102 protein-coding genes, 1 pseudogene and 2 riboswitches (2 of these 105 only partly in view) are annotated in these 114,446 nt (G+C 62.8%); of the genes and pseudogenes, 46 read left to right on the top strand and 57 right to left on the bottom strand.

Annotated features, from left to right (window positions below; translation table 11 throughout):
- On the bottom strand, window positions 1-947 hold the beginning of the coding sequence (ppsA, locus tag GCN78_RS16605; RefSeq protein WP_152252675.1) for a phosphoenolpyruvate synthase. The gene continues 1,486 nt to the left of window position 1, outside the view; only the first 947 of its 2,433 coding nucleotides appear in the window; its start codon is at window positions 945-947; its stop codon lies beyond the left edge, outside the window.
- 152 nt (window positions 948-1,099) lie between these two features.
- On the opposite strand from ppsA, the gene ppsR reads away from it, so the two are divergent.
- Window positions 1,100-1,948, top strand: a complete 849-nt coding sequence (ppsR, locus tag GCN78_RS16600) for a posphoenolpyruvate synthetase regulatory kinase/phosphorylase PpsR (RefSeq protein ID WP_131686007.1) — start codon at window positions 1,100-1,102, stop codon at window positions 1,946-1,948.
- Window positions 1,949-1,992: 44 nt separating this feature from the next.
- Here ppsR and GCN78_RS16595 read toward each other — a convergent pair whose 3' ends face one another.
- The 19 genes and pseudogenes from GCN78_RS16595 to rpsB all read right to left on the bottom strand — a co-directional run bounded on the left by GCN78_RS16595 (window position 1,993) and on the right by rpsB (window position 19,604).
- Entirely contained in the window at window positions 1,993-3,195 is a 1,203-nt protein-coding gene (locus tag GCN78_RS16595) for an aminotransferase class V-fold PLP-dependent enzyme (protein ID WP_152252674.1), read from the bottom strand.
- A gap of 11 nt (window positions 3,196-3,206) precedes the next feature.
- Entirely contained in the window at window positions 3,207-3,992 is a 786-nt protein-coding gene (locus GCN78_RS16590) for a TrmH family RNA methyltransferase (protein WP_152252673.1), read from the bottom strand.
- Window positions 3,989-4,627: a ribonuclease HII gene (rnhB, locus tag GCN78_RS16585; RefSeq protein WP_152252672.1), complete on the bottom strand. Its 639-nt coding sequence runs from the start codon at window positions 4,625-4,627 to the stop codon at window positions 3,989-3,991. Before rnhB ends, GCN78_RS16590 begins: the two co-directional genes overlap by 4 nt.
- Window positions 4,628-4,671: 44 nt before the next feature.
- On the bottom strand, window positions 4,672-5,856 hold the full coding sequence (lpxB, locus tag GCN78_RS16580) for a lipid-A-disaccharide synthase (RefSeq protein ID WP_152252671.1): 1,185 nt from the start codon (window positions 5,854-5,856) through the stop codon (window positions 4,672-4,674).
- Window positions 5,840-6,631 (bottom strand): acyl-ACP--UDP-N-acetylglucosamine O-acyltransferase, encoded by a 792-nt coding sequence (gene lpxA, locus GCN78_RS16575; RefSeq protein ID WP_141168858.1) that lies wholly within the window; start codon window positions 6,629-6,631, stop codon window positions 5,840-5,842. The genes lpxB and lpxA overlap by 17 nt, the downstream gene beginning before the upstream one ends.
- A gap of 1 nt (window position 6,632) precedes the next feature.
- Entirely contained in the window at window positions 6,633-7,127 is a 495-nt protein-coding gene (gene fabZ, locus GCN78_RS16570) for a 3-hydroxyacyl-ACP dehydratase FabZ (RefSeq protein WP_152252670.1), read from the bottom strand.
- A pseudogene (locus GCN78_RS29720) lies at window positions 7,124-7,276 on the bottom strand (UDP-3-O-(3-hydroxymyristoyl)glucosamine N-acyltransferase); the annotation flags it as partial. The gene fabZ (GCN78_RS16570) and the pseudogene GCN78_RS29720, both read right to left, overlap by 4 nt.
- 111 nt (window positions 7,277-7,387) lie before the next feature.
- Entirely contained in the window at window positions 7,388-7,867 is a 480-nt protein-coding gene (gene fabZ, locus GCN78_RS16560) for a 3-hydroxyacyl-ACP dehydratase FabZ (protein ID WP_152252669.1), read from the bottom strand.
- Window positions 7,864-8,919 carry a UDP-3-O-(3-hydroxymyristoyl)glucosamine N-acyltransferase gene (gene lpxD, locus GCN78_RS16555; protein WP_152252668.1) on the bottom strand — a complete coding sequence of 352 codons (1,056 nt, stop codon included), beginning with the start codon at window positions 8,917-8,919 and terminating at the stop codon, window positions 7,864-7,866. Before lpxD ends, fabZ (GCN78_RS16560) begins: the two co-directional genes overlap by 4 nt.
- Window positions 8,920-8,989: 70 nt before the next feature.
- Window positions 8,990-9,508: an OmpH/Skp family outer membrane protein gene (locus tag GCN78_RS16550; protein WP_046684967.1), complete on the bottom strand. Its 519-nt coding sequence runs from the start codon at window positions 9,506-9,508 to the stop codon at window positions 8,990-8,992.
- Between the two features lie 51 nt (window positions 9,509-9,559).
- Window positions 9,560-11,896, bottom strand: coding sequence for an outer membrane protein assembly factor BamA (bamA, locus tag GCN78_RS16545; protein ID WP_152252667.1), 2,337 nt, complete (start codon window positions 11,894-11,896; stop codon window positions 9,560-9,562).
- 83 nt (window positions 11,897-11,979) lie between these two features.
- Window positions 11,980-13,335: an RIP metalloprotease RseP gene (gene rseP, locus GCN78_RS16540; RefSeq protein ID WP_152252666.1), complete on the bottom strand. Its 1,356-nt coding sequence runs from the start codon at window positions 13,333-13,335 to the stop codon at window positions 11,980-11,982.
- Window positions 13,332-14,516, bottom strand: a complete 1,185-nt coding sequence (gene ispC, locus GCN78_RS16535; RefSeq protein ID WP_152252665.1) for a 1-deoxy-D-xylulose-5-phosphate reductoisomerase — start codon at window positions 14,514-14,516, stop codon at window positions 13,332-13,334. Before ispC ends, rseP begins: the two co-directional genes overlap by 4 nt.
- Window positions 14,517-14,524: 8 nt before the next feature.
- On the bottom strand, window positions 14,525-15,358 hold the full coding sequence (locus GCN78_RS16530) for a phosphatidate cytidylyltransferase (protein WP_152252664.1): 834 nt from the start codon (window positions 15,356-15,358) through the stop codon (window positions 14,525-14,527).
- Window positions 15,358-16,125 (bottom strand): polyprenyl diphosphate synthase, encoded by a 768-nt coding sequence (gene uppS, locus GCN78_RS16525; RefSeq protein WP_152252663.1) that lies wholly within the window; start codon window positions 16,123-16,125, stop codon window positions 15,358-15,360. Before uppS ends, GCN78_RS16530 begins: the two co-directional genes overlap by 1 nt.
- Window positions 16,126-16,224: 99 nt before the next feature.
- A complete protein-coding gene (gene frr / locus GCN78_RS16520; protein ID WP_034784152.1) occupies window positions 16,225-16,785 on the bottom strand; it encodes a ribosome recycling factor in 561 nt (186 codons plus the stop codon).
- A 131-nt stretch (window positions 16,786-16,916) separates the two neighbouring features.
- Entirely contained in the window at window positions 16,917-17,633 is a 717-nt protein-coding gene (gene pyrH / locus GCN78_RS16515) for a UMP kinase (protein ID WP_034752258.1), read from the bottom strand.
- Window positions 17,634-17,781: 148 nt separating this feature from the next.
- Window positions 17,782-18,693 (bottom strand): translation elongation factor Ts, encoded by a 912-nt coding sequence (gene tsf, locus GCN78_RS16510; RefSeq protein ID WP_152252662.1) that lies wholly within the window; start codon window positions 18,691-18,693, stop codon window positions 17,782-17,784.
- Window positions 18,694-18,851: 158 nt separating this feature from the next.
- Window positions 18,852-19,604, bottom strand: coding sequence for a 30S ribosomal protein S2 (rpsB, locus tag GCN78_RS16505; protein WP_010397614.1), 753 nt, complete (start codon window positions 19,602-19,604; stop codon window positions 18,852-18,854).
- A 390-nt stretch (window positions 19,605-19,994) separates the two neighbouring features.
- Here rpsB and map point away from each other — a divergent pair, with 390 nt between their 5' ends.
- From map to GCN78_RS16485, 4 genes are all read left to right on the top strand, one after another.
- Window positions 19,995-20,807, top strand: coding sequence for a type I methionyl aminopeptidase (map, locus tag GCN78_RS16500; protein WP_152252661.1), 813 nt, complete (start codon window positions 19,995-19,997; stop codon window positions 20,805-20,807).
- Window positions 20,808-20,853: 46 nt separating this feature from the next.
- A complete protein-coding gene (locus tag GCN78_RS16495) occupies window positions 20,854-23,421 on the top strand; it encodes a [protein-PII] uridylyltransferase (RefSeq protein WP_152252660.1) in 2,568 nt (855 codons plus the stop codon).
- Between the two features lie 40 nt (window positions 23,422-23,461).
- Entirely contained in the window at window positions 23,462-24,211 is a 750-nt protein-coding gene (locus GCN78_RS16490; RefSeq protein WP_152252659.1) for a pseudouridine synthase, read from the top strand.
- 152 nt (window positions 24,212-24,363) lie between these two features.
- The gene (locus GCN78_RS16485; protein WP_152252658.1) at window positions 24,364-25,128 is read left to right on the top strand and encodes a flagellar brake protein; all 765 of its coding nucleotides are present in this window, start codon (window positions 24,364-24,366) and stop codon (window positions 25,126-25,128) included.
- 185 nt (window positions 25,129-25,313) lie between these two features.
- Here the strand turns inward: GCN78_RS16485 and def are convergent, their stop codons facing one another.
- The 7 genes from def to GCN78_RS16450 form a co-directional block, all read right to left on the bottom strand.
- A complete protein-coding gene (def, locus tag GCN78_RS16480; RefSeq protein ID WP_034752265.1) occupies window positions 25,314-25,850 on the bottom strand; it encodes a peptide deformylase in 537 nt (178 codons plus the stop codon).
- The gene (gene galU, locus GCN78_RS16475; RefSeq protein ID WP_152252657.1) at window positions 25,847-26,740 is read right to left on the bottom strand and encodes a UTP--glucose-1-phosphate uridylyltransferase GalU; all 894 of its coding nucleotides are present in this window, start codon (window positions 26,738-26,740) and stop codon (window positions 25,847-25,849) included. Before galU ends, def begins: the two co-directional genes overlap by 4 nt.
- Before the next feature lie 25 nt (window positions 26,741-26,765).
- On the bottom strand, window positions 26,766-29,132 hold the full coding sequence (ligA, locus tag GCN78_RS16470; RefSeq protein WP_152252656.1) for an NAD-dependent DNA ligase LigA: 2,367 nt from the start codon (window positions 29,130-29,132) through the stop codon (window positions 26,766-26,768).
- 14 nt (window positions 29,133-29,146) lie between these two features.
- Window positions 29,147-30,310, bottom strand: a complete 1,164-nt coding sequence (locus GCN78_RS16465) for a cell division protein ZipA C-terminal FtsZ-binding domain-containing protein (RefSeq protein WP_152252655.1) — start codon at window positions 30,308-30,310, stop codon at window positions 29,147-29,149.
- Complete coding sequence (smc, locus tag GCN78_RS16460; RefSeq protein ID WP_152252654.1) at window positions 30,307-33,834, bottom strand: chromosome segregation protein SMC; 3,528 nt, start codon at window positions 33,832-33,834, stop codon at window positions 30,307-30,309. Before smc ends, GCN78_RS16465 begins: the two co-directional genes overlap by 4 nt.
- A gap of 183 nt (window positions 33,835-34,017) precedes the next feature.
- Window positions 34,018-34,653, bottom strand: coding sequence for a phosphatase PAP2 family protein (locus tag GCN78_RS16455; RefSeq protein WP_226939672.1), 636 nt, complete (start codon window positions 34,651-34,653; stop codon window positions 34,018-34,020).
- Window positions 34,654-34,797: 144 nt separating this feature from the next.
- The gene (locus GCN78_RS16450) at window positions 34,798-35,406 is read right to left on the bottom strand and encodes an ATP-dependent Clp protease proteolytic subunit (RefSeq protein WP_226939671.1); all 609 of its coding nucleotides are present in this window, start codon (window positions 35,404-35,406) and stop codon (window positions 34,798-34,800) included.
- A 169-nt stretch (window positions 35,407-35,575) separates the two neighbouring features.
- Window positions 35,576-35,662: riboswitch (glycine riboswitch) on the top strand.
- 26 nt (window positions 35,663-35,688) lie between these two features.
- A riboswitch (glycine riboswitch) is annotated at window positions 35,689-35,794 on the top strand.
- Between the two features lie 74 nt (window positions 35,795-35,868).
- Between GCN78_RS16450 and gcvT the strand changes: the two genes are divergently transcribed.
- The 5 genes from gcvT (at window position 35,869) to GCN78_RS16425 (ending at window position 43,259) form a co-directional block, all read left to right on the top strand.
- On the top strand, window positions 35,869-36,990 hold the full coding sequence (gene gcvT / locus GCN78_RS16445) for a glycine cleavage system aminomethyltransferase GcvT (RefSeq protein ID WP_152252652.1): 1,122 nt from the start codon (window positions 35,869-35,871) through the stop codon (window positions 36,988-36,990).
- A gap of 69 nt (window positions 36,991-37,059) precedes the next feature.
- Window positions 37,060-37,440, top strand: a complete 381-nt coding sequence (gene gcvH / locus GCN78_RS16440) for a glycine cleavage system protein GcvH (protein ID WP_152252651.1) — start codon at window positions 37,060-37,062, stop codon at window positions 37,438-37,440.
- Window positions 37,441-37,540: 100 nt separating this feature from the next.
- Window positions 37,541-40,438, top strand: a complete 2,898-nt coding sequence (gene gcvP / locus GCN78_RS16435) for an aminomethyl-transferring glycine dehydrogenase (RefSeq protein ID WP_152252650.1) — start codon at window positions 37,541-37,543, stop codon at window positions 40,436-40,438.
- Between the two features lie 250 nt (window positions 40,439-40,688).
- Entirely contained in the window at window positions 40,689-42,542 is a 1,854-nt protein-coding gene (locus tag GCN78_RS16430; RefSeq protein ID WP_152252649.1) for a dockerin type I domain-containing protein, read from the top strand.
- Window positions 42,543-42,578: 36 nt separating this feature from the next.
- Window positions 42,579-43,259 (top strand): PEP-CTERM sorting domain-containing protein, encoded by a 681-nt coding sequence (locus GCN78_RS16425; protein WP_152252648.1) that lies wholly within the window; start codon window positions 42,579-42,581, stop codon window positions 43,257-43,259.
- A 45-nt stretch (window positions 43,260-43,304) separates the two neighbouring features.
- Here the strand turns inward: GCN78_RS16425 and GCN78_RS29360 are convergent, their stop codons facing one another.
- Window positions 43,305-43,463, bottom strand: coding sequence for a hypothetical protein (locus GCN78_RS29360; RefSeq protein ID WP_193316761.1), 159 nt, complete (start codon window positions 43,461-43,463; stop codon window positions 43,305-43,307).
- A gap of 162 nt (window positions 43,464-43,625) precedes the next feature.
- On the opposite strand from GCN78_RS29360, the gene GCN78_RS16420 reads away from it, so the two are divergent.
- Together GCN78_RS16420 and GCN78_RS16415 are read left to right on the top strand one after the other, a co-directional pair.
- Window positions 43,626-44,843 (top strand): Bcr/CflA family efflux MFS transporter, encoded by a 1,218-nt coding sequence (locus tag GCN78_RS16420; protein WP_152252647.1) that lies wholly within the window; start codon window positions 43,626-43,628, stop codon window positions 44,841-44,843.
- Window positions 44,844-44,865: 22 nt separating this feature from the next.
- Complete coding sequence (locus GCN78_RS16415; protein ID WP_152252646.1) at window positions 44,866-45,480, top strand: TetR/AcrR family transcriptional regulator; 615 nt, start codon at window positions 44,866-44,868, stop codon at window positions 45,478-45,480.
- Between the two features lie 81 nt (window positions 45,481-45,561).
- Here the strand turns inward: GCN78_RS16415 and GCN78_RS16410 are convergent, their stop codons facing one another.
- Together GCN78_RS16410 and GCN78_RS16405 are read right to left on the bottom strand one after the other, a co-directional pair.
- Entirely contained in the window at window positions 45,562-46,047 is a 486-nt protein-coding gene (locus GCN78_RS16410; protein WP_152252645.1) for a hypothetical protein, read from the bottom strand.
- Complete coding sequence (locus tag GCN78_RS16405) at window positions 46,047-46,736, bottom strand: hypothetical protein (protein WP_152252644.1); 690 nt, start codon at window positions 46,734-46,736, stop codon at window positions 46,047-46,049. Before GCN78_RS16405 ends, GCN78_RS16410 begins: the two co-directional genes overlap by 1 nt.
- A 470-nt stretch (window positions 46,737-47,206) precedes the next feature.
- Here GCN78_RS16405 and mgtA point away from each other — a divergent pair, with 470 nt between their 5' ends.
- The 3 genes from mgtA to GCN78_RS16390 are packed head-to-tail and all read left to right on the top strand — an operon-like array spanning window position 47,207 to window position 50,814.
- Window positions 47,207-49,891, top strand: a complete 2,685-nt coding sequence (gene mgtA, locus GCN78_RS16400; RefSeq protein ID WP_152252643.1) for a magnesium-translocating P-type ATPase — start codon at window positions 47,207-47,209, stop codon at window positions 49,889-49,891.
- Between the two features lie 36 nt (window positions 49,892-49,927).
- Complete coding sequence (locus GCN78_RS16395; protein ID WP_152252642.1) at window positions 49,928-50,281, top strand: hypothetical protein; 354 nt, start codon at window positions 49,928-49,930, stop codon at window positions 50,279-50,281.
- Entirely contained in the window at window positions 50,278-50,814 is a 537-nt protein-coding gene (locus tag GCN78_RS16390; protein ID WP_152252641.1) for a ribonuclease HI family protein, read from the top strand. The genes GCN78_RS16395 and GCN78_RS16390 overlap by 4 nt, the downstream gene beginning before the upstream one ends.
- A gap of 5 nt (window positions 50,815-50,819) precedes the next feature.
- On the opposite strand, the gene GCN78_RS16385 is transcribed toward GCN78_RS16390, so the two are convergent.
- The 3 genes from GCN78_RS16385 to GCN78_RS16375 form a co-directional block, all read right to left on the bottom strand.
- Window positions 50,820-52,466 carry a methyl-accepting chemotaxis protein gene (locus tag GCN78_RS16385; RefSeq protein ID WP_152252640.1) on the bottom strand — a complete coding sequence of 549 codons (1,647 nt, stop codon included), beginning with the start codon at window positions 52,464-52,466 and terminating at the stop codon, window positions 50,820-50,822.
- 79 nt (window positions 52,467-52,545) lie between these two features.
- Window positions 52,546-54,174: a methyl-accepting chemotaxis protein gene (locus tag GCN78_RS16380; protein WP_152252639.1), complete on the bottom strand. Its 1,629-nt coding sequence runs from the start codon at window positions 54,172-54,174 to the stop codon at window positions 52,546-52,548.
- 226 nt (window positions 54,175-54,400) lie between these two features.
- Window positions 54,401-54,892: a chemotaxis protein CheW gene (locus GCN78_RS16375; RefSeq protein WP_034752308.1), complete on the bottom strand. Its 492-nt coding sequence runs from the start codon at window positions 54,890-54,892 to the stop codon at window positions 54,401-54,403.
- A 296-nt stretch (window positions 54,893-55,188) separates the two neighbouring features.
- Between GCN78_RS16375 and GCN78_RS16370 the strand changes: the two genes are divergently transcribed.
- The 4 genes from GCN78_RS16370 to GCN78_RS16355 all read left to right on the top strand — a co-directional run bounded on the left by GCN78_RS16370 (window position 55,189) and on the right by GCN78_RS16355 (window position 59,029).
- Window positions 55,189-55,839: an HD domain-containing protein gene (locus GCN78_RS16370; protein WP_152252638.1), complete on the top strand. Its 651-nt coding sequence runs from the start codon at window positions 55,189-55,191 to the stop codon at window positions 55,837-55,839.
- 119 nt (window positions 55,840-55,958) lie between these two features.
- Window positions 55,959-57,239: a TCR/Tet family MFS transporter gene (locus tag GCN78_RS16365; protein ID WP_152252637.1), complete on the top strand. Its 1,281-nt coding sequence runs from the start codon at window positions 55,959-55,961 to the stop codon at window positions 57,237-57,239.
- A 100-nt stretch (window positions 57,240-57,339) separates the two neighbouring features.
- On the top strand, window positions 57,340-58,161 hold the full coding sequence (locus tag GCN78_RS16360) for a substrate-binding periplasmic protein (RefSeq protein WP_152252636.1): 822 nt from the start codon (window positions 57,340-57,342) through the stop codon (window positions 58,159-58,161).
- Between the two features lie 10 nt (window positions 58,162-58,171).
- Window positions 58,172-59,029: a DMT family transporter gene (locus GCN78_RS16355; protein ID WP_152252635.1), complete on the top strand. Its 858-nt coding sequence runs from the start codon at window positions 58,172-58,174 to the stop codon at window positions 59,027-59,029.
- Here GCN78_RS16355 and GCN78_RS16350 read toward each other — a convergent pair.
- The gene (locus tag GCN78_RS16350; protein ID WP_152252634.1) at window positions 59,026-60,969 is read right to left on the bottom strand and encodes a CocE/NonD family hydrolase; all 1,944 of its coding nucleotides are present in this window, start codon (window positions 60,967-60,969) and stop codon (window positions 59,026-59,028) included. The two genes, GCN78_RS16355 and GCN78_RS16350, sit on opposite strands and share 4 nt — an antisense overlap.
- A 316-nt stretch (window positions 60,970-61,285) precedes the next feature.
- Here GCN78_RS16350 and trpS point away from each other — a divergent pair, with 316 nt between their 5' ends.
- The 4 genes from trpS to GCN78_RS16330 all read left to right on the top strand — a co-directional run bounded on the left by trpS (window position 61,286) and on the right by GCN78_RS16330 (window position 66,090).
- Complete coding sequence (trpS, locus tag GCN78_RS16345; protein ID WP_226939670.1) at window positions 61,286-62,362, top strand: tryptophan--tRNA ligase; 1,077 nt, start codon at window positions 61,286-61,288, stop codon at window positions 62,360-62,362.
- A gap of 131 nt (window positions 62,363-62,493) precedes the next feature.
- Window positions 62,494-64,083 (top strand): pyridoxal-dependent decarboxylase, encoded by a 1,590-nt coding sequence (locus GCN78_RS16340; RefSeq protein WP_152252633.1) that lies wholly within the window; start codon window positions 62,494-62,496, stop codon window positions 64,081-64,083.
- Between the two features lie 34 nt (window positions 64,084-64,117).
- Window positions 64,118-65,362, top strand: coding sequence for a voltage-gated chloride channel family protein (locus tag GCN78_RS16335; RefSeq protein WP_152252632.1), 1,245 nt, complete (start codon window positions 64,118-64,120; stop codon window positions 65,360-65,362).
- The gene (locus tag GCN78_RS16330; protein ID WP_152252631.1) at window positions 65,359-66,090 is read left to right on the top strand and encodes a class I SAM-dependent methyltransferase; all 732 of its coding nucleotides are present in this window, start codon (window positions 65,359-65,361) and stop codon (window positions 66,088-66,090) included. The genes GCN78_RS16335 and GCN78_RS16330 overlap by 4 nt, the downstream gene beginning before the upstream one ends.
- On the opposite strand, the gene GCN78_RS16325 is transcribed toward GCN78_RS16330, so the two are convergent.
- The 6 genes from GCN78_RS16325 to GCN78_RS16300 form a co-directional block, all read right to left on the bottom strand.
- Window positions 66,087-66,998: an ADP-ribosylglycohydrolase family protein gene (locus GCN78_RS16325; RefSeq protein WP_226939669.1), complete on the bottom strand. Its 912-nt coding sequence runs from the start codon at window positions 66,996-66,998 to the stop codon at window positions 66,087-66,089. The genes GCN78_RS16330 and GCN78_RS16325 overlap by 4 nt on opposite strands.
- Before the next feature lie 108 nt (window positions 66,999-67,106).
- A complete protein-coding gene (locus GCN78_RS16320; RefSeq protein ID WP_152252630.1) occupies window positions 67,107-68,054 on the bottom strand; it encodes a cupin-like domain-containing protein in 948 nt (315 codons plus the stop codon).
- A gap of 216 nt (window positions 68,055-68,270) precedes the next feature.
- Window positions 68,271-69,014, bottom strand: a complete 744-nt coding sequence (locus GCN78_RS16315) for a DNA-binding protein (RefSeq protein WP_152252629.1) — start codon at window positions 69,012-69,014, stop codon at window positions 68,271-68,273.
- A 143-nt stretch (window positions 69,015-69,157) separates the two neighbouring features.
- A complete protein-coding gene (locus tag GCN78_RS16310; protein WP_152252628.1) occupies window positions 69,158-69,775 on the bottom strand; it encodes an LON peptidase substrate-binding domain-containing protein in 618 nt (205 codons plus the stop codon).
- A 67-nt stretch (window positions 69,776-69,842) separates the two neighbouring features.
- Window positions 69,843-71,081, bottom strand: a complete 1,239-nt coding sequence (locus tag GCN78_RS16305; RefSeq protein WP_152252627.1) for a DEAD/DEAH box helicase — start codon at window positions 71,079-71,081, stop codon at window positions 69,843-69,845.
- Between the two features lie 120 nt (window positions 71,082-71,201).
- Complete coding sequence (locus GCN78_RS16300; RefSeq protein ID WP_226939668.1) at window positions 71,202-73,283, bottom strand: TonB-dependent receptor plug domain-containing protein; 2,082 nt, start codon at window positions 73,281-73,283, stop codon at window positions 71,202-71,204.
- Window positions 73,284-73,676: 393 nt separating this feature from the next.
- On the opposite strand from GCN78_RS16300, the gene asd reads away from it, so the two are divergent.
- Complete coding sequence (asd, locus tag GCN78_RS16295; protein ID WP_152252626.1) at window positions 73,677-74,525, top strand: archaetidylserine decarboxylase; 849 nt, start codon at window positions 73,677-73,679, stop codon at window positions 74,523-74,525.
- Window positions 74,526-74,542: 17 nt separating this feature from the next.
- Here the strand turns inward: asd and GCN78_RS16290 are convergent, their stop codons facing one another.
- Window positions 74,543-75,448 carry a LysR family transcriptional regulator gene (locus GCN78_RS16290; RefSeq protein WP_152252625.1) on the bottom strand — a complete coding sequence of 302 codons (906 nt, stop codon included), beginning with the start codon at window positions 75,446-75,448 and terminating at the stop codon, window positions 74,543-74,545.
- 126 nt (window positions 75,449-75,574) lie between these two features.
- Here GCN78_RS16290 and GCN78_RS16285 point away from each other — a divergent pair, with 126 nt between their 5' ends.
- The 3 genes from GCN78_RS16285 to GCN78_RS16275 all read left to right on the top strand — a co-directional run bounded on the left by GCN78_RS16285 (window position 75,575) and on the right by GCN78_RS16275 (window position 78,180).
- The gene (locus GCN78_RS16285; protein WP_131685955.1) at window positions 75,575-76,174 is read left to right on the top strand and encodes an FMN-dependent NADH-azoreductase; all 600 of its coding nucleotides are present in this window, start codon (window positions 75,575-75,577) and stop codon (window positions 76,172-76,174) included.
- A gap of 56 nt (window positions 76,175-76,230) precedes the next feature.
- Complete coding sequence (locus tag GCN78_RS16280) at window positions 76,231-77,106, top strand: pirin family protein (RefSeq protein WP_152252624.1); 876 nt, start codon at window positions 76,231-76,233, stop codon at window positions 77,104-77,106.
- Window positions 77,107-77,223: 117 nt separating this feature from the next.
- Window positions 77,224-78,180, top strand: coding sequence for a cation diffusion facilitator family transporter (locus GCN78_RS16275; protein WP_226939667.1), 957 nt, complete (start codon window positions 77,224-77,226; stop codon window positions 78,178-78,180).
- Between the two features lie 41 nt (window positions 78,181-78,221).
- Here GCN78_RS16275 and GCN78_RS16270 read toward each other — a convergent pair whose 3' ends face one another.
- The 3 genes from GCN78_RS16270 to GCN78_RS16260 form a co-directional block, all read right to left on the bottom strand.
- Window positions 78,222-80,474: a RelA/SpoT family protein gene (locus GCN78_RS16270; protein WP_152252623.1), complete on the bottom strand. Its 2,253-nt coding sequence runs from the start codon at window positions 80,472-80,474 to the stop codon at window positions 78,222-78,224.
- A gap of 30 nt (window positions 80,475-80,504) precedes the next feature.
- Window positions 80,505-80,855, bottom strand: a complete 351-nt coding sequence (locus GCN78_RS16265; RefSeq protein ID WP_152252622.1) for a RidA family protein — start codon at window positions 80,853-80,855, stop codon at window positions 80,505-80,507.
- Window positions 80,856-80,917: 62 nt separating this feature from the next.
- Window positions 80,918-81,799 (bottom strand): alpha/beta fold hydrolase, encoded by an 882-nt coding sequence (locus GCN78_RS16260; protein WP_152252621.1) that lies wholly within the window; start codon window positions 81,797-81,799, stop codon window positions 80,918-80,920.
- Between the two features lie 215 nt (window positions 81,800-82,014).
- Here GCN78_RS16260 and GCN78_RS16255 point away from each other — a divergent pair, with 215 nt between their 5' ends.
- Window positions 82,015-83,352: a dicarboxylate/amino acid:cation symporter gene (locus GCN78_RS16255; RefSeq protein WP_226939666.1), complete on the top strand. Its 1,338-nt coding sequence runs from the start codon at window positions 82,015-82,017 to the stop codon at window positions 83,350-83,352.
- A 235-nt stretch (window positions 83,353-83,587) separates the two neighbouring features.
- Window positions 83,588-83,998 carry a DoxX family protein gene (locus tag GCN78_RS16250; protein ID WP_152252619.1) on the top strand — a complete coding sequence of 137 codons (411 nt, stop codon included), beginning with the start codon at window positions 83,588-83,590 and terminating at the stop codon, window positions 83,996-83,998.
- Window positions 83,999-84,051: 53 nt separating this feature from the next.
- Here GCN78_RS16250 and GCN78_RS16245 read toward each other — a convergent pair whose 3' ends face one another.
- Entirely contained in the window at window positions 84,052-84,702 is a 651-nt protein-coding gene (locus GCN78_RS16245; protein ID WP_077403229.1) for a CoA transferase subunit B, read from the bottom strand.
- Window positions 84,703-84,722: 20 nt separating this feature from the next.
- Complete coding sequence (locus tag GCN78_RS16240; RefSeq protein ID WP_071077803.1) at window positions 84,723-85,424, bottom strand: CoA transferase subunit A; 702 nt, start codon at window positions 85,422-85,424, stop codon at window positions 84,723-84,725.
- 147 nt (window positions 85,425-85,571) lie between these two features.
- Between GCN78_RS16240 and GCN78_RS16235 the strand changes: the two genes are divergently transcribed.
- Window positions 85,572-86,138, top strand: coding sequence for a LuxR C-terminal-related transcriptional regulator (locus tag GCN78_RS16235; protein WP_152252618.1), 567 nt, complete (start codon window positions 85,572-85,574; stop codon window positions 86,136-86,138).
- A 19-nt stretch (window positions 86,139-86,157) separates the two neighbouring features.
- Here GCN78_RS16235 and GCN78_RS16230 read toward each other — a convergent pair whose 3' ends face one another.
- From GCN78_RS16230 to GCN78_RS16215, 4 genes are all read right to left on the bottom strand, one after another.
- The gene (locus tag GCN78_RS16230; RefSeq protein ID WP_193316760.1) at window positions 86,158-86,883 is read right to left on the bottom strand and encodes a class I SAM-dependent methyltransferase; all 726 of its coding nucleotides are present in this window, start codon (window positions 86,881-86,883) and stop codon (window positions 86,158-86,160) included.
- Window positions 86,884-86,943: 60 nt separating this feature from the next.
- Complete coding sequence (locus GCN78_RS16225) at window positions 86,944-87,759, bottom strand: phytanoyl-CoA dioxygenase family protein (RefSeq protein ID WP_152252616.1); 816 nt, start codon at window positions 87,757-87,759, stop codon at window positions 86,944-86,946.
- A 7-nt stretch (window positions 87,760-87,766) separates the two neighbouring features.
- Entirely contained in the window at window positions 87,767-88,345 is a 579-nt protein-coding gene (locus tag GCN78_RS16220; protein ID WP_152252615.1) for a class I SAM-dependent methyltransferase, read from the bottom strand.
- 201 nt (window positions 88,346-88,546) lie between these two features.
- A complete protein-coding gene (locus GCN78_RS16215; RefSeq protein WP_034752351.1) occupies window positions 88,547-89,323 on the bottom strand; it encodes an SDR family oxidoreductase in 777 nt (258 codons plus the stop codon).
- A 267-nt stretch (window positions 89,324-89,590) separates the two neighbouring features.
- Here GCN78_RS16215 and GCN78_RS16210 point away from each other — a divergent pair, with 267 nt between their 5' ends.
- The 12 genes from GCN78_RS16210 (at window position 89,591) to GCN78_RS16155 (ending at window position 103,827) form a co-directional block, all read left to right on the top strand.
- Complete coding sequence (locus GCN78_RS16210) at window positions 89,591-91,267, top strand: electron transfer flavoprotein-ubiquinone oxidoreductase (RefSeq protein ID WP_193316759.1); 1,677 nt, start codon at window positions 89,591-89,593, stop codon at window positions 91,265-91,267.
- A gap of 232 nt (window positions 91,268-91,499) precedes the next feature.
- Window positions 91,500-94,712, top strand: coding sequence for a tetratricopeptide repeat protein (locus GCN78_RS16205; protein WP_152252614.1), 3,213 nt, complete (start codon window positions 91,500-91,502; stop codon window positions 94,710-94,712).
- Window positions 94,709-95,824 carry a DegT/DnrJ/EryC1/StrS aminotransferase family protein gene (locus tag GCN78_RS16200; RefSeq protein WP_152252613.1) on the top strand — a complete coding sequence of 372 codons (1,116 nt, stop codon included), beginning with the start codon at window positions 94,709-94,711 and terminating at the stop codon, window positions 95,822-95,824. The genes GCN78_RS16205 and GCN78_RS16200 overlap by 4 nt, the downstream gene beginning before the upstream one ends.
- A gap of 43 nt (window positions 95,825-95,867) precedes the next feature.
- A complete protein-coding gene (locus GCN78_RS16195) occupies window positions 95,868-96,884 on the top strand; it encodes a ketoacyl-ACP synthase III (protein WP_152252612.1) in 1,017 nt (338 codons plus the stop codon).
- 44 nt (window positions 96,885-96,928) lie between these two features.
- Window positions 96,929-97,147: an acyl carrier protein gene (locus GCN78_RS16190; RefSeq protein WP_121669196.1), complete on the top strand. Its 219-nt coding sequence runs from the start codon at window positions 96,929-96,931 to the stop codon at window positions 97,145-97,147.
- Between the two features lie 2 nt (window positions 97,148-97,149).
- Entirely contained in the window at window positions 97,150-98,205 is a 1,056-nt protein-coding gene (locus GCN78_RS16185) for a ketoacyl-ACP synthase III (protein ID WP_152252611.1), read from the top strand.
- A gap of 6 nt (window positions 98,206-98,211) precedes the next feature.
- Window positions 98,212-98,967 carry an SDR family NAD(P)-dependent oxidoreductase gene (locus tag GCN78_RS16180; protein ID WP_413465215.1) on the top strand — a complete coding sequence of 252 codons (756 nt, stop codon included), beginning with the start codon at window positions 98,212-98,214 and terminating at the stop codon, window positions 98,965-98,967.
- Between the two features lie 8 nt (window positions 98,968-98,975).
- On the top strand, window positions 98,976-99,608 hold the full coding sequence (locus GCN78_RS16175) for a NeuD/PglB/VioB family sugar acetyltransferase (protein WP_152252609.1): 633 nt from the start codon (window positions 98,976-98,978) through the stop codon (window positions 99,606-99,608).
- Window positions 99,605-100,624 carry an aromatic ring-hydroxylating oxygenase subunit alpha gene (locus tag GCN78_RS16170; protein WP_152252608.1) on the top strand — a complete coding sequence of 340 codons (1,020 nt, stop codon included), beginning with the start codon at window positions 99,605-99,607 and terminating at the stop codon, window positions 100,622-100,624. Before GCN78_RS16175 ends, GCN78_RS16170 begins: the two co-directional genes overlap by 4 nt.
- Before the next feature lie 164 nt (window positions 100,625-100,788).
- Window positions 100,789-101,640: a flagellin N-terminal helical domain-containing protein gene (locus GCN78_RS16165; RefSeq protein WP_152252607.1), complete on the top strand. Its 852-nt coding sequence runs from the start codon at window positions 100,789-100,791 to the stop codon at window positions 101,638-101,640.
- Between the two features lie 191 nt (window positions 101,641-101,831).
- A complete protein-coding gene (locus tag GCN78_RS16160) occupies window positions 101,832-102,686 on the top strand; it encodes a flagellin N-terminal helical domain-containing protein (protein WP_152252606.1) in 855 nt (284 codons plus the stop codon).
- A 40-nt stretch (window positions 102,687-102,726) separates the two neighbouring features.
- Complete coding sequence (locus GCN78_RS16155; protein WP_193316758.1) at window positions 102,727-103,827, top strand: hypothetical protein; 1,101 nt, start codon at window positions 102,727-102,729, stop codon at window positions 103,825-103,827.
- Window positions 103,828-103,908: 81 nt separating this feature from the next.
- Here the strand turns inward: GCN78_RS16155 and GCN78_RS16150 are convergent, their stop codons facing one another.
- From GCN78_RS16150 to GCN78_RS16120, 7 genes are read right to left on the bottom strand one after another with little or no spacing between them, the layout of a single operon-like run.
- The gene (locus GCN78_RS16150; protein ID WP_152252605.1) at window positions 103,909-105,996 is read right to left on the bottom strand and encodes a flagellar biosynthesis protein FlhA; all 2,088 of its coding nucleotides are present in this window, start codon (window positions 105,994-105,996) and stop codon (window positions 103,909-103,911) included.
- Window positions 105,993-107,132 carry a flagellar type III secretion system protein FlhB gene (gene flhB, locus GCN78_RS16145; protein WP_152252604.1) on the bottom strand — a complete coding sequence of 380 codons (1,140 nt, stop codon included), beginning with the start codon at window positions 107,130-107,132 and terminating at the stop codon, window positions 105,993-105,995. The genes GCN78_RS16150 and flhB overlap by 4 nt, the downstream gene beginning before the upstream one ends.
- Complete coding sequence (locus GCN78_RS16140) at window positions 107,122-107,922, bottom strand: flagellar biosynthetic protein FliR (protein WP_152252603.1); 801 nt, start codon at window positions 107,920-107,922, stop codon at window positions 107,122-107,124. The genes flhB and GCN78_RS16140 overlap by 11 nt, the downstream gene beginning before the upstream one ends.
- A gap of 11 nt (window positions 107,923-107,933) precedes the next feature.
- Window positions 107,934-108,206, bottom strand: a complete 273-nt coding sequence (locus GCN78_RS16135; protein WP_034757874.1) for a flagellar biosynthetic protein FliQ — start codon at window positions 108,204-108,206, stop codon at window positions 107,934-107,936.
- Between the two features lie 3 nt (window positions 108,207-108,209).
- The gene (gene fliP / locus GCN78_RS16130; protein ID WP_152252602.1) at window positions 108,210-108,980 is read right to left on the bottom strand and encodes a flagellar type III secretion system pore protein FliP; all 771 of its coding nucleotides are present in this window, start codon (window positions 108,978-108,980) and stop codon (window positions 108,210-108,212) included.
- Window positions 108,977-109,342, bottom strand: coding sequence for a FliM/FliN family flagellar motor switch protein (locus GCN78_RS16125; protein ID WP_152252601.1), 366 nt, complete (start codon window positions 109,340-109,342; stop codon window positions 108,977-108,979). The genes fliP and GCN78_RS16125 overlap by 4 nt, the downstream gene beginning before the upstream one ends.
- A 1-nt stretch (window position 109,343) precedes the next feature.
- Window positions 109,344-110,144: a FliM/FliN family flagellar motor switch protein gene (locus GCN78_RS16120; protein ID WP_152252756.1), complete on the bottom strand. Its 801-nt coding sequence runs from the start codon at window positions 110,142-110,144 to the stop codon at window positions 109,344-109,346.
- Between the two features lie 629 nt (window positions 110,145-110,773).
- Between GCN78_RS16120 and GCN78_RS16115 the strand changes: the two genes are divergently transcribed.
- The 4 genes in view from GCN78_RS16115 to fliH are tightly spaced (at most 60 nt apart) and all read left to right on the top strand, a layout consistent with a single transcriptional unit that may run on beyond the window.
- Entirely contained in the window at window positions 110,774-111,112 is a 339-nt protein-coding gene (locus GCN78_RS16115) for a flagellar hook-basal body complex protein FliE (RefSeq protein WP_152252600.1), read from the top strand.
- A 60-nt stretch (window positions 111,113-111,172) separates the two neighbouring features.
- Window positions 111,173-112,909 (top strand): flagellar basal-body MS-ring/collar protein FliF, encoded by a 1,737-nt coding sequence (gene fliF / locus GCN78_RS16110; protein WP_152252599.1) that lies wholly within the window; start codon window positions 111,173-111,175, stop codon window positions 112,907-112,909.
- Window positions 112,887-113,927 carry a flagellar motor switch protein FliG gene (locus GCN78_RS16105; protein WP_152252598.1) on the top strand — a complete coding sequence of 347 codons (1,041 nt, stop codon included), beginning with the start codon at window positions 112,887-112,889 and terminating at the stop codon, window positions 113,925-113,927. The genes fliF and GCN78_RS16105 overlap by 23 nt, the downstream gene beginning before the upstream one ends.
- Window positions 113,924-114,446, top strand: partial view of a flagellar assembly protein FliH gene (gene fliH, locus GCN78_RS16100; RefSeq protein ID WP_152252597.1) — the 5' portion only. It continues 167 nt past the right edge of the window; only the first 523 of its 690 coding nucleotides appear in the window; the start codon lies at window positions 113,924-113,926; its stop codon lies beyond the right edge, outside the window. Before GCN78_RS16105 ends, fliH begins: the two co-directional genes overlap by 4 nt.

The following is a 114,446-nucleotide window of genomic DNA, read 5'->3' as shown; positions in this document are numbered from 1 at the left end:
GCCAGTTCCACCACTTCGCTGTCGTTCAGCGAGTAGCGGTTGCGCATTTCGACGGGCACGTCGACGGTTTTCACGGAACGGCCGGCTTTCGCTTCGTTCGTAAATTCCATCTTCAGCAGTTTCGAGCCGATATTGCGGCGGATCACAGGCGACTTGCCTTTTTCCAGCATCGGCTTGTGCACATAGAATTCGTCGGGATTGACGGCGCCCTGCACCACGGTTTCGCCCAGGCCATAGCTGGAGGTGACGAAGACCACGTCCTTGAAGCCCGATTCCGTATCGATGGTGAACATCACGCCGGCCGCGCCCAGGTCGGAACGCACCATGCGCTGCACGCCGGCCGACAAGGCCACTTCAGCGTGCGTGAAACCCTTGTGCACGCGATACGAGATGGCGCGGTCGTTGTAGAGCGACGCGAACACCTGTTTCATGGCCTCGAGCACGTTGTCGATGCCGACCACGTTCAGGAAGGTTTCTTGCTGACCAGCAAAAGACGCGTCCGGCAAGTCTTCCGCCGTGGCGGAGGAACGCACGGCAAACGACATTTCGGTGTCGGAGTCGGCCACCAGCTTGGCGTAGAACTGGTCGATTTCGGCGGCCAGGCGCGGCTGGAATGGTGTTTCCACGATCCATTGACGGATCTCGGCGCCGGCTTGCGCCAGCGCGCGCACGTCATCGATGTTCAGCCCTTCGAGGCGCTGGGCGATGCGTTCGGCCAGCGGCAAGCCGCCGTTGGCGCTGTACGACAGGAAGTCGCGGAAAGCCTGCGCCGTGGTGGCAAAGCCACCGGGCACGCGCACGCCGGCTTCCGCCAGCTGGCTGATCATTTCGCCCAGGGAGGCGTTCTTGCCGCCGACGGATTCGACATCCGTCATGCGCAAATGCTCGAACGAGGCGACGTACACCGCGTCCTTTTCTTCCTGCTGTTGCGATACTGCGTTGGTCATAATGACACCCTTACTGATGATAGAAATCTTTACGCGAGGCGCACAGACAGTCTTCTTGTTATTCTTGGCGTCGTGCAGCACAATCATACCGTTGCAGCCATTTTACCTTGTGCGGCGCAAATTGACGACGCACAATCTTGATCCGAAAACCCATGACACAAGAACCACGCCCTCCTCTGCCCTCCGCGGCCCGCACCGTCTTCTTCGTTTCCGACGGCACCGGCATCACCGCCGAGACCTTCGGCCACTCGGTGCTGACGCAGTTCGATCTGCGCTTCCGGCAGATCCGCCTGCCCTTCATCGACACCATGGACAAGGCCTACGAGGCGGCGCGCAAGATCAACGAAGCCTTCGCCAGCGACGGCCAGCGCCCGATCATTTTCTCCACCCTGGTGAAGAACGACCTGTCGGCCGTGATCCGCAAGTCCAGCGGCATGCACATGGACCTGATCCAGACCTTCGTCGCCCCGCTGGAGCAGGAACTGGGCGTGATGTCGACCCATACCATCGGGCGCTCGCACAACATCGTCGACAGCGAGGAATACAAGAACCGCATCGAGGCGATCAACTATTCGCTGGCGCACGACGATGGCCAGTCGCACAAGAACCTGTCCTCGGCCGATGTCATTCTGGTGGGTGTTTCGCGCTCTGGCAAGACCCCGACCAGCCTGTATCTGGCCATGCAATACGGGATCAAGGCGGCCAATTATCCGCTGATTCCCGACGATTTCGAGCGCGACAAGCTGCCATCGGCCCTGCTGGAATTTAAGAATAAAATTTTTGGATTAAGCATTACGCCCGAACGTTTGTCGGAAATACGCAACGAAAGACGCGCCGGAAGCAAGTATGCGGCCATCGAAAACTGCCGTTACGAGGTCAACGAGGCGGAAAAGATGATGAAACGCGAAGGTATCCGCTGGCTGTCGTCGACCACCAAGTCGATCGAAGAGATCTCCACGACGATCCTCCAGGAAATCAAGCCGAACCGCCGCGAGTACTAGAACACCGGACCAGACCTGCTGCGCGTGCGCGCGCGACGGTTTTGTCAGGCGTTCGTTTCGCTCGAAAGCACCGTCAGCGCGGCGACCAGCTGATCGAGTTCGCTGGTCTGCGTCGTGATGGCCAGCGTGGCGCGCACGACGTCGGTATCGCCGATATTGCGCTCCACCGTGAAGATGCCAAAGCGCTGCAGCAAGGCTTGCTGCAGCGCGCGTGCGTCCATGCCGTCGACGGCAAAGGCCACCAGCGCCGTGCCGCGCCTGGCGTCGAGCGGGGACAAGATGCGCACGCCGGGCAGGTGCGCGGCGCGGCTGACCCAGTAGTCGCGCAGCCAGGCCAGGCGCTCCCTCTTGGCCCGCGTGCCGCCCAGGCGCGCATGGAAGTCCAACGCGGCAGGCGCGGCCAGGATGGCGCCGATCGGCGGCATGCCCATGTGCAGGCGGCCGCGGATATCATCCAATGGATAATCCTCGTCGCCCAAATGCGGCTCGATCTTGTGCAGCTGCGAGGCGCGGATATACACGACACCGAGTCCCGCCGGCGCCCCCAGCCATTTATGCAGATTGAAACCGGCGAAATCGACGCCCATGGCCTGCACGTCCACGTCGACCTGTCCCAGCGCATGGGCGCTGTCGAGCAGCACGTCGATGCCGTGTACGCGCGCCAGCGCCATGATCTCCCGCACCGGCAGTTGCTGGCCGTTGGCCGGCGTCACCTGCGACAGCAGCAGCAACTTGGGCTGGACGGCCTGGCGCATGGCTTGCGCGTAACGGGCGACGATCTCGTCATCGCTGATGGGCAGGCGCAATGTAACTTGCGTGCTGGTGACGCCACGGCGCTGCGCCAGCCAGCGCATGGCCGTGCGCATGGCCGGATAGTCGAGATTACTCCACAGCACGGTATCACCGGGCGCCAGGCCGTGGTATTGCGCGATCAGCAGCTGCATGGATTCGGTGCCGCTGCGGGTCAGCAATATCTCGTGCGGCTGCGCCTGGATCAGCGCGGCGACGCGCTGGCGCAGGATATCCACATGCGTGCGCGTGAATTCGCCGCGCACGAAAGGACTCAGCTGTTCATTCGTGTAGCGCACGGCCTGCTCGAAGGCGGCTTGCACGGGCGCGGCCATGGCGCCGAAATAGCCATGTTCGAGATTGACGATGGCGTCCGGCGGCGCGGGATACAAGGTGGCCACCTGGCGCCACCAGGCTTCGTCACGTGCGGCGCCGTCGGCCAGCGGAGGGATGGACATGGCTACCCTGTTCAGGCCTGGCCCTGGCGCAGCTGCTCGAAGAAGCAGACGGCGGCGCAGGCGGCCACGTTCAGCGATTCGATCTGGCCCAGGTGGGGAATGACCACCTGGTGCGTCGCCATCGACAGCAAGTCGTCGGCCACGCCCTGCCCTTCATGGCCGAACAGCCAGGCGACCGGTTGGCGCAGGTCGACATCGTACAGCTGCTGCGTGGCGTAGCCGCTGGTGGCGAGCGTCGCCACCTTCGCGTCGGCAACCAGCGCCGCCAGGTCGACGTTTTCAAAGATGTCGAGCACGAAGTGCGCGCCCATCGCCGCGCGCAGCACTTTCGGCGACCAGCAGAATGCCGTGCCGGCGCTGCAGTACACCTGCGTGATGCCGGCGGCCGCGGCGCTGCGCAGGATGGAGCCCACGTTGCCCGGGTCTTGCAGGTTATCGAGCAGCACGGCCGACACGCTCAGCGGCTGCGTGACGGCCCGTTCCGGCGTCTCGATGAGGAACATCACGCCCACGCCGTGCTCGACCTGGCTGACCGCGTTGTACAGCGCGTCGGGCAAGCCCAGTACGTGCGCGCGCTGGCTTTCCAGCTGGCCGACGATGTCCGCCACTTCCGGATTGCGCAAGGCGCTTTCGCTGACGATGCACTGCTCCGGCATGCCGCGCAGCTGCAGGTAGGACACGCACAGGTGCACGCCGTCGAGCAGGGTGCGGCCCGACTTGCGGCGCGCCTGCGAACTGCCCGCCAGTTTCAGCAGATCCTTGTATTGCGCGTTATCGCGCGAGGTGATCGTCTTCATGCCACCACCTCTTGTCCGCCAAACAGGGCGATCACGTTGCGCACTGGCGCGAACGAGCGGCGGTGCACGGGCGAGGCGCCGTGCAGGTGCAGGCGCTCCAGGTGCAATTTGGTGCCATAGCCCTTGTGCTGGTCGAAGCAGTATTCGGGATAGGCCGCATGCAGGTGCACCAGGGCCGCGTCGCGCGCCGTCTTGGCCAGGATCGAGGCGGCGGATATCGAATCGACCTTGTCGTCGCCGCCGATGATGGCCATGCCGCGTATCGGCATCACGGGACAGCGGTTGCCGTCGATCAGGGCCAGGGTCGGCACGGTGGCCAACGCCTCGACGGCGCGGCGCATGGCCAGCATCGACGCCTGCAGAATGTTCAGGCGGTCGATTTCCTCTTCCGACGCTTCGGCGATGGCCCAGGCCAGGGCCTTGGCCTTGATCTGCGGCGCCAGCAGGTCGCGCTTGGCTTCGGTGAGTTTTTTCGAATCGCGCAAGCCGTCGATGGGCTGGTTCGGGTCGAGGATCACGGCGGCGGCGAACACGGGGCCGGCCAGCGGACCGCGGCCTGCCTCGTCGACGCCGCAGACGATTTCATCGAGCGAGAATGGCAAGTCGTCAAACAGGCCGGGATAGATATTTTTCACGTTGAATCTTTGGTTGGTACTGCGGTTGAAGCGGTGATCGGGAGTTACTTGCGGTTCGCGGCGATGACTTGCATGACGGCGTTGGCGCTTTCGCGCGCGCTGTCGCGCAGCAGGCTGTGGTGCATGTCCGTGAAGCGCTGCACCAGGCGCAGACGACCGGGAATATCGCTCAACTGCTGCCACATGGCCTCGGCCAGCGCTTGCGGGCTGGCCGCGTTTTGCAGCAGCTCGGGCACCAGGTAGTCGCGCGCCAGGATGTTTGGCAGCCCAATCCAAGGCTGATAGCCCATGTGGCGCATGATTTCCCACGAGGCGCGCATCATCTTGTAAGCGATGACCATGGGCTTCTTGTACAGCGCCACTTCCAGCGATGCCGTGCCGGATGCCACCAATACCGCATCGGCGGCGCAGATGGCAGTGTGCGAGCCGCCATCGGTGAGCAGTATCTCGACGTCCTGCAGGCCAGCTTCTGCTACCAGTTGCAGGAAGTACTGGCGCTGCTTCTCGCCGGCCATGGGGGCGACGAAACGCAAGGAGCGGTCGCGCGCCAGCAGCAGCTTGCAGGCAGCGACAAAGGCTACCGCATTGTATTTGAGTTCGCCCATGCGGCTGCCCGGCATCAGGGTCACGACATTCGCGTCTTGCGGCAAGCCCAGGGTGCGGCGCGCGGCCGCCTCGTCGGGCTGCAGGGGGATCATTTCGGCCAGTGGATGGCCGACATAGGTGACGGGCACGCCCGCCTTGCGGTAGATTTCTTCCTCGAACGGGAAGATCACCAGCATGTGCGAGACAGCCTTGATGATTTTCTTGATGCGTCCACCGCGCCAGGCCCAGATCTGCGGCCCGATGTAGTGCACGGTGGGGATGCCGCCTTCCTTGAGCTGCTGTTCCAGCCCCAGGTTGAAGCCGGGATAGTCGGCGCCGATGAAGACGGCGGGACGTTCGGCCAACAGCTGGTCGCGCAGCGCGTTCTGGATGCCCTTGATCTCGCGGTAGCGGGGAATGATCTCGAACAGGCCGCGCACGGTCAGCTTGTCGAGCGGCCAGTCGGACACAAAACCCTGTTTGGCCATGTGCTCGCCGCCGATGCCGTGGAAGCGCGTGCCGGGCAGCTGCGGCACGAGGCCGGACAGCAGCCGGCTGGCCAGCAGGTCGCCCGACACCTCGCCGGCGACGATGGCGACGTTGGCGACCGGCAGGCCGCTGGCGTGGTCAGCGGACGATGCCACGCGACGCCACGCCCAAAAATTCGCGCATGGCGCGAATGTGTTGCGCCACCTCGGGCGACGAGGCCTGCTCTTCTTCGAACAGGGCCGCCTTGGATTCTTCCAGGGTCAGTCCCGAGCGGTAGATGAGCTTATACGCGGCGCGGATGCCGTTGATCTGCTCGCGCGTAAAGCCGCGGCGTTTCAAGCCCTCGATATTGACGCCATGCGCCTGCGCCGGATTGCCGTTCAACAGGACAAACGGCGGCACGTCCTGCGTCAGGCTGGTGCTCATGCCGACAAAGGCGTGCGCGCCGATCTTGCAGAACTGGTGCACGTTGGCGAAACCGCTCATGATGACCCAGTCGCCGATCTCCACGTGGCCGGCCAGCTGCGCGTTGTTCGAGAAAATCGTGTTGTTGCCCACCAGGCAGTCGTGCGCCAGGTGCACATACGCCGAAATCCAGTTGTCATTGCCCAGGCGCGTCACGCCGCCACCTTGCACGGTTCCCGTGTTGAAGGTGCAGAATTCGCGGATGGTGTTGCGGTCGCCGATGTCCAGGCGCGTCGCCTCGCCCGCCCATTTCTTGTCCTGCGGCTGCGCACCGATGGAAGAAAACTGGAACAGGTGATTGTCGCTGCCGATCGTCGTGTGGCCGTCGATGACCACGTGCGGGCCAACCTTGGTGCCGGCGCCGATGCGCACGTGCGGACCGATGATGGTGTACGGACCCACCTCGACCGAACTGTCGAGCTCGGCCTTCGGGTCAATCACTGCCGTTGAGTGGATGGCCGCCATATCACTGCACCGCTGGCTGGCTCGCAGACTGGCTCGCATCCTGCGCGCTGCGGATCGTGCACATCAGTTCCGCTTCCACCGCCAGCTTGCCATCGACCGTACCGACGGCCTTGTATTTCCAGATGCCGCGCGAGACGCGCAGGATTTCCACGTCCATCTTCAGCTGGTCGCCCGGTTCGACGGGACGCTTGAAGCGCGCATTGTCGATGCCGACAAAGTACACCACCGAATTTTCGTCCGGTTTCACGCCCATCGACAGGAACGACAGCAAGGCCGCCGTCTGCGCCAGCGCTTCGATCATCAGCACGCCGGGCATGACCGGCTTGTGCGGGAAATGGCCCTGGAAGAACTCTTCATTGACCGTCACGTTCTTGATGGCGGTGATGGTCTTGTCCGCTTCCCAGTCCAGCACGCGGTCAACCAGCAACAGCGGGTAGCGGTGCGGCAGCAGCGATTTGATGGCGAGGATGTCGAGGGTCTTTTTTTCAATAGTCATTTTTCGTCTTGCGTGGTCAGTGTTTTAATTGTTTTTTCAAGTGCGCGGATCTTCTCGCTCATGCTTGACAGGTTGCGCACGATGGCGGCGCTCTTTTCCCAGTCGGCGTTCTTGGCCAGCGGATAAAAACCCGTGTATTGGGCCGGTTGCGCGCGCTACGCACGTGCGAACCGATATTGGTGTACGGCCCCACCTAGGCCAAGCTGCCGAGCTCAGCTTTCGGATCAATCACTGGCGTAGAGTGGATGACCGCCATATTACTACCCCGCTGGCTGGCTCGCATCCTGCGCGCTGCGGATGGTACACATGATTTCCGTTTCCAGCGCCACCGTGCCGTCGACCGAGCCGACTGCCTTGTATTTCCAGAGGCCGCGCGACACGCGCAGGATTTCCACGTCCATCTTCAATTGGTCACCCGGTTCGACGGGACGCTTGAAGCGCGTATTGTCGATGCCGACAAGGTACACCACCGAATTTTCATCCGGGTTCACACCCATCGTCAGGAACGACAGCAGGGCCGCCGTCTGCGCCAGCGCTTCGATCATCAGCACGCCGGGCATCACCGGCTTGTGCGGGAAATGGCCCTGGAAGAACTCTTCGTTGACCGTCACGTTCTTGATGGCGGTGATGGTCTTGTTCGCTTCCCAGTCCAGCACGCGGTCAACCAGCAGCAGCGGATAGCGGTGCGGCAGCAGCGATTTGATGGCCAGGATGTCGAGGGTCTTATTCGCAGTAGTCATTTTTCGTCTTGCGTGGTCAGTGTCTTAATCGTTTTTTCAAGCGCGCGGATCTTCTCGCGCATGCTTGACAGGTTGCGCACGATGGCGGCGCTCTTTTCCCAGTCGGCGTTCTTGGCCAGCGGATAAAACCCCGTGTACTGGCCCGCTTCGAGAATCGAACGCGAGACCATGCTGCCCGAACCCACGTGGACGCGGTCGGCGATGGTCAGGTGACCGAGCACCATGGCGGCGCCGCCGAAGGTGCAGTACTTGCCAATGACGGCGCTGCCGGCCACGCCGACGCAGCCGGCCATGGCCGTGTGCGCGCCGATGTGGCAGTTATGGCCGATCTGGATCTGGTTATCGAGCTTGACGCCATCTTCGATGATGGTGTCGGCCAGTGCGCCGCGGTCGATGGTGGTGTTGGCGCCAATATCGACATCGTCACCGATCACCACCCTGCCCGTCTGGGGAATCTTGATGTACACGCCGCCTTCGTTGGCGAAGCCGAATCCGTCTGTGCCGATCACGGCGCCCGAATGGATGATGCCGCGCTGGCCGATCACGCAGCGCGCGTGGAACGTCACGTTGGCGAACAGCTGGGTACCTGCGCCAATGACGGCGTCGCGTCCCACCACGCAGCCGGCACCGATCACGCAGCCTGGGCCAATCACGGCGCCCGCTTCGATCACCGCATGCGCGCCGACGGAGGCGCTGGCGTCCACCTGGGCGCTGGCGTCGACAAAGGCGCCCGGGTGGATGCCGACCGGCGCCTTGATTTCGTGCAGGGCGGCGAAATACTGCGCCGCGCGCGCGAAATACACATAGGGATTCGGGGTGACAATGCGCGCGCCGGCGTATTCGTCGCCGATCAACGCATCGTCGGCCGGCGTGAGGATCAGCGCGGCGGCGCCGCTCTGGGCCGCCTGCGCGCGGAACTTGCTATTGCTGAGAAAGCTGATGTGCGAAGCGCCGGCGTCGGCCAACGGTGCGATGCCTGTGACTTCCAGGTTGGGATCGCCCGCCAATTGTCCGCCGAAGCGTTCGACCAATTCTCCTAGTCGAGTGCCCATCTGATTACCTTTATAAGTACGCCTGCCAGTGCACGCAGCGCGTGCACTGGCAGGCTTAAAACCGTTTCAATTACTTGTCCAGCGCCTTCAAGACCTTGTCGGTAATGTCGATGCGCGGGCTGGCCCACAGGGCTTCCTGCAGCACGATGTCATAGCCTTCGATATGCGCCATCTGCTGGATGATGGTGTTGGCTTTTTCCGCGATGGCGCTGCGCTCTTCGTTCGTGCGCTGGCTCAGATCTTCGCGGAACTCGCGCTGGCGGCGCTGCAGTTCCTTGTCCAGCTCGAAAAATTCGCGCTGGCGCTTGGCGCGCTCCGCCTCGCTCAGGGTCGGCATATCCTTTTCCAGGGCTTCGTTGGCGACCTTGAAACGGGCCGCCAGTTCCTGCACGGCTTTTTCGCGCGAGCGGAACTCTTCGGCCAGCTTGGCGCTGGCCAGCTTGGCCAGCCTCGATTCGTTATAAATACGTTCGCTGCTGATCCAGGCGATCTTCGACTCCTGAGCCTGCGCCTGCACCGGCAACAGCGAACTCCAGCACAATGCGATCACGGCAAGGGTCTTGGGCAGGGTAGCGGATGCGGTGTTCATGATACTCCATGGTCAAAAAGTAAAAGCTGTCGCCCCGGTTCAGATGGCCGGTCAGAAACCGGTGCCCATCTGGAACTGGAAGCGCTCCAGGCGGTCCGTCGGCTTGGCGTTCAACGGCTTGGCATAGCTCAGCTTGAGCGGGCCCACCGGTGAAATCCAGCTGATGCCCAAGCCAGCAGAATAGCGCAATTGCGAGATCCGCATTTTTTCGCCTTCCTGGTAGACCTGGCCGCCGTCAAGGAAACCGAACCAGCGCAAGCTGCGGTCATTGCCCGAACCGGGGAATGGCATCTGCAGTTCCGCGTTACCGATCAGGCGCGAGGCACCGCCCAGGGCATCGTTGGTGCTCGGTTCGACGGCGCCCAGCGAGGAACTCAGGTAGCCGCGCACCGAACCGATGCCGCCGCCGTAGAAGTTCTTGAAGACCGGATACACGTGCTTGCCGATGCCATGGCCGTAATCGATCTCGCCCTTCAGCGCCAGGGTGACCTTGCTGAACAGCGGACGGAAATACTGGTGCTCATAGATGGCACGGAAGTATTTCTGGTCGCCGATCAGGTCAGCCTCCAGGTTGACGCGCTGGTAGCGGCCGATCGATGGCGTCAGGGCGCTGTCGCGGCTGTCGCGCTGCCATGCAGCCGTCAGCGGGATGGAATTGGTGGTGGCCGAACCGATGCCGTCCGACGGGCCGCCGTTGTCGATCACGTACTGCTTGAAGCGGATCGGGCTGGTGATGTCGGTCTCGATGCGCGAACGCTCGGCGCCGATACCGAAGAAGACGGTGTCGACTTCCGAGAACGGCACGCCGAAACTGACGCGGCCACCGGTCTGCTTGATCTTGTAGCTGCCGATGTTCAGTGCCGGCGGTTCCGTCGTGCGCAGGTAGACTTCAAAGCTGCGCGAGATACCGTCGTCCGTGTAGTACGGATTGGTTTGCGAAAACGCGATCGTGCGGCTGTAATGGCTGGTATTGAGCTCGATGCCGACCGTGTTGCCGCTACCGGCAAAGTTGGCCTGCGAAATCGACGCCGACAAGGTGAACTTCTCCGATTGCGAGAAGGCGCCGCCGATCAGGAAGTTACCCGTCGGTTTTTCCACCACCGTCACATTGACGTCGACCTGGTCGGTCGTGCCCTGCGCTTCCGGCGTGTCGATGGTCACGTCCTTGAAGTAGCCGAGGCGGTCGACGCGGTCGCGCGACAGCTTGATCTTGTTGCTGTCGTACCAAGACGATTCGAACTGGCGGAATTCGCGGCGGATGACTTCATCGCGCGTGGTGGTGTTGCCGGCGATATTCATGTGGCGCACGTACACGCGCTTGCCCGGATCGATGAAGAAGGTGAAACCGACTTCATGCTTTTCGCGGTTGATCTCGGGATTGGCGTTGACGTTGGCAAAGGCATAGCCGAACGTGGCCAGGCGGTCCTGGATGCGCTTGTTCGTCGCCGTCAGGCGGGCGCCCGAATAGATCTCGCCTTCGCGCATCAGGTTCAGGGCTTTCAGCTCCTCTTCGCGGCCAAACATCTCGCCTTCGAACTTGGTGCCGGCGATCTTGTACTTCTCGCCTTCGGTGATATTGATCGTCAGGTAGATGTCTTTTTTATCGGGCGTGATCGACACTTGCGTCGAGTCGACCTGCATCTCGATATAGCCGCGGTCCAGGTAGTAGGACTTGAGCGCCTCGATGTCGCCCGTCAGCTTGGTCTTCGAATACTGGTCGGCCTTGGTGTACCAGCTGAACCAGCCGCCCGTGTTCAGGGCCAGCTGTTCGCGCAGTTCCTTGTCGGTGAAAGCCTTGTTGCCGACGATGTTGATCTGCTTGATGCGGGCCACGTCGCCCTCGTCGACGGCGAACACCACGTTGACGCGGTTGCGCTCGATCGGCGTGACGGTGGTGGTGATCTTCACGCCGTACAGGCCATGCGACAGGTACTGGCGCTTGAGTTCCTGTTCCGCGCGGTCGACGGACGCCTTGTCGAAAATCTTGGCTTCACCCACGCCGATTTCCTTCAAGGCCTTGACCAGCACGTCCTTTTCAAATTCCTTGGTACCGGTAAATTCCACGGTCGCGATGGCCGGACGTTCCTCGACCAGCACCACCAGCACGTCGCCATCGGCTTCCAGGCGCACATCCTTGAACATGCCCGTCGCATACAGGGCCTTGATGGCGGCAACGCTCTTCTCGTCGGAGAACGTCTCGCCGACGCGCACCGGCAGGTAGGCGAAGACGGTGCCCGCTTCGGTACGCTGGATCCCTTCGACCCGGATGTCCTTGACAGTAAATGGCTGGACGGCCAGCGCGTGGCCGGAACAGATGGCCATGACGGCGGCGCCGATCAGGCTGCGGCGAAAGGAAGGCAAGGCAAAACGAGCAGAATGTAATTTCATTGGGGTTATTCAATGGGTAAATCAATGGACAACATACACAAAAGATTGCTTGTGCGACTCACGCAATGGCATCAACCACCGCCCTAATTCAGCAATCGCAACACGTCATTAAAGACGGCAAGCACCATCAAGGTCAGCAACAAACCGATCCCCAGGCGCTGGGCGATCTCGCCTACGCGCTCCGGCAAGGGGCGTCCGGTCAAAACTTCCAGCGAATAATACAGCAAATGCCCGCCATCCAGAACAGGAATGGGTAGCAAATTCATCACGCCCAGACTGATACTGATGAAGGCAATGAAGCTCAGGTAGCTTACCAGGCCGATGCGCGCCGTCTGGCCCGCGTAATCGGCAATGGTAATGGGTCCCGTCACATTCTTCAGCGAAACCTGTCCGGTGATCATCTTGCCCAGCATTTTCAGGCTCATGACGCTGGTATCCCAGACCTTGGCGGACGCCTTGCCCACGGCAGAGAACGGTCCGGAGGCCACGGTGATCATATCCGGCACCTGCCCCAGCTTTGCCTGTATCTTACCAACTGTTACAGCTCCCTCTACGCCCGGCACGGCGTCCGGCGTGATGGACAGGGTCAGGTCCTGGCCCTGGCGCAACAGCTGCAATTGCAAGGTCCGGCCCGGCGCCTGGCTCAGGGTGGCGATGACGGCCGCCACGTCGTGCACGGGCTGTTCGTCGATGGCGAGGATTTCATCGCCCTTTTGCAGGCCGGCGCGCGCGGCGGCGCCATCGGGCATGATTTCCATCAAGGTGGGCGCGGAACGGGCCAGGGTCAGGCCCAGCTTGCCCAGCACATCGCCTTCCAGGTCCGCTTCCGTCAGGCTGGCCGTCGGCAAGGTCGCTTCCTGCTGACCGCGGTCGGGCCGGCGCACTTCGATGCGGGCCGACTGCTTGTCGAGGGTGGCCTGGATCAGTTCCCAGCGCAGCTCGGACCAGCTGGCCACGGCCTTGCCATTCACCGTCTCAACGGTATCGCCGCTGCGCAAGCCGGCCGCATAGGCGGCCGTCTGCTCGGCCACGGGTCCGAGCTTGCTCGACGGCTCTTCGATGCCGTGCATGAACAGGCCCGCGTACAGCACGATGGCGACGAGGAAATTGGCCAGCGGACCGGCGGCCACGATGGCGATGCGGCGCCACACGCTCTGGCGCGTGAATTCGCGGCGCAATTCGCTTTCCGGCAAATCGCTGAGGTCTTGCGCGCGGCTGTCGAGCATGCTCACATAGCCGCCCAGCGGCAACGCGGAAATCGCCCATTCCGTCTGGTCCTTGCCGAACTTGCGCGAATACACCACTTTTCCCATGCCGATCGAGAAACGCAGCACTTTCACGCCGCACCAGCGCGCCACCAGATAGTGACCCAGCTCGTGCAGGGTGATCAGCGAGCCCAGCGCGACGATAAACGCCAGCAAGGTGGTAATCAGGGTCATGCGGCCAGCCTGTGGGCGATGTAGGCCTGCGCGGCCGCTCTGGCCAGGCGGTCCTGCTCCATCACGGCCTCGATGCTGGAAGCGGCGCCATGCGGCACCGTCTCGATCACGTGGGCGATGACGCGGTCGATCTGGCGGAAGCCGATCTGCTCGTCGAGGAAGGCTTGCACGGCCACTTCATTGGCCGCGTTCAGCAGGGCCGGCGCCGTGCCGCCCGCGCGCAGGGCGTCGAAGGCCAGCGCCAGGCAAGGGAAACGGCGGAAATCGGGACGTTCGAACTGCAAGGTAGCCACCTGCGCCAGGTCCAGTTGCGCCACGCCAGAGTTGATACGCTGCGGGTATGCCAGCGCATGCGCGATCGGCGTGCGCATGTCCGGATTGCCCAGCTGGGCCAGCACGGAACCGTCGATATACGACACCATCGAATGGATCACGCTTTGCGGATGGATCAGCACTTCGATCTGCTCCGCCGGCGCGCCGAACAGCCAGTGCGCCTCGATCACTTCCAGCCCCTTGTTCATCATGGTGGCCGAATCGACGGAAATCTTGCGGCCCATGGCCCAGGTCGGATGCTTGCAAGCCTGGTCCGGCGTGACCGTGTCGAGCGTCTCGACGTCGCGCGTGAGGAAGGGGCCGCCCGACGCCGTCAGCACGATTTTTGCCACGCCGGCGGCGCCTGGCGCGCGGCCATGGGCGTGCGGCAGGCATTGGAAAATGGCGTTGTGTTCGCTGTCGATCGGCAACAGCACGGCGCCGTTGTCATGCACGGCGTCGATGAACAGCTGGCCGGACATGACCAGCGCTTCTTTATTGGCCAGCAATACTTTCTTGCCGGCACGTGCCGCCGCCAGGGTGGGCGCCAGGCCGGCCGCGCCGACGATGGCCGCCATCACGCCCGTCACTTGCGGTGCGCTGGCGATGGCGCACAGGGCTTCGACGCCGTACTCGACCTGCGTCTCGACGCCCTGCCCGCGCAGCAAACGCGTCAGCTCAAGGGCGGCGTCCGCCGTGCCGACGACGGCGCGCTGGGGACGGAATTGCAGGCACTGGGCGGCCAGTTCGGCCACACGGCTGTGGGCGCTCAGCGCATACACGCTGTAGTGCTCGGGATGACGCGCGAGCACGTCCAGGGTGGACACGCCGATCGAGCCGGTCGCGCCAAGGATGGTGATGTATTGCATGAGTTTCCTTAAAGCCAGCTGGCCACGAGGGCGGCAAATGGCAGGACCGGGATCAACGCGTCGATACGGTCGAGTACGCCGCCATGGCCCGGCAGCAGGTTGCTGCTGTCCTTGATGCCGGCGCGGCGCTTCAATTGGGATTCGAACAGGTCGCCGACGATGCTGGCGGCGACGATCAGCAGCAGCACCAGCAAGGCCACCAGCCAGCCACGGCGCAATTGCAGCTGCACGGCAAAGGTGTCTTGCAGCACCGGCAGCGATGGCGCGGCCACGATGGTGATGGCGGCGATGACCAGCACGGCGATGCCGCCACCGATGGCGCCTTCCCAAGATTTCCCTGGAGAAATGCTTGGCGCCAGCTTGCGCTTGCCGAAAGCCTTGCCCGAGAAATAGGCGCCGATATCGGCGATCCACACGAGGGCCATGACGGACAGCAGGTACAAGGGGCTATGCAGGAACAGGGCGATGATGGCGACGAAGCAGCCGACGATGGTCACCGGATACACCAGGCTGAGCAAGGTATTGCCCAGGCCTTCGGTCGGTGGCAAGCCCGTCGCCAGCGAAGGCACGAAGCGGATCAGCCAGATGGCCACGCACAGGGCGAACCAGAAATTGAGCTGCGCCATGCCGTTACCGACAAAAAACGTATACGCGAAGGCGGCAGTCCAGACGGCGGCAATCAGCAGCGCCTGGCGATTTTTGAAAATGCGGAAGCTTTCCCAGACGGCGGCGCCGAAGAACGCCGTGGCGATCACGGCGAAAGCGGGGAAATAATTTAGATACAGAACCGGCAGCAAGACCGCCAACAAGACCAGGGCGGTGATTATCCGTGTTTTCAGCATCAGTTTGTCTTTTCAGTTAATTGCGCGCTGGTACGGCCAAAGCGCCGTTCGCGCTGCTGGTAAGACGCGATTGCCGCGTCGAGGCACTCGGCATTGAAGTCGGGCCAGAAAGTTTCTGTAAAAAACAACTCAGTGTACGCCAGTTGCCACAGGAGGAAATTGGAAATGCGTTGCTCGCCACCCGTGCGGATGAACAGGTCGGGCTCGGGCGCATAGGCCATGGCCAGGTGCGGCGCCAGTTGCTCTTCCGTGTAAGCGTGCGCGGCGCTCTGGCCGTCGACTGCCGCCTCGGCCGTCATTTTATTGACTGCCTGCATGATGTCCCAGCGGCCGCCATAATTGGCGCAGATGGACACCGTCAGGCGCGAATTGTTCGCCGTCTTGCGCTCCGCATTGGCGATCAGGGTTTGCAGCTGCTCATTGAAGCGCGACAGGTCGCCCACGACCTTCAGGCGGATATCATTGGCATGCATCTTGACCACTTCGCGTTCCAGCATGGTGACGAACAGGCGCATCAGCATCGACACCTCTTCTTCCGGGCGGCGCCAGTTTTCCGAACTGAAGGCAAACAGGGTCAGGTACTCGACACCGCGATCGAGGCAAGTCTCGACAATGCCGCGCACGGCCTCGGCACCCTTGACGTGGCCGGCCACGCGAGGCAGGAAGCGCTTGGTTGCCCAGCGGCCATTGCCATCCATAATGATTGCCACGTGGCGCGGCACCGTGCCCACCTCAGGCACTGCCGTTGTCGAACTCGAATAGATCATGAAAACACGAATACCAAAAATAAAAGATAGCTATTATGCGCCAAATAGCACTGCCCGGAAAAGCCATGCTTTTCCGGGCAGCGTCAAAAGTACTGAAAACTAGACCGTCAGCACTTCTTTTTCTTTGTCGACCACCATCTTGTCAATGTCGGCGATGAACTTGTCCGTCAGCTTCTGCACTTCTTCCGACGAGCGGCGCTCATCGTCCTCGGAGCAGGCTTTTTCCTTGACCAGTTTCTTCAGCGATTCGTTCGCATCGCGGCGAATGTTACGCACGGCAATCTTCGCGTCTTCCGCTTCGCTCTTGACCAGCTTGACCATTTCCTTGCGACGCTCTTCCGTCAGCGGCGGCGTCGGAACGCGGATCAGGTCGCCCTGTGCCGATGGGTTCAGGCCCAGGTCGGCGTCGCGGATGGCTTTTTCGATGGTGTTGGCCATCTTCTTTTCGTACGGCTGCACACCGATGGTGCGCGCGTCGATCAGGGTCACGTTGGCGACCTGGGTCAGCGCCGTCGGCGAACCGTAGTAATCGACCATCACATGGTCCAGGATACCCGTATGGGCGCGGCCGGTACGCACTTTGGCCAGATCGGCCCGCAGTGTTTCCAGCGACTTCGTCATGCGTTCCTGGGTGTTCTTTTTAACGTCAGCTAAGGACATTACCTACTCCTTGTCTTGATAATAATGAATATTCTATTGCGCTTGCGGCTTGCATGGTACCGCAGCCGGGAGTGCCGAAAACCGTTCAGTGCAAGGCGCAGCCATGCACGGTTTCTCGGTGCTCCTTGTTTCTATACGTGCACCAGCGTGCCTTCATCTTCGCCCATGATGACGCGCATCAGCGCGCCCGGCTTGGTGATCGAAAACACCTTGATTGGCAGCTTCTGGTCGCGGCACAGGGCGAATGCGGTGGCATCCATCACTTGCAGGTGCTTGGCGATGGCGTCGTCGAACGTAATCGTGTGGAACAGGGTGGCGTTCGGATCCTTCTTCGGATCGGCCGTGTAGACGCCGTCGACCTTGGTGGCCTTCAGGACGATCTCGGCGCTGATCTCGGAACCGCGCAGGGCGGCGGCCGTGTCGGTGGTGAAGAATGGATTGCCGGTGCCGGCGGCGAAGACGACCACTTTACCTTCTTCCAGGTATTGCAGGGCTTTCGGGCGGACGTACGGTTCGACCACTTGCTCGATGCCGATGGCCGACATGACGCGCGCGGTAATGCCGACGTGGCGCATGGCATCGGCCAGGGCCAGTGCGTTCATCACCGTGGCGAGCATGCCCATGTAGTCGGCGGTGGCACGGTCCATGCCTTGCGCGCCGGGCGCGACACCGCGGAAGATATTGCCGCCGCCAATCACGATTGCCAGTTCCACACCCAACTTCGCCACCTCGGCCACATCGGCCACCATGCGCTCGATCGTGGCGCGGTTGATGCCGTAGGGATCATCACCCATCAGGGCTTCGCCGGACAACTTGAGGAGGACGCGCTTGTAGGCTGGTTTTGACATGAGCTGGGGCTCCATAAATGAGGTTATTCGAGTATGACATGGCGCAGCGCCTTGCAGCGCCGGATAGGCGGGAGGAAGCTGCCCATGCCGCCGCCCGGCACGACAGGTGCGGGCGGGCCAAAAAAACGGGCCTCTCGGCCCGCTTTACTTACGCTCCCTGGGAGGCAGCCATCTGTGCTGCGACTTCTGCTGCGAAGTCGTCTTGCTTCTTCTCGATGCCCTCGCCCACTACGTACATGGCGAAACCTTTGACGGTGGTGTTAGCCGCCTTCAGCATTTGCTCAACCGACAGCTTGTCGTTTTTCACGAAAGCCTGGTTCAGCAGGGATACTTCTTTCAGGAACTTCTGTACGGAACCTTCCAGGCGCTTGGCCAGGATTTCCGGCGATTGCGCTGGCTTGCCTTCGGCGGCCGCTTTGGCTGCGTCTTCTTCGGCTTTCAGTTGTGCAACCGAACGCTCTTTTTCGATCAGTTCCGCAGGAACTTCGTTCGACGACAGCGACACTGGCTTCATGGCAGCGATGTGCATGGCCACGTCTTTGCCCACTTGCTCATCAGCGCCGTCGAATTCGACGATCACGCCAATGCGCGAACCGTGCAGGTACGAAGCCAGCTTGGCGCTGGTTTCGAAACGCTGGAAGCGGCGGATGGTCATGTTTTCGCCGATTTTGCCGATCAGGGCAGCGCGCACGTCTTCCAGGGTCTTGCCATCGAGTGGCAGGGCCAGCAAGGCAGCGACGTCAGCCGGGTTGTGTTCCGCTACCAGACGGGCAGCGTTGTTGGCCAGCGCCAGGAAATCGTCGTTTTTCGCAACGAAGTCGGTTTCCGAGTTCACTTCGACCAGGGCGCCTACGCCATTGGCGATGTAGGTTGCCACGACGCCTTCAGCGGTGATGCGTGCCGATGCTTTCGATGCCTTGCCGCCCAGTTTGACGCGCAGGATCTCTTCCGCACGCGCCATGTCGCCTTCGGCTTCCGTCAGTGCTTTTTTGCATTCCATCATTGGTGCGTCGGTTTTGCCGCGCAATTCGCCTACCATCGCTGCTGTAATCGCTGCCATGTGTTTCTCCTGATTCGGTGAGTCGATAGTCGCGGCCGGGCATGCATGCCTCGCCAGCGGTCTCTATCGTTTTTTTGTTAAAAAAAAGGGGGAGCTGCTGCCACCCCTTTTCCCTTACTGCTGTGCTTACAAACGGCTATCCTGCGATAGCCTGGCCATTAAGCCTGTTCGTTTACTTCGACGAATTCGTCGCCAGCGGCTGCTTTAACCATTTCAACAACTTCGTTACCGGCAGCTGCACGGCCTTCGATGATTGCATCAGCAACACCGCGAGCGTACAACATGATGGCTTTCGAGGAGTCATCGTTACCTGGGATCACGAAGTTCACGCCTTCTGGGGAGTGGTTGGTATCGACAACGCCGATGACCGGGATACCCAGTTTAGCTGCTTCGGTGATCGCACCTTTGTGGTAGCCGACGTCGACTACGAAGATTGCGTCAGGAATGCCGCCCATGTCCTTGATGCCGCCGATCGATTTTTGCAGCTTGATCATTTCGCGGGAGAACATCAGCGCTTCTTTTTTCGACAGCTTCTCGATCGAACCGTCTTCGATCATCACTTCCATGTCTTTCAGACGCTTGATCGAGGTTTTGATCGTTTTGAAGTTGGTCAGCATGCCGCCCAACCAACGTTGATCAACGAAAGGCACGCCAGCGCGTTGTGCTTCAGCAGCGATGATTTCGCGAGCTTGACGCTTGGTGCCAACCATCAGGATGGTGCCACGGTTTGCAGCCAGTTGACGCACGTGCTTCATTGCGTCCTGGTACATCGCCATGGTTTTTTCCAGGTTGATGATGTGGATCTTGTTGCGATGACCGAAGATGAACGGTGCCATTTTTGGATTCCAAAAACGGGTTTGGTGACCAAAGTGAACACCGGCTTCCAGCATTTCGCGCATTGTTACGGACATTATTAACTCCAGGGTTGGGTCTGGAATCCGATCAGTCACCATACAGGCACCCTTGTCGACCGGATTCGCGTGTTTATATAAATTAAAGACACTGTTTTACTGCATTGCTTAAAAGAGAATTCAAGCAACCCGGGATTCTACACCGAAATGCCCATTCCATCAAGTCCACGGCGCAAATCGCGCGCGCAGTGACGGCAAGCGCTGCACCACACTGGTGCAACAGGTATCGACCACGGGTTTTCCCGCAAAAAACGCCTGCCCGCCATAGGATGGAGGCGGCGGATACAGGGCGCCTCGTTTATAATTTCGACATATTTGCAGACTTTTCCTCCCACACTGGGATTCGTCTGTGCTTTTCACCCGAATTTCTTGCAGATTGCGAATTACATCATGTCCACCATCCGTATCAATACCGCAGCCGACATCGAAGGCATGCGCATTGCCGGCAAACTCGGCGCCGAAGTGCTCGACTACATCACCCCCTTCGTCAAGGTCGGTGTCACGACCGGCGAACTGGACCGCCTGTGCCACGAATACATGGTCAACGTGCAAGGCACCATCCCTGCCCCGCTGAACTATTGCCCGCCCGGCTACACGCCTTACCCGAAAGCCATCTGCACCTCCGTCAACGACGTCATCTGCCATGGCATCCCCGGCGACAAGGTCCTCAAGAGCGGCGACTCCGTCAACCTCGACATCACCGTCATCAAGGATGGCTACCACGGCGACAACAGCCGCATGTTCCTCATCGGCACGCCGACCATCCTGGCCAAGCGCCTGTCGGAAATCACCTATGAATGCATGTGGCTGGGGATCGACCAGATCAAGCCTGGCGCCCACCTGGGCGACATCGGCCACGCCATCCAGCAACACGCGGAAAAGGCCGGCTACAGCGTGGTGCGCGAATTCTGCGGCCACGGCATCGGCAAGGTTTTCCATGAAGAACCGCAGGTATTGCATTACGGCAAACCTGGCACCCTGGAACGCCTGGAAGCGGGCATGATCTTCACCGTCGAACCGATGATCAATTCGGGCCGCCGCGAAATCCGCGAAATGAACGATGGCTGGACCATCAAAACCAAGGACCGCAGCCTGTCGGCGCAATGGGAACACACGGTGCTGGTGACGGAAACGGGCTATGAAGTGCTGACCATCTCGCCCGGCATGCCGCCGCCGCCCGCCTTCATCGGCAATAAAGCCTGATGCATCAAGCCTGACTCCACCCGACCCACCGCCACCCAGGGCCCAGATGAAAAAGCAAGTTCGGGAACAGCTGAAGCAGCAACTGAAAGCCGACCGCCAGGTCGTCATCGCGGCCTTCCAGGCCGACGGCAAGCCTGAAAAACTGTTGCGCAGCCTGCGCCACAGCGTCGACGGCGTGCTGGCGCGCGCCTGGCAGGAAGCGGGCTTGCCGCCCGGCACGGCCCTGGTGGGCGTGGGCGGCTATGGCCGCGGCGAACTGTTCCCGTATTCCGACGTCGACCTGCTGATCCTGCTGCAACAGGCGCCGGACGCGGCGACGCAGGAAAAACTCGAGGAACTGGTGCAACTGCTGTGGGACCTGGGCCTGGAAATCGGCCACAGCATCCGCACGGTCGATGAATGCATGGTCGAATCGAAGGCCGACATCACCGTGCAAACGAGCTTGCTCGAAGCGCGCCTCGTGTGCGGCAACGCGGACCTGTTCGCGCAATTGCAGCAGCGCTATGACGCGGCCATGGACCCGCAGGCGTTCTTCCAGGCGAAAACGGCGGAAATGCGCCAGAGACACGCCAAATACGAAGACACGGCCTTCAGCCTGGAACCGAATTGCAAGGAAAGCCCGGGCGGCTTGCGCGACTTGCAGGTCATCCTGTGGGTGGCCAAGGCGGCCGGTCTGGCCAACTCGTGGCGCACCCTGGCCACGGGCGGCCTGATCACCTTGACGGAAGCGCGCCAGCTGATGGAAAAGGAGCGCGCTTTCAAGGATATCCGCGTGCGCCTGCACCTGCATGCGGGACGGCGCGAAGACCGCCTCGTGTTCGACGTGCAGACGGCCATCGCCGAATCGCTGGGCTTGCAAGCGACGGGCAGCGGGCCGCACATGCGCCGCGCCAGCGAATTCCTCATGCAGCGCTACTACTGGGCCGCCAAGACGGTGACCCAGCTCAACACGATTTTGCTGCAAAACATCGAGGCACGGCTGTTTCCGCAAGATGACGTGGCCTTGCCCATCAACGAACGCTTCAATGAAGTCAACAGCCTGATCGACATCAGCGCCGACGACACGTTCGAGCAGTACCCGTCGGCCATGCTGGAAATTTTCGTCCTGATGACGGAGCGCCCGTCCCTGAAAGGCATGACCTCGCGCGCCACGCGGGCCCTGTGGCACGCGCGCTTCAAGATCGACGCCGCCTTCCGCCAGGACCCCGTCAACCGCGCCCTGTTCCTGCGCATCATGCAGGCACCCGTGGGCATCATCCATGCGCTGCGGCGCATGAACGAGATGAGCATCCTGGGGCGCTACCTGCCGAATTTCCGCCGCATCGTGGGCCAGATGCAGCACGACCTGTTCCATGTGTACACGGTCGACCAGCACATTCTGATGGTGGTGCGCAACATGCGCCGCTTCACCATGAGCGAGCACGCGCACGAATACCCGTTCTGCAGCCAGCTGATGGCCGATTTCTCGCAATCGTGGCTGCTGTACGTGGCGGCCCTGTTCCACGACATCGCCAAGGGCCGCGGCGGCGACCACTCGAAGCTGGGCGTGGCCGACGCCACCCAGTTCTGCCAGGACCACGGCCTGTCGGAAGAAGACACGGAACTCGTGGCTTTCTTGGTGGAAAATCACCTGACCATGTCGCAAGTGGCGCAAAAGCAGGATTTGTCCGATCCGGACGTCATCGCCGCCTTTGCGAAAGTGGTCAAGGACGAGCGCCACCTGACGGGCTTGTACCTGCTGACGGTGGCCGACATCCGCGGCACCAGCCCGAAGGTATGGAATGCCTGGAAGGGCAAGCTGCTGGAAGACCTGTACAAGATCACCTTGCGCGTGCTGGGCGGCGAGCCGCATACGGCCGACCGCGAGCTGAAGAACCGCCAGCAGGAAGCGCTGGCCACGCTGCGCCTGTATGGCTTGCCGCCGGACGCCCATCTGAAGCTGTGGCAGCAGCTGGACGTGGCGTATTTCCTGCGCCACGACGCCTCCGACATCGCCTGGCAGACGCGCTCGCTGTATGACAAGCTCGACAGCAAGTTGCCGGTGGTAAAATGCCGGCTGGCGCCCATCGGCGAAGGCTTGCAGGTGGCCGTGTACATTCCCGACCAGCCCGACCTGTTCGCGCGCATCTGCAGCTATTTCGACCGCAAGAACTTCAGCATTCTCGACGCGAAGATCCACACGACCAAGAATGGCTATGCGCTCGACACCTTCCTTGTCACGGAGCAGAACTTCGCCAAGAGCTACCGCGACATCATCAGCCTGATCGAGCATGAGCTGGGCGAGCTGCTGCAGTCGCAAACGCCGCTGCCGCCGCCGGGCAAGGGACGGCTGTCGCGCCTGTCGCGCACCTTCCCCTTCCAGCCGACCGTGGATTTGCGGCCCGATGAAAAGGGCCAATACTATTTGCTGTCGGTGGCCGCCAACGACCGCACGGGCCTGCTGTATGCGATCGCCAACGTGCTGACCAAGTACCGCATCAACTTGCACACGGCCAAGATCATGACCCTGGGCGAGCGGGTCGAAGACGTTTTCCTCGTCGACGGTCCCGCGCTCAACAATGCCCGCAACCAGATATTGCTGGAAACCGATTTACTCGATGCGCTGAAAGTGTAGACTTTCCGCGCAGCGCCTACCTTACTAAAACTGAAACAACATGACCGAAGAATTATTACGCTTGTCCAAACGCATGTCCGAACTGGGCCTTTGCTCCCGCCGTGAAGCCGATGAATGGATCGCGCGCGGCTGGGTCCGTGTGGATGGCAAGGTGGTGTCCGAGCTGGGCAGCAAGGTCACCCCCAGCCAGCGCGTCACCGTGGAACGCCAGGCGGCGGCCGAGCAATCGAAGCGCGTCACTGTACTCATCAACAAGCCCGTCGGCTATGTCAGCGGCCAGGCCGAAGACGGCTACACGCCCGCCGTGGCCCTGATCAAGGCGGAAAACCGCTGGGCGGAAGACCGCAGCCCGGAACAGTTTCATCCCACCCAACTGCGCAGCCTGGTGGCGGCCGGCCGCCTGGACATCGATTCCGTCGGCTTGCTGGTGCTGACGCAGGATGGCCGCGTGGCCAAGCAGCTGATCGGCCACGATACCGATATCGACAAGGAATACCTGGTGCGCGTGAGCTACACCAAGGGCGGCACCCTGCCCGACAGCGAGCTGAAAAAGCTCAACCACGGCCTGTGGCTCGACGGCAAACCGCTGCTGCCGGCCAAGGTGCGCTGGCAAAATGAAGACCAGCTGAGCTTTACCTTGCGCGAAGGCAAGAAACGCCAGATCCGCCGCATGTGCGAAGCCGTGGGCCTGAAAGTGCTGGGCCTGAAACGCGTGCGCATCGGCAAGGTCAAGCTGGGCGACTTGCCGACCGGTCAATGGCGTTACCTGAGCGCGGACGAGCAATTTTAAGCGGCGGCATCTGGATGGCATGCCGCGCGGCGTGCCATTCCGCATAAGCAACAGGAATATAGTGACATAAAAACAATTATTGTGATTTACTTAGTAAATATTGCTTTAAACCTATACACTATTCCCCATCAGAACAAAAGAGATACGCTGTCGTGAACGATCCCATCCCCAATCCCCTGCGCAAAGGCGCGCCCAGCCTGGCTGACGTGGCCGAGCCGATGGCCCCCGGCACCAAGCCGCACCATATGAGCGATCCGTGGGATATCGGCGAAACCCTGTGCAGCCTGGCTGACAACGGCGACGCCATTTCCATCTACCCGGCGGGCGGCGAAGACGTCATCATGGCGCGCATTTTGTCCGTCGACGACGACTTGCCTCAATTCGTGCTGGAACTCAATGAAGGCGCCACCCTGCCCGAAGGCGGCGCCACGTTTGTATCGTGGGTGCAAAGCGCCAAGTTGCAATTTACCATCAATGGCGAATGGGAAGCGTATCCCGAGCGGCCGAACGTCTACCTGACCAACTTCCCCAGTCATTGCCTGGTGCTGGAACGGCGCGAATCGGCACGCCTGGAAACGCCGCTGGGCGTGTACTACCTGGCCGCCTTCGTGCTCGAGGGGCGTCCGTATGAATTGCAACTGTATGATTTCTCGGCCGGCGGCATCGGCATGCGTGCCCATCCGCGCGATACGGTCGGCCTGTACGTGGGGCGCAAACTGTCGCGCGTGCGCCTGGAACTCGGACCAAACAAGGTCATGATCGCCGACCTGGAAATCCGCCTGTCACGCACCTTCCGTTCCTTCCTGCTGGGCGAGCAAGTACAGATCGGCTGCCGCTTCCTGAACCTGACGGATGCCATGCAGGATGAGCTGAAGGCCTTGCTGGATAACCTGGGCAGCAGCCGCAAGGTGCGCTAGGTTTGCGGCTTTGTCTCAGGCATAAAAAATGGCCGCCCAGCTGATGCTGCGCGGCCATTTTTTGTTTAACAGCCAAAGTTACGAGGCGCCTGAAAAACGTTCAGGGCAAGGCGCATTGCCGAAGACAGTACGAATAGTACGGCGTGGCAATGCAACGCCGCCATGGACGTTTTTTCAGGCGCCGATCAATCGTCGTCGTTTGGATCCAGGTCGGGAAACATGACTTCCGTGTAGCCGAACTGCGTAAAGTCGACGATACGCATCGGATACAGAATGCCGTGCAAATGGTCGACTTCATGCTGCACCACGCGCGCATGGAAGCCGTCGCAATCGCGGCTGATGGGCTGGCCGAACTGGTCCACGCCTTCGTAGTGCAACTCGCTCCAGCGCGGCACGCTGCCGCGCAGGCCCGGCACGGACAGGCAGCCCTCGAAGCCCTCTTCCTTGCGCTCCGACAAAGGCGTCAGCACCGGATTGATCAGCACGGTTTCCGGTACTTGCGGCGCGTCGGGATAGCGCAGGTTCTGCTTGAAGCCGTAGATCACCAGCTGCAGGTTGACGCCGATCTGCGGCGCCGCCAGGCCAGCGCCATTGGCGGCGTGCATGGTGTCGAACATGTCGGCGATCAAGGCATGCAATTCGGGCGTGTCGAATTCACGCACCGGCTCGGCCATGCGCAGCAGGCGCGGATCGCCCATCTTGAGGATTTCACGTACCGTCATTTTGTTTCCAATACCGCTTGCAATTCTTGCAGGTAATTGCGGAACGCCGCGCCCGTTTCCGGATGTTTCATGCCCATCGCCGTCGTTGCCTTCAGGTAGCCAAGCTTGGAGCCGCAATCATAACGCTGGCCCTGGTAGCGGTAAGCCAGCACGCGCTCTTCGCGCATCAGTGCGGCGATGCCGTCCGTCAGCTGGATTTCACCGCCGGCGCCCGTGCCGATGTTTTCCAGATGCGCAAAGATGCGGCTGGTCAGCACATAGCGGCCCACCACGGCCAGGGTCGATGGCGCCTCTTCCGGCGCGGGCTTTTCCACGATGCCCGACACCAGTTCCAGGTCGGGCTGGTAATGCTTGGCGCTGACGATGCCATACTGCCGGGTTTCCGCACGGGGCACATCCTGCACCGCCAGCAGCGAACAGTTTTCATACTGGAAGACATCGGCCATCTGCGCCAGCACGGGACGGGTACCCTCTTCCACGTCCATGAAGTCGTCCGCCAGCAAGACGGCGAACGGCTCGTCGCCGATCACGGGGCGGGCGCACAGCACGGCGTGGCCCAGGCCCAGCGGCGCCGACTGGCGGATATAGATGCAGTTAATGTGCTTGGGAATGACGTTTTGCACCATGTCGAGCAACTGGCGCTTGCCCGCCGCTTCCAGTTCCGATTCCAGTTCATAGGCCGTGTCGAAATGGTCTTCGATGGCGCGCTTGTTGCGCCCCGTGATGAAGATCATTTCCGTGATGCCAGCGGCCACCGCCTCTTCCACTGCATACTGGATCAGCGGCTTGTCGACGATGGGCAGCATTTCCTTCGGTTGCGCCTTGGTGGCGGGCAAGAATCGGCTGCCCAGGCCGGCGACGGGAAAGACTGCTTTTCTGATTTTTTTCATGGGTCTTCTATAATATTTTGGATAATTAGTCTTGCGCGAGCAAGGCCAACAAACCAGCCTCGTCAAGGATGGCCACGCCCAGTTCCTGGGCTTTGGCCAGCTTGCTGCCGGCGTCCGAACCGGCCACGACATAAGCTGTCTTCTTCGACACGGAACCGCTGACCTTGCCGCCGGCCGCCTCGATCAATTCCGCCGCCTCGTCGCGGCTCATGTTGGGCAAGGTGCCGGTCAAGACAAAGGTCTTGCCGTCCAGCTTGCCGCCAGCGGCTGGCATTTCAGGCAATTGTGACAGTAATTCATTTCGCAGGGCGTCCAGTTGACCAAGCAGCTTGACATTGCCTTCATCGGTCAGCCATTGCGCCAGCGCTTCGGCCACGGCGGCGGGCAAGCCCGCATGGAAGCTGGCGCCTTGCGCCGCCAGGCTGGCCAGGGTCACGCCCCGCTCCACCAGCTGCTTGCTGCGCGGTTCCGTCAGCTTCGGGATGCCGATGGCCGCCAGCAGCGTCGCTTGCTCCAGCTGCGAGCGCAGCTTGGCGCTGGGCGCATGTTCGCCCTGGGGCGCGACACCCGCGTCCAGCAAAGCCTGCAGCGCCTGCTGGTTCTTTTGTTCGGCAAAGAAATCGGCAATCGAGTCCGCCACCGTGCCGCCGATATCGGGCAGCACGCGCAGCAAGGCCGCCGGCGCGCGGCGCACGTAGTCGAGGCTGCCGAGCCACTCGGCCAGGGTCTTGGCCGTCGACTCGCCCACGTGGCGGATGCCCAGCGCAAACAGGAAACGTTCGAGCGGCGGACGCTTGCTCGCCTCGATACCGGCCAGCAGATTTTCCGCCCATTTGGTGGGAATCTTGCCTTGTTGCACTGTCTCCGGCGTCGAACCGTCGCGCTCGTCGGCGCGCAACTTCATTTCCAGCAATTTATCCAAGGTCAGGCTGTACAGGTCAGCCAGGCCATGCACGTATTCCAGTTCGACCAGGGTGTCGATATAACGTTCCCCCAGGCCTTCGATATCCATCATGCGGCGGCCCGCGAAATGGCGGAACGCTTCCTTGCGCTGCGCCGAGCAGAACAGGCCACCCGAGCAGCGGGCGATCGCCTCGCCCTCTTCGCGCACCACGTGGGAATCGCAGACAGGACAGCGCTCCAGCATCTTGAACGGCGGCGGCGCCGGTTCCGGGCGCCGGTCCAGCACCACGGACAACACTTCGGGAATCACGTCGCCGGCACGGCGCACGACGACCGTATCGCCCACGCGCACATCCTTGCGCAGCACTTCGTCCGCATTGTGCAAGGTGGCGTTGGTCACCGTCACGCCGCCCACGGACACGGGCGCCAGGCGCGCCACGGGTGTCATGGCGCCCGTGCGGCCCACCTGGATGTCGATGCCCAGCACCTGGGTCAGCGCCTCTTCGGCCGGAAACTTGTGCGCCAGCGCAAAACGCGGCGCGCGCGAGACAAAGCCCAGCTCCTGCTGGTCTTCCGTCGCGTTCACCTTGTAGACGACGCCGTCGATTTCATATGGCAAGGCGGGCCGGCGCGCGCCGATATCGGCGTAGTAGGCCAGCAAGCCGTGCGCGCCCTGCACCACACGGCGTTCCTTCGACACGGGGATGCCCAGGGTTTCGTACCAGTCCAGCAAGGCCGCATGCGACACAGGCATGGCCGCACCATCGAGGGCGCCGATGCCGTAGGCATAGAAACGCAGCTTGCGCTGGGCCGTGATGCGCGAATCGAGCTGGCGCAGGCTGCCGGCCGCCGCGTTGCGCGGGTTGGCAAATTCCTTCTGACCCGCCTCGCGCTGGCGTTCGTTCAAACGGGCAAAATCGGCCTTGAACATCATCACTTCGCCGCGCACGTCGAGCACGGCCGGAATCTTGTCGCCATGCAGGCGCAACGGGATGCCGGCAATGGTGCGGATATTCGCCGTCACGTCCTCGCCCGTGGCGCCGTCGCCGCGCGTGGCCGCCTGCACGAACAGGCCGTGCTCGTAGCGCAGGTTGATGGCCAGGCCGTCGAATTTCACTTCGGCGGCGTAATCGACTTCCGCACCGTCAATATCCAGGCCTTCGCGCACGCGGCGGTCGAAGTTGACGATATCGTCGTCGGTGAAACCATTGTTCAGCGACAACATCGGCACCGTGTGCGTGACTTGCTCGAATTGCGGCAGCGGCGCCGCGCCCACGCGCAAGGTGGGCGAATCGGGCTGCAGCAACTCGGGATGGGCCGCTTCCAGCGCCTGCAGTTCGACGAACAGCTTGTCGTACTCGGCGTCGGGGATGGTGGGATTGTCGAGCACGTGGTAAGCGTGCAGATGCCGATTGAGTTCGGCAGTGAGTGCCAGGACGCGCTGGGCGGCATTCCGCTGGGCGGCGTCCTGGTTGATCGGATCAGTCATTGTTGCGGGATTCTTCAGCTAAATAAACGCAGGGCGCGGGTGGATCCGGCCGGAATGTCGGCCGCGTCCATTTCCTGGTAAAACTCTTGCACCTGGCCGGCGATCTCGGCCAGCGCCGCGTCCGACAAGGCCTGGTTGTAATCGTCGACGATGGTCGCGTCGAGGCGGCCCACCAGCGCCTTGGCGCAAGCGACCATGGCGCCGAAACCGTCGCGCGCCGGCGCCACGCACGGCACGTCCAGCAACAGGGTCAGGCGCGGCGTCGTTTCCTCGGCCAGCGTGACATTCGTCGACAGCGAGAACAGATGGCTGCCTTCGCCGTCCGGCATGACGAAACGGCCGTCCGGACGCACGTCGAAGCCCTGTTTTTCCAGCGCGAACAGCAAGGTGGAAATGGCCCATGGCGCGCCATTCGTGTGCAGGTTCACGCCCAGCTGGGCGTCGTGGCCGGCAACGAAGCGGTGCAGATTGCGCGCTTCGGCCATCACTTCCATCATGTCGGGCACTTCCGGCTCGGCGCCGATCTCGTCGGCGACACCGCGCAGGCGCGTGACCAGTTCCGAGTATTCCAGTTCGTTCAAGGCCGTGCTGCGGCTGGCCAGTTGCACCCCGCCCTGCATCTTGGTGTAGACACCGCCATGCGTGATCGGTTCCCAGTCGCCATTCACGTGCAAACCGATGAAGTGGACGGGCTTGTTGCCCACCAGGCGCAGGGTTTGCAGCACGGGCAGTATCTTGTCGCCGCGCACGGGCGCCTCCAGCGACAGGGGCAGCAGGCAATCGATGAGCGGATCGACCAGGCTGGTCGCCTGTTCGCTGGCGGCGCTGACTTCCGGTTGCGCCGCCGCGGCAGGGGCGGCGGGTGCAGGGTCGGCATCAGCCAGCGACGGCTCCGCATGCACGGGCGCGTCCGGCACAGCGGCCGCTGGCGGCGCGCCGAACGACGGTTCGGCCTTGGCGGCAGGCGCCGCATCAAAGCGCGGTTCCTGGCGCAGCACGGGTTCCTGGGCTTCCGCCGCGGGGGCGTCGCCCTCGCGCATCAGCACGTCATCGTGGTCGGTGGAAAAGGCCCGCTCCACACTTTTCTTGGCCTTGTATTCCTGCCATTTGTTGTACGAAAAAACGCCGACGATAAAGACGCCGCCGGCGCCGAACAAGGTAATTTGAAGGTCTGTCATGCTGCTTGTGCCTCGGTTGCAAAATTTGCGGCGGACTCCATGTCCACCGCCACGATGCGCGATACGCCCTGCTCCTGCATCGTCACACCGATCAATTGATGGGCCATTTCCATCGCAATCTTGTTATGCGAAATGAAAAGGAATTGGGTCTGGTCGGACATGCGCTTGACCATGCGGCAGAAGCGTTCCGTGTTCGAATCGTCCAGCGGTGCATCGACTTCGTCGAGCAGGCAGAACGGCGCCGGGTTCAGGCGGAACATGGAAAACACCAATGCGGTCGCGGTCAGCGCCTTCTCTCCACCGGACAACAGGTGGATGGTGGCATTTTTCTTGCCGGGAGGCTGCGCCATGACTTGTACACCGGAATCGAGAATCTCGTCGCCCGTCATGGTCAGTTTCGCCTGGCCGCCGCCGAACAGAATCGGGAACAGCTCGGAAAAGTGATGGTTGACCTTGTCAAACGTGTCTTGCAGCAAGTCGCGCGTTTCCTTGTCGATCTTGTGGATCGCGTCTTCCAGGGTGTTGATCGCTTCCGTCAGGTCGGCATTCTGGGCGTCGAGGAAATTCTTGCGCTCCGACGCCTGCGCCAGTTCGTCCAGCGCGGCCAGGTTGACGGCGCCCAGCGCCGTGATGGCATTCGTCAGGCGCGTGACTTCGCCCTGCAGATACGAGGGGCGCATGTCCGGGTGCAATTTCTCCGTCAGGGCCGCCTCGTCGGCGCCCGCTTCCAGCAATTGCTGGGCGAATTGCTCCTGGTTCAGGCGCGCGGCCTGTTCCTTGAGCTGCATTTCCATGATCTTGTCGCGCTGCGGCTGCAGGCTGCGTTCCGATTGCGTGCGCGCATCTTCGGACAGGCGCAGCTGCTGCGTGATCTGGTCCAGTTCGTGGCGCGCATCGGCCAGCGCCCGCTCCTGCGTCGTGCGGCGCTCGAGCAGATCCTGCAAGCCGTCGGCGGCCGCGCCGCTTTCCAGGTTGGCCAGCTCCAGTTCGCCCGCCTGCAGGCTGGCCGTCACTTGCTGCGCCTGCGTGCTGGCCGTGGCGATGTTGCGGCGCAATTCCTCGATCTTCGCGCGGTGGGCTTTTTCCGCGTATTCCGTATCCTTGGCGGCGCGTTCCAGGTCGCGCAAGGCTTCGCGTGCCTCGGCCAGGCGTTGTTCCTTCTGCAGGAAGTCCGTGTGGCCGTCTTCGTGCGCTTCCTGCAGGTTGCCCAGTTCCATGTCCAGCTGTTCGAATTTCTCTTCCGATTCGGCCTTGATCTGCTGCTGTTCCGCTTCCTGCGCGGCGATCTCGGCGAGATCCGCGCCGATCTGCGTGCTGCGCTGGTTGAAGCGCGCTTCCACCTCGGACAGTTTCACCACGTCCAGTTGCAAGGTATGCACGGACGACGTCAGTTGCTGGATGCGCAGGCGCAGGTCCGACAGGTTGCGCGTCAAGTTCGCCACGGCCGCGTCGGCCCGCACGGAACGGGCGCGCGCCTCTTCGGCCAGCAATTGCTGGGCACGCAACTGCTTGCCGATATTCTCGATTTCCTGCTGGCGGCCCAGCATGCCTTCCTGCTCCGAATCGGCCGCATAGAAGCGCACGCTGGTGGCCGTGACCACGTGACCGGAGCGCGTGACGAAATAGCCGCCCGGCGGCAATTTACCGCGTTCGGCCAGCGCTTCGGCCGCGTCTTCCACGGCGTAGGCGTTGTACAGCCAATCCTGCAGCAAGCCGCGCAAGCCCGGATCATTGAGTTTGAGCAAGTTCAAAAACGGCTTCAGGCCGGCGATTTCCGGCTGCGGCAGCGGCGCCACGGTGGATGGCGCGTACAGGGCCAGCTTGGCCGGCGGCGCGTCGGCAAAGAATGCCTTGGCCCAGTCGATATTCGACAGTTGCAGGGCCGACGTGCGCTCGCGCAGGATCGATTCCATGGCCGCTTCCCAGCCCGCTTCGATCTGCAGCTTTTGCCACAGGCGCGGCAAGGTATCGAGTTCGTGCTTCTTCAGCCACGGCTGGACCTTGCCTTGCGTCTGCACGCGTTCTTGCAATTGTTTCAAAGCGGAAAGACGCGCTTCCAGCTGGGCATTCGCCGCCGTCTCGGCATTGACCTGCGCCTGCGCCTCCATCCGCTCCTGCTCCAGCTTCGGTTGCTGTTCCAGCGCTTCTTCCAGGTAGAAACCCTGCTCTTCCAGCGCTTGCTGCTTTTCTTCCAGCTGGAGTTTCAGGTTTTCCAGGTGGCTGCTGTCGGGCAGACTGAGGCTGTTCTTTTCCTGCTGCAGGCGCTCGCGGCGCGTCAACAGGCTGGCCAGGATGTTCGAGGCGTTGCGCTGGTGCGCCGATTCCAGTTCCAGCTGCTGCTGGGCCTGCATGATGCGCGCGCGCGATTCCGTGCTTTTGTTCTGCGCGGCGCGCCAGGCGGCGTCCAGCTCGGGCAATTGCTCGCCCTTCTGCTCGGCCATCATTTGCGACTGTTCCACCTTGGCGGCCAGCTCCTCAAGGTGGAATTCCGCCTCTTCGATCTGTTCCTGGTATTCGCCGCCCTGGCTGGTCCACTGGTCGCGCTGGGCCGTCAGGGTCGCCAGCTGCGCCTGCAGACGCGCGCGCGACTCGATGACGAACTTGATCTGCGCTTCCAGACTGCCGATTTCCGCATTCGTCTGGTACAGATGGCCTTGCGCCGTATGCAGGCGGTCGCCCACGGCAAAGTGCGCCTGGCGCATCTGTTCGAGCGTCAATTCCACGTTGCGCAGCTTGGCCGTCTGTTCTTCCAGGTCGGTCTGCGCCTGTTCCACTTCGCGGAAATAGCGCGTCTGCTCGTTTTGCGCCTCGTTCTTGCGCAGCAGCCACAGCAGTTTCTGCTTTTCTTCCTGGTCCGCCTGCAAGGCATGGAAACGGGTGGCCACGGCCGCCTGCGCTTCCAGCTTTTCCAGGTTGGCATTGAGTTCGCGCAAGATGTCTTCCACGCGCAGCAGATTCTCGCGCGTGTCCTGCAAGCGGTTTTCCGTCTCGCGGCGGCGTTCCTTGTATTTGGAGACACCAGCCGCCTCTTCCAGGAAGACGCGCAATTCTTCGGGACGCGATTCGATGATGCGCGAAATCATGCCCTGGCCGATGATGGCGTAGGCGCGCGGGCCGAGGCCGGTGCCAAGGAAAATATCCTGGATGTCGCGCCGGCGCACGGGCTGGCCATTGATGTAATAGGTGGACGTGCCATCGCGCGTCAGGGTGCGCTTGACGGCGATCTCGGCGTACTGGCCCCACTGGCCGGACGCCTTGCCATCGTTGTTGTCGAACACCAGTTCCACGGAAGCGCGCCCGGCGGGCTTGCGGTGCGTGGAGCCGTTGAAAATGACGTCCTGCATCGATTCGCCGCGCAATTCGGACGCTTTCGATTCGCCCAGCACCCAGCGCACGGCGTCGATGATGTTCGACTTGCCGCAGCCATTCGGCCCGACCACGCCCACGAGCTGGCCTGGCACCTGAAAATTGGTGGGATCGACGAAAGACTTAAATCCCGACAACTTGATGGAAGAGAGACGCACGTGTTTTAGAGTTCCTGGCCTATGCTGGCGTTGTGTTATGGGTGAACCCGGCTCATATTCAGTTCAGATGCACCATCGCGACGGCTGTCTGGCCACGCACCGCAAAAAAAGTGGTTCATCATACCATTTCCTGATGCTTTTCTGGCCAAAAAACAGCAGCGTCAAGTGCCAGCCAACACCATCTTAACGGGCTGGACGGCCATCCTGCGCCAGTTTCCAGTCGGCGCGGGAAAAAACACGCTCATGACCGGACAGCATCAGGGCCAGTTTTTGCAGCCACTGCTCGGTCGGCATGGGTTCGGCCTTGAAGCTGAGCACAACCATCAGCATGAGGCTGGCCAGGGCCAGCGCATGGCTGACGGCAAAATTGACGGCGCCACGGGCATTCCACACGAAACCCAGCGCCAGCGCCAGGCCCAGCACGCAACCGCTGACGGCTTCCGACACGCTGTGCGCATGCACGACCACGCGGGAAATGGCCACCAGCACGGCAAAGGCCACGCCGACGAGCACGCCGGCATGGCACCAGCGCGGTTCAGCCCGCTGCAGCAGCACATACATCAGCACGGGGAACACGGCGCCGGCGCGCATGGCGTGGCCGCTGAAACCCGTGAAATCGAGCGTGCTGCTGCCCACGCCCCAGCTCATGAAGGCCAGCTTCGACAGCACCACGAGAACCAGGCCGCCGCCATACCACAGGCTCCAGCTGAGCACCAGGCGCCACTGGCGCGACACCAACAGCCACAGGGCAATCGCCACGCCAGCCGGCCCCATCACGGACATGTCGGCCGCAAAAGAAATCCCATTCCACCAAGTCATCGTACCTGCGCTTATTTCATGATCAGCGTGCACTATGCCACGACTCGCCCCTGTTCCGGGCGGCTTTTGCTGTGCTGCAGCGAAGAATTACATTCGATTACAAAATTTCCGCGCAAAACCATCCTCCTGGCCAACACCCCAGCGTCAGATATTCGTCAGGCGCTTGCCCTTGGGCGGCGCAAAATCGCGGATCGATTCGATCATGCCCACTTCCAGCGCCTGGTCGGCCGTCAGGTGCAGGTCGGAATACGCATGCACCTGCCACTGCTCTTCCGTCAGGCTGACATGGCCGCGCAGGATGCGCTCGGTGCGCATGTCGTCGGCGCGCAGGCCTTCGACGATGATGCTGAGCGCATCGGGACGGGAACCGGGCGACGCCGTCGCATGCGACTTGTGCACCATGAAGCGGGCCGTGTCGCTGGCATGGCGGTGCCGTCCCGCCAGGAACAGGGTGACGGCGATGGAGGCGACGGCGCCCGCGTTATAGGTGATGATGTCGAACGGCAACTTGCTGAGGAAGTTGTACAGACAGATGCCATCGCTGACATAGCCGCCGTTGGACTGGATCAGGATGTGCGCGGTGCTGAGCTTGTCTTCCGTGATGTCGGCCGCGGCGTTGAAGACGCGCCGCACCATGTCACTGTTGACGTCGCCCGAGAGGGTAAAGTAGCCGTGCAGCTCCGTGTTGTTTTGTGTCTCGTGTTGTGTCTCGTGCTGTGTCCCGCTTTGTGTCCCGCTTTGTGTCGTGTTCATGGCAGCCACCCGCAAGAAAGCCAGAACTTCATCATAGCGCATTCCCGCACGGCGGGGCGCCCACTTGCGCCGTGCCAGCCCTGTTCCCAGCCCCGCAAAACGGGGCGTTTGCGGCAATTTGGCAACGTCTTTACAGATTGACAGAAACACCCCGCTGGCATATATTCCTCCCACTTGATCGGGAGAGGGCAACCCAGCGTTGCCGCCGAAGGGGCACTACCCAAAAACTCTCAGGCAAAAGGACCGATCAGGCGGACTGAAGCTGTTGCTTTGGCGACACTACAGCTCAACTCTGGAGAGCGGCCGCGGCTATTGCCGGCGGCCCACCGAAGGGGCGCACGGGGCAAGCCCCCGTAATCTCTCAGGTACAAAGGACAGGGGGGTCAGTGATCACGCTGGAAAGCCGTGTTTGGCTATTCTATGTTTTGTTAACTCCCCCTTTACCTTCGTCCCGAGGAATCCATGACGCTCAAAGCGACCCCACTCAACACCGCCCACCGTGCCCTCGGCGCCCGCATGGTCGATTTCGGCGGCTGGGACATGCCCGTCAACTACGGCTCGCAAATCGAAGAACACAACGCCGTGCGCGGCGACGCCGGCATGTTCGACGTGTCGCATATGTGCGTGGTCGATATCGAAGGCCCGAACGTGCGTGCCTTCCTGCGCGGCTTGCTGGCCAATAACGTCGACAAGCTGCAAGTGTCGGGCAAGGCGCTGTACTCGTGCATGTTGAATGCCGAAGGTACCGTCATCGATGACCTGATCGTCTACTTCTTCAATGAAAACTGGTTCCGCCTCGTCGTCAACGCAGGCACGGCGGAAAAAGACGTGGCCTGGATGCAGCAGCAAAACACGGCCAGCAACAGCGGCCTGACGATCACCGAGCGCCGCGACGGCAATGACGCGATGGCCCTGGTGGCTGTGCAAGGCCCGAACGCGCGCGCCAAGGTGTGGCAAGTGCTGCCGCAGACGCAAGCCGCGTCCGAAGCCATCAAGCCCTTCAACGTCGTCATCGTCAAGGACACGCCATTCGGCGAAGTCATGCTGGCGCGCACCGGCTACACGGGCGAAGACGGCTTTGAAATCGGCGTGGCCGCGACCCAGGTGGAAGCGCTGTGGAACGCCCTGGCCGCTGCCGGCGTCAAGCCGGCCGGCCTCGGTGCGCGCGACACCCTGCGCCTGGAAGCGGGCATGAATCTGTACGGCCAGGACATGGACGAAAGCGTCAACCCGCTCGACGCGGGCCTGGCGTGGACCATCGACCTGGTCAGCGAGCGTGACTTCATCGGCAAGGCGGCCCTGCTGGCCAAGGGCCAGAACGCGCAATTCGTCGGGCTGATCCTGCGCGAAAAAGGCGGCGTGCTGCGCGCCCATCAAAAAGTCATCATCGCCGGCAGCGACGCCACGGGCGAAATCACCAGCGGCACCTTCAGCCCGACGATGCAGGAAGCGATCGCCCTGGCGCGCGTGCCGAACGGCGTGGCCGTGGGCGACACCGTGCACGTGGAAATCCGCGGCAAACAGCTGGCCGCTTCCGTCGTCAAGCTGCCTTTCGTGCGTAACGGTAAAATCCTGGCTGCGTAAGCGTATAGAGCCGCCCGCAAGACCGTACAACCATAATCAATAACGAACATTTACCATCTGGAGCCACACATGAACATTCCTGCAGACCTGAAGTACACCGCATCCCACGAATGGGTACGCCTTGAAGACGACGGCACGATCACCGTCGGCATCACCGAATACGCGCAGGATGCGCTGGGCGACATCGTCTTCGTCGAACTGCCAACCGTGGGCAACACCTATGGCGCCGGCGACGACGCCGCCGTGGTGGAATCGGTCAAGGCAGCGAGCGACATCTACGCGCCGATCGCCGGCGAAGTCGTGGCAGTCAACGACGACGTGGTCAACTCGCCGGAATCGATCAACGCCGACGCCTACGCCAACTGGCTGTTCAAGATCAAGCCAGCCGACGTGTCGGCCCTGGACGGCTTGCTCGACGCCGCCGCCTATGGCGCCACCACCAGCGCCTGATCGCGTTTGACTCACGGGCCGCGCTTGCGGCCCGTTTGCTTTTTCCAGCAGCGCCCGCGCGCCGCCTCCCGGTTTTTCAGTCTTTTTTGGCCTCTATATCATGACCCGCACCAGCCTGACCCAACTCGAAGCACGCGATGCCTTCATCGCCCGCCACATCGGCCCTTCCGCCACCGAACAGCAAGCCATGCTGGCGACCCTCGGCTATCCATCGCGCGCCGCGCTGATCGACGCCCTGGTACCGGCCAACATCCGCAACAAGGGCGCCCTGCCCCTGGGCGCGTATTCGCAGCCGATGCCGGAACAGGAAGCGCTGTCGCGCCTGAAAGCCATCGCCGGCAAGAACCAGGTATTGAAATCCCTGATCGGCCAGGGCTACTACAACACGTTTACGCCTGGTGTCGTGCTGCGCAACATCTTTGAAAACCCGGCCTGGTACACGGCGTACACGCCTTACCAGCCGGAGATTTCGCAAGGCCGCCTGGAAGCCATTTTGAACTTCCAGCAAGTGATCACCGACCTGACCGGCATGGGCATCTCGAACGCCTCGATGCTGGACGAAGGCACGGCCGCCGCCGAGGCGATGACCCTGATCCAGCGCGTGGGCAAGTCGAAGTCGAACGTGCTGTACGTGGCCAACGACGTGCTGCCGCAAACCCTGGAAGTGGTGCAGACGCGCGCCCAGCCGATCGGTATCGAGGTGCGCACTTTTGATCCTGCTGAAATCGAATCGCTGGACGCCTGCTTCGGCGTGCTGCTGCAATACCCTGGCGTGAATGGTGTTGTGCGCGACTACCGCGCCGGCGTGGAAAAACTGCACGCGAATGGCGCCATGGTCATCGTCGCGGCCGACCTGCTGGCCCTGACCATGCTCACGCCACCGGGCGAATGGGGCGCCGACGTCGTCGTCGGCAACAGCCAGCGCTTCGGCGTGCCGCTCGGTTTCGGCGGTCCGCACGCGGGCTATTTGTCCACACGCGATGAATTCAAGCGCAATATGTCGGGCCGCCTGGTGGGCGTGACCGTCGATGCGCAAGGCAACAAGGCGTATCGCCTGGCCCTGCAAACGCGCGAACAGCATATCCGCCGCGAAAAAGCGACGTCCAACATCTGCACGGCGCAAGTGCTGCTGGCCGTGATGGCCTCGATGTACGCCGTCTACCACGGCCCGGCCGGCCTGCTGCAGATCGCCCGGCGCGTGCACCGTTACACGGGCGTGCTGGCGGCCAACCTGAAGACCCTGGGCTACGGCGTCGTCAATGCGACTTACTTCGACACCCTGACCATCAACGTCGCCGATGCGGCGCAACTGCACGCGACGGCCATGCACCACGGCATCAACCTGCGCAAGATCGACAATACCCACGTCGGCGTGTCGCTCGACGAAACCACCACGCGCGACGATATCGCGCTGCTGTGGAAGGTGTTCGCGCACGGCCTGGCCAACGCGCCTGCCGCGCCGGACCTGGACAGCGTGGAAGCAAGTGTGACCAGCGCGCTGCCGGCCAATCTGGCGCGCGAGAGCGCCTACCTGACCCACCCCGTCTTCAACAGCTACCACTCGGAACACGAAATGCTGCGCTACCTGCGCAGCCTGGCCGACAAGGACCTGGCGCTGGACCGCACCATGATCCCGCTCGGCTCGTGCACCATGAAGCTGAACGCCACGTCGGAAATGATTCCCGTCACCTGGCCGGAATTCTCCAACATCCACCCGTTCGCGCCGGATGCGCAAACAGTCGGCTACCGCGAAATGATCGCGCAGCTGGAAGAGATGCTGTGCGCGCTGACCGGCTACGCGGCCGTCTCGCTGCAGCCGAACGCCGGCTCGCAGGGCGAATACGCGGGTCTGCTGGTGATCAAGGCCTACCACGAGTCGCGCGGCGAAGGCCACCGCAACATCTGCCTGATTCCATCGTCGGCGCACGGCACCAACCCGGCATCGGCCAACATGGTCGGCATGCAGGTGGTCGTCACCAGCTGCGACGCCAACGGCAACGTGGACCTGGCCGACCTGAAGGCGAAAGCGGAAAAGCACAGCGCCAACCTGGCTTGCGTGATGGTCACCTACCCGTCCACCCACGGCGTGTTCGAAGAAGGCATCCAGGAACTGTGCGAGATCATCCATTCGCACGGCGGCCAGGTCTACATCGACGGCGCCAACATGAACGCGCTGGTCGGCGTGGCCGCTCCCGGCTCGTTTGGCGGTGACGTCTCGCACCTGAACCTGCACAAGACCTTCTGCATCCCGCACGGCGGCGGCGGACCGGGCGTGGGCCCGATCGGCGTGGGCGCCCACCTGGCGAAATTCCTGCCGAACCAGCGTTCCTCGGGCTATCAGCGCGACGTGGCCGGCATCGGCGCCGTCAGCGCCGCGCCATTCGGCTCGGCCAGCATCCTGCCGATTTCGTGGATGTACATCGCCATGATGGGTGCGGAAGGATTGACGGCAGCGACCGAGACGGCCATCCTGGCGGCGAACTACATCGCGCGCCGCCTGGCGCCGCACTACCCGGTGCTGTATTCGGGTCACGACGGCCTGGTCGCGCACGAGTGCATCCTGGACCTGCGCCCGATCACGGACGCCACCGGCATCAGCAACGAAGACGTGGCCAAGCGTTTGATGGACTTCGGTTTCCATGCGCCGACCATGAGCTTCCCCGTGCCGGGCACCCTGATGATCGAGCCGACGGAAAGCGAATCGAAAGTGGAGATCGACCGCTTCATCGATGCCATGATCGCCATCCGTGCGGAAATCGCCAAGGTCGCCAGCGGTGAATTCGACCACGACGACAACCCGTTGAAAAACGCGCCGCACACGGCGCAGGTGCTGATGTCGGACAACTGGGAACGCAAGTACAGCCGCGAAATCGCCGCCTACCCCGTCGCTTCCCTGCGTCAGCGCAAATACTGGCCGCCGGTCGGCCGCGCCGACAACGTGTACGGCGACCGCAACCTGTTCTGCGGTTGCGCGCCGATCAGCGCCTACGAAGAGTAAGCAGGCAACAAGCGCCCCGGCATGCTGGACGCCGGGTGCGCGGCAGCACCAGAACGCAGGCGGACCACCGGGTCCGGCCTGCGTTTTTTTTCAACAAGACATGAATATTATTGCAATATACTTGTCTTTTTAATCAATATCAAGCCGGCATGGCAGTCTAGGGACTATCGTTGCGTCAGACCCGCCGCGCGCGCCCGGATTGCCTGCCAGCGCCGCGCGACTTCACCCACCCTGTTGCAAGGACCCCATCATGTCCATGTCCCTTCGCGCTGCCGTCCCGACTGCCGCCGGCGTGCGCGCCTGTCGGCGCTGGCTCGCCCTCCTGTTGCTGCTGGCCCTGGGCCTGGGTGTTGCCCGCGCCCAAGGTGTCACCTTGAGTTCGCCATCGGCGGGCCAGAACTTCGTCAATCAAGGCACGATCACTTTCGCCGGCACGTCCACCAGCGGCACCGCCTCCTGCCGCAGGGTATCGGTCGCCATGGTCATCGACGGCGCGGAACAGAATTGCGCCGCGCTCGCCTCCGGCGTCAGGTCATACAGCTGCACGGCGGCGCTCGGCATCGGCGGCCACACGGCCAGGGCGCACCAGACCATCAACGACGTCCTGTGCGGCACCGGACGCGTGTTTCACAATTACTCCGGCGACGTCTCCTTCACGATCACGCGCGCCGCGGCCGTCAGCGTGGCGATCAACACGCCCGCGCCCGGCAGCCAGCTCGGGCAAAACAGCGTCACCGCCAGCGCCACGGCATCGACGGGCACGCTGGGCGGCTTGCAGAACGGCGAAAAGCTCCGGCTCTCCCTCTTGCTCGACGGCGTGCAGGTGGCCAGCGTCGAGGGCAGCAGCATCACGCTGCCGCTCTCCGCGCCGCTGCTGCTCGAAGGCGGCAAGCATACGCTCGTCGCCAAGGCCCAGTACCTGAACCGCGACAATGCGCAACTGGCGCAGGCGGACAGCAGCGCCGCTTTCACCATCGTTCCCGTCAACACGTCGCTGCTGCTGATCGGCCACGGCCCCAGTCCCGAACTCAACTTCGAACGCAGCGTGCTGCGCTACGACGGCAAGTCCGGCAGTTTCATCGGCTATTTCGGCGCCGCCTGCCACGCGCTCGACCTCAGTTACGGCCCGGACGGCAGGCTGTACATCCTCGACGCCCCTTCCTTCCTCGGTGGCCGGTGCGATGCACCCTATCCGGTGCGCCGCTTCGACGGCCGCACCGGCGCCTTCAACGACATCGACGACGAACACGCCAACTACGTCCAAGATGGACAACAACTACAGAATCGGGCCAGCATGACCTTTGGTCCAGACGGCAATCTGTACATCGCCGACGACGGCTTCAGCGATGAAAATGGCGCTATTTACCGCTACCAGGGCCCATACGGCCCCGATCCGGGAGAACGCATCGACACCTTCGTGACACAGGCCGAGAGCCACTTCCGGCGGGCCGGAAAAATACACTTCGGTCCGGACGGCGCGCTCTACCTGGCCAGCCCCGATAGCAACGCCATCGTGCGCTACACCGGTCCGGCCAGCGCGGAACCGGGCCGCTACATGGGCACCTTCGTCGCACCCGGCAGCGGCGGCCTGCAGGGTCCGATCGACTTCCTGTTCCGCGACGACGGCATGCTGTACGTCGCCAGCGGCGGCAAGGTGCTGCGCTACGCCGGCCCGACACAGGCGTCGCCGGGCAGCTTCCTGGGCGAGTTCGGCACGGTGCCCGCCGCGCTGGCCGGCCTCGCAATGGGTCCCCGCGACGCACTGTACGCCAGCGGCGATGGACAGGGCAGCGACGGCGTCTGGCGCATCAACGGCGCCTCGGGCAAGTCCGAAGGATTATTCGCCCATGTCGAGCCGGGCCAGCACCTGACGGTAGGTCCACTGCTGTTTTCATCGATTCCCCTGGCGGCGGCCAGCCTGGGCGACTTCAATGGCGACGGCTGCGTCGACCGTAGCGACCTCGACGAACTGATGGCGCACATCCTTGGCGGCGTCACGGCGCACCCGGTGGCCGACTTGAACGGCGACGGCGACATCAACGTCGCCGACGCGCGCAAATTGACGGCACTGTTCACGCGCCCCGCAGGCGCGCCTTGCCGATAAAGCACCTTGCCCCATCCATGCCCTCGGAGACACGCCATGAAATCACTCACCCTTGCCCTGTGCCGCATCGCCTTGGCCGCCGCGTTCTTGCTGGGCGCCTTGCCGGCCCGTGCCATCCCCATCTCAGTCTTTTCGACATACAATGAAGCCACCCGGGAAATACGCACGTTCATCAGCGCCAGGGGATTGGCGCCCGGCTCAGGCACGACCATCGGGGCCTTCGACTTCAACTTCAGCTATGATCCCAAAGTGCTCAAGCTCGATCAGCTGAGCTTCAGGTCGCTGCTTGGCAGTCCCGACAAGATCGCATTCCGCACCGACGGCGACAAGCTGGTAGCGAGCACGCTAGGCAGCGGCCAGGCGCTTTCCTACGCCTCGCTGACGTCGGGTAGCTCCAATGCGCTACGCATCTCCAGCACCTCGCTACTCGAGGCCAGCGCCGGCACGTGCACATTCTGTACCGGTCCCTACCTGGACGAATTGCAGACCGACTTCGTGCCGTTGCTGTCGCTGACCTTCCATAGCTTCGTGCCGCTGCCGAACATCCATCCGCAAACCCTGGGTTTTCATATGTCGGTCCTCAGCACCAGCGACGGCTACGGCAATCCATTCCTGTCCAATCCGGTACGGTTTGCACCGGTGCCGCTGCCGTCGACACTGGCCCTGTTCGGCATCGGCCTGCTTGGCCTGTTACGCTGGCGCCCCGCCCGCGCATGAGGGCGGCATCGCGCGTGATGCCCGCAGGCCTCTCCTGCGAGCGTACTACAGCGCCAGCAAGACCGCCCCTGGCAAGCCCAGGGCGGTGCCCAGCATCGTCAGCAACACGACATCGCGCCGCTCGCAGCGGGCCCGGTGCGAACTCCAGGCGGCGAACAGCAGCGCGACAGCCACGCCGCCAAGCGAGATTCCCACTTCCATCATGCCCGCTCTCCTCGCGGATGCGGCGCACCCGTCATCGTCATGTTCATCATCGTTGTCATCCTTTGCCTTGATTGAGGTGGCTACCTATCGGTAGGTAGTCAGTGTACAATAAAAAACACGGCCATGTCCATGCCGTGTTTTTTGACATTCAAAGGAAGCGCAATGCAGCAGCAAACCCCTCTCCCCGCCGCCAGTCTCGGGCTGGCCGCTTCCCTGGCCCTGGTGGCCGTGCTCGGCCCGGCCGGCATCGACATGTACCTCGCTTCCATGCCCGCCATGGCGCGCGAGCTGCACACCTCGTATGCGAATGTGCAGCTGAGCCTGACCGTCTTCCTGCTGGCCCTGGGCGGCGGGCAACTGCTGTGCGGCCCGCTGACCGACATGCTGGGCCGGCGCCGTCCGCTGCTGGCCGGCATCGCCGTCTACATTCTTGCGGCCGTGTGGGCGGCGCAGGCCGATCAACTGGCCACACTGTTGCTGGCGCGCACCTTGCAAGGCCTGGGCGCGGCGCTGACTCTGGTCGTGGTGATGAGCATGGTGCGCGACGTGGCCGATGGCGTGCAGGCGGCGCAGCTGTTTGCCTTGTTGATGACCATCGTGGGCCTGGCGCCCGTGCTGGCGCCCGCCGTGGGCGGCTTGCTCGATGCGCACTACGGCTGGCGCGCCGTGATGCTGGCCCTGGCCGCGCTGGGCGCCCTGACCCTGCTCAATAGCGCATTGTTCCTGCCGGAAACGCTGCCCCGCGCACGCCGTGTGTCGCCACAAGGCCTGCACCGCACGTATGCGCGCATCGCGCTGGACCGCGCTTTCCTGCTGCCCGCGCTGGCCCTGTCGGCCACTTTCTTTTTCCTGTTCGCGTATATCGGCGGCGCGTCGCTCGTGTATCAGCGCGATTTCGGCCTGTCCGCCGGCACCTTCGGCCTCGTGTTTGGCGCCACGGGCATGGCCGTGCTGCTGGGCGCCATGGCCAGCGGCCGCCTGGTGGAAAAGCACGGCGTGGCGCGCCTGAGCGTGACGGGCAGCATGGCCATGCTGGGCGGCGCCGCGCTGGCCCTGCTCGGTGCCTGGGCGGGAGCGGGCATCGCCGCCGTCGTGCCGGGCATGTTCGTGGCCCTGTTTGGCCTGGGCATCGCGGAAGCCGCGCTGATGGCCATGGCCATGGGTTCGCAACAGCGCGCGCTCGGCTCCACGGCCGCGCTGCTGGGCGCCATCCAGATGACCTTGTCGTCCTTGGCCACGCCGCTGGCGGCCAGCCTGTCCGAATGGGGACCCTTGCCGTGGCTGCTGTTCTTGACCGTGGCCGGCCTGCTGGTATCATGGCTGACCCTGGTCACTGCGCGCGTCCATCCGGCACCCGCCAGCAGCCTGGGAGCGCACTGACGCCTCACCCACTCTCACCCCAATGATGAAAAAACGCTCGGCCTCGGCCGATAACATCTGTGCCGTCGCCGTCGTGCACTTTTCCGAACACGGCTACGACGCCTCGTCCCTCAGCGACATCGCCGCGCAGGCGGGCATGCGCAAGGCTTCGCTGTATTCGCATTTCGCCGGCAAGGACGCCCTCTTCCTCGACGTGTTTGCCGACGCGCTGGCCGAAGAGCAAGCCTTCATGGACAGCTGCTTCGCCGATGAAGCGGCGCTGGCCGCGCCCGGCGGCCAACAGGCAGGCGCCCTGTACTGCGAGCGCATGGCGCAGCGCTATGCGGATTCGGCCCATTTGCGCTTTTTGCTGCGCACCGCGTATTTGCCGCCCGCCCCACTGCGCGTGGAAGTGGGCACGGGCTACGAAGCCTTGCTGGCGCAGCTGCAGCAGTATTACGTGCAGAGCCTGGCCCGTCTCGCGCCCACGTTATCGTCGCCGCGCATCGACCTGTACGCGCAAGCCTACCTGGGCATCGTCGACAGCCTGCACGTGGAACTGATCTACGCGGGCGGCGCCGCGCTGCAGCAGCGTCATGCGGCGCTATGGCACATCCTCTCCGATTCACTTTATTTAAGCACTGGCAAGTCCTCATGAAATCGGGCCTGCCGTTCGACGTCTTTCCCGGCCCATGAACGGATCGCGAAAGCATGCGTCCGCTGCCCCGGCGCTTGCCCGTTACGCCGAGACCAACGTGTGCAAGCGGGTGCCGGCATTGCCATTGGCCCTACGGCCAAAGGACATGCCGCCTTCCATGCCCAGCACCATGCACCACGCATAATCGGCCGCCACAAAATAATGGTGCTGTGGAATGGACAGCAATGCGTCCAGATGCCTGGCAAACTCCCCAACGGACGCCAGCAGGGCAAACTCGACGGCGTTGTCGCCGATATGAACAGCCTGGCCAGTCAAACCATGCAGCGCCACCATCTCGCCAAAAAAATCGCAGCCGGCGGCCAGTTGACGACCGGCTGCGTTTTCATGGCGCTCGATCGAACCGGGTATGCGGCTCCAGCGTATTTTGGAACCGGCAACGGGATAGCACTGCGCAAGCCTGGAAAAATACCGGGCGCTGTCAGCCTCGACCAGCATGGCCCCTGCCTCTATCGCGCCATGCAAGTGCCTCAGCAATTCCACTTCAAAATAATTTTGCACGCCAGCCATCACGTGTCGCACCGTGCCGCATCGAGGCTGTAGACGACGGAATTCATCGCGGTATGCACAATCTGAAACAACGCGCCGTCCCAGCGGGACTTGCTGAAGTGGGAGGTACGGTCCAGGTAGCCTGGCGTGCTGGTGATGCCGTCGACAGCCAATGGTTTTCCGGCTTTGTCGAAGAGATGGGCTTGCCACACCTCGCCGATGGCCGGGCCCAGGCATCGGTAGACTTCGACGCGATAGTGTTTGTCCGGCGACGAGCGCCATAGTTTGCGCACTGGAATACGGAGTGCGAATGCGCCGTCGCGCACACAGCGTGCCGCTTGATTGACGGCCCCGGCATCCGCATCCCTTGCCAGCCGGAGCAGCACCGCAGTCAGTTCCAGCAGCATGCGTTCCTGTTGTTCGGACGGGGAACAGGCCATGTAGGCGCCGATATCGAAGTCTTCCACATAATAGCTGGTGCAGCCCAGCACCTGGCTGCACTGCGCTTCGCCAGCCGGTTTTTCGCCGAAGATGACGGACAGCAGCGCAGAGCCATCAAGGACGAAATCGGGCGGCAAAAAATGCAGCAGCAATTGCCGCACATGGTGCGCGCTCGGATGGAAAGACCAGGTTCGCTGGTTGGAATAGCTCAGTGGTGTTTCCACTACCCTGATCTCTTTGAGTCGTGCCATAGGATGAATGCCTTTCATGGGCCTGCCTTGCTTGCATCTTCGTCGAACAGGACGGCCTGTCTGGATTATAACAATCGCAGCCAGGACGAGCGCCGGCAGAGAACCGGTGGCCAAGACCGGGCATACATTACGTTTCGGTAATGTAGAAGATCTTTGCTTGACCTTGCCAGCATGCACTTTTATCATCCGTGCATTATTCATTTTACGGAGTCCCACGTGGGTACTTGTTCTAGTGACAGTAGTCGATCTTGTATCGGTGATTGCCTCGGCAGCTAAGCAGCAAGCAACGCGGAAATCCGTTTCCTCCGTGCCTTGCTGAGCAAGGTGCGGTGTCTCGCGCGGCCATTCTGGCTGCGCGCCTCCTCCCTCTTTCCGATCGCGACCGGCTACTGACCCGGATTGCCCGCCAGCACTATTGTGTCCTGGCGGAACGCAAGTCTTGCCTGCGGCTGCGCCGCCCGTCAACACCTCGTCGTGAAAGGAAGAGCATGAATCTCTTCACCCGCTTATTCGAATCGTTCCTGCGCAAGCGCCATACGGCCGGCAACTTCCGCCGCCGCGCCATGCCATTGGAAAACAGCACGGCCCGTCCCGTGCCCGACCACCTGGCGCGCCAGCTGCTGGCCGCCGCCCATGAAGACCTCGACGGCGCCCTGAACCGCCTGCACACGCGCCTGGAAGGCTTGCGCGATGCCGAAGCGCAAGTGATCGGCGCGCAAACGGGGCCGAACGAGGTCGAGCATGAAAAACCGCTGGCCTGGTACCAGCATCTGTGGCTGTGCTACAAGAATCCGTTCAACCTGCTGCTCACCGTGCTGGCCATCGTTTCCTACCTGACGGAAGACCCGAAGGCGACCATCGTCATCGGCACCATGGTGATTCTATCGACCCTGCTGCGCTTCGTGCAGGAAGGCCGCTCGAACCGGGCCGCCGAGCGCCTGAAAGCCATGGTCAGCAATACGGCCACCGTTCTGCGCAATGGCCAGCAGATCGAGCTGCCGATCCGCCAGTTGGTGCAGGGCGACCTCATCGTGCTGTCGGCCGGCGACATGATCCCCGCCGACTGCCGCCTGCTGTCCGCGAAAGACCTGTTCGTCAGCCAGGCCGCCATGACGGGCGAATCCTTGCCCGTGGAAAAGATGGCCGAGCTGGCCGACGGCGCCGGTCGCGACCCGATGGAGCTGGCCAATCTGCTGTTCATGGGCACGAACGTGATCTCGGGCGCCGCCACGGCGCTGGTGCTGGCCACGGGCAACCGCACGTATTTCGGCACCATCGCCACGCGCGTGACGGCCACCGAGCGCACGCCCACCGCCTTCGAGGCGGGCGTGAACAGCGTCAGCTGGCTCTTGATCCGCTTCGCCCTCGTGATGGCGCCGCTCGTGTTCCTCATCAATGGCTGGACCAAGGGTGACTGGATGGAAGCGTTCCTCTTCGCCCTGTCCGTTGCCGTCGGTCTGACGCCGGAAATGCTGCCCATGATCGTCACCAGCACCCTGGCCAAGGGTGCCGTGAAACTGTCGAAAAAGAAAGTCGTCGTCAAGCGCCTGGATGCCATCCAGAACTTCGGCGCCATGGACGTGCTGTGCACGGACAAGACGGGCACCTTGACGCAGGACAAGATCGTGCTCGAACGCCATACCGACGTGTTCGGCCAACCGTCCGACGAAGTGCTGCAATTCGCCTACCTGAACAGCCACTACCAGACGGGCTTGAAAAACCTGCTGGACCGCGCCGTGCTCGACCATGTGGAATTGCAGACGGAAATGCAGCTGGCCCGCGATTATGTGAAAGTCGATGAAATCCCGTTTGATTTCGTGCGCCGCCGCATGTCCGTCGTCGTCTCCGAACGCGACGATCACCATGAGCTGATCTGCAAGGGCGCCGTCGAGGAAATCCTCGCCGCCTGCAGCCACCTGCGCCTGGGCGGCGTGAATATTCCGCTCGACGCGGCCCTGCTGGCCAAGGTGCTGGAAACCACGCACGGCCTGAATGCGGAAGGTTTAAGAGTGGTGGCCGTGGCCGTCAAGGAAGTGCCGCCGCATAAAACCGTGTACGGCGTGGCCGATGAAACGGCGCTCACGCTGATCGGCTATGTCGCGTTTCTCGATCCGCCAAAGGAATCGACGGCGCCCGCCCTGCGCGCGCTGGCGGAACACGGCGTGACCGTGAAAGTATTGACGGGCGACAACCACCTGGTAACGGCAAAGATTTGCCGCGAAGTGGGCCTGGCCGTGCATGGCGTGCTGCAAGGCCCGCAACTGGACGACATGGACGACGCCACCCTGGCCCGCGCGGCCGAAGACAACACCGTATTTGCCAAGCTCAGCCCGCTGCACAAGGAGCGCCTCGTGCGCGCCCTGCGCGGCAATGGCCACATCGTCGGCTTCATGGGCGACGGCATCAATGACGCGCCCGCCCTGCGCGCGGCCGATATCGGCATTTCCGTCGATTCGGCCGTCGATATCGCCAAGGAAGCGGCCGACATCATCCTGCTGGAAAAAAGCCTGATGGTGCTGGAAGAAGGCGTGCTGGAAGGCCGCCGCACCTTCAGCAACATGCTCAAATACATCCGCATGACGGCCAGCTCGAACTTCGGCAATGTGTTTTCCGTGCTGGTGGCCAGCGCCTTTTTACCGTTCCTGCCCATGCTGCCGCTGCACTTGCTGGTGCAAAACCTGCTGTATGACGTGTCGCAGATCGCCATCCCGTTCGACAATGTCGACGCCGAACTGATACAGCAGCCGCTGAGCTGGAACCCGCGCGACATCGGCCGCTTCATGGTGTTTTTTGGGCCCATCAGCTCGATCTTCGACATCAGCACGTTTATTTTGATGTGGCATGTGTTCGGCGCGAATACCCCGGAACAGCAAACCCTGTTCCAGTCCGGCTGGTTCGTCGTGGGGCTGTTGACGCAGACACTGATCGTGCACCTGATCCGCACGCCCAAGCTGCCCTTCATCGACAGCATCGCCTCCGTGCCCCTGCTGGTGGCCACCACCGCCATCATGGCCGTGGGCGTGTTCCTGCCGATGGGTCCGCTCGCGACCTACTTCAAGCTGCAAGCGTTGCCCTTGGGCTACTTCCCCTGGCTGCTGGGCATCCTCGTCTGCTACACCCTGCTGACGACCTTGATGAAACGCTACTATCTGCGCAAATTCGGCTGGCAATAGTATGATGGGCCGCTCTTTCCTCTACACAAGGCGCGCATGAGCGGCTCCCCCTCACCTTCATCCATATCCAAACGCACGCAGGCGCTGCTGCTGTCGGGCCTCGTGTTTCCCGGCAGCGGGCATTTCTTATTAAAACGCCAGGCGCGCGGCTGCCTCTTCCTCGTGCCCGCCCTCATCGCGCTGGTACTCGTATTGCGCCAGATCATGGCACGCTTGGACCAAATAATGGCACAGATCGACAGCGGCGCCCTGCCCCTCGACGTGCAGCTGATCGCGGAAAAAGTCGATGCGCTCTCCGCCAACGACGGCCCCGCCATGACGGTGGCCGTGGGTGTGCTGGTCGCGTGCTGGATCGGCAGCCTGATCGATACCTTGCTGATCAAGCCATGACGGCGGAAGCGCAGGCGCGCAAACAGCGCAAGGAAGCCAGGATGCAGGCGCGCCGCGCGCAACTGGCGCTCAGTCGCCAGGACCACGGCGGCCCGCTGGCCTGGCGCGGCTGGTTCGACGGCTCCGCCCACCCGAACCCGGGCAAGCTGGGCATAGGCGCCCTGCTGCTGGGACCAAACGGCGAGCGTATCGAAGTGAGCGAGGCGGCCGGTTATGGCAGCAGCAGCGATGCGGAATATGCGGCCCTGACGGCCGTGCTGCGCACGGCGCTGGGCGTGCGCCCGCCGCCCGTGCAACTGCTGCTGTACGGCGACAGCCAGGTGGTGATCAATGACGTGCTGGGGACGACGCCGGTCGGCGCCAAGGGACTGGAAGTACAAAGGGCCACCGTGGTGGCCCTGCTGGAACAATTCACGGAGGTGAGCTTGCGCTGGCTGCCGCGCCACAGGAATGGCGAGGCGGACCGGCTGTCGCAGTTGGCGATTGATCGGGGGGCAGACCCGCCGGGTCTGACCCCAGCCGTTACGGGGTAAGCAACTTAAGCGGCGCGGCCGATCCGCAACGCTTCTTGCGGTGCCTTGGCTGCCGGGCGGGCGGTACTATTGACGCCCTTCAAGCCGCTTGCGCCGGCCTGCTGGCCACTCAGTTTAAACACGCTGACCACTTGCGCCAGGTTGTGTGCCTGGTGCTGCATCGATTCGGCGGCCGCCGCCGACTCTTCCACCAGGGCCGCATTTTGTTGCGTGACGGCATCCATCTGGCCGATGGCGCGGTTGATCTCGTCGATGCCCACGCTTTGCTCGCTGCTGGCCGCCGTGATTTCCGTGATGATGTCGCTCACGCGCTGCACGCTGTCGACGATGTCGTTCATGGTCGAACCGGCTTGCGCCACCAGCATGCTGCCCGCGTTGACTTGCTCCACGGAAGCGCCGATCAGGGTCTTGATCTCTTTCGCGGCGCTGGCCGAACGCTGCGCCAGGTTGCGCACCTCGGACGCCACGACGGCGAAGCCACGGCCCTGCTCGCCGGCACGGGCCGCTTCCACGGCCGCATTCAGGGCCAGGATATTCGTCTGGAAGGCGATGCCATCAATGACACTGATGATGTCGACGATCTTGTTCGACGAAGCGTTGATCGATTCCATCGTGCCCACCACCTGCGCCACGACTTCGCCGCCCTTGACGGCCACTTGCGCCGCCGAGGCCGCCAACTGGTTGGCCTGGCGCGCATTGTCCGCATTCTGCTTCACGGTGGAAGTCAGCTCTTCCATCGACGACGCCGTCTCTTCCAGCGAGCCGGCCTGCTCTTCCGTGCGGGAAGACAGGTCCTGGTTGCCGGCGGCAATTTCCGTCGACGAGGTGGCGATGCTGTCCGTACCCGTGCGCACTTCGCTGACGATGTTGAGCAGGCTTGTGTTCATGTCCTTCAACGCTTGCAGCAATTGTCCCGTTTCATCCTTGGCGCTGGCGTCGATCTGCGCCGTCAAGTCGCCATCGGCCACCTTGCGGGCGATGTCCACGGCCGTGCGCAGGGGGCGCACGATGCCCATCGTCAACAGCCAGGCACAGACGACGCCAAAGCCCAGCGCCAGCAGCGCCAGGGTCAGCAGCAAGTTGCGGCTCGTCTTGGCGACCTCGTCGATCTCGCGCGCCGTCGTGTCGATGCTGGCGCGCTGATGCTGCAGCATGTCGTTGACCACTTTCAGGTATTGCGTCGAACCGGGCACGAAGATGCCCTGGAACGCCTTTTCTGCCTCGGCTTCCTGTCCATCGGCCTTCAGCTTCGACACTTGCGCGCGCGAATCGAGGTAAACCTTGCGCTGTTCGCTCACCAGGCGGAACAGTTCCTTTTCTTCCGGGCTGGAAATCAAGGCTTCGATTTTCTTTTGCAACTCACCCGAGACGACGGACGATTGCTTGGCCTCTTCCGCAAAATACGCGCCCAGTGTCGTGTCGCTGCTGCGCGCGATGGCCGTGGTGCGGCGCACGCCGCTGTCGATCTTCGCGTACCAGTCGGAAATATAGCGTTCCTTCGCCAGCGGTAATTCCATCATGGTGCGCGTGGCCATGGCCACATCGTGCAAGCGCCACACGCTGATGCCCGTGATGAGCATGGAAAACAGCAAGATCACGGCAAAACCCAGGCCGAGGCGCACACCAATACTGACGTTTCTTAACAAATTCATGTGAATATCCTAAAAAAGCGGAACCAGACTATATAAAAGGGGACGGCAAAAAGCGGCTGCACGGGCAGCCGCGCGAGCATCAGCGTGTGCCGATGCGCAAGGCGTTTTGTGGCGCCGCCGGGCGTTTCAGTACGTTCGCGCCGCTGACCTTGGCTGGCTGGCCATTGAGCTTGAACACGCTGACGACCTGCGCCAGGTTATGTGCCTGATGCTGCATCGATTCGGCGGCCGCCGCCGACTCTTCCACCAGCGCCGCATTTTGTTGCGTCACGGCATCCATCTGCCCGATGGCGCGGTTGATCTCGTCGATGCCCACGCTTTGCTCGCTGCTGGCCGCCGTGATTTCCGTGATGATGTCGCTCACGCGCTGCACGCTGTCGACGATGTCGTTCATGGTCGAACCGGCTTGCGCCACCAGCATGCTGCCCGCGTTGACTTGCTCGACGGACGCGCCGATCAGGGTCTTGATCTCTTTCGCGGCGCTGGCCGAACGCTGCGCCAGGTTGCGCACCTCGGACGCCACGACGGCGAAGCCACGGCCCTGCTCGCCGGCACGCGCCGCTTCCACGGCCGCATTCAAGGCCAGGATATTCGTCTGGAAGGCGATGCCGTCAATCACGCTGATGATGTCGACGATCTTGTTTGACGACGCATTGATCGATTCCATCGTGCCCACCACCTGCGCCACGACTTCGCCGCCCTTGACGGCCACTTGCGCCGCCGAGGCCGCCAACTGGTTGGCCTGGCGCGCATTGTCCGCATTCTGTTTCACGGTGGAAGTCAGCTCTTCCATCGACGACGCCGTCTCTTCCAGCGAGCCGGCCTGCTCTTCCGTGCGGGAAGACAGGTCCTGGTTGCCGGCGGCAATCTGCGTCGACGACGTGGCGATGCTGTCCGTGCCGCTGCGCACTTCGCCGACGATGTTGAGCAGGCTCGTGTTCATGTCCTTCAACGCTTGCAGCAATTGTCCCGTTTCATCCTTGGCGCTGGCGTCGATCTGTGCCGTCAAGTCGCCATCGGCCACCTTGCGGGCGATGTCCACGGCCGTGCGCAGAGGACGCACGATGCCCATCGTCAAGACCCAGGCGCAGACGACGCCAAAAGCCAGCGCCAGCGCGGCCAGCACCAGCATCAGGTTGCGGCTGGTATTGGCGACGGCGTCGATCTCGCGCGCCGTCGTGTCGATCGTGGCGCGCTGGTGTTCCAGCAAGTCCGAGACCATCTTCTGGTATTTCGCGGCGGCCGGCACGAAGGTCTTTTCAAACACCTCGTTGGCGGCCTCGACCTGCGCTTCGCCCTTCAGCTTGTAGACCTGGTCGCGCGAGCCGATGTACACCTTGCGCTGTTCCAGCAAGCCCGCGAACATGGCTTTTTCCTCGGGCTTGTCGATCAGCGCCTCGATTTTCTTTTGCAGCTCCGCCGAGCTGGACGACGAGACTTTCGATTCTTCGGCGAAATAGCCACTGAGCGACGTGTCGCTGCTGCGGGCAATGGCGATGGTGCGGCGCACGGCGCTGTCGATACGGCCATACCAGTCGGAAATATAGCGTTCCTTGGCCAGCGGTTGCTCCATCATGACGCGCGTGGCGCTGGCCACGTCGTGCAGGCGCCAGACGCTGATGCCCGTAATGAGCATGGAAAACAGCAAAATCACGGCAAAACCGAGTCCGAGGCGGACACCGATGCTGACGTTGCGTAATACATTCATGTGACTATCCTAAAGAGCCCTGATGCCATGGCTGGCAGTTTCGCGCTGTGCGGGCTGGCTGCCATGGCGAAACGGGCGTAAAAAGTAAAACTGATGTGAAACTGGCGCACGGTTCAGCTGAACCGTGCGCCAGGAAAGGCGTTAGCGTGCGCCTTGCAGAAATACCAAGCAATGTCGAGAGTCAATTGTTTCCAACAAACTTAGCCGACTGACCTTCAGCAAAAACTTAGGCGGCAAGCTTCTCGATGAGGCCCATGTCGGCGCTGGACATCAGCTGGTCGATATCGACCAGAATCAACATGCGCTCGTCGATGGTGCCCAAGCCGATCACGTACTCCGTGTTGATCGAACGGCCCATGTCCGGCGCCGGCTTGATCTGTTCCGGCATCAGGGTGGTGACGTCGGAGACGCGGTCGACGACCATGCCGACGACGCGGTTGCCGATATTGAGGATGATGACGACGGTGAACTGGTCATAGCTGGGCGTGCCCAGGTTGAACTTGATGCGCATGTCGACGATCGGCACGATGATGCCGCGCAGGTTGACCACGCCCTTGACGAACTCGGGGGCGTTGGCGATGCGGGTCGGCGTTTCATAGCTGCGGATTTCGCTGACTTTCTGGATGTCGATGCCATACTCTTCCTGGCCCAGGGTAAAGGCCAGGTATTCGGCAGCCTTGGCAACGGTTGCGCCGGTGTCGCTGGAATTGGTGTTCATGATAATCCTTTAGTTAACTCGCCTGGGGCGCAGGCCAAGCATGCACGACGGCATGGCAGCCACTTGTATGTTTTTGCAAATACTTTCTCGCAATTAGCTTATGCCTCTAATTTCCGTGCGGCAATGTTACCCCATGTAAATTTTACATGCACTAAAAAAGAGCGGTCACCTGACCAAATCTTTTCACAAATGCAAGTTGTGTGGTGAATACGGCACGCAGCAGTGCCAGGCTTGCCACCGCACGCGGCGACGTTTTATGCCACACTGGCGGCCCCTGCTTTTTACAACTTTGCACCATGCACTCTTTGCTTTCTCAATGGCAGCCACGCCTGCTGGCGCTGGCCTCGGCCGGCCTGGGCGATGACAGCGCCCACGACCTCAACCACCTGCACCGCGTCTGGCGCAATGCCAGCGCCCTGCTGCGGGACCACGTGGAAGCGGACACCCTCACCGTGATGGCCGCCTGCTACCTGCACGACCTGGTCAACTTGCCGAAAAACCACCCGGAACGCCATCTGGCCTCGCGCCAGGCGGCCGCGCTGGCGTGCCGCCAGCTGGCGGAACTGGATTTTCCACCAGAAAAACTGGCCGGCGTGGCCCACGCCATCGAGACGCACAGTTTTTCCGCCAATCTGCCGCCGCACACGATCGAAGCGCAAATCGTGCAAGATGCCGACCGCATCGACGCGCTGGGCGCCGTGGGGCTGGCGCGCCTGTTTTACACGGCCGCGCGCATGGAGAGCGCGCTGGCGCATGGCAGCGATCCGCTGGCCCGGCATCGCGAACTCGACGACAAGGCATACGCGCTCGACCATATCGTCACCAAGCTCGACAAACTGCCCGGCAAGATGCAGACGGCGGCCGGCCGCGCCCTGGCCGAACAGCGGCTGGCCGTGCTGACGGATTTCCGCGCCGCCTTTGCCGACGAATGGGGAATTGCGCACTGACATGGGTGGCGATAGCCAGCATGGCCCATGCTGTCTATAATGCAAGCCTCAGCTATCGCGCCGCGCGCCAGCAGGAACCTGCAACGCGCCGGCGCTTTGCCAACGCGCCGAAAGCATGCATGTCCGATAAAACCAGCCCCGACAGCCACTCCCCGTCCGCCGCCGCGCCCGCGCGCGCCGGCAACCTCAATTTCATCCTCGTCTGCGTCTTCATCGACATGCTGGGCATCGGCCTGGTGGTGCCCGTGCTGCCCATCCTGATCGGCGACTTTGTCAGCGGCAAGGATGAGCAAGCGTTCTGGTACGGCATCATGGCGGCCGTGTTCGGCTTGCTGCAATTCATCTTCATGCCCATGCTGGGCGCCATCAGCGACCGCGTGGGACGCCGTCCCGTGCTGCTGTACTCGATGGCCGGCATGGGCATCAACTTCCTCGCCACGGGCTGGGCGCCAAACCTGGCCTGCCTGTTCATCGGCCGCATCATCGGCGGCGTCTCGTCGGCCAGCATGTCGGTCGCGTCCGCCTACGCTTCCGACGTTTCCACGCCCGACAACCGCGCCAAGAGTTTCGGCAAGATCGGCGCGGCCTTTGGCCTGGGCTTCATTTGCGGGCCCATGCTGGGCGGCCTGCTGGGCGAGATCAATCTGCACCTGCCGTTTTACGTGGCGGCGGGCCTGTCGGCGGCCAATTTCATCTACGGCTATTTCTGCGTGCCCGAATCGCTGCAGCCGGGTCCCCGCGCCCCCTTCACCCTGTCGCGCATCAACCCGTTTGCCGCCCTGCTCAAGCTGGTGCGCCGCGTGGAAATCCGCGGCCTGGTGCTGGCCTTCGGCCTGATGACGTTTGCGCAAATGATGCTCAACACCACCTGGGTGCTGTACACGCATTTCCGCTTCGACTGGACGCCGCGCCAGAACGGCATCGCCCTGTTCTGCGTGGGCCTGTGCGCGGCCGTCGTGCAGGCGGGCTTGCTGGGCATACTCATCAAGCGTTTTGGCGAAGTGCGGCTGTCCCTGCTGGGCATGGCGTCGGGCGCGCTCACCTATTTGCTGTACGGCCTGGCGACGCAGGGCTGGATGATGTATGCGCTGATCCTGTGCAACCTGCTGGCCTTTGCCGCCGGACCGGCCCTGCAAGGCATCATCTCGAAGTCATCGAACGCCAGCGAACAGGGCGAACTGATGGGTTCCCTGCAATCGATCAGCAGCCTGGGCATTATCATCATGCCTTTGCTCGGCAGCATGATCCTCGGTGAAGTGAGCCACTTGCCGCCGCAAGACTGGCGCATCGGCAGCACCTTCTTCCTGTGCGCCATCATGCAAACCCTGGGCATCGTGGTGGCCTGGCGCTACTTCAAGGCACAACGCCAGGCAAGACTTGTGGTTTCCACCACAAAGTAGTCGGCAGGATAATATTGCATTTGAGAAATAAATAGGCGAGAATGGGATAATCAAGCGGACGTTGCCAACGCCCGCGATACGATGGTGAGCAAGGATGGGTATGACTGACTTTTATTCCAGCGCCTGGCGCCGAACCGTGGCCATGCTGGCGCTGGCGCTGCCGTCGCTGGCGGGCGCACAATGCTCGCGCGACATCCAGGTACCCGTCTCGGCCATCGGCGCCAGCGTGGTGGTCACTGGCGCCACCATCAGCGGCATCTATCCCGACTTGCTGCGCAGCATGGGCGCCAAGCTCGGCTGCAATTTCATCTTCACGGCCGTGCCCCGCGCGCGCCTGGAAGCGATGTTCGAGGCGGGCAAGGCCGACTTGCTGATCCCGGCCAGCAGCACCTTGCGGCGCGACCAGCACGGCCTGTTCATCCCCATGCTGGGCAGCCGTCCGCTGCTGATTTCGCTGCAGGGCGCGCGCGCGCCCATCAACACCATGCAGGAATTGATCGAGCGGCGCGAATTGCGCGTGGCGCTCGTGCGCGGCTACGACTATGGCGCACCGTACCAGGCGCTGGCGAAGGAGCTGAGCAGCCAGGGACGCCTGTTCTACGAAGTCGACGCGCTGTCCGTGGCGCGCCTGATGCAAAGCGGCTTCATCGATGCCACCATCATGGCGCCCACCATCCTGGCCGGCGTGGCGCAAAACGATGCGCGCGTGTATGGCCTGGCCGACCGCCTGCGCCTGGAAGCGCTGCCCGAGCTGCCGTGGGGCATGAGCGGCGTCTACCTGTCGCGCAAGTCGCTCACGGCGGAAGACCAGGCGACCCTGCGCGACCTGCTGGACAAGGCGGGCCGCTCGGGCACCGTGATGGACGCCTTCCAGCGCCATCACCGCCAGGAATTGCTCTCGCTCAGCATCCGTCCGCGCTAAGGACCCAGGCATGTCAGGTCTGGTCGTCGCCGTCGTGCTGTTTGCCGCCCTGCTGCACGCCAGCTGGAACGCCATCGTCAAGTCGGGCAAGGATACCTTTCTCAGCACCGTACTCGTCTCCGTGGGCGCGGCCCTGATCTCGCTGGCCGTGCTGCCCTTTGTCGAGGCTCCCGCACCGGCCAGCTGGCCCTACCTGCTTGCCTCGGCCGTGGCACAGCTGGCCTATTACTCGCTGCTGGCGGCCGCCTACAGGGCGGGCGACATGAGCCATGCCTACCCCCTGATGCGCGGCAGCGCGCCGCTCATCGTGGCACTGGCCAGCTGGCCGCTGATCGGCGAACGGCTGTCTTCCATGCAGATGGGCGCCGTCGCCTGCATCTGCGCGGGCATCTTCGCACTGTATTTCGCCGCGCGCCTGCCCGCCACGGCCGCCGTGCGGAAAAACACGGGACGCGCCACCGCCTTTGCGCTGGTCAACGCCTGCGTCATCGCCAGCTATACCTTGATCGACGGCATCGGCGTGCGCCTGTCCGGCGCGCCGGCCGCCTACACCATGTGGATTTTTGTCTTGAACGGCGCGGGGCTATTGCTGTGGACGGTGCTGCGCCGCCCCGCCGACCTGCTTGCCTATGCGCAAACGCAATGGCGGCTGGCCGCCTTCGGCGGTGTCGGCACCCTCGCTTCGTACGGGCTGGCCCTGTGGGCCATGACGCAGGCGCCCGTGGCCGCCATCGCGGCCCTGCGCGAAACGTCGATTTTATTCGCCATCGCCATCGCGGCCCTGTTCCTGCGCGAAAAAATCAGCCCCCGCCGCTACCTGGCCATCGGCCTGATCGCGGCGGGCGCCATCCTGATGCGAATCGCTTAGCGCGCGTCGAGCGGCGCAATCGGCAACTCGATGGCGCTGGCCGCCCCTGCCGCGTGGTACACGCGCTGCGTCGCCTTTCTATAATGGCCCGGGTCGGCCAGGAAGATGTTCGGCACGTAGTTTTGCGGGTTGCGGTCGTACAGGGGGAACCAGCTCGACTGCACTTGCACGGCGATGCGGTGGCCGGGCAGGAAGACGTGATTCGCGTTCGGCAAAGCGAAGCGGTAGCGTTCCACCTTGCCCGCCGGTATCGGCGTCGGGTGCTCGAAGCTGTCGCGGTAGCGGCCGCGGAAGATATCCATCGCCACGCCCAGCTGGTAGCCGCCCATGGCCGGCTGCGACGGCACCTCGTCCGGATACACGTCGATCAGTTTCACCACCCAATCGGCATCCGTGCCGCTGGTGGAGGCAAACAGGTTGACCATCGGCGCGCCGGCGATGCGCACGGCCGTTTTCAACGGTTCGGAAACATAGCTGAGCACGTCCGTGCGGTCGGCATAGCCGCGCTGGTCGCTGACCAGCCATGGCTTCCACACATCGGGGTCCATGAGGCGCACGGGACGCGCCACGAAAGGCACGGGCTTGGCGGGATCGGCCACGTATTCATCGAAGGCGCCTTCCGCCGCATCCGCAGCGCCCGCTGGCGCCGCAAAACCCAGCCTGGAACCGTCCTGCAGGTAGATCTGCGTCAGTTTCGTCTCGCACGTCTCGCAGGCCAGCGGCCACTGCTGCAGGCGCTGCCACTGGTTGGTGCCGGTCTGGTACGACACCACGGGCGCCGTGTTCGCTTCCGGCGCGCCATCCTTCAGGTATTGATTGAGGAATGGCTGCATGACTTTTTCGCGGAACTGGCGCGCCGTGTCGCCGTCGAATTTCAAGGCACCCAGGCTGGAACCGTCATAGTTGACGCCGCTATGGCGCCACGGGCCGATGGCCAGGTAATTGAGGTTGTTGCGCTTGTCACGCCCCTCCATCGCCGTGTAGCTGGCGTACGGCCCATAGATATCTTCCTGGTCCCATTGCCCCACCACGTGCATGGTCGGCACGATCAAGGGGCGTTTCGCCAGGATTTTATCCAGCGCCTGCTCCTGCCAGTAACTGTCGTAGGCCGGGTGTTCGAACAGCTTTTTCGTGTAGGTCAGCTTGTCGATGCCGAACTTCTTCGCGTAATCGCCGGCCGAGCCGATGCGCAGATAGGCATCGTATTCGTCATACACGCCCAGCGCCGGCGCCTCGCTACTGCCGCGCGCGCTGGTCTGCCACGCCAGGTAAGACAGGCTCGGCATGCGGAAGGCGCCGTTGTGGAACCAGTCGTCGCCGCGCCAGCCATCGACCATGGCGCTCATGGGGATGGCCACCTTCAGGGCCGGATGCGGGTCGACCAGGGCCATCAGCACCGTATGGCCCTCGTACGAGGAACCCAGCATGCCCACCTTGCCATTGCTTTCCGGCACGTTCTTCACCAGCCAGTCGATGGTGTCCCACGCGTCCGTGACGTTATCGACCTTGGTATGGTTCAACGGTCCGCGCACGGGGCGCGTCATGACGTAATCGCCTTCCGATCCATGCTTGCCGCGCACGTCCTGGAACACGCGGATATAGCCATTCTCCACCAGGGTGTCGTCGCCTTGCGGCAAGGTGGTCAGCATGCTGGGGCTGCTCGCGCGCTGGGCGCGGCGGGCCGCGTTGTACGGCGTGCGCGTGAGCATGATCGGCGCCCGTTTGGCGTCTTTCGGCACGATGATCACCGTGTACAGCTTGACGCCGTCGCGCATGGGGATCATCACCACGCGCTTGACGTAATCATTGACATCGGGCATCACCAGCTTGGCGCCGATATCGGGCGTCATCGGCGGCGTTTGCGCCATCGCGGGGGAAATAAACAGGGAACTCACTACAAGGGCCAGGCCGGTGAGCCGGACGGGGGACGACACGCGCATACTGTTCTCCAATGATTCATGCCACGCAAAAGTGGCCGAACGGCAATAGTACCCGGAAAGCAATTTTTGCAGTAGGCAAGCGCCTGACGCGGCGCGGCAGATAAATCGGGGTGCAACTTGACAGAACGCGCACGAACTGCAACCATAACGCCATGAAATTTATCCCGTCACAACACGCCTGCTTGAATTGGTGGTCCCGCTCACTTTCGCGCGGCCACTGCATAGTGATGTGAATTTGATCCACGCCGCCTCGATCGGTGGCGTAACAGGCTCAGCCTGGATCATCCCCGATGCAGGCGGCTCAAAAGGAAACTTGATGAGCTTGCCTAACACTCCCGACACCCCCGATACCGACAACGCCCCGGCCGCGCCATTGTCCGCTGCCGCCATCGCTTCGCAATCCGTGATCCTGACGGGCGACCGCCCGACCGGCCCCTTGCACCTGGGCCACTACGTGGGCAGCCTGCGCGACCGCGTGCGCTACCAGAACAGCTACAAGCAATTCATCATGCTGGCCGACGCGCAGGCGTTGACGGACAATATGGATGACATCGACAAGGTGCACCGCAACGTCGTCGAAGTGGCGCTCGACTACCTGGCCGTCGGCATCGACCCGAGCAAGACCACGGTCTTCATCCAGTCGCAAATCCCGGAACTGGCCGAGCTGACCTTTTACTACCTGAACATCGTCACCGTCGCGCGCCTCGAGCGCAACCCCACCGTCAAGGAAGAAATCCGCCTGCGCGGCTTCGAACGCGACATCCCGGCCGGCTTCCTGACCTACCCTGCCAGCCAGGCGGCCGACATCACGGCCTTCAAGGCGGGCGTGGTGCCCGTGGGCGAAGACCAGATCCCGATGATCGAGCAGACGAATGAAATCGTGCGCCGCTTCAACCGCATGTACAACCGCGAAGTGCTGATGGAATGCAAGGCGCTGGTGCCGGACATCGGCCGCCTGCCCGGCATCGACGGCAAGGCGAAGATGAGCAAGTCGCTGGGCAATACCATCAACCTGGGCGCGACCGCGGCCGAAATCACGGCCGCCGTGAAAAAAGTCTACACCGACCCGCTGCACCTGCGCGTGGAAGACCCGGGCCACCTGGAAGGCAACATCGCCTTTACCTACCTCGATGCGTTCGATCCGGAAAAAGCGGCGCTGGCCGACATGAAAGCCCATTACGTGCGCGGCGGCCTGGGCGACAGCATCGTCAAGAAGCGCCTGGACCTGGTCTTGCAGGAAATGCTGGCGCCGATCCGCGCCTGCCGCGAAGAGTTCGCCAAGGACAAGGGACAAGTCATCCAGATGTTGAAAGAAGGCACGTTCCGCGCACGCGAAGTGGCGGCGCGCACGGCCGATGAAGTCAAGTCGGCGCTGGGCCTCAATTACTTCTGATAGCTGACCGTAATAGCAAACTGATATAGCAAACTGATGCGCCCAGGCGGAGTCGGGTAAAATCCCGCTTTCGCCTGGGCGCAATTCGTTTGTCACCGTGGCATCAGCAATCCGTAGAGAGACACCGCGCCATGACCGATACCCCTATCGAACAACTGCTGCAGCAGCATTTTTCCATCGATGCGCTGCAAGGCTCGCCCGCGCCACTGCGGCAGGCGCTGGGCATGCTGGGCGGCTGGCTGGCCGCCGAACGCGACACGGCCTATCCGCACACGCCGTATGCGGAACTGCTGACGCAACTGTCCGACACCTGCCTGCCCGCGCACGGCATGCCCGTGGCGGATTTCCTGCACGAGCTCGATACCACGGTGCTGGCCAATACGGCCCAGCTGAACCACCCACAATACATCGGCCACATGACGCAGGCCTTGCCCTGGATCAGCGTGCTGGCCGAAGCGTTTACGGCCACCCTGAACCAGAACCAGGTCAAGATCGAAACGGCGTATGTGTCGAGCCTGATCGAAAAGCAGATCCTCGGCTGGCTGCACCGCCAGGTGTATCAGCAGCCGGACGCTGTCTACACGCAGGCCATGGCCGCCACCAGCGGCGCGCTGGGCAATGTCGTCAATGGCGGCACCATGGGCAATCTGACGGCGCTGGCCGTGGCGCTGGAACAGCAACTGCCCGGCACGCGCAAGCGCGGTTTGTTTGCCGCCATGCAGGAATCCGGCTACGCGGGGCTGGCCGTGATCGGCTCGGCCCGCAGCCATTATTCCGTGAAAAAGGCGCTGGCGACCCTGGGCCTCGGCGAAAATGCCTTGCACCTGGTGGCCGTCGACCGCGACAACCGCATCGACGTCGCCGCACTGGAAGCGACGATTGCCGACTTGAAATTGCGCAAGATCAAGGTCGTCGCCATGATCGGCATCGCTGGCACGACGGAAACGGGCGCCATCGACCCGCTGGCCGCCATGGCGGCCATTGCCGCGCGGGAGTCCATCTGGTTCCATGTGGATGCGGCCTGGGGCGGAGCGCTCTTGATCGCGGAACAGTACCGCGCGCTGTACGACGGGATTGCCTTGGCCGACTCCGTCGTCATCGACGGACATAAACTGCTGTGGGTGCCGATGGCGCAAAGCATGGTGCTGTTCAAGGACAGCGCCAGCCTGAACCTGCTGAAGCATAACGCCAACTACATCTTGCGTGACAACTCGGGCGACCTGGGCCAGACGTCGCTGGAAGGCTCGCGCCGCTTCGACGCCTTGAAACTGTGGACCTCGTTCAAGGTGCTCGGTGTGTCCGGCTACACGACCCTGCTGCGGCAGGCGGCCACCCTGTCCGGCCAGTTGCAGCAGCTCTTGGCCGACCAGCACGATTTTGAGCTCGTCACGCGCTCCGACACCTTCATTCTGACTTACCGCTACGTGCCCACGCACTTGCGCCAGCGCATGGAGGCCTTGCTGGCCAGCGGGCAGGTGGATGCGGCGACCGAATTGAACAAGCAATTGAACACGTTGAACGCCAAGCTGCAAAACCGGCAAAAGGCGCAGGGCCACAGCTTTGTGTCGCGCACGGTGCTCGAATCGACGCGCTACCCCGGCCCGACCAACGTGCTGCGCGTGGTCATGACGAATGTCAAGACGCGCCCCCACCACCTGCGCGCCATCCTGGCCGAGCAGCGCGCCATCGGCCAGGCGCTGGTGGCCGAACTGGGCCTGTAAGGACTCCCACCCATCAACCTGGACTCGATGCCCGATGCACCGCCTCAGCGCCCTCACCGATCTGTTGAAGCATCTGTTGAAATGGCTGCTGCTCGCGGCCATCGTGGCCGCGCTGGCAGGGTCGGCCTCGGCCGGCTTCCTGTTCGCCCTGGACTGGGCCACGCGCACGCGCCTGGCGCACGCGTGGCTGATCTGGCTGCTGCCCGTGGCGGGCTTTGCCGTCGGCTGGCTGTATCTGCGCTACGGCAGCAGTGTCGAAGGCGGCGCGAACCTGCTCATCGATGAAATCCACGACCCGAAAAAAATCATCCCCCTGCGCATGGCGCCGCTGGTGCTGGGCGGCACCGTCGTCTCGCATGTATTCGGCGCCTCGGTCGGGCGCGAAGGCACGGCCGTGCAGATGGGCGGCGCGCTGGCCGACCAGCTCACGCGCATGTTTCGCCTGAACAATGAAGACCGGCGCATCATCCTGATGGCCGGCATCAGCGCCGGCTTTGCCTCCGTCTTCGGCACGCCGCTGGCGGGCGCCCTCTTCGGCCTGGAAGTGCTGGCCATCGGCCGCCTGCGCTACGAAGCCATGCTGCCCTGCCTGCTAGCTGCCGTCATCGCCGATCAGATCGGCCTGCTGTGGGGCGTCCAGCACACGCATTACGCCGTACCCGGCATTCCCGCCCTTTCAACCTGGACCTTGTGCGCCATGGTCATCGCGGGCGTGCTGTTCGGCGTAACCGGCAAACTGTTTGCGCAAGCCACGCACGGCTTGAGCGGCTGGATGAAACGCAAGATCGCCTACGCCCCGCTGCGCCCGCTGGCCGGCGGTCTCGTCGTCGCGCTGGCCGTGTGGCTGCTGGGCACGGACAAGTATATCGGCCTGGGCATTCCCACCATCGTCGACGCCCTGCAGGGACCGCTGCCAGCATACGATTTCCTCGCCAAGATGGCGTTCACCATCGTCTCGCTGGGCACGGGCTTCAAGGGCGGCGAAGTGACGCCCCTGTTCTTCATCGGCGCGACCCTGGGCAATGCGCTCGGTGCGCTGCTGCACCAGCCCGCCCCCCTGCTGGCCGCCATCGGTTTTGTTGCCGTCTTCGCGGGCGCCGCCAACACCCCCATCGCCTCGACCCTGATGGCCATGGAACTGTTCGGCGCCGAGATCGGCGTGTACGCGGCCATCGCCTGCGTCGTGGCCTATCTGTTTTCCGGCCACACCGGCATTTACCGGGCGCAACGCAGCGGCCACGCCAAGCGCACGGCCCACAAGGATTCAGCAGACACATGACACAGAATATCTACGACAACGACGCCTTCTTCACGGCCTACAGCCAGCTGCCGCGCTCCACAGGCGGCCTCGACAGCGCGCCCGAATGGCCAGCCCTACGCGCCATGCTGCCCGCGCTGCAAGGGAAACAAGTGCTGGATCTGGGCTGCGGCTATGGCTGGTTCTGCCGCTGGGCTGCCGAGGCTGGCGCGGCGCGGGTGCTGGGCGTGGACGTGTCGGAAAAGATGCTGGCGCAGGCAGCCGGCATGGGAGGACACTCGGCCGTCAGCTATGCCCGGCTGGATCTGGAACAACTGGCCTTGCCACCGGCCGGCTACGACCTCGTCTACAGCTCGCTGGCCTTCCACTACATCGCAGGCTTCGACGCCTTGCTGGCCACCATCCGCCACGGCCTGAAGCCGGGCGGCAAGCTGGTGTTTTCCATCGAGCACCCGATCTTCATGGCCCCGCGCCAGCCCGGCTGGCTGACGGATGCGCAGGGCCGCAAACACTGGCCCGTCGACAGTTACCAGGAGCAAGGCCCGCGCGTGTCCGACTGGCTGGCGCCCGGCGTGATCAAGCAGCACCGCACCCTGGGCACGACCTTGAACGCCTTGCTACGCGCCGGTTTTCAGCTGGAACACGTGGAAGAATGGGGTCCCAGCGACGAACAGATCGCCCGGCAGCCGGCCCTGGCCGAAGAGCGGGAACGACCGATGCTGTTGCTGGTGGGGTGTAACCTGCGCTAGCCCCGGGCCCGCTCGAACAATTTGCCCGCCAGCGCTTCGATATCGCCGCGCATGGCCAGCGCTTCCAGCCAGCGCACCGGGATTGCCTGGGCGCCATAATAGGCGCCGGCAAGCTGACCGACGATGGCGCCGGTCGTATCGGCATCCTCGCCCAGGTTGACGGCGCGCAACACGGCCTCTTCCAGCGTGTCGGTATGGAAGAAGCACCAGAGCGCCGCTTCCAGCGACTCCACGCAATAACCCGTGCCGCGTATCTGCCCTTCCGTCTTGGCGATGAAATTGCCACTGGCCAGCTCCACCAGCCGCGGTTCGGCAGGCCGGTAAGCCACACTGTCCATGAGCGCCTCTTTCGGCGTACCCGCCAGCGCGCTGCACAGCAAGGCGGCGAACAACTGGCAGCTTTCGATCGCTTCCGGCGCCGCGTGGGTCGTGCGCGAGCTATCGGCGGCGTATGCCACGGCCGCCGCCGCATCCGGATAGGCAAACAGCACGACGGGAGCCAGGCGCATGAGCGAGCCATTGCCTGCTGTCATCGGCGCGGTAGAACCACTGTAGGGATTGCCTGTTTCCTGGAAACTGGCCAGCGCGTCCCTGACCGTGCCACCGATATCGAAGCAGGTGCCGGTGGAGCTCAGGTAGCCCCATTGCCACCAGTTCAGATACCTCACCATCTGGTCCGCCGGATCGAACACCCCTTTCAATACCAGGCTCTCGGCCAGGCACAGCGCCATCGAGGTGTCGTCCGTCCACTGTCCCGGCTTCAGGCCGAACGGGCCGCCGCCAGCCATCTCCGTCACGGGCGCGAAGCTGCCGCGCGGGGAAAATTCCACGGTCGTGCCGACGGCGTCGCCGCAGGCCAGCGCCAGCATGGCGCCCAGATAACGATTATTCAAGCTCGATGTGATCATTGCTCTCCATGCAGATGACGTGGCGGATGAAAAAGACATGATAACAAGCTGGACGACAATTCCCCCGCATGGTCTGCGCGCCGATGACAAGGCCATCGGTCCATCCGATTACACCTCGGTACGCCGCAGCGCTCTCTGCCCATACAGGGCCAGCGGCACGGCCCTGGCCCAGCGGTTCGACGACAGCGAAAACGTCAGTGCGCGCACCTGGTGGTACCAGCCAGCGGGCACGTACAGCATGTCGCCCGGCTCGACGAGGCATTCAATCATGGTCGCCTGGCGCGCCAGGGGAAAACGTTCGAAATCGGGCGCCTCCGGGTCGAATGGCGAGCCGAACAGGATGGCATTCGCTTCGCTGGGGTAGAGGAATTCGTCGTGGTGCGGCGGCGATAACACGATGCGCTTGCGGCCCCACACCTGGGCGAAGATATTGTCGTCGTAATCGCAATGCAAGGGCGTCACCGTGCCGGCCGGCCCCACCCAGAAGCGTGGCGGCCCCATCTTGTCAAAATACGTGGGCCAGTGGCACAAACGGTTCAACTCGCGCAATTCCAGGTTGCCCAGGTACGGCGGCAAGGTGTACTTGCCCTCCGCCACCAGATCCAGGTATTGCCCCATTGACATATCCTGCATGGCGCGGTCAGCCGCGAACGCCGTGTTGATGTAGTCGCCCACGCGCGCCCGCACGGGCACGTGGCTGAACTGTTCGCGCAAGATGGCGGGTTCCAGCCGGGATAAGGGCCAGCGCCGCACCAGCCCGCGCATCAGGAAGGGCAAGCCCAGCGCGGCGCGTGCGCGGAAGGCGGCGGCGTCCAGCATGGCCAGGCGCGGCACCTCGGTGATGGTGGGCAAGTCACGCGCCGCCTGCTTGATGGCCTCGCGCATGGCGTCGATGGAGGTGACGCCGCGCACCTGCGCATCCCTGGCTTCGCGTGCCAGCTTGCGCGCCAAGGCCGCTGCGGGCGAACTGAATTCGGCCGGCGGCCTGGGCGGCAAGGCGCGCGGCGATGTGGGGGCGGCCGCCAGCGGGAGCGGCACTTCTTTTTCTACGGACATAAACCTTCTTTGCGATCAGGGCGTCGCACGGCATGGCGCGACAGTGCGCCATTTTAAGCCAGCAAGGTCCGCATGACCTATTCCCCTGACGTATCGACACCTGACAAAACCGTCGCGAGCGGCAGTGATTTGTGGCTAAGAAGCGCAACCGTACTCCAGTACGGTGAGCATCGCAGGCCGCAAAGCGCGACGCGCAGCAGGTTTGGTCAGGTGTCCTCAGACAGGCGTCTTGAAGATGGGATCGACGATGAACTGCTGCGCCTTGATGCGCAAGGTGCGCTCTTCGTCCAGTTCGGCGCGCGTTTCGCCCAGCTCTTCGCGTTCCGCTTCCAGTTCCAGGCGCGCGGCCGCCAGTTCCGTCTCCACGCGCGTCAGGCTTTCCAGCTTCAGCTGGGCCTGGATCAGTTCGGCGCGCGCCGCTTCGGCGGCCTCTTCCAGGCGGGGGATGCCTTCGAGCTTGAATTGCGCCTTGGCCAGGTCCATGCGCGCCTGCTCGGCCGCCTCTTCCAGGCGTGGCAAGCCTTCCAGGCGCAACTGCGCCTTGGCCAGGTCCGTGCGGGCCTGGTTCGCCACCTGCCGCTCGCGTTCGAGTTCCTCGCGCAAGGCTTCCAGCTCGCCCGCCTGCTGGTCGAGCAACTCTTGCTGGCGCTCATTCTCGCTGGCCAGGTCCATCAATTCCTGTTGATTGTCGTTCATCTCGGCTTCATGCGCGCTGTGGCTGGCGCTTAATTCCTGTCCTACATAATCGAGGATGGCTTGCTGCAGCACGGGCGACAGTTCGGCGGCGGCAGCGATCTGGCGTTGCGCGCCGGCCTTGCGGCGCTGCAAGAGCTTGCTGATGGTGCCCAGGCAGGCGCCATTGCCCAGCCGTTCGCGCAAGGCGCGCACCGTGATGGGTTGGCCTTCGCCCGCCATCGCGTCCATTGCCGCATTGATCTGTTCCGCGCTTGTTTTTGCCATTGTCGTGTACTCTTGAATGTTGCCCAGGGCAATCTTGCCCAGGGGCATTATCTTATGCCAGTGGCGGCAAAGCGTAAAGTATTTCTCAATAGAAATTGCAATTGCACAACGGAAGCGTGTGCAAACATGCGGCTTCGGCTGATTTACTCTTCCAGCAAGCCGTTCTCCGTCAGCATATCCTGCACCAGTTCCAGGCGCAGCACGGGATTGTCCTGGCTCAGCAGCAGTTGCTTTTGCATGGCGCTCAGCGACAGCAGCTCGCACCAGCGGTTCGCCACCCAGCCGCACTCGTCGAGCCGGTATGGGGGTTGCAGGGGCATTTGTTCGGGCGGGATCTTTTGCTCCTGCAAGGTGCGGATCAGCGCGCCAAGCGCGTCGGCCACGTTCTGCTGCTCTTGCGGGATGGGGACGGTTTTATCGGGTGGCAAGATTTCGATCCGCGCCACCCACAAGCCGTGCTTCAACTGTTCGCTGGAAACGATGTGAAAGCGCTGCTGGCCCATGCACTTGATTTGCAGCAAGCCCGACAGGGGTGCGGCCCAGTCGACGATGCGCGCCAGCGTGCCCACGGGCGCCAGGGTTTCCTGCTGGCCCGGCTTGCGCACTTCCGCGCCGTCCAGCAGCTGCACCACGCCGAACGGCTGCTCGCCCATGATGCACTGACGTATCATGTCCAGATAGCGTACCTCGAAGATCTGCAGGGGCAGATAGCCATCGGGATACAGCACCGTATTGAGCGGGAACAAAGGTATCGAGGTCATACGCGCATGATGGCACGAATGGCATATCCGTGCAGCGCGCCTTGCCCTGCCTGGCCAACTTCCCCGCTTACTTGTAGAAGCGGCGTTTTTTCGCCCGCTCGGCCGCCTTCGGCGCCAGCACTTTCACGGCCTTTTTCTGGATGGTGCCGCCTGCGGACGTGCCCGGCACTCGGTGCTCGGCCTCGAAACCCGGCTCCTCGTTGCGCTTGAGGATTTGCCGCGTCAGCGCTTCCACGGCCGACAGCAATTCCACCTCGTCGGCGCAGACGAGCGAGATCGCTTCGCCCGAGGCGCCCGCGCGGCCCGTGCGGCCGATGCGGTGAATGTAATCTTCCGCCACAGTGGGCAAGTCGAAATTGACGACGACGGGCAATTGGTCGATATCGAGGCCACGGGCGGCCACGTCCGTGGCCACCAGCACCTGCACCTCGGCCGCCTTGAAGCGGGCCAGCGCGCGCAGGCGGTTCGGCTGGGTCTTGTCGCCGTGAATCGAATCGGCGCGCACGCCCTGCTCCAGCAAGGTATTCACCAGCAGCTCGACACCCTTGCGCGTCTTGACGAAGACCAGGACCTGGCCCCAGCGCTTTTTCTTCAACAGGTGCAAAAACAGTTCCGGCTTGCGTTTCTTGTCGCACACGATGACCGACTGTTTCACGGCCTTGACGGTGCTGTTGCGCGCGCTGACCTCCACCGAGACGGGGTCCTTCAGCATGGTTTTCGCCATGGCGCGGATGGCGTCCGAGAAGGTGGCCGAGAACAGCAGGGTCTGGCGCTGCTTGGGCATGGTCATCAGCAATATATCGAGCTCGCGCTCGAAGCCCAGGTCCAGCATGCGGTCCGCCTCGTCCAGCACCAGGGTCTGCACTTGCTCGAACTTGACGGCGCCCTGCGTCTGCAAGTCCAGCAGGCGGCCCGGCGTGGCCACCAGCACGTCGAGGCCCTTGCGCAGCTTGCTGATCTGCGGCTCGATGGGTACGCCGCCATAGGCGACGAAGCTGCGCAACGGCAAGTTGCCGCCATAGCTGCGGAAACTGGCATAGACTTGCTCGGCCAGTTCGCGCGTGGGTACCAGCACCAGCACGCGCACGCACTGGGGCGCCACCACGCCTTCCAAAGTCAGGCGCTGCAGCAGCGGCACGGCGAAGCCGGCCGTCTTGCCCGTGCCCGTCTGGGCGGCGGCCATCAGGTCGCGTCCGGCCAGGACACAGGGAATCGCCTGCGCCTGCACGGGCGTGGGCTTGGCATAGCCAAGCTCATCGAGTTTGCGGACCAGGGGATCGATCAGGCCGAGGGAGGAAAACGTCATGGGGAAAGCAATCTTGGCAAATGAAAAGGTGGCGCGCACGGACAGGCCGTGCGCGCGATTGCCGAGATTATAGGCCAGCGGGGATGCCGGCCGGGGGTTTTCAACACGAAAAGCCCGCGATCAGAACTTCATTTCCAGGGTCGCGCGCGCCTGCGGCGAACTGGGCGAAATGCTGTTGCGCTGTATCGTGCCGCTGGCGTCCGCATAGATGGTATCGCTTTCGAAGTCTTGCGCCAGCAAGTTCGACACCGCCAGGCGCAGCTGGTTCTTCGCATCGAATTTCCACAGCGCATAAATGTCGAGGTCGCGCCGCGGCGAGGTGTACGCGCTCTGGCGCTCGGTGATGCGCACCGGGCCGCCGTTGCGGAAATTAAAACTGCCGCCCGTGGTCAGCACGCCATCGGGCGTCTTGTAATCGAGACCGAAGTTGCCGCTGACGGGCGTTTGCTGGTCGAGCCGATTGTCCGGCCCCGGCACCTGCTCCACCTGCGACCAGTTGCGGCTGATGCTGGCACGCAAGTCGATGGCGGGCACGGGCGCGGCCAGCACGGCACGCAGCGGGAACTTCGCTTCCAGTTCCAGTGTCTGCGTATTCGCGCGGCCATCGTTGACGGGCGTGGACACCCAGCGGTCATTGATGAACAGCAAGCCCTGGCGCGTATAGCCATCGATGCGGCGGGCCGAGGCGCGCGCGCTGAGCAAGGCGCCTTCGGCCCAGTAGTGCTCGTACGAGGCATCGATGCCCAGCGCCAGCTCCGGTTTCAAATACGGATTGCCTTCGCGGTCGGGGTCGGTCTGGCTATTGTTGGTCGAGGTATTGCGGCGTGGAATCAGGCTCGACGTGGGCTGCGCCTTGTAGGTGCGCGTCAGGGCCAGACGTACCTGGTCGCCCTTGGTATCAGGCAACTTCCACAGGGTTTGCAGCAGCGGGCTCCACACGCTGGTGCGCTGATTCACTTCGTCATAGCTGTCGCCCGCGCTGCGCGTGTCGATGCCTTCCCAGCGCACGCCCGCATACATCGACCAGCGCGGGCTGATTTCCCAGTCGTCCTGCACAAACAGGGCCAGGCGCTCGATGGTGGCGTCGAAACCTTCGTCGCTGTTGACGGGCGCGCGTGCACCCGACGCGCCCAGGGCCGCTTCGCGCTGCCGGCGCGTTTCCTCGCGCTCCGTGTAGGCGCCATCCCAGCCCATCGACAAGGCGTGGCCGGGCAGCAAGGGCGTGGAATACTTGCCGGCCGAACTGACGCCGTTTTCCGTCGCCTTCACGCCCACCTTGCGCTCGAGCGCCAGGCCGCCGCCATCGATAAAGCCTTGCTGCAGGCTGTCGGACGTATTGCGGGCGGCCGAGGCGCCCACTTTCAGTTCCAGCCGGGCGCCGCCAGCCAGTTTGTGCATCCACGTCAAGTCGCTGCGGCCGAAGGCATTGTGGTTGCTGGAGCTGCCCGTATTGGTGTCGTAGTCGGGGCGCAAGCCCTGCTCTGTTTCCGCGCGGCTGACATTGCGATGGTTCGAACGTCCGCCGTTGAAAAAGAATTGCGCCGTCACGTTGTCGCCATTGGCCAGCACCCAGTTCAGGCGCGGCGACAGGTTGACGCCTTCCGGCCGGCCATCGCCGGTGCCGTTCGTGCGGCGCAGCAGGTTTTGCCGGCCATCGGGCGCGTAGCCCAGTTCCAGGCCGGGATTGTCGTAATGGTAGTCATAGCGGAACAGCGAGCCGGCCAGCGAATACGAGAAATTGCCGTCGCGGTCGGACAGCTGCATATTGACGCTGGGCGAAAAGCTCACGTCGCTGCCCTGCACGCCCAGCTTGAGCTCGCGCTGCGCCGTTTTGACGGCCTTTTTCAGCACCACGTTGATGGTACCGGCGATCGACTGCGTGCTGTATTCGGCGCTGGCCGCGTGCAAAATCTCGATGCGTTCGATCACGTCGGGCGACAAGGTGTCGAGCGAAAAACCGGCCGGCGCCCGTTCGCCATTGAGCAATATCTGCGTGTAGCCGCTGCCCAGGCCCCGCATGCGGATTTCGCCGCCCGAGCGCCCGGCCGCGCCGGACACGGTAATGCCGGGCAGGCGCTTGAGCACGTCGGTGACATTCGTGTCGCCATACTTGAGGATTTCCTCGCTGCCCACGACCATCTTGCTGGCCGTATCGTCGCGGCGCGGATCATAGCCGCTGCCCTTGACTTCCACGGTTTGCATGGCGGGCGCGGCGGGTTTGTCCGCCTTGAGCGGCGCAGAGGGGGCAACAGCGGCGTCGGCAGCAGGCGTTTCGGATTGCTGGGCCTGGGCATTCCAGGCAAGTAAAACGGCGGAACAAAGGACGGTAAGGCGAAGGCAACGGCGTGGCATCATGACCTGGCTACAAAAAGTTGGCTGAATAAAAATGGCTAAAAGCTAAAAAACAGGCCGCTGTATTGTGCTGTAATTTTTTCCGAGTGACACAGTTTCCTGAAAATATTTCCTATAGCAAATTAAATTCGGCGGCCGGCTGCGATGCGCCCCCTTGCATACGGCGCATATCATTGCGCGCCACATCGCCGCTATAATGCGTTTTCACCATTGTTCCCATCACCCCGTCAAAGGCTTCCCATCGTGTCTGACCGTCTTGCCGTTTTGCCTCAATATCTGCTGCCCAAGGGAGCGTTGACCAATTTTGCCGGCCGTGTCGCCGGTGCCAAGGGCGGCGCCATGACGACGCGTTTGATCCGCTGGTTCGTCGGCCACTACAACGTCAACATGGATGAGGCGCTGGACCCGGACATCACGCACTACACGAGCTTTAACGACTTTTTCACGCGCGCGCTGCGCCCGGACGCGCGCCCGCTGGCCAAGGCCGACTACGTCTGCCCCGTCGATGGCCGCATCAGCCAGTTCGGCACGATCGACAAGGACCAGATCTTCCAGGCCAAAGGCCACCATTTCAGCACCACGGCCCTGGTGGGCGGCGACGCGGCCCTGGCGGCGCAGTTCGAACATGGCAGCTTCGCCAACCTGTACCTGAGCCCGCGCGACTACCACCGCATCCACATGCCGTGCGACGGCCGCTTGACGCGCATGATTTATGTTCCCGGTGAACTGTTTTCCGTCAACCCGACGACGGCGCGCGGCATTCCCGGCCTGTTCGCCCGCAACGAACGCGTCGTCTGCGTGTTCGACACGGCCAACGGCCCCTTCGTCATGACCCTGGTCGGCGCCACCATCGTCGGCAGCATGGCCACCGTCTGGCACGGCGTCGTCAACCCGCCGCGCACGGGCCAGGTACGCGACTGGAGCTATGCCAACGACAATGTCGTGCTGAAACAGGGCGACGAGCTGGGCCGCTTCCTGCTCGGTTCCACCGTCGTCATGCTGTTCCCCAAAGACACCGTGGCATTCAATGCCAACTGGCAGCCGGCCGGCCCCGTGCAGCTGGGCGAAGTCATGGGCAACCTGCCCAAGTAAATCCGCTGGACGCGCGCCTACACGGGCGCGTCGGTCCGGTACATCTCTTCCATTAAATCCAGGAACGCGCGCGTCTTGGCCGGCATCAAACGCCGGCCAGGAAACACGGCCCAGCCCGTGACCAGCGGGAAACTCCACTCCGGCAGCACGCGCACCAATTCCCCCGTCGCCACATACGCCTTGGCGAAGCGGTCCGTGCTGGCCGCGATGCCCACGCCCGTGCAAGCCATGCGCACCAGCAATTCCGGCGAGTTCGCCAGCAGGCGCACAGGCAAGTCCCGTTCCCACGTCGTCTTGCCGCGGATCAAAGTCCAGTGCACGAGGCCATGCACGGCGCGTGGCAAGCTCAATAAATCGTGGCCGTACAGATCGTCGGGATGCTCGGGCAAGCCGTGCACACTCGTGTATTGCGGCGAGGCATACAGGGCCAGGGTGCTGAACGCCACGCGGCGCGCGGACAGGCTGGCGTCGTCGGGCAAGTTGCCCATGCGGATGGCCAGGTCGAAGTTCTCTTCCAGTAAATCCACGCGGCGCGCCGACAAGTCTAGTTCCAGCGAAATGGCCGGATAACGGCGCACGAATTCGGCCAGCACCTGGCGCATCAGGGTGTCGCCGAAATCGGCCGGCATGGATATGCGCAGCAAGCCGCTGGGACCCGCCTGGCGGTGCTGGGCCAGCGCGCCGGCCGCCTCCGTTTCTTCCACCACCTTGCGCGCATGCTCGAGCAGGCTGGCGCCAAACTCCGTCAGCGCCAGCTTGCGCGTGGTGCGCAGCAGCAGCCGTTCGCCCAATTTCGCTTCCAGCTGCGAGATGCGCCGCGACAGGGTCGACTTGGGCAAGTCCACGCGCACGGCGGCACGCGAGAAACTGCCGCATTCGACGACGCGGGCAAACAGCAGCAAATCTCCGGGATCGATATCCATATATTTACCTGTAAACTCAATTGTTCCATGAGTGGATTAATGTTATCCATTTTAACGGCTTCCGCATCAATTTTGGAATTGCTATAGTTCATCCATCGCAAGACACCTCACCACGGAGAAAACAAGATGAACATCCTGCAAATCAATTCCAGCGCCCGCAGCACCGGTTCCGCCTCGACCCGCCTGGCTGACGCCATCGTCGCCCGCGTGCAAGCGGCCAATCCACAAGCAAGCCTGGTGCGCCGCGACCTGGCCGCCGCACCGCACCCTGTGCTCGACGAGCCCACCCTGCAAGCGCTGTTCACCCCAGCCGACAAGCGTACGCCGGAACAAGCGGCCCGCATCGCCCTGGACGACGCGCTGATTGCGCAAGTGCAAGCGGCTGACGTCATCGTCATCGGCGCGCCGATGTACAACTTCGGCATCACCGTGCAACTGAAAAGCTGGTTCGACGCGATTGCCCGCGCCAACGTCACCTTCAAGTACACGGAAAACGGCCCCGTTGGCCTCTTGACCGGCAAGAAAGTCTACGTGGGCCTGTCCCGCGGCGGCTTGCACCGCGACAGCGCCAACGATAGCCAGGTGCCTTACCTGAACACCATGTTCGGATTCCTCGGCCTGACCGACGTGCAGTACGTTTATTCGGAAGGCATGGGCATGGGCCCGGAAGCCGTGGCCAAGGCGCAAGCGCAGGCGGACGCCGAGATCAACGCGATCCTGGTGTAATCACAGCAGTGAAAGGGGCGGCGCAGTGGCGCCGTCCTGGTCTAGAGGAGAGAACAATGAGCGACATCACCACCGTCAACAAGCCACGCACCGTCGAGCGCGTGATCGCCGGCCAGGCCGTCATGGATGGCGCCGGCGTGAAGATCAACCGCGTGCTGACGCAGCAGTTGCAGCGCCGCCTCGACCCGTTCTTGATGCTCGACAACTTTGCCAGCGACCAGCCGAACGACTATATCGCCGGCTTCCCCGAGCATCCGCACCGCGGTTTCGAAACGGTGTCGTACATGATCACGGGGCGCATGCGCCACAAGGACAGCGCGGGCCACGAAGGCTTGCTGACGTCGGGCGGCGTGCAATGGATGACGGCCGGCAGCGGCGTGATCCACTCGGAAATGCCGGAGCAGGAAGCAGGCGTGATGGAAGGTTTTCAACTGTGGCTGAACCTGCCCGCGCGCGACAAGATGCGCACGCCGTGGTACCGCGATTTCACGAGCGAGGAAATCCCCCGCTACACGACGGACGCGGGCGTGGCCGTGCAAGTGATCGCCGGCCAGAGCCATGGCGTGACGGGCGCCGTGCAGCGCGAGCTGACGGAACCGCTGTACCTCGACATCGACTTGCCGGCCGGCGCCAGCTTCGAGCAACCCTTGCCGCCAGGCCATAACGCCTTCCTGTATACGTTCCGTGGCGAAGTGCAAGTCGATGGCAAGGCCGTGCCCGCCCTGCGCATGGCGATCTTCGCCAACACGCCTGGCAGCGACGGCGTGCGCATCGAGGCGCCGCAAGGCGGCCGCGTGATCCTCGCCGCCGGCCAGCCGCTGAATGAACCGATCGCACAGTACGGCCCGTTTGTCATGAATACCCAGGCGGAAGTGTTCCAGGCCGTACAGGATTTCCGTGAAGGCAAGTTTGGCGAGACGGCCACGCAGTAACATGATGTGTATCAGGAGAAATCTGCAGCGCCTCCGGGCCTGCAGGTTTTTTGTCGTGCCGACTACCTTGTTGCTTTTCAATTACACTGACGGCAACATCATTCCACAAAGCACTCCATGTCCCAGATGCACGACTCCACCGAACACGACGCCACCCATTTGCACGCCCACAGGAAAGGCGACGCCGAGCACACCCATTCGTTCGAGGGGCGCAGCCAGAGCATCCTCGCGTGGGCGCTGGGGCTGACCCTGTCGTTTGCCGGCATCGAGGTGGCGGCCGGCTTCCTGTCCAATTCGCTGGCCCTGATTTCCGACGCGGGCCACATGGTCACGGACGCGGCCGCGCTGGGCCTGGCCTTGCTGGCGCAGATCATCGCGCGCCGCCCGCCCTCGCCGCGCCATTCGTTCGGCTTTGGCCGCGCCGAAGCGCTGGCCGCCTTCGTCAACGGCCTGGCCATGCTGTGCGTGGTGGGCTGGATCTGCTATGAAGCCGTGCTGCGCTTTTCCGCCCCGCAACCCGTCAAGGGCGGCATGGTCTTCATCGTCGCCTTCATCGGCCTGGCGATCAATATCGTCGTGGCGTGGGTCTTGTCGAAAGACAAGCAAAGCGTGAACACGCGCGCCGCCCTCGTGCACGTGATGGGAGACTTGCTCGGCTCGGTCGCCGCCATCATCGCCGGCGCCGTGATCTATTTTACGGGCTGGATGCAGATCGACCCGCTGCTGTCCGTGCTGGTCTCGCTGCTGATTTTAAAGTCGACGTTTGGCGTGCTGCGCGAGTCCTACCACTTCCTGATGGAAGGCGTGCCCATGCACATCGATTACATCGAGGTGGGCACGGACGTGGAACAAGTGGACGGCGTGATTGCCGTGCACGATCTGCACGTGTGGGACATGTCGCCGGGCCAGCCGGCCCTGATCGGCCACGTGGAAATCCAGCACCTCGACCAGTGGCCGAAGGTCTTGCGCGCGATCAAGAAGATGCTGCTGGCCAAGCATGGCATCGACCACATCACCCTGCAGCCGGAGACGGCGGCGATGGCGGGCTTGCATGCGGGCGACAAGACGCATTGACAGGGAGACGTGGGAATCCGCGCCGGATTCCCACGGATAAGCTAACTTCTTCTTGCCTCAAGCACGCCACTGACGTCCTTGATCACATTAAGCGCCTTCAACAACTGCGCCGTCGAACTGATCTCGGCCGTAAACGTCATGCGGGCCTGGCCCTTGGCGCTTTGGGTATTGACGCCGATGACGTTGATCTTTTCGCGCGAAAAGATTTCGGAGATGTCGCGCAGCAAGCCCTGGCGGTCGCCGGCGAGAATGAAAATGTCGACCGGATACACGGTATCGTGCCCGCCCGTGCTGCCCCACTCCGTGAAGATCACGCGCTCGGGCGCCTTGGCGCGCATTTCCTCGAAATTCTTGCACGTGGCGCGGTGGATCGAGACGCCCTTGCCGCGCGTCACGAAGCCGACGATGCTGTCGGGTGGCGCCGGCTTGCAGCACTTGGCCAGCACCGTCATCAAGCCTTCGGTGCCCACCACCAGCACGCCGGACTTGGCGCCCTGCTCCACGCTCGAGGCGCGGCTCTTGCCGACCAGCACGGCGTCTTCCGGCACCACCACTTCGCCATTGTCGTGCAGCGCCTGCTCCACGTGGCGCAGGCTGAATTCATCCTTGCCCACCGACAGGAACAGCTCGTCGACTTTCGCAAAGCCCAGCTTTTGCGCCAGCGCTTCCAGATTGACGGCCGTCTTGCCTTCGCGCTGCAGCGATTTTTCCACCAGCGCGCGGCCGTGGGCCAGGGTTTCCTGCATGTCGATGGCATGGAACCACGCGCGGATCTTCGAGCGTGTGCGCGTGCTGACGGCGTAGCCGGCGCTGAGCCAGTCGCGCGACGGCCCGGCCGTGCCCGGCGCGCCCTTGGCCGTGATGATTTCGCAGGTCTGGCCGTTTTTCAATTGCGTATTCAGGGGCACCATGATGCCGTCGACCTTGGCCCCGCGGCAGCGGTGACCCACGTCCGTATGCAGGTGATACGCGAAATCGACGGGCGTGGCGCCCACGGGCAATTCCAGCACGCGCGCCTGCGGCGTCATGACGAAGATGCGGTCGTCCAAGGTGGCCGATTTGAGCTTTTCCACCCATTCGCGCTGGATTTCTTCCTGCCCCACGACGGCGTCGGCCACTTCCGTTTTCCAGGCCAGCAACTGGCGCAGCCAGGCGATCTTTTCGTCGTATTTCTGGCCGGCAAAGTTCGAGCCGCCCTCTTCCTTGTAGCGCCAGTGCGCGGCCACGCCGTATTCGGCAAAGCTGTGCATTTCGTTCGTGCGGATTTGCACTTCCAGCGGACGGCCATCCTCGGCCGTCACCACCGTGTGCAGCGACTGATAGCCATTGGGTTTCGGCCGCGAAATGTAATCGTCGAATTCTTTCGGGATGGGGGTCCAGATATTGTGGACCACGCCCAGCACCGTGTAGCAAGTTTTCACGTCGGCGACGATGACGCGGAAGGCGCGCACGTCGTACAGGGCCGTAAAGTCCAGCTCCTTGCCGCGCATCTTGTTCCAGATGCTGTAAATGTGTTTCGGGCGGCCAAACACTTCCGCCTGGATACCGGCCGAGGCCAGTTCCGTCTGCAGGCGCAGAATCGCCGAGGAGACGAAGCCCTCGCGCATCATGCGCTTTTCTTCCAGCATCTTGGCGATGCGTTTATACGCTTCCGGCTCGATGAAGCGGAACGACAAATCTTCCAGTTCCCACTTCAGCTGCCAGATACCGAGGCGGTTGGCCAGCGGCGCGTACAGGTCCAAGGTTTCCTTGCCGTATTCACGCGTCATTTCGTTGAACAGTTTTAGTTCGGCAAAGTAACGCAAGGTCGTCACGCAGGCGGCCAGGCGCACCAGCACGACACGCATGTCGGAAGCCATCGCCAGCAACATCTTGCGCAAGGTTTCCACCTGGGCCACGGCTTGTTGCGCCGCATTCTTGCCACGCCCGGCTGCGCTGCCGTGCTGCGCCTGGGTCAGCGCGCGCAAGCGGATCAGCTGGCGCACGCCTGTCGCCAGGTCGCACACCTGCTTGCCGAAGCGCGGCTCGATATCGGCCGCCGTGTCCGGTTCCAGCAGGGTCAGCTCGAACATCAGGCCGGCGATGCGCGTTTCCGCATCGCTGCGCAGGAAAGCGAGGGTGGTGGCCACGCCGAGAGCGAACTCCAGCGCGGAGCGACCGGCAAAGGTCTGTTTGTCGCCATAGGCTTCGGTGGCATATGCGAGCGCATCCAGCACGCGCGCGCTGTCCGGCGCACTCAAGCCCTCTACCAGTTGTTCCGAGGTGACGCTATTCGGGGCCGAGATGGAAACCATGTGATACCTTCAACTTATTAACGTGATGACTTAGCGTTCTGCAGCGATGATGACGATTTCAACCAGGCATGCCGGATTGGCCAACTTCGCCTCCACCGTGGCGCGTGGCGGCGTGTGGCTTGATGCGACCCAGTCGTCCCACACTTCATTCATGCCGTCGAAATCCTTCATGTCGGCGATGTAGATCTGGCACGACAGGATGCAAGTCTTGTCGCTGCCCGCTTCCATCAGCAAACGGTCGACGTGACCGAGCACTTCGCGCGTCTGGCCGACGATGCCCTGCGTGGTGTCTTCCGCGATCTGGCCCGCCAGGTAGATGGTGTTGTTGTGTATCGCTACTTCAGAGAGGCGTTTGCCTACGTGCAGTCGTGTAATTTCCATGCTTCTTCTTTCAGTTGTTTCAAAATCTGTACAGCGTTATTGCTTGTATTCCTCGCCCACCATTACTTGCCCAGCAAAAACTTGCGCGCGATGGCGATCTGGTCGTCGTGGACGAAGGTGGGCGCATGGCCCACGCCGGCGATTTCCACCAGCTCCGCCTTCGGACCGCGGCCCAGCATGCGCGTGGCCGTTTCATGCGACAGCAAATCGGATTCCGAGCCGCGCACCAGCAAGGTGGGGCAGCGCACGGCGTCATACGCGGCCCACAGCATGGCTTCGTCGCTGGCCGCCGATTCCGGCGTGGCCGAGCGGAACGGCATGGCCAGGCCCATATCGTAGTGGCGGCGCCAGTGGCCGTCCTTGTCTTGCCGCAATACATCCACCGCCAGTTTATGCCATTCCGCGTCCGTGTGCGGGCCGAAGCTGGCGGACACGTCGCGCACAAACTTGGCGCCTTGCTCGAATGTCTCGAAACGCAAGTCCTGGCCGATGTAGTCGCCGATGCGCTGCAAGGCTTCCGGCGCCAGGGTCGGGCCGATATCGTTCAGCACCAGCTTGCTGATCGGGCTGTCCGGCAACGATGCCAGGCCCAGGCCGATCAAGCCACCCATCGAGGTGCCGAACCAGTCCACCGTCTGGCGCTCGCCATTGGCCAGCACGCGCGCCAGCAGGGTCACCATATCGCTCACATACTGCGGCACGCGGTAAAACTGCGGGTTGGCCAGCCAGCCCGAGCGCCCGCGCCCGACCACGTCGGGGCAGATCACGCGGTAATCGCTGGCCATGGCGCGCGCCAGGTTGTCGAAGTCGTCGGCCACGCGCGTCACGCCATGGGCGCAGACGAGCACGTTCGGATTGTCCGCCGCGCCCCACTCCTTGTACGACATGGTGTGCAAGCCTGCGGGGGAGATACATTGCACTGACTTGATGCTCGCTTCGATCATGCGATTTCCTTATTCGATATAAAAAGAGCACCGCTTCCTGCCTGCCATGGGGTCTCCCGCGCGCGACGCTACGGCAGTGTAGCGCAGCGCGGGCAATGCTCCAAGCGCACGGCTGAAATGCTGCGCCGCAACACGTCTGGCATGGCGCAATACCCGATATAGCGAAAATGCATATCTGCGGTTATCCACAATTGAGCGGGCCTGGCAATGGGCGGATGATCGCAGCATCAACCCGCAAGAGGAGACCACTCGTGAAAAAACCATTCTATAAAATCCTGTACGTCCAGGTGCTGTTCGCCATCGTGGCCGGCGTGCTGCTGGGGGTGTTCTACCCCTCGAACGCCGTCGACATGAAACCGCTGGGCGACGGCTTTATCAAACTGATCAAGATGATCATCGCCCCGGTGATCTTCTGTACCGTGGTCTCCGGCATCGCCGGCATGCAGGACGTCAAGAAGATCGGCCGGGTCGGCGGCAAGGCCCTGCTGTACTTCGAAGTGGTGTCCACCTTCGCGCTGGCCATCGGCTTGCTGGTTGCTAACATCCTCAAACCGGGTGCCGGCTTCAACGCCGATCCGGCCCACCTGGACGCCAAGTCGATCGCGCAATACACGCACGCCGAAGGCATGAGCACCGTCGACTTCGTGATGAACATCATCCCGAAGACCTTCGTCGACGCCTTCGCCAAGGGCGACATCCTGCAAGTGCTGTTGATCGCCATCCTGTTCGGCTTTTCGCTGTCGTTGCTGGGCGAACGCGGCCGTCCCGTCACCAAGCTGATCGACGAGCTGTCGCATGCCATCTTCGGCATGGTCAACATCATCATGAAAGTCGCTCCGATCGGCGCGTTCGGCGCGATGGCCTTTACCATCGGTAAGTACGGCCTGGCTTCGCTGATCCCGCTGGCGAAACTGATGGGTTCGTTCTACCTGACCTGCTTCCTGTTCGTCTTCGTCGTGCTGGGCCTGATCGCCAAGTACACGGGCTTCTCCATCGGCCGCTTCTTGCTGTACATCAAGGAAGAACTGCTGATCGTGCTCGGTACCAGCTCGTCGGAATCGGCGCTGCCGGCCCTGATGAAGAAACTCGAGCGCCTGGGCTGCTCGAAACCGGTGGTCGGCCTGGTCGTGCCGACCGGCTACTCGTTCAACCTGGATGGCACCAATATCTACATGACCATGGCCGCCCTGTTCGTGGCGCAAGCCACCAACACGGAACTGACCATCTGGCAAGAGCTCACCATCCTGGGCGTGGCGATGCTGACCTCGAAAGGCGCCTCCGGCATCACGGGCGCCGGCTTCATCACCCTGGCCGCCACCCTGGCCGTGGTGCCGACCATCCCCGTGGCCGGCATGGCGCTGATCCTGGGCATCGACCGCTTCATGAGCGAATGCCGCGCGCTGACCAATTTTGTGGGCAATGGCGTGGCCACCATCGTCGTATCGAAATGGGAAAAAGAACTGGACATGGACAAGCTGCATAGCGAGCTGGCCCATCCCACCCACCCGACCGACGACGCCTATGTCGCACAGGGCGTGAATATCGTCAAGTAAGCGAGACTTCATCCTGAAAAGCCCCGCGGAGCGATCCGCGGGGCTTTTTGCATGGCGCGCGAGTTTGATCGCATCATCAACAAACAGTAAATCATGCATCAATATTTATCATGATGCTCAATGAATGAAAAACCATTACAGTACTGTCATCTGTTCGCCGCCAGGCTCGCGCATAATGACATTGCGTTAATGCAAGCCTGACACCGAACCATCCACCTTTTGAATGGAGCACCTCATGTCCCTCTCGCCCGCCTTTTACGCCACCTGGAACCCACGCCTGCTGGGCCTGCTTCGCATCATTCTCGGCTTTCTCTTCCTGCAACACGGCACGGCAAAACTGTTCGGCGCGCCCCACGTGGCCATGTTCGACGGCTTGCAACTGTTGTCCGTGATGGGCGCGGCCGGCGTCATCGAACTGGTCGGCGGCACCTTGCTGCTGGTGGGCCTGTTCACTCGCCCCGTCGCCTTCATCCTGTCGGGCCAGATGGCGGCCGCCTATTTCATGGCGCACGCGCCAGGCGGCTTCCTGCCCATCCTGAACGGCGGCGAAATGGCCGTGATGTACTGCTTCACCTTCCTGTACTTCGCGGCAGCGGGCGCCGGCGCCTACAGCCTGGACGGCTTGCGCGGCAAGGCGGGCGCATAAAAAAAGGGCGGACATCGCTGTCCGCCCTGCTTCCCTGCGACGCTCCGCGTGGCTTACACGGCGGAGACGTCCAGTTCCGCGCCCGTGGCTGCCTGCACCTGTTCCTTGGTTACGCCCGGCGCCAGTTCCACCAGTTTCAGGCCGTTTTCCGTCACGTCGATGACGCCCAGGTCGCTGATGATGACGTCGACCACGCCCACGCCCGTCAGCGGCAAGTCGCATTGTTTCAGCAGCTTGTGCGACGTCGTGCCATCCTTGGCCGTGGCCACGTGTTCCATCAGCACGACGACGCGCTTGACGCCGGCGACGAGGTCCATCGCGCCGCCCATGCCCTTGACCATCTTGCCCGGAATCATCCAGTTCGCCAGGTCGCCCTTTTCCGACACTTGCATGGCGCCCAGGATGGCCAGGTTGATCTTGCCGCCGCGGATCATGCCGAAGGAATCGGCCGAGCTGAAGTAGGCGGCGCCCGGCAAGGCCGTCACTGTCTGCTTGCCCGCGTTGATCAGGTCGGCATCGACCTCATCGTCCGTGGGGAACGGGCCGATGCCCAGCAAGCCATTTTCCGACTGCAGGAATACCTCGATGTTCTCCGGCACATAGTTCGCCACCAGGGTCGGCAAGCCGATGCCCAGGTTCACATAAAAGCCATCCTGCAATTCTTTCGCCGCGCGTGCGGCCATCTCATCACGTGTCCAAGCCATCATAATCTCCGTCTTCTTTTTTATGCTTCGGTGCGCACGGTGCGCTGCTCGATGCGTTTTTCCGGGTGCGCGTTGACCACGATGCGGTGCACGAAGATGCTCGGCGTGTGGACTTGGTCCGGGTCGATCTCGCCCACTTCGACGAGTTTTTCCACTTCGACGATGGTGATCTTGCCGGCCATGGCCACGTTCGGGTTGAAATTGCGCGCCGTCTTGCGGTAAACCAAATTGCCTGCGCGGTCGGCCATGTAGGCTTTCACCAGAGACACATCGGCCACGAGGCTGCGCTCCATCACGTATTGCTCGCCGTCGAATTCGCGCAGTTCCTTGCCGTCGGCGACGATGGTGCCCACGCCCGTCTTGGTGAAGAAGGCGGGAATGCCGGCGCCGCCGGCGCGCAGCTTCTCGGCCAGGGTGCCTTGCGGCGTGAATTCCAGTTCCAGTTCGCCGGCCAGGTACTGGCGCGCGAATTCCTTGTTTTCGCCCACATAGGAGGCGATCATTTTCTTGATCTGGCGCGTGGTCAGCAACTGGCCCAGGCCGAAACCGTCGACGCCGGCATTATTCGAAATGGCCGTCAGGCCCGTCACGCCCGAATCGCGCAAGGCGCCGATCAGGGCTTCGGGTATGCCGCACAGGCCGAAGCCGCCAACGGCGATGGTCTGGCCATCTTGGACGATACCGGCCAGCGCCGAGGCGGCGTCAGGATAAACTTTATTCATGGGTGTCCCTCTATCTTTTGTTAAGCTTTGGTCTTGAGTCCATGACTCAGGCAGCGACTCAGCATAAAATACGCGAGTGGAAAGTACAATACCGTAGAACTACCGGCGCCGTGCCGGCCATCCCCCTGTGAGAGTGATACGTATCAGATGAACGCCGCGTCAGCCATCGATTATGAAAGTATCTTCCTGCACGCGCCCGTGGGCATGTGCATGTCGGAAAACCGCATCATGCGCAGTTGCAACGAAGCGCTGGCGGCCATGTTCGGCTATGCGCGCGCCCAGCTGGACGACCAGTCGTTCGAAGTACTCTACCCCACGCACGACGAATTCCTGCGCACGGGTGACCGCATCATCCCCATCATGAACGCCAAGGGCCGCTATTCGGACGAGCGCATCATGCGCCGCAGTAATGGTGAATTGTTCTGGTGCCACGTCACGGGCCACGCCATGCTGCCGAACAATCCGCTGGGAGCGGGCATCTGGACGTTCGAGGACGTCAGCGAGAAACGTCCCGTGACGGCGGAACTGACGCCGCGCGAGCGCGAGATCGCCGCCCTGCTGGTGGAAGGCAAGACCAGCAAGGTCATCGCCCGCCAGATCGACCTCAGCCCCCGCACGGTGGAAATGCACCGCGCCAAGCTGATGCGCAAGTTCGCCGCATCGACCTCCTCCGAGCTGGTGCACAAGCTGGTGGGACTGCAGCTGCAGCGCTAGCCGCAGCCCGCGCCGCCGCTCAGGCGTTGCGTGGCAGCACGTCCTTGCCCAGCAGGTGAAATACCAGCATGGTATTTTCCACGTGGTAGAGCGGCACGTCGCGGGCCAGCTCTTCCAGGTACTGCGTCAGTTCCGGAAATTGCGGATTGCCATAGTCATGCCAGATGATGCATGCAGGTGAGTCCGCCAGCATCTGGAACGCGTTTTCCGTATCCTTGCGGACATACGACAGCTCGTGGTTCGCGTCGACGAAGATGTACTGGAAGCGCTGCGCATAGGCCTGCGCATCGAGCGTCATGGAGTCTTGCAGCAACTGCTTGACTAGGTCCTTGCGAGCGCACGCCACATATTTACGTACGAAGCCCAGCGCTTCCTGCGCCAGGGCCTTGTCCGAACCCTGGAACGTCACGGCGTCCAGTTCCGGCAAGTCCAAGGTATAGATGCGTTCGCCTTGAACCGTGCTGGCGGGCAGGTTTTCCAGCAACAACCGCGTCGTATAACCCTTGTAGGTGCCGAATTCAAACAGGTAGTCGGGTTGCACGCAACGCAACAATTTCAACAGCACCACGGATTCAAGCGTACTCAGCGAACCGGCGCCCTGCGCCGGCGGCATGAAGAACTTGATTTCTTCCTGCTCCTCATAGCCATCGGCAATGCCCAGCAACTGGTAGGGACGGATGTGCACGAGGCCGCGGCTGGCCTGGCTGGAGGTGGAATCGGGTGTTCCCTGGCTGCTCTGTGTCATTGGATGCTCCGGCATTATTCTATAAAGGTAAGGTGGTCTGTGGCAGGCGCTGCCTGTGCACTACTCTGCTGCGGCCTTGCGCAAGCCCAGTTCTTTTTCGTATTTGATATTCTTCAATACGCGGGAGTTGGCGAAATAGCGTATGCAGTTGAGCGGCGAGTAAAAGAAATCCGTCTGCCATTCACCGCTCAGCAGCTCCTTGCCTGTGGGGTCGTCGGCAGGCTGCATGATCATGTCCGCCAGTATGCGGTTGACGCCATTGCGGTTGGGTCCGGATTCATGCCAGGTGGCACTGTTCATGATGACGAAGTCGCCCGGGTGCAAGGCCGGCGTGACCTTCGGCCAGCGGATGTCGAAGCTGTCCGGATTGATCTCGCCCGCATCGCCAAGAAAGCCCATTTGATGCGAGCCGGCATAAAAACTCATGCCGCCGTTGTTTTCATCGGCCACGCTCAGCGGCACAAACAGGCTGCATTTGTTCAAGTTGCCCAGATGATAGCAGGCATCCTGGTGCAGGAAGACCTTGCCCGGGCTATACGCATCCTTGATCACGAAACGGTGATTGTAGAGCGCGATATGCTCGCCGAAGACCTGCCTGAGCGTTTCGATGAAGACGGGTTCGCGGTACATGCTGGCCAGCTTGCCCGGCAGCGCTTCCGTCAGCGAAACGGGATTGGCTTGATTCACATCACGTCCACTGCTCAGGCTTGCCGCATAAAAGGCATCCCATTCCGCCTGCCACTCCTGCATGAGGGTGGGAGCGATGGCGTTGCGCACGATGAAAAAGCCCGTCCGCGCGTAAATCGCGGGGTCAAAGCGCTCGGACGAAACGAATTCCAGCGCCCGCTCCACCGCCTGCAATGCTCTTGTCGTCATGTCAGCCTCAGATATAGCGGAAACTCAGCTCGTGGTCCTGGCTATTTTTCTGTTTATTGCATTTCGCCAACACGTTATAGCGGATCGGAAACAATTCGCGGCCCGGCGATTCCAGGCTCTCGATTTCCACGATGTCGAAATCGCGCAACAGGGCGTTCCAGCCATGTTCGGTGATGCGCCAGCAGTCGGGGCTGGGGCCGTGGATGCGCCAGTTCAGCGGCGCGGAAATCAGCAGATAGCCGCCCTCCTTCAGGATGCGGCGGATTTCCTTCACGGCATCGAACGGGTTAAGCGTATGCTCGAGCACCTCCATGCACACCACGCAGTCGTAGGCGCTATCGGGAATGAACTTGTTGAGTTTGGTGATGTCGCCTACGAGCGTGGGCTTATAGGTATCGACGACGTCGAAGGTATCGACGTGAAAATTGGCAAAGCATTCGCGCACGAGGGAACGGTCTTGCGGCCCCACTTCCAGCAACTTGCCGGACTGCGTCGCCAGCATGGCGGCGGTGCGCCGGATGAAGGCGGCCAGGTGATCGCGGGCCAGAGAAAACGTCTCGTTATCAAATTGCGAGGGAGTGGCCATGACGAAATCTCGGTAACGGTTTATGAACGGCAAAGAATATCTGCCACCCACAAGAGACAAGGTTTGCCAGAATTCCGCACCAAAATGGTCGTGAGCAGTCCCGTCCCGCCAGCCCAAGGCCGGCAAACGGACAGTCTGTCACCAGCGGCCATCATAGCCGCTCTGTTGCGTTAAGGCAATGTCGTCGCGGCGCCACGCGGCTTAGAACGTGCTCATGCCGCCGTCGGCGGAAATGATGGCGCCATTGATGAAGTGCGAATCCTCGCCCGCCAGCAACAGCAGCAAGCCATCGAGGTCTTCCGGCTTGCCCGGGCGCTTGTTCGGCAGCATCTCGATCAATTTCTTGCCTTGCTCGGTGGCAAAGTAATCCTCGTTGATCTCGGTGGAAATGTAGCCGGGGCAGATGGCGTTGGTGTTGATGCCATACTTGCCCCACTCCACGGCCATGGCGCGCGTCATGTGCACCATGCCTGCCTTGCTCATGCAATACACGCCGATCTGCGGCAGCACCTGCAAGCCCGCCATCGAGGCGATATTGATGATGCGGTGCTGTTTCTTCGGGTCGCCCTTGGCGCGCGCGATCATGCGCTTGGCCGTTTGCTGCGCCACGAAGAACGATCCGCGCAGGTTGGTGTCCATCACGAACGAGTAATCTTCGGGCGTGACGTCGACCAGGCGTTGCGTGGTGGAGACACCTGAATTGTTGACGAGGATATCGATGGGCCCCGCTTCCGTTTCCGCATGCGCGATGGCCGACTTGATGCTGGCGAAGTCGGTCACGTCGAGCGACACCACGTGCGCGGCACCGCCATCGGCTTCGATTTCGGCGCGCAATTCCTTCAGGCGTTCGGTGCGGCGCGACGCCAGCACGACCTGGGCGCCGGCCTGGGCCAGCACTTTCGCAAAGCGCGCGCCGAGTCCGCTCGATGCGCCGGTAATCAGGGCAATCTTGCCCTCGAAATTGACTTCTATGCCCACGAGCTACTCCTGTTTTATTTTAGACAACACTTTACGCCGTGCCTATGGCAATCGGGCACATTCCCCCCCGCAGCGCACTCGAGCAAAAGTAAACGCCATCATTACACAAAATGGCCGGATTTAGATTGCGGCGAGGGGCAATGTCACGCAAAATGGCGCCAAAGTTGCAATCCTCGTCAAAAACAAGCACACTCGTGCTTAAATTTCCCCCGATGATGCTTTATTCCCTATCCTTGCTACCTAATTGAGTGACTATAAATCGAGACCATGACACAGCCTAATAACTTAGTTGAACAGTACGGACCGCGCGAGACCATGGAGTATGACGTGGTGATCGTCGGCGGCGGCCCCGCAGGCTTGGCCGCGGCGATCCGCCTGAAGCAGCTGGCCGCTGAAAAGAGCCAGGAAGTGTCCGTCTGCGTGCTGGAAAAAGGCGGCGAACTGGGCGCGCATATCCTGTCGGGCGCCATCATGGACCCGAAAGCGCTGACCGAACTGATTCCGAACTGGAAAGAACTGGGCGCGCCCCTGAACACGGAAGTGACGGAAGACCGCATCCTGTTCCTGACCGAAACGAAAGCGTATAAAACGCCAGGCTTCGCCGTGCCGGCCTGCTTTGAAAACCACGGCAACTACATCGTCTCCCTGGGCAATGTGGTGCGCTGGATGGGCCAGCAGGCGGAAAATCTGGGCGTGGAAATCTTCCCGGGCTTCCCTGCCGCGGAAATCCTCTACAACGATGACGGTTCCGTGAAAGGCGTGGCGACCGGCAACATGGGCGTCAAGCGCGACGGCGAGCCGGGCCCCGACTTCCAGCTGGGCATGGAATTGCACGCCAAGTACACCCTGTTCGCCGAAGGCGCGCGCGGCCACCTGGGCAAGCAATTGATGGCCAAGTATGACTTGAACGCCGGCAAGGACCCGCAATCGTACGGCATCGGCATCAAGGAATTGTGGGAAATCGACCCGGCCCAGCACAAGCCGGGCCTGGTGATCCACTCGAGCGGCTGGCCGCTCGACACGAAAACCTACGGCGGCTCCTTCCTGTACCACCTGGAAAACAACCAGGTCATGGTGGGCTATGTGGTGGGCCTGAACTACGAAAACCCCTACCTGTCGCCATACGAGGAATTCCAGCGCTATAAGACGCATCCGGAAATCCGCAAGTTCTTCGAAGGCGGCAAGCGCATCTCGTACGGCGCGCGGGCGATCGCGGCCGGCGGCCTGCAATCATTGCCGAAACTGGTGTTTGCCGGCGGCGCCCTGATCGGCTGCGATGCGGGCTTCCTGAACATGAGCCGCATCAAGGGCAGCCACGCGGCCATCAAGAGCGGCATGCTGGCGGCGGACGCGGCCTTCGGCGCGCTGGGCGAGCAGCGCCAGCACGACGAACTGACGAGCTACCCTGTCGCCTTCGAACAATCGTGGCTGCATGAAGAGCTCCACGTGGCGCGCAACGTCAAACCATGGCTGTCGAAAGGTTTGTATCTGGGCAGCCTGATGACGGGGATCGACCAGCTGATCTTCCGCGGCAAGGCGCCGTGGACCCTGCACCACTCGCATGGCGACCATGAATGCCTGAAACCGGCGGCCCAGTCGAAAAAGATCGTGTATCCGAAACCCGATGGCAAGCTGACTTTCGACAAGATGTCGTCCGTGTTCATCTCGAACACGAACCACGCGGAAGACCAGCCGATCCACCTGACGTTGAAGAACGCCAGCGTGCCCGTCGACGTCAACCTGGCCACGTACGCGGGTCCGGAAGCGCGTTACTGTCCCGCCGGCGTGTACGAGTTCGTGAAGAACGACGACGGCGCCGAACGCCTGCAGATCAATGCACAGAACTGCGTGCACTGTAAAACCTGCGACATCAAGGACCCGACGCAGAACATCGTCTGGATCACGCCGGAGGGCGGCGGCGGACCCAACTACCCGAACATGTAAGCGCCCGCCGGCGCCGCTGGCGGGTTCGCGCCCGCCAGCGCATGCAAGGACAGCGCGGCACCTTCGGGTGGCCGCGCTTTTTTATTTTTAGGACAAGCTTTCCTGCCGCTGTGGCCTGCGGGGAACAGCTGGAATTGCTCAATGATGCTCTAGAGCAAAATTCCGTAGGGAAATTTTCTATTCATCTCTGCCAGCAGTTACAATTGCCGCTGGTACATTTTCCCTCCCTCCCATGAACGCTGACGCCACCTCCGAACCGCAACTCGACACTCAACTGGAGCTGGCACTGAGGGAGCACCAGGCTGGCCGCCTGGAGCAGGCGGAAGACCTGTATGTCGCCATCCTGCAGACTCAGCCCTACCATGCCATCGCCAACCACAACATGGGCCTGCTCGCCGGCCAGGTGGGGCAATTCCAGGCGGGACTGCCGTTCCTGCGCAAGGCCCTGTCCGTCAATCCGGACGAAGGCCAGTTCTGGCTGTCGCTGGCCGACGGCTTGCTGAAGGCGGGCGAGCGCGACGAAGCGCTCGACATCATCGACACGGCCATCGGACGCGGGCTCGACAACGCACAGTCGCAGGCACTGCGCGCGCGCATCGCCGAGGCGATCGCCGCCGCACCCACGGCCGAAGAATGCCAGCAGCTCATCGCGCTGTACCAGGCCGGCCGCTACGCCGACCTCGAACAGGGCGCCCATGCGCTGATCGCGCGCTATCCGACCTCCGACTTTGCCTGGAGCGTGCTGGGCACGGCCCTGCAAGTGCAGGGCAAGGACGCGCTCGACGCCTTGCAAACGACGGCACTGCTGACGCCGTATGACGCGGAAGCCCATTGCAACCTGGCCAATGCCTGGCAGGCGCGCGGAGAATTCGAGCAAGCCGTGCAGGCGTATCGGCAAGCGCTGCAGTTCAACCCCGCCTTTGCCGAGGCGCACAGCAACCTGGGCGGTGCCCTGCAGGCGCTCGGTGCGCTGGACGAGGCCGAGCAAGCCTACCTGCAGGCGATCGCCCTGCGGCCCGACTATGGCATGGCGCACTTTAACCTGGGCAATACGCGCAAGGCGCGTGGCGACCTCGACGGTGCCGTCGGCGCCTACAACGCCGCCCTGGCAAGCATGCCCGGCGACGCAGAAGTGCTCTGCAACCTGGGCAATGCCCTGCAGGCGCTGGAGCGCAATGAGGAAGCGGCCGACAGCTATCGCCGCGCGCTGGCGCTCGAACCCCGGCTGGTGATGGCGCACAGCAACCTCGGCGCCGCGCTACAGAATCTGGAGCAGTACGCGCAGTCGGAAGAGAGCTACCGCACGGCCTTGTCGCTGGCGCCGCGCCATGCGGACCTGTGGAATGGCCTGGGCAACAGCCTGCAGTCGCAGCAGCGGCTCGACGACGCCGCCGATGCCTATCGTCAGGCGCTGGCAGTGCAGCCCGACTATTCCCAGGCCCACTCCAACCTGGGCGGTGTACTGGTGAGCCTGGGCAAATTCGATGCGGCGATCGCCAGCTATCGGCTGGCCCTGGCGCTCCAGCCGGACAGCGCCGATGCGCACACCCAGCTGGGCCTGGGCCTGCAATCGGTCGGCGAACTCGACGAAGCGCTGGCTCTGCACCAGCGTGCGGTACAACTGGCGCCAGACAAGCTGCAGGCACATACCTGCCTCGGACATTGCCTCAAGCAAATGCGCCGCTTTGAGGAAGCGCAAGTCGCTTACCGGCAAGCGCTCACCCTGGCGCCCGATGTCGCCAACCTGCACAATGACCTGGCCATCGCCGCGCAGGACGCCGGCGATTATCCCGAGGCGATCCGCATCTATCAGCACGCGCTGGAACTGGACCCGCGCTCATCGCTGATCCATTGCAATCTGAGCGTGGCGTTCGAGGATAGCGGCCAGTCGGAACAGGCACTGGAGTATCTGCAGCGCGCGCGCGACATCGCGCCCGATTCCAGCCGCGTTCACTTTACGATGGGAAATTGCCTGCGCTCGCTGAAGCGCTACGACGAAGCGCTGGCCAGCTATGCGCGCTCGCTGGAAATCCAGGACGACTTCATCGGTTCCCACCTGAATACATGCGCGACCTACAGCGAGATGGGCCGCACCGACGACGCCGTCCAGGCATGCCGCACGGCTCTGGAAAGGTATCCGCAGTACGATGAGGTCTACAGCAACATGCTGTTCGGCCTGTCGCACATGCATGCCGACGACCCTGCCGCCATGGTGGCCGACCATTTCGGCTTCGGCGAGCGCTACGAAACGCCGCTGCGCGCCGAATGGCAGCCGCACGCGAACGAGCGCGACCCGCAGCGCCAGTTGAAGATCGGCCTGGTCTCGGGCGACTTCTGCAACCATGCCGTGGCGCATTTCATTACGCCACTGCTCGAGGAACTGGTGGCGATGCCGCAGTTTTCGCTGTATGCGTACTACAACAATAGCCGCGTCGATAATGTCACCATGCGCATCGCGCAACTGCTGCCCAACTGGCTGCCAGTAACCCACTTGAGCCAGGAAAAGCTGGCCGAGCGCATCCGCGCCGACGGTATCGACATCCTGATCGACCTGTCCGGGCACACGGCCAAGAATTGCCTGCTGGCGTTTGCCCGCAAGCCTGCCCCCATCCAGATGAGCTGGATAGGCTATCCGCTCACGACGGGCCTGCAGTCCATGGATTACTACCTGAGCGACCGTTTTTTCTCGCCGCCCGAGGAATTCGCCAGCCATTTCAGTGAAAAACTGATCTTCCTGCCGACCATCGCGCCCTTCCTGCCATCCGAAAATGCGGACGGCATCCTGCCGGCGCCCGTGCTGACGAATAAATACCTGACCTTCGGCAGCTTCAACCGCCCCAACAAGCTGAATCGCCAGACCATCGCGCGCTGGGCCAAGGTCTTGCGCGCCATCCCGGACGCGAAAATGCTGCTGGCGGCCATGCCCGAGGCGGGACCGCACCCCGTGCTCACGGCCTGGTTCGCCGACGAAGGCATCGCCGCCGAGCGGCTGATCTTCGAACCGCGCGCCAACATGGCCAACTTCCTGGCCATGCATCACCGCGTCGACATCTGCCTCGACACGGCGCCGTACGGCGGCGGCACCACCACCTTCCACGGCTTGTGGATGGGCGTACCCACCCTCACCATCGCCGGGCCGACGGCGCCCAGCCGCGCCGGCACGTCCATCCTGCGCCACGTGCAGCTCGACGAATTCATCGCCCGCGACGACGAGGAATTCGTGAGCAAAGCGCAATACATGGCGGCCAATCCCATGCTGCTGGGCGCCTACCGCTTCAGCACGCGCCACCGCCTGGCACAAACGGCGCTGGGCCGGCCGCAGCTGATTGCGGAAGGCGTGGCCAACAGCCTGCGCCTGGCTTGGCAGCGCTGGTGCGACGACTTGCCGCCAGTCAGCTTCGATGCGCCGATCGGCGGCGCGCTGCATGAGGATCCAGCGGCATGAGCGGCAACAAACCCGTCTACGTGACGCAGCCCCTGCTGCCGGACTTGCAGGATTTCCTGCCGTACCTGGAGTCGATCTGGGAAAACAAGATACTCACCAACGGCGGCCCCTTCCACCAGCAACTGGAACAGGCGCTGTGCGAGTACCTGGGCGTCAAGCATATCTGCCTGTTTACCAATGGCACGCTGGCATTGATGACAGCCTTGCAAGCCCTGCGCATCAAGGGCGAGGTCATCACGACACCGTATTCCTTCGTGGCCACGGCCCATTCGCTGCTGTGGAATGACATCAAGCCCGTCTTTGCCGACATCGATGCGCGCACGCTGAACCTCGATCCGGCACGCATCGAGGCGGCCATCACGCCGCACACGACGGCCATCATGCCCGTGCACTGCTATGGCCAGCCCTGCGATGTCGAGGCGATCCAGAAGATAGCCGACAATTATGATCTCAAAGTCATCTATGACGCCGCCCATGCCTTCGGCGTGCGCCACCAGGGCACCAGCGTGCTGAACTATGGCGACCTGTCCGTGATCAGCTTTCACGCGACGAAGATCTTCAACACCTTCGAAGGCGGCGCCATCGTCTGCCCGGACGCCAAGACCAAGCAGCGCATCGACCATCTGAAAAATTTCGGCTTTGTCGACGAAGTCACGGTCGTCGCCGCCGGCATCAATGGCAAGATGAGCGAAATCAATGCCGCCTTCGGCCTGCTGCAGCTGAAGGGCATCGACCGGGCGCGGGAGCAGCGGCGCAGCATCGACGCCCACTACCGCCAGCGCCTGGACGGCATCTCTGGCATCACCTGCCTGGAAGCGACCGATGCCGAAGCTTCCAATCACGCCTACTTTCCCATCCTCGTCGGACCCGAGTATCCGCTGGCACGCGACGCCCTGTTCCAGCGGCTGCGCGATCACGAAATCTACGCGCGGCGCTATTTCTACCCACTCATCAGCGATTTCCCCATGTACCGCGGCATGCCGTCCGCCGTGCACGCCAATCTGCCGGTCGCGCGCCTGGCCGCTTCCCAGGTGATCTGCCTGCCGATCTACCCGGCCCTCGAGCTGTCGAGCGTGGACGCGATCACCGCCCTGATCGCCGGGCCGGCCTGAACGCCCCGCCCTTCCCTATTGACCCAGACCGAACGGCCACCGCATGTCCTACTACGCCCACCTTACCGCGATCGCCTACCACCTGCCGCAGGCGATCCTGACGAATGCCGCGCTGGAACAGGAGTTCATCGACTGGCCGGCGCAAAAAATCCTCGACAAGACGGGCATTGCGCAACGGCATATCGCCGCAGAACATGAAACGGCCAGCGACCTGGCCTTCCATGCCGCGGAAAAATTGTTCGCCACGCATGACATCGCGCGCGGCGACATCGATTTCCTGATCCTGTGCACGCAGGCGCCCGACTACCTGCTGCCCAGCAGCGCCTGCGTGCTGCAGCAGCGGCTTGGCTTGCCGACCTCCTGCGGCGCGCTCGACATCAACCTCGGCTGTTCCGGCTACGTCTACGCTCTGGCCATGGCCAAGGGCCTGATCGAGAGCGGCATCCGCAAGAAAGTGCTGCTGCTGACGGCAGACACCTATTCCAAGTACATCAACGCACGCGACCGCAGCGTACGCACGCTGTTCGGCGACGGCGCCGCCGCCAGCGTGATCGCCGGCGGCGCGCCCGAACTGGCGCTGGGGCCTTTCGTCCTGGGCACGGATGGCAGCGGCGCGAACAACCTGATCGTGCCGGCCGGCGGCATGCGCACGGCCCGCAGCGCGGCCACCGCCATGCCCATCGAAGATGCGTCCGGCAACTGGCGCAGCCAGGACGACCTGTTCATGGATGGCGCGCAGATCGTCCAGTTCACCTTGGGCGCCGTGCCGCGTACAATGCAGGAGCTGCTGGACACGGCCGGCAAGACCCTCGATGACATCGATCACGTGATCTTCCATCAGGCAAACAAATTCATGCTTGACGCCTTGCGCCGCAAAATACGCATTCCGGAAGACAAATTTGTGATTGAAATCGATACTGTCGGCAATACCGTCTCCTCGACCATTCCCATCGCCATCGCCCGCGCGCGCGCCTCGGGACGCATCGTGCCGGGTGACACGGCCCTGCTGCTGGGCTTTGGCGTCGGCTATTCCTGGGCCGGCACGCTGGCGCGCCTGTAGGCGTCCGCGCGTCTGCGTACTGAACTTCTCTGAAAGGAAACACAATGCAAGAATTTTTCAACGGCATGGCCGACATCCTGGAAATCGACGCCGACAAAGTCGTGCCGGCCCTGAAACTGGGCGATTACGCCTGGGATTCGCTGGCCATCATTTCCACCATCGCCCTGGCCGATGAGCTGTTCGATCAGATGCTCGAAGGCCAGGCCCTGGCCAATTGCGAGACCCTGGCCGACGTGCTGGCATTGATCGCAGTCAAGGTCTGACCATGTCCAGCCAGCGCCTGGAATCGGGACTGCCCTTCAGCACCGCCCATCTGGCCATGCGCGGCGTGGTGTGCGCGCTGCCGCGCACGCAAGTCCACAATGCCGATCTGGCCGAGCGCTTCGGCGCCGAGGCGGTGGCCGACGTGAGCAAGATGATCGGCGTGCAGTCGCGCCGCCGCGCCGCCGATGGCCAAACGACGGCCGACCTGTGCCAGGCGGCCGCGCAAACCCTGCTCGACGACCTGGGCTGGGAACGCGACAGCATCGACGCCCTGATCTTCATCTCGCAAACTCCCGATTACGTGCTGCCGGCCACGGCCTGCGCCCTGCATGGAAGGATGGGACTGCACAAGGCCTGCGCCGCCTTCGACATCAACCTCGGCTGCTCGGCCTACGCGTATGGCCTGTGGCTGGCGGCGAAGATGCTCGACGGCCTATCCATGTGCCGCATCCTGCTGCTGGTGGGCGACACCATCAGCAAGACGGTCGATGAGACCGACCGCGCCACCGCGCTGCTGTTTGGCGACGCCGGCACGGCCACGGCGCTGGAATTCGATGCGGCAGCGGCGCCCGCCCATTTCATCGTCGGCAGCGACGGCGGCGGCGAACGGCACCTGATGATGGCCGCCAGCGCCTGCCGGCCCTACGCCGGCGACGATGCGCGCCTGGCGCAGCGCGATCCCGCCAAGCTGTACATGGACGGCGGCGAAATCTTCAATTTCACGCTGAAGAGCATTCCGCCGCTGGTGGCGGACCTGCTACGCCTGGCAAACCGCACGAGCGACGAAATCGATGCCTTCCTGTTTCATCAGGCAAATACCTTCATGCTCAAGCACATTATCAAAAAAACCAAATTGCCAGCCGGGCGCGCACCGATCAACATGGACCGCTATGGCAACACGTCCAGCGCCTCCATCCCCCTGCTGATCGCCGACAGCCTGGGGGCGGCGGCACAGGGCCAGACCATCGCCATGTTCGGCTTTGGCGTCGGCTACTCCTGGTCGGCGGCCGTGCTGGGCCTGCAATCGCTGACCGTCAACCGCCTTATCGAAGTCTGAACCATGATCTTTCAACCCGACATGCTGGCCGGCCAGCGCATTCTCGTCACCGGTGCCTCGTCCGGCATCGGCCGCGACACGGCCCTGCTGCTGGCGCGCTGCGGCGCGCAACTGCTGATCAGCGGACGCGACCTGGCTCGCCTGGAGCAAACCCTGCAGGCCCTCGAGGGCAGCGGCCACCGGGCCGAAGTGCTCGAACTCGACGGCGGCGACCACATCGTCGACTTCCTCAGACAAGCCACGCTTGAGGCGCCACTGAGCGGCATCTTCCATGCGGCCGGCATCGAGTTATTGCGCCCGGTCAAATTATCCAAGGCCCAGCAGTTTGATGACGTCTTCGCCTCCAGCGTCAAGACGGCGCTGGCGCTGGCGCGCGGCGCCGCCCTGCGCGGCGTGCTCAGCGATGGTGCGGCCCTGCTCTTCATGTCGTCCGTGGCGGGCCAGAGCGGCCAGTCCGGCATGAGCGTGTATTCGGCGGCCAAGGCCGCCATCGACGGCCTGGTGCGCGCCCTCGCCGTGGAACTGGCGCCGCGCGGCATACGCGTCAACAGCATTGCCGCCGGCGCCGTCGAAACGGAAATGCACGCGCGCCTGAGCCGCGGCTTGCCGGACGAGGCCATGCGCGCCTACGCGGAGCGCCATCCGCTCGGCTTCGGCCGCAGCAGCGACATCGCGCAGACGGCGGCCTTTTTGCTGTCGCCGGCGGCGCGCTGGGTCAGCGGCGCCACCTGGGCCGTCGACGGCGGCTACCTGGCCCGTTAGGAGTATTCATGCAAACCATCCTCATCGTCGGCGCCGGACGCTTCGCCCGAGAATTGCTGTGCTGGCTGGAAGACAGCCTCGACCCGGCCACGGCCCGCATCGGCGGCTTGCTCGACGACACGCTGCCACCCGCGTCCATGCTCGACGCCGACTACCCGTACCCCGTGCTGGGCAGCATCCGCGACTACCGGCCGGCGGCCGGCGAGGCGCTGCTGCTGGCCATCGGCGCACCGAAGGCCCGCCTGGAAGTGGCGCTGGCGCTGGCCGCGCGCGGTGCCCGTTTCCATACGCTGATCCATCCCAGCGCCGTGGTCGCGCGCACGGCCCGCATCGGCCGGGGCGCCGTCGTCTGCCCGTTCGCCCTCGTCTCGGCGGGCAGCGAGCTGGGCGACTATGTCACCATCAACAGCTACGCCAGCGTTGGCCATGACGCGGTGCTGGAACAGGGCTGCACGCTCAGCTCGCACGTCGACATCACGGGCGGCGTGCATCTGGGCCAGGCCGTCATGGTCGGCTCGGGCGCATCCATCCTGCCACGCGTGAGCGTCGGCGCCGGCGCCACGGTCGGCGCCGGCGCCGTCGTCATGCGCCGCGTGGCCGCCGGCGCCACCGTTTACACTCCACCGGCAAAGACATTATGACCACCACCTCCGAGACGCGCCAGCTGCGCGACCAGTTCTGGCACCTGCTGTGCCACCGCAGCGAACTGCCGGTCAGCGGCGACTATCTGAAACTCGACTGGCTGGGCGAGGAAGTGGTCGTCTACAACGACCAAGGCGAGCTGATCGCCTTCGACAATCTGTGTCCGCACCGCGGCACGCGTTTCTTCACCGAAAAACGCGGCAATGCGCCGCTGGCCTGTCCCTACCATGGCTGGGCCTACCGTGCCGGCGCCATGCACATCCCCTGCCGCGAGCGCTACGCGCCGGCCGAGCTGGACAATGCCCGCCTGCAGGTGCTGCAGCTGGACTGGTGCGCCGATTTCCTGTTCGCCTCGCCACAGCCGCGCATGCCGCTCGAAGCGCAGCTGGGCGAGACCCAGGCCACCTTGGAAAACATATCCTTCAACGTCGCCGGCCTGGGTGATGTCAACGCCTATGACTATGAGTGCGACTGGCGCGTTGCGCTGGAGAATGCGCTCGAACCGCTGCACGTGCCGTTCGTGCACCCGGAATCGCTGGCGCAACTGCAACTGGACGACGGCGAAAACCGTTTCACGGACTGGACGTCGACCTGGGAAGCGGGCCTGGGCAACGCCGGCATGGCCAGGAAACTGCGCTCCGTCAAACGCCTGTTCCAGCTCGACAGCCAGTTCGAGGGCTACCAGAGCCTGTACCTGTTCCCGTTTACCATGCTCTCGTCGACGTTTTCGTATTCGTATTCGCTCCAGCATTTCTTTCCGTCAACGCAAGCGCAGCGCACGCATTTCTCCAGCCGCCTGCTCATGGCCGCAACCACGCCCGCCGCCAGCGCTACGCTGCAGGGCTTTTTCGAATCGAGCGGGCAGATGAATCGCCAGGTATTCGAGGAAGACCACGCCATCTGCAAACGCATCGCCGTCCAGGCGGCCGACAGCGCGCGCTTCAAGATCCTTTCCAGCGACGAGGCAAAGATCGCGCATTTCCGGGCCTGCCTCGTGGCGGCAAGACAGTCTTAGGGGGCTAGCGGCGGCCTCGCCGGCCGATGTGAAACTTTTTTAAAAAGAATTTTAAAAAATTTCCACAAAGCATTTAATAAGCTTATGCGGATGGTCGTCTTGTACTTGGGAGAGCACAAAGAACCGTTGCTCCGGACTGAACCCACCAAACCAGGAGTTACACCATGCTGAGCCTTCACACTAACAACGCTGCACTGTCCGCACAAAATTCGATCACCCGCACCCAAAACCAACTGTCGACCTCGATGACGCGCCTGAGCACCGGCTTCCGCATCAACTCGGCAATGGATGACGCAGCTGGCTTGCAAATCGCAACCCGCCTGAAAGCACAAACCAGCGGCATGACCGTTGCAATGTCGAACACCCAGAACAGCACCTCGATGCTGCAAACGGCTGAAGGCGCGTTTGACGAAGTCACCAACATGCTGATCCGCATGAAGGATCTGGCAACCCAGGCAGCCGATGCTTCGTCGGGCGCCAAAGACAAGGTCGCCATGCAATCGGAATACGATGCACTGGGCCTGGAACTGTCGAACGTGATGAAAAACACCACCTTCGGCGGCAACAAGCTGCTGGTTGGCGGCACGCTGGCCTCGTCGATGACGTTCCAGATCGGCGCAAGCCAAAGCGAAACGATGGCATTTGACGTTTCCGCCAAAATGACCAGCCTGGTGGCATCGCTGACGTCGGCTACCGCCAACTACGCCGCGACTGCAGGCGGCTCCGAGCTGACCGGCGCGGCTAACGCCACCATCGCTCTGCTGGAAACGGCAATCGGCGACGTCGGCACCGTTCGCTCGGCACTGGGTGCTGCTGCAAACCGTCTGGACCACGTCAACACCAACTTGTCCAACATCGCCACCAACACCAAAGCCGCTACCGGCCGCATCATGGACGTCGACTTCGCTACCGAAAGCTCGAACATGACGTCGTCGCAAATGCTGCTGCAAGCTGGCACCGCAATGTTGAAACAAAGCAACAGCATGTCCTCGATGGTCATGTCCCTGCTGCAATAATATGTCCCTGCCTGGCCGCTCGCGGTCAGTCGCTGAAAACCAGGCCTTGGCCTGGTTTTTTTTCGTCCGCAATATCTTGCCTTTGCACGCAAGAGTAACTATTTGCTGGCAATCTTTAACGATGCGCCACGCATGGTCGCCTGTTTGATGGACAACCCCACCCAACAGCCGTCATCCACAGGAATCGCCGAGTGCTCAGTCTTCATACGAATATCGCAGCACTGGCCGCACAAAATGCCGCAGCACGCGCGCAATCGCGGCTGTCGACCTCGATGACGCGGCTCTCCACCGGCTTTCGCATCAATTCGGCCATGGATGACGCCGCCGGCCTGCAAATCGCCACGCGGCTGCGGGCACAGGCGAGCGGCATGGCCGTCGCCATGCGCAACACGCAAAACAGCACCTCGATGCTGCAGACGGCTGAAGGCGCGTTCGACGAAGTGACCACCATGCTGATCCGCATGAAGGACCTGGCCACGCAGGCCGCCGATGCATCGTCGGGCGCCAAGGACAAGGTCGCCATGCAGGCCGAATACGACGCCCTGGGCCTGGAACTGGCCAACGTCATGAAAAACACCAGCTATGGCGGCAACAAACTGCTGGCCGGCGGTACGCTGGCGTCGTCGATGACATTCCAGATCGGCGCCAGCCAGAGCGAAACGATGGTGTTCGACGTCTCGGGCAAGATGGCCGGCGTGCTGGCCTCGCTCGGCGCGGCCAGCGCCAACTTCGGCGCACCCGCCACCGGCAACGAGTTGACGGGCAACGCGAATGCCAGCATCGCCCTGCTGGAAGCGGCCATCGACGATGTGGGCGGCGTGCGTTCGGCCCTGGGCGCCGCCGGCAACCGCCTGGACCACGTGCACACCAACCTGTCGAACATGGACACCAACACCAGGGCCGCCATCGGCCGCATCATGGATGTCGACTACGCTGCCGAAAGCGCGAACATGACGTCGGCGCAAATGTTGCTGCAAGCGAGCACGGCCATGCTCAAGCAAAGCCAGAGCATGCACAAAATGATACTCTCCCTGTTGCAGCCATGACGGCGGGCTTTTTGATGGAACCAGATCTGGACATAGTGGCATGGCGATAGACCGCATTTCATCGGGCAACCCGGTTCCCCTGATTACCCAGCGCTTCGACGTCAGCCCCGCGACGCCGATGGTACCGGGCGTGGTGCAGCCGCTGGTGCCCATCGGCCCCTACATGGCGCCCGCGCCGGACGCCGGCACCCTGCCCGCCCAGCTGCAACAGCAGGGGCAGGACAGCCTGGCGTCCCTCATCAAGCCCAATGCCGACGGCACGGGTGGCGCCATGCCGCGCGACAGCAGCGCCATGCAGGTCAATCAGCTGTTCTTCACGCGCCAGCTGGTCTGGCAGCCGCCCGACGCGGCGCAGCTGGCCGCCTCGTGGCGCGTGATGGTCAAGACGTATGGCGAGCAATATGCGGCCCTGCAGGAACAGGCGCGCGGCCAGCACGTGCCGGGCAACCTGTTCATGGCCGAGCAGCAACCGGCCCTGCTGCGCGAAGGCGCCCGCCCGCCGTTGACGGTCGACAGCGAAGCGTGGCGCTTCGCCGTGTATGGCTGGGGCGGCCAGCGCCTGCTGCTGCGCGTCTTGGCCAGCGACGAGGAAGACGAGGCCACGCCCCGGCGGCGCGGCAAGGTGGCGCTGCGTGTCGAGCTGATCATCATCGGCATCGGCCGAGTCGTGATCCAGATGGAACCGGCCGGTGACGGCGTGCTGCTGGAACTGGCCGCCGACGAGGAAGCCGCGTTGCGCCATGTGCGCCTGGCCCTGCCAGAGATCGCCGCCGCCGTGCGGCGCGCCGGCCTGCGCGTGGTGCGCTGCCGCCTGAACCGCCAGCTGCACGCGCAGCGCGTGCACGGCAATTACCCGATGCAGGCGGGCGCCGCCTCGCTGTCGCTGGCCCTGTTCCGCGCCATGGCCGAAGTGGCGCTGCTGCTGACGCAGCCGGAAGCGGAAGCGGCGGCCGATCCCGACGCACCCGCGCCCCCCGCGGACGCGGCCGAAGAGGAAACCGTCGTCACCTCGAAGGAAGTGGCGGCGCCGCTCGGTTACGACTATGGCGACGAAGAAGCCACGGCGCAAGGCCGCACCGTGCTGCTGCTGGCCGACGGCCAGGAGCACGACCTGCTGCCGCCCATCGACGAGCAGGATTGATACAACAGGACTAATACAACAGGATTGAGGCAACAAAAAAAAACGGCGCCCGCGGCGCCGTTTTTCTTTTTAGTCCACCGCTTACCCCACCGTGCCGATGATGCTCACTTCGCGGTTTTCCGGGATTTCGTTGTATGACAGCACGTGCAGGCCCGGCGCGAACAGGCGCGCATAGCGGGCCAGCAACGGACGGATCTGCGGCAGCACCAGCAGCAGCGGCGGCGTGGCCTGCTGCTTCATCTGCTCGCGCGCCACCGGCATGTTCACCTGCAGCTGCGACAGCAGGTGCGGGTCGATCGGGTAATTATCCAGGGTCACCTTGCCCGCCTGGCGCGCCTGGTTCAGCGAACCGAGCAGCATGTTTTCCAGCTCGCCACCCAGGTTGAATGCCTGCATCTCCATCTTCTGGCCAAACAGGCCGCTGACGATCTGGCGCCGCAGCGCACAGCGCACTTCGGCCGCCAGCAGGATCGGGTCCTTGGTCGTTTCCGAGCTGTCGAGCAAGGTGGTGGCGATGGGCACGATATCCTTAAGCGATACATTTTCCGCCAACAAGACACGGAACACGCGCAGCATCTGCGTGTGCGTCAGCGCCTTGTCCAGCGCGCCGGCCAGCTTCGGCGACAGGGCCGTCAGGCGCTCCATCAGGTTCGAGACGTCTTCGTGGCGAAACAGCTCCGGCAGGTATTCGCGCACCATTTTCGACAAGTGCGTGGCGATCACGCTGGGCGCCTCGATGACCTGGTAGCCGAGACCCAGCGCATGCGCCTTCTCGCTTGGCTCGATCCACGTGACGGGCATGCCGTAGGCCGGTTCGATGCCGGGAATGCCGTCCAACTGGCCATACACGTTCGGCGACGGGATCGCCATCAGCCGGTCGGCCTGCACCTCCGCCTGCGCCACCACGGTGCCCGACAGCACGATCGCGTACTGCGACGGCTTCAGAGCCAGGTCGTCGCGCACGCCGATATTCGGCAGCAGCAAGCCCATCGCCTCGGACAGGCTCTGGCGCACGCCCTTGACGCGCTTGGTCAAAGGTTCACCCTGGGTTTTGTCCACCATGCCGACCAGCTTGTAGCCGAGCATCACCATCAGCGGCTGCACGGCGGGCAGTTGCTGCCATTCCAGCTCGGCCGGGCGTTCGTCGCGCAAGGCCGCCTCGATGGCCGCCATGCCGGCCGCGTCGGGCCCTTTCACGCGCTTGGTCAGGCGCCAGGCCACGAAGGCCAGCACGGCCGCAAAGGTCATGAACATGAACCACGGCATGCCCGGAATCAAGGCCAGCGCCACCATCATGCCGGCCGCGCTGTAGATCACCGTTGGCGAGGTCAGCACCTGGCCTGCCACCTGCTGTTCGAAGTCGCCCGAATCGCTGATGCGGGTGACCAGGATGGCGGCCGCGGCCGACAGCAGCAGCGCCGGAATCTGCGCCACCAGGCCATCACCGATGGTCAGCAACGCATACTGGCGGAAGGCGTCGCCGAACGACAGGTCGTGCATCAGCGAGCCGATGGCCACGCCGCCGACCATATTGATGATCAGGATCAGGATACTGGCGACGGCATCGCCGCGCACGAACTTCGAGGCGCCATCCATGGCGCCGTAGAAATCCGCTTCGGCGGCCACGTCCTTGCGGCGGATCTGGGCTTTTTCCTGGTTGATCAGGCCGGCATTCAGGTCGGCGTCGATCGCCATCTGCTTGCCCGGCAAGGCATCGAGGGTAAAGCGCGCGGACACTTCGGAAATACGCTCGGCGCCCTTGGTGACGACGGCGAAGTTGATGATCATCAAGATCACGAAGACGACGATACCGACGACGAAGTTACCACCAATCACGACGTTACCAAACGCCTCGATCACCTTACCGGCCGCGTCCGCGCCCGTATGGCCGTGCAGCAGCACCACGCGCGTCGACGCCACGTTGAGGGTCAGCCTGAGCATGGTGGTGGCCAGGATCACCGTCGGGAAGACGGAGAAATCGAGCGGCCGCTTGGCCGAGACGCTGACGAGAATGACGATCAGTGCCAGCACGATATTGAAAGTGAACAAGATATCGAGCAGCACCGGCGGCAGCGGCAGGATGATCATTGCCAGGATCACCAGCAGGAACAACGGCGTGGCGAACTTGTGGCGGCGCATTTCAGCAACCACGCGGTTCAGGAAATTCATGAAGGTACTACCTCGCTCAAATGAGATGGCACGACCACCTCGGTGGGAAATGGGGGCTGGGCGGCACGCTGCCCAGTACGGAATGCTTTCAGCTGGAGTATGTAGTTGAGCACCTGCGACACGGCCTGGTACAGCTGCACGGGAATCTGCTGCTGTACCTGGCTGGTGTTGTAGATGGCGCGCGCCAGCGGCGGCAACTCCAGCGTTTCAATATCGTGTTCCTTCGCCACTTGGCGGATATACAGCGCCATCTCGTCGACACCCTTGGCGACGACGAACGGCGCCTCGGCGCGGTCCTGGTCATATTTGAGCGCGACGGCGTAATGCTCGGGATTGACGATCACCACGTCGGCGTCCGGCACGGTCTTGCGCACGCTGCGCCGGCCGATTTGCTGCTGCAGCTGGCGGATGCGCTGGCGCACTTCGGGGCGGCCTTCGCTGCTCTTGTGCTCTTCCTTGACATCCTGCTTGCTCATGCGCTGGTTGCGGGCAAAGAAAAACGCCTGCGCCGGCACGTCGATGATGGCAAACAGGACGAAGACGGAAATGAGCGCCATCAGGCCGTCGAGCATCAGCGCCGAGCCATCGAGCATGGCTTGCTGCAGCGGGCGGTGTTGCAAGTCCACGTATTGCGTCAGGCTGGAGCGGCTCACATGCACGAGCACCATGCCCAGCACGGCGGCCTTGGCGATGGACAAGCCGAATTCAAAGCCATGCTTGGGCGCGAACAGACGGCCGAGGTTCTTCGCCGGGCTCAGGCGCTCCATCTTCGGCATCCAGTTCTTCGTGCTGATGACCCAGCCGCCAGGAATCAGGGAGCCGAGCACGACGAACAGGGGCACGCAGAACAGCGGCACGATCATCTTGATCAGCAAGCCCACCGAGGTGGTAAACGCCATCGACATGGCATTTTCCAGCGCGCCCTTGCTGTCGAGCGGCATGAAGGCCATGGCGAACAGCTCGCGGAAACTCACCAGATAACCGGGCAGCAGGTAAATGAAGACCTTCATGCTGATCAGGATGCCCAGCGCCGTCGACAGGTCGCGCGAACGCACCACCTGTCCTTCCTGGCGCGACTTCTTCAGCTTTTGCTGTGACGCCTTTTCTGTCTTGTCGTCCGTGCTGCTATCCGCCATGGGCCACCCGCATTTGTTCGGCGATCATGTCGAGCACGCGATTCGTCATGGCGACATAGTGTTCCGGGATGAAGCGCACGATCTGTATCAGCATCAAGAGGCCGAACATGGTGATCATGGAAAACCCCAGCGAAAACAGGTTCAGCGACGGCGCCACGCGGTTCAGGAAGCCAAAGCCCAGCTGCACCACCATGGTGGAAAAGACGATGGGCAAGGCCAGCAGCATGGCGGCGGCGAAGATCCACGCCACGTTATACGCCACCGTCTGCAGCAGCATCGGCCCGTAGCCCTGCCCTACGGGCCAGGCCGTGAAACTGGCGCCGATCACGCCCGTCAGCACGAGGTGGCCGTCGATGGCGAAAAACACGATCATGCACATGATGGTCAGCAGCCCCGTGATCACGTCCGACGAGGTGCCATTGAGCGGATCGTTCATGACGGCCATGGAGAAGCCCACCTGGCTCGACACCAGGTAACCGAGCACCGACATGACGGACATGGCGAAGTGGAAGGCCAGGCCGAGGACGAAGCCGATGATGGCCTGCTCCAGGGTGGCGACGGCGGCGTGCAGGGAAAACGGATCGATCTTCAACAAGTCCTGCGAGATGCCCGACGCCTGCATCACGGGCAGCATCAGGATCGCCAGCACCAGCGACAGCAGCACCCGCACGGGAACGGGCACCATGGCGTCGCCGATCACGGGCGAGGCGCTGAGCATGGCCAGGATGCGGCAGAACGGCCACCACACGGCCAGCAGAAACGGCAGCACCTGATTGAATATCTGATCCATGGCGCGCGGCGCTATCCGACCAGGGTGGCGGCGCGCTGAAAAATGGACACGCAATAATCCATCAGGTAACCGGCCATCCAGCGTCCGGCCAGGATCAGGGCCAGCAAGGTGACCAGCAGGCGCGGCAGGAAACTCATGGTCTGTTCATTGATCGAGGTGGCCGCCTGCACCAGCGCGACCAGCAAGCCCATGAGCAAACCGGGCACGACCAGGATCACCACCAGCAGCATCACGACATGCAGCGCTTCGATGATCAGGTCGACGGCGACTTCAGGGGTAAACATCGGTCAATAGCCCTGTATGCTGGTAACTAAAGTGTTGACGGTCAGGGTCCAGCCATCGACCAGCACGAACAGCAGCAGCTTGAACGGCAGCGAGATGACGAGCGGCGACAGCATCATCATGCCCATGGCCATCAGCACGGACGCCACCACCAGGTCGATGATGAGGAAGGGGATGAACAGCATGCAGCCGATCTGGAACGCCGTCTTGAGTTCGGACAAGACAAACGCGGCCAGCTTGACCGTGAAACTGTGGTCTTGCGGGCGCATGCTCGACGGCTCGCCGGCCAGGTGCGCGATCTGCGCCAGCGCGGCCTTGCTCGTCTGCGCCAGCATGAAGCGCGAAATCGGCACTTCGGCGATCTTCAGCGCTTCCTGCATGCCGATCTGGTCGCGGTCGTAAGGCACGAACGCTTCCTTCCACACCTGGTCGCCGATGGGACGCATGACCAGCAAGGTGAGAATCAGGGCGATGCCCGTGACGATACGGTTGGGCAAGCCCTGCTGCAGGCCCAGGGCCTGGCGCAGCAGGGACAGCACGATGACGAAGCGGGTAAAGCTGGTCATCATCATGACCATCACGGGCAGCAGCCCGAGCAGCGTCATGACGACCAGGATCTGCATCTTGACCGACAGGTCGGTCTTCGCGCCCGGCACCACGCCGGCCAGCAAGTCCTGCGCGCCAGCGGCGTTGCAGCACAGCATCAGAACGGGAACAGCCAGCGCGGCGGCCAACGCGCCGCGGCGCCGGCTCAAACCGGGTACCGCCAGCTTCATGCTGTCATCAGGTCGAGATTGAGGCCGTCGAGGTCGATGACTTTCAGGCCATAGTTCTCGCCGGCCACCACCACTTCGGCACGGCCGATCGGCGTGCCGTTGACCTTGATCACCAACGGTTCGCCGGCCAGCATGTCGAGTTCGATCACGCTTTCCGGGCCGATGGCCATCAACTCTTCCAGCGAAATGCGGGCCGAGCCCACTTCCAGGGTCAGGGTGACGGGAATCTTGCGCATCATCTGCGGAATGTCGCGCCGCGCGCGGCCGCTGGCCACTTCGGACACGTCGCCCTGGTCGATGATCATGTCATCACCCAGGTCTTCCAGCAGGGTTTCGCTCTGGTTGGTATCGGTCATATTCATATTATTCGACATCTTCAAAGGAGGTTAAACAGAGCTTGCCCTTGTGTTCGGAAACAGCAGCTGTAAATAAACGGGAGTCGTCGAGCATGACGTCGGTGCGGCTGAGGCTAACGGGAATCACGTCGCCCACGCGCAGGTCGAACAAGGCGCCCAGTTGCATCTGTTTGCTGACGAGCCGGCCTTCCAGCGTCACTTGCAGACGCGACGCGAGCGGGCGCACGCTGCCACGCAGGGCTTTCTTCGCTTGCGCGCGCTCGGGCAGCAGCCCGCGCAGCACGTCGGCCATCAGGCGCTTGTCCAGCGAGAACCAGAACTGACCGCTCTGCCCCGCTTCGACGTCGCTGAGCGCCACGGTGACGACCCAGCTGCCGCGCGCCGGATGCACGCCCGACTGCGCGGCGATCTCGGCACTGGTGTCGATGTCGCTGCTCTTGCCCAGGGTTTGCAGGTTCTTGTGGACGCGGGCGAACAAACTGTTCACCAACTGTTGTCCAAGCACCACAGCGAGGCGTTCTTCCGTGGCCGTCACGCGCACCTGCGCCGGGTCGGGCAGCGCCCCCTTGGCACCGGCACTACCGTAACGATAGTTCAGCACGCTCAAGAGTATCTGCCGTTCGAGGGCAAAGCCCGTCTGGCCGGCCGGCGTGGAAAAACTCAGCCAGCGGTTCACGCTGTCTTCGTTGTCCACGCGCGACAAGGTCACGGCGTCGATCTGGAAATTACCCCAATAGCGGCGACTCATCGGCTGGCGCAAGGCCACGGCCAAGTCGTCGCGTAGCTGGGCGCCGAATACATGCAGCAAATGGACAGGACGTCCAAGCAGACAGGAATCGAGGACTTGATGGCGCGCAGTTTGATCTGTCTTGGTAATGATTGTCATGTAGTGGTCATGTCGGTATTGCGGTGGCAGAACAAATTATACGGATCGCCCGAAATTAAATACAGCATCATCTATGACCTGAAGGACTGGTCCGCAAGCAAACGATTGCGCATCGTATCGCATGCTGGATGACTACGGTGCTGAACAATACATGAAAAAGCCGAATATTGCCATGTATCAATATTCCTTGAGGCAATCCTCTCTTTACTTTATAGTTGCCTACAGGTAAGCTTATGGCGACCAAATGTAGATTTGCAGTGCGCCATTCCGCTTACCTGATTCCGGTTTTATGGCAGTTTCCAGTTCTTCTTATTGCCATCCGTAGAAACTATTATCAGATAAATATTAGTTATCATGGCCATGTAAATCATGTCGGCATGAGTTTGCCTGGTTTGTTTGGCTCTGCTTGAGCGGATGGTGTGGCAACTGATAAAACTGATGGGCCCTGCAAATCGGGCCGGGCAAGATGGCATTGGATCTAATGCCTGCCGGAATGGCAACACCAGTAATTCTGATTGATACGTCACCGCATATTGAAAGTAGAGGGCACGATGAGCAACGAACTCGCAGGTCTGATCAAGGCCGATCTGGCAGCACTGAGCAATGACGCGCGCGCCCTGGGCGCCAGCATCGCGCCGGCCGCCCAGTTCGGCGCGCCGGAACAATCCGGCTTCTCCTTTGCGCAAAGCATGCAAGACGCCATCGGCAAGGTCAACGGCGACGACCGCCTGGCCGCGCAGAAAATGAGCGACGTCGACAGCGGCAAGAGCGACGACATGGTCGGCGCCATGCTGGCCAGCCAGGAAGCGAGCCTGTCCTTCTCCATGTTGATGCAAGTGCGCAACAAGGTCATGGGCGCCGTCGACGAACTCATCAAACTGCCTCTGTAATCTTCACGTCCTGATCCACGCCCAGCCTCCCAGCGAAAGTTACCCCAAGTGATTACCACCATGAAGTCCGCATTTGCGCGCTGGCGCCCTGGCGCCCAGCCCGCCATCCCGCCCGCCCTGCTGAAAAACCTGGTTCCCATCGTCGTGCTGGCCATCGGCATCACCGCCATGGTGACCATGTATGCCTGGCGCGACCAGGCCAACTACAAGCCGGTGTTTGGCGCGCGCGAAAAAGTGGCCGTGACGGACATGATGGCCACCCTGGACGCCGAACACATCCCCTACCGCCTGCATCCGGACAGCGGCCAGGTGCTGGTGCCCGACGCAATGCTGGGCAAGGTGCGCATGCTGCTCGCCTCGAAAGGCGTGACGGCGCAACTGCCGGCCGGCCTGGAGTTGATGGACAAAAATGACCCGCTGGGCGTGTCCCAGTTCGTGCAGGACGTGCGCTTCCGCCGCGGCCTGGAAGGCGAACTGGCGCAAAGCATCATGACGATGGACGCGATCGCTTCGGCGCGCGTCCATCTGTCGATTGCGAAATCGACGTCGTTCGTCGCCAGCGACGGCGACAAATCGTCCGCCTCGATCGTGGTGGCGCTGAAACCGGGCCGCACCCTGGCGCCGGAGCAGATCGCCGCCGTCATCAACATGGTGGCCGGCAGCGTCGCCAGCCTGGCGCCCACGCGCGTGAGCCTGGTCGATCAGGGCGGCAACCTGCTGTCCGCGCACGTCGACCTGACGGACGGCTTCGACGCTTCGGCTGCCGGCAATGAAGGCGCGAAGCGCTTCCAGGATGAAATCCGCCGCAACGTCACGGGCTTGCTCGGCCCCGTCATCGGCGAAGACAACTTCAAGCTCAGCGTGACGGCCGCCGTGAACAACGACCGCGTGGACGAAACGCTGGAAAAATACGGCGAAGCTCCGAAAGTGACGAGCGAGGCGATGCGCGAAGAGCAGGAACGCAACCGCACCGTGGCCGGCATCCCGGGCAGCCTGTCGAACCGTCCGCCGGCGGCCGCCGTGCCGGCACCGGCCGATGCCGCCGGCGCCGCCCCTGCCGACGGCGCACCGAAACCGTCCGACGACGGCACGGCCCGCAAGAACGCCACCACGCGCCAATACGCCTACGACCGCAGCATCACGCAGATCAAGCGCAGCCGTGGCCGCCTGGAAAAACTCAGCGTCGCCGTGGTCCTCAACAGCGCCGCCGCACCGAACCCGAAAACGGGCTGGACCCCTGCCGAACTGGGCAATATTGAAAAAATGCTCAACAGCGGCCTGGGCATCAACGCCCAGCGCGGCGACAGCCTGAGCCTGACGGCGCTGGCCTTCCCGGCCAAGCCGCCCGTGGCGCAGTGGTGGGAAGAGCGCGACACGGTCGTCGACTTCAGCAGCTGGCTGCTGTACGCCCTGGGCGCCGTGCTCGGCTACTTCCTGATCCTGCGTCCGCTGCTGCGCCTGTTGACCACGCGCCTGGCGCCGCCGGCACTGAAACAGCTCGATCCAGCCCTGGCACTGGGCGGCAGCAACGCCGCCGCCGGCGCCAATGGCGCGGCCGTTGCCGGCGCGCCGGCCCTGGGCGTGAATGGGAGCCCGCTGGCGCTCCCAGGCGAAGCTGCCGCCGGCGGCAGCATGCCGGTCGTGCCGCTGCTGGAAAACTATGACTTGCCGCCACCCGGCTCGGCGGTCGACGTGATGGTCGACCACCTGAAAGTGCTGGCGGAAAAAGAACCCGAGCGTGTCGCCGAAGTCGTCAAACAATGGATGCAGAAAAATGGCCGAACTCAACAACAATAATTTCCCTGATGACGCAGAAGTCGAGAGCGTCAATCTGAGCCCTGTGGAACAGGCAGCCATCGTGCTGCTGAGCATCGGCGAAGAACAGGCCGCCAATGTGCTGCGCTGCCTGTCGCGTGAAGAATTGCTGGAAGTCACGCAGGTGATGTCGCGCATGAGCGGCATCAAGGTCGAATCCGTGAAAACGGCCATGCAGACCTTCTTCGACGACTATCGCCAGCAAAGCGGCGTGCACGGCGCCTCGCGCAGCTACCTGAAGCGCTCGCTCGACATGGCGCTGGGCAGCGATATCGCGAATAGCGTGCTGAACAACATTTACGGCGACGCGATCCGCCCGAAAATGGCGCGCCTGCAGTGGGCCTCGCCAAAATGGCTGGCCGAGTACATCGTCAACGAGCACGTGCAGATGCAAGCCGTGTTCCTGGCCTTCCTGCCGCCCGCGCTGGCCGGCCAGATCCTCGACGCCCTGCCCGTCGAAGGCCGCGACCTGGTGCTGCTGAACCTGGCGCGCCTGGATGAGATCGACCGCGACCTGCTGGTCGAACTCGACGAACTGGTGGGCCGCTGCCTGGGCACGCTCGACACGCAGAGCACCAGCGTGGAAGGCATCCGCCAGGCCGCCGAGATCCTCAACCGCATGCCGGGCAACCGCGCCGCGCTGGTCGAACTGCTGCGCGCGCACGACCCGGACGTCGTGTCGGAAATCGAACTGAGCATGTACGACTTCCTGATCCTGGCCACGCAGAGCGATGTCACGCTCACGCGCATCCTGGAAGACGTGCCGATGGAACAGTGGGCCATCGCCCTCAAGGGCGCGGAACCGTCGATCCGCGACGCCGTGCTGAAAACCATGCCGCGCCGCCAGGCGCAGAGCTTCGAAGACATGATGCGCCGTTCCGGCCCCGTGCCGCTGTCGCGCATCGAACAGACGCGCCAGGAAATCATGGCCACCGTCAAGGGCCTCGCCGATGCGGGCGAGATCGAAGTGCAATTGTTTGCCGAAGCGGTGATCGAATGAAACACTTCCGCTCGTATCGTTTCCCTCCGCTGTCGCAATTCATCGCCGCCGGCCAGCGCGCCTCCAACGAGGATGCGGATGGCCAGTGGCAGGCGTCCGTCTCGGAAGGCTTCGAGCAGGGCCAGCGCGACGGCTACGAAGTGGGCCTGGTGCAAGGCCAGCAGGACGGCTACGACGCCGGGCGCAGCGATGGCATGGCGCAGGGCCGCGAAGAAGGCCGCAATGAAACCCTGGTGGCGCTGGACCGCCTGGCGCGCCCCGTCGACGCCATCTTGCGCGACCTGAAAAAAGTGCGCGCCGATTACCGCGAAGCGCAGCGCAAGGAAGTGGTCGACCTGGTGGCCAAGGTGGCGCGCCAGGTGATCCGCGCCGAACTGGCGCTGCAACCGGTGCAATTGCTGGCCCTGGTCGACGAGACCCTGGCCTCGATGCCGCCCACGCGCGAGGAAATCGACGTCTTCCTCAATCCGGAAGAATTGAAACGCATCAGCGAACTCGATCCGAAGCGCGCCAAGCGCT

The sequence above is a fragment of the Janthinobacterium rivuli genome (genome assembly GCF_009208735.1).
Taxonomy (GTDB): domain Bacteria; phylum Pseudomonadota; class Gammaproteobacteria; order Burkholderiales; family Burkholderiaceae_D; genus Janthinobacterium.
Note: the sequence above shows the minus strand (reverse complement) of the source record. Positions and strands in the feature narration are given on the sequence as shown.

What these genes read in the sequence shown, in the direction of transcription:
- GCN78_RS16230 (WP_193316760.1), bottom strand. Translation starts at nt 86,883, where the DNA reads ATGACACAGAGCAGCCAGGGAACACCCGATTCCACCTCCAGCCAGGCC.
- GCN78_RS16200 (WP_152252613.1), top strand. Translation starts at nt 94,709, where the DNA reads ATGAGCGGCAACAAACCCGTCTACGTGACGCAGCCCCTGCTGCCGGAC.
- GCN78_RS16380 (WP_152252639.1), bottom strand. Translation starts at nt 54,174, where the DNA reads ATGAATGTATTACGCAACGTCAGCATCGGTGTCCGCCTCGGACTCGGT.
- fliP (WP_152252602.1), bottom strand. Translation starts at nt 108,980, where the DNA reads ATGAAGCTGGCGGTACCCGGTTTGAGCCGGCGCCGCGGCGCGTTGGCC.
- rpsB (WP_010397614.1), bottom strand. Translation starts at nt 19,604, where the DNA reads ATGTCCGTAACAATGCGCGAAATGCTGGAAGCCGGTGTTCACTTTGGT.
- GCN78_RS16395 (WP_152252642.1), top strand. Translation starts at nt 49,928, where the DNA reads ATGAGCGGCTCCCCCTCACCTTCATCCATATCCAAACGCACGCAGGCG.
- GCN78_RS16170 (WP_152252608.1), top strand. Translation starts at nt 99,605, where the DNA reads ATGACCACCACCTCCGAGACGCGCCAGCTGCGCGACCAGTTCTGGCAC.
- GCN78_RS16150 (WP_152252605.1), bottom strand. Translation starts at nt 105,996, where the DNA reads ATGAATTTCCTGAACCGCGTGGTTGCTGAAATGCGCCGCCACAAGTTC.
- gcvT (WP_152252652.1), top strand. Translation starts at nt 35,869, where the DNA reads ATGACGCTCAAAGCGACCCCACTCAACACCGCCCACCGTGCCCTCGGC.
- GCN78_RS16280 (WP_152252624.1), top strand. Translation starts at nt 76,231, where the DNA reads ATGAGCGACATCACCACCGTCAACAAGCCACGCACCGTCGAGCGCGTG.
- GCN78_RS16165 (WP_152252607.1), top strand. Translation starts at nt 100,789, where the DNA reads ATGCTGAGCCTTCACACTAACAACGCTGCACTGTCCGCACAAAATTCG.
- fabZ (WP_152252670.1), bottom strand. Translation starts at nt 7,127, where the DNA reads ATGACTATTGAAAAAAAGACCCTCGACATCCTCGCCATCAAATCGCTG.
- GCN78_RS16370 (WP_152252638.1), top strand. Translation starts at nt 55,189, where the DNA reads ATGCACTCTTTGCTTTCTCAATGGCAGCCACGCCTGCTGGCGCTGGCC.
- GCN78_RS16285 (WP_131685955.1), top strand. Translation starts at nt 75,575, where the DNA reads ATGAACATCCTGCAAATCAATTCCAGCGCCCGCAGCACCGGTTCCGCC.
- map (WP_152252661.1), top strand. Translation starts at nt 19,995, where the DNA reads ATGTCCACCATCCGTATCAATACCGCAGCCGACATCGAAGGCATGCGC.
- GCN78_RS16340 (WP_152252633.1), top strand. Translation starts at nt 62,494, where the DNA reads ATGACCGATACCCCTATCGAACAACTGCTGCAGCAGCATTTTTCCATC.
- GCN78_RS16530 (WP_152252664.1), bottom strand. Translation starts at nt 15,358, where the DNA reads ATGCTGAAAACACGGATAATCACCGCCCTGGTCTTGTTGGCGGTCTTG.
- flhB (WP_152252604.1), bottom strand. Translation starts at nt 107,132, where the DNA reads ATGGCGGATAGCAGCACGGACGACAAGACAGAAAAGGCGTCACAGCAA.
- tsf (WP_152252662.1), bottom strand. Translation starts at nt 18,693, where the DNA reads ATGGCAGCGATTACAGCAGCGATGGTAGGCGAATTGCGCGGCAAAACC.
- GCN78_RS16205 (WP_152252614.1), top strand. Translation starts at nt 91,500, where the DNA reads ATGAACGCTGACGCCACCTCCGAACCGCAACTCGACACTCAACTGGAG.
- GCN78_RS16385 (WP_152252640.1), bottom strand. Translation starts at nt 52,466, where the DNA reads ATGAATTTGTTAAGAAACGTCAGTATTGGTGTGCGCCTCGGCCTGGGT.
- GCN78_RS16175 (WP_152252609.1), top strand. Translation starts at nt 98,976, where the DNA reads ATGCAAACCATCCTCATCGTCGGCGCCGGACGCTTCGCCCGAGAATTG.
- GCN78_RS16390 (WP_152252641.1), top strand. Translation starts at nt 50,278, where the DNA reads ATGACGGCGGAAGCGCAGGCGCGCAAACAGCGCAAGGAAGCCAGGATG.
- GCN78_RS16405 (WP_152252644.1), bottom strand. Translation starts at nt 46,736, where the DNA reads ATGAAAGGCATTCATCCTATGGCACGACTCAAAGAGATCAGGGTAGTG.
- gcvP (WP_152252650.1), top strand. Translation starts at nt 37,541, where the DNA reads ATGACCCGCACCAGCCTGACCCAACTCGAAGCACGCGATGCCTTCATC.
- frr (WP_034784152.1), bottom strand. Translation starts at nt 16,785, where the DNA reads ATGTCCTTAGCTGACGTTAAAAAGAACACCCAGGAACGCATGACGAAG.
- GCN78_RS16115 (WP_152252600.1), top strand. Translation starts at nt 110,774, where the DNA reads ATGAGCAACGAACTCGCAGGTCTGATCAAGGCCGATCTGGCAGCACTG.
- GCN78_RS16595 (WP_152252674.1), bottom strand. Translation starts at nt 3,195, where the DNA reads ATGTCCATCCCTCCGCTGGCCGACGGCGCCGCACGTGACGAAGCCTGG.
- GCN78_RS16255 (WP_226939666.1), top strand. Translation starts at nt 82,015, where the DNA reads ATGATCGCAGCATCAACCCGCAAGAGGAGACCACTCGTGAAAAAACCA.
- pyrH (WP_034752258.1), bottom strand. Translation starts at nt 17,633, where the DNA reads ATGTCAAAACCAGCCTACAAGCGCGTCCTCCTCAAGTTGTCCGGCGAA.
- GCN78_RS16300 (WP_226939668.1), bottom strand. Translation starts at nt 73,283, where the DNA reads ATGCAAACCGTGGAAGTCAAGGGCAGCGGCTATGATCCGCGCCGCGAC.
- GCN78_RS16315 (WP_152252629.1), bottom strand. Translation starts at nt 69,014, where the DNA reads ATGGCAAAAACAAGCGCGGAACAGATCAATGCGGCAATGGACGCGATG.
- lpxD (WP_152252668.1), bottom strand. Translation starts at nt 8,919, where the DNA reads ATGGGCACTCGACTAGGAGAATTGGTCGAACGCTTCGGCGGACAATTG.
- def (WP_034752265.1), bottom strand. Translation starts at nt 25,850, where the DNA reads ATGACGGTACGTGAAATCCTCAAGATGGGCGATCCGCGCCTGCTGCGC.
- GCN78_RS16550 (WP_046684967.1), bottom strand. Translation starts at nt 9,508, where the DNA reads ATGAACACCGCATCCGCTACCCTGCCCAAGACCCTTGCCGTGATCGCA.
- GCN78_RS16240 (WP_071077803.1), bottom strand. Translation starts at nt 85,424, where the DNA reads ATGAATAAAGTTTATCCTGACGCCGCCTCGGCGCTGGCCGGTATCGTC.
- GCN78_RS16360 (WP_152252636.1), top strand. Translation starts at nt 57,340, where the DNA reads ATGACTGACTTTTATTCCAGCGCCTGGCGCCGAACCGTGGCCATGCTG.
- fliF (WP_152252599.1), top strand. Translation starts at nt 111,173, where the DNA reads ATGAAGTCCGCATTTGCGCGCTGGCGCCCTGGCGCCCAGCCCGCCATC.
- GCN78_RS16155 (WP_193316758.1), top strand. Translation starts at nt 102,727, where the DNA reads ATGGCGATAGACCGCATTTCATCGGGCAACCCGGTTCCCCTGATTACC.
- GCN78_RS16235 (WP_152252618.1), top strand. Translation starts at nt 85,572, where the DNA reads ATGAACGCCGCGTCAGCCATCGATTATGAAAGTATCTTCCTGCACGCG.
- GCN78_RS16330 (WP_152252631.1), top strand. Translation starts at nt 65,359, where the DNA reads ATGACACAGAATATCTACGACAACGACGCCTTCTTCACGGCCTACAGC.
- GCN78_RS16245 (WP_077403229.1), bottom strand. Translation starts at nt 84,702, where the DNA reads ATGGCTTGGACACGTGATGAGATGGCCGCACGCGCGGCGAAAGAATTG.
- GCN78_RS16455 (WP_226939672.1), bottom strand. Translation starts at nt 34,653, where the DNA reads ATGACTTGGTGGAATGGGATTTCTTTTGCGGCCGACATGTCCGTGATG.
- GCN78_RS16125 (WP_152252601.1), bottom strand. Translation starts at nt 109,342, where the DNA reads ATGAATATGACCGATACCAACCAGAGCGAAACCCTGCTGGAAGACCTG.
- galU (WP_152252657.1), bottom strand. Translation starts at nt 26,740, where the DNA reads ATGAAAAAAATCAGAAAAGCAGTCTTTCCCGTCGCCGGCCTGGGCAGC.
- trpS (WP_226939670.1), top strand. Translation starts at nt 61,286, where the DNA reads ATGAGCTTGCCTAACACTCCCGACACCCCCGATACCGACAACGCCCCG.
- GCN78_RS16490 (WP_152252659.1), top strand. Translation starts at nt 23,462, where the DNA reads ATGACCGAAGAATTATTACGCTTGTCCAAACGCATGTCCGAACTGGGC.
- GCN78_RS16430 (WP_152252649.1), top strand. Translation starts at nt 40,689, where the DNA reads ATGTCCATGTCCCTTCGCGCTGCCGTCCCGACTGCCGCCGGCGTGCGC.
- GCN78_RS16270 (WP_152252623.1), bottom strand. Translation starts at nt 80,474, where the DNA reads ATGGTTTCCATCTCGGCCCCGAATAGCGTCACCTCGGAACAACTGGTA.
- GCN78_RS16190 (WP_121669196.1), top strand. Translation starts at nt 96,929, where the DNA reads ATGCAAGAATTTTTCAACGGCATGGCCGACATCCTGGAAATCGACGCC.
- bamA (WP_152252667.1), bottom strand. Translation starts at nt 11,896, where the DNA reads ATGAAATTACATTCTGCTCGTTTTGCCTTGCCTTCCTTTCGCCGCAGC.
- GCN78_RS16450 (WP_226939671.1), bottom strand. Translation starts at nt 35,406, where the DNA reads ATGAACACGACACAAAGCGGGACACAAAGCGGGACACAGCACGAGACA.
- GCN78_RS16335 (WP_152252632.1), top strand. Translation starts at nt 64,118, where the DNA reads ATGCACCGCCTCAGCGCCCTCACCGATCTGTTGAAGCATCTGTTGAAA.
- GCN78_RS16250 (WP_152252619.1), top strand. Translation starts at nt 83,588, where the DNA reads ATGTCCCTCTCGCCCGCCTTTTACGCCACCTGGAACCCACGCCTGCTG.
- GCN78_RS16415 (WP_152252646.1), top strand. Translation starts at nt 44,866, where the DNA reads ATGATGAAAAAACGCTCGGCCTCGGCCGATAACATCTGTGCCGTCGCC.
- GCN78_RS16325 (WP_226939669.1), bottom strand. Translation starts at nt 66,998, where the DNA reads ATGATCACATCGAGCTTGAATAATCGTTATCTGGGCGCCATGCTGGCG.
- GCN78_RS16225 (WP_152252616.1), bottom strand. Translation starts at nt 87,759, where the DNA reads ATGACGACAAGAGCATTGCAGGCGGTGGAGCGGGCGCTGGAATTCGTT.
- GCN78_RS16140 (WP_152252603.1), bottom strand. Translation starts at nt 107,922, where the DNA reads ATGGATCAGATATTCAATCAGGTGCTGCCGTTTCTGCTGGCCGTGTGG.
- GCN78_RS16365 (WP_152252637.1), top strand. Translation starts at nt 55,959, where the DNA reads ATGTCCGATAAAACCAGCCCCGACAGCCACTCCCCGTCCGCCGCCGCG.
- GCN78_RS16425 (WP_152252648.1), top strand. Translation starts at nt 42,579, where the DNA reads ATGAAATCACTCACCCTTGCCCTGTGCCGCATCGCCTTGGCCGCCGCG.
- GCN78_RS16350 (WP_152252634.1), bottom strand. Translation starts at nt 60,969, where the DNA reads ATGCGCGTGTCGTCCCCCGTCCGGCTCACCGGCCTGGCCCTTGTAGTG.
- fabZ (WP_152252669.1), bottom strand. Translation starts at nt 7,867, where the DNA reads ATGACTACTGCGAATAAGACCCTCGACATCCTGGCCATCAAATCGCTG.
- GCN78_RS16465 (WP_152252655.1), bottom strand. Translation starts at nt 30,310, where the DNA reads ATGACAGACCTTCAAATTACCTTGTTCGGCGCCGGCGGCGTCTTTATC.
- GCN78_RS16290 (WP_152252625.1), bottom strand. Translation starts at nt 75,448, where the DNA reads ATGGATATCGATCCCGGAGATTTGCTGCTGTTTGCCCGCGTCGTCGAA.
- GCN78_RS16195 (WP_152252612.1), top strand. Translation starts at nt 95,868, where the DNA reads ATGTCCTACTACGCCCACCTTACCGCGATCGCCTACCACCTGCCGCAG.
- GCN78_RS16305 (WP_152252627.1), bottom strand. Translation starts at nt 71,081, where the DNA reads ATGACGTTTTCCTCCCTCGGCCTGATCGATCCCCTGGTCCGCAAACTC.
- GCN78_RS16355 (WP_152252635.1), top strand. Translation starts at nt 58,172, where the DNA reads ATGTCAGGTCTGGTCGTCGCCGTCGTGCTGTTTGCCGCCCTGCTGCAC.
- lpxA (WP_141168858.1), bottom strand. Translation starts at nt 6,631, where the DNA reads ATGGCGGCCATCCACTCAACGGCAGTGATTGACCCGAAGGCCGAGCTC.
- gcvH (WP_152252651.1), top strand. Translation starts at nt 37,060, where the DNA reads ATGAACATTCCTGCAGACCTGAAGTACACCGCATCCCACGAATGGGTA.
- GCN78_RS16410 (WP_152252645.1), bottom strand. Translation starts at nt 46,047, where the DNA reads ATGGCTGGCGTGCAAAATTATTTTGAAGTGGAATTGCTGAGGCACTTG.
- rseP (WP_152252666.1), bottom strand. Translation starts at nt 13,335, where the DNA reads ATGACCCTGATTACCACCTTGCTGGCGTTTATCGTCGCGCTGGGCTCG.
- GCN78_RS16590 (WP_152252673.1), bottom strand. Translation starts at nt 3,992, where the DNA reads ATGAAGACGATCACCTCGCGCGATAACGCGCAATACAAGGATCTGCTG.
- GCN78_RS16105 (WP_152252598.1), top strand. Translation starts at nt 112,887, where the DNA reads ATGGCCGAACTCAACAACAATAATTTCCCTGATGACGCAGAAGTCGAG.
- ispC (WP_152252665.1), bottom strand. Translation starts at nt 14,516, where the DNA reads ATGCAATACATCACCATCCTTGGCGCGACCGGCTCGATCGGCGTGTCC.
- GCN78_RS16210 (WP_193316759.1), top strand. Translation starts at nt 89,591, where the DNA reads ATGACACAGCCTAATAACTTAGTTGAACAGTACGGACCGCGCGAGACC.
- GCN78_RS16275 (WP_226939667.1), top strand. Translation starts at nt 77,224, where the DNA reads ATGTCCCAGATGCACGACTCCACCGAACACGACGCCACCCATTTGCAC.
- GCN78_RS16265 (WP_152252622.1), bottom strand. Translation starts at nt 80,855, where the DNA reads ATGGAAATTACACGACTGCACGTAGGCAAACGCCTCTCTGAAGTAGCG.
- GCN78_RS29360 (WP_193316761.1), bottom strand. Translation starts at nt 43,463, where the DNA reads ATGATGGAAGTGGGAATCTCGCTTGGCGGCGTGGCTGTCGCGCTGCTG.
- GCN78_RS16220 (WP_152252615.1), bottom strand. Translation starts at nt 88,345, where the DNA reads ATGGCCACTCCCTCGCAATTTGATAACGAGACGTTTTCTCTGGCCCGC.
- GCN78_RS16135 (WP_034757874.1), bottom strand. Translation starts at nt 108,206, where the DNA reads ATGTTTACCCCTGAAGTCGCCGTCGACCTGATCATCGAAGCGCTGCAT.
- ppsR (WP_131686007.1), top strand. Translation starts at nt 1,100, where the DNA reads ATGACACAAGAACCACGCCCTCCTCTGCCCTCCGCGGCCCGCACCGTC.
- ligA (WP_152252656.1), bottom strand. Translation starts at nt 29,132, where the DNA reads ATGACTGATCCGATCAACCAGGACGCCGCCCAGCGGAATGCCGCCCAG.
- uppS (WP_152252663.1), bottom strand. Translation starts at nt 16,125, where the DNA reads ATGATCTATTCGAGTTCGACAACGGCAGTGCCTGAGGTGGGCACGGTG.
- GCN78_RS16310 (WP_152252628.1), bottom strand. Translation starts at nt 69,775, where the DNA reads ATGACCTCGATACCTTTGTTCCCGCTCAATACGGTGCTGTATCCCGAT.
- GCN78_RS16375 (WP_034752308.1), bottom strand. Translation starts at nt 54,892, where the DNA reads ATGAACACCAATTCCAGCGACACCGGCGCAACCGTTGCCAAGGCTGCC.
- mgtA (WP_152252643.1), top strand. Translation starts at nt 47,207, where the DNA reads ATGAATCTCTTCACCCGCTTATTCGAATCGTTCCTGCGCAAGCGCCAT.
- GCN78_RS16320 (WP_152252630.1), bottom strand. Translation starts at nt 68,054, where the DNA reads ATGTCCGTAGAAAAAGAAGTGCCGCTCCCGCTGGCGGCCGCCCCCACA.
- GCN78_RS16185 (WP_152252611.1), top strand. Translation starts at nt 97,150, where the DNA reads ATGTCCAGCCAGCGCCTGGAATCGGGACTGCCCTTCAGCACCGCCCAT.
- GCN78_RS16495 (WP_152252660.1), top strand. Translation starts at nt 20,854, where the DNA reads ATGAAAAAGCAAGTTCGGGAACAGCTGAAGCAGCAACTGAAAGCCGAC.
- GCN78_RS16260 (WP_152252621.1), bottom strand. Translation starts at nt 81,799, where the DNA reads ATGATCGAAGCGAGCATCAAGTCAGTGCAATGTATCTCCCCCGCAGGC.
- GCN78_RS16420 (WP_152252647.1), top strand. Translation starts at nt 43,626, where the DNA reads ATGCAGCAGCAAACCCCTCTCCCCGCCGCCAGTCTCGGGCTGGCCGCT.